109 protein-coding genes and 2 pseudogenes (2 of these 111 running past the window's edge) are annotated in these 115343 nt (G+C 39.1%); 89 read left to right on the forward strand and 22 right to left on the reverse strand.

Features of this window, described 5'->3' with window-relative positions; translation table 11 throughout:
• From J7I80_RS11295 to J7I80_RS11310, 4 genes are all read left to right on the forward strand, one after another.
• Positions 1 to 1420 carry the 3' portion of a DUF4179 domain-containing protein gene (locus J7I80_RS11295; protein ID WP_214738466.1) on the forward strand. Its footprint begins 635 nt before the window's first position, so the window shows 1420 of its 2055 coding nt (coding positions 636-2055); its start codon lies beyond the left edge, outside the window; the stop codon is at positions 1418 to 1420.
• A 102-nt stretch (positions 1421 to 1522) separates the two neighbouring features.
• A complete protein-coding gene (locus tag J7I80_RS11300; RefSeq protein WP_214738467.1) occupies positions 1523 to 2329 on the forward strand; it encodes a hypothetical protein in 807 nt (268 codons plus the stop codon).
• A 69-nt stretch (positions 2330 to 2398) separates the two neighbouring features.
• Complete coding sequence (locus tag J7I80_RS11305; RefSeq protein ID WP_214738468.1) at positions 2399 to 2854, forward strand: PaaI family thioesterase; 456 nt, start codon at positions 2399 to 2401, stop codon at positions 2852 to 2854.
• Between the two features lie 126 nt (positions 2855 to 2980).
• A complete protein-coding gene (locus tag J7I80_RS11310; protein ID WP_214738469.1) occupies positions 2981 to 3535 on the forward strand; it encodes a hypothetical protein in 555 nt (184 codons plus the stop codon).
• 159 nt (positions 3536 to 3694) lie between these two features.
• On the opposite strand, the gene J7I80_RS11315 is transcribed toward J7I80_RS11310, so the two are convergent.
• On the reverse strand, positions 3695 to 4180 hold the full coding sequence (locus J7I80_RS11315; RefSeq protein WP_214738470.1) for a CBO0543 family protein: 486 nt from the start codon (positions 4178 to 4180) through the stop codon (positions 3695 to 3697).
• 402 nt (positions 4181 to 4582) lie between these two features.
• Between J7I80_RS11315 and J7I80_RS11320 the strand changes: the two genes are divergently transcribed.
• Complete coding sequence (locus J7I80_RS11320) at positions 4583 to 4939, forward strand: VOC family protein (RefSeq protein ID WP_214738471.1); 357 nt, start codon at positions 4583 to 4585, stop codon at positions 4937 to 4939.
• A gap of 498 nt (positions 4940 to 5437) precedes the next feature.
• On the opposite strand, the gene J7I80_RS11325 is transcribed toward J7I80_RS11320, so the two are convergent.
• Positions 5438 to 5965: a GNAT family N-acetyltransferase gene (locus J7I80_RS11325; RefSeq protein WP_214738472.1), complete on the reverse strand. Its 528-nt coding sequence runs from the start codon at positions 5963 to 5965 to the stop codon at positions 5438 to 5440.
• Positions 5966 to 6108: 143 nt separating this feature from the next.
• Here J7I80_RS11325 and J7I80_RS11330 point away from each other — a divergent pair, with 143 nt between their 5' ends.
• The 11 genes from J7I80_RS11330 to J7I80_RS11380 all read left to right on the forward strand — a co-directional run bounded on the left by J7I80_RS11330 (position 6109) and on the right by J7I80_RS11380 (position 11854).
• The gene (locus tag J7I80_RS11330; protein ID WP_214738473.1) at positions 6109 to 6327 is read left to right on the forward strand and encodes a hypothetical protein; all 219 of its coding nucleotides are present in this window, start codon (positions 6109 to 6111) and stop codon (positions 6325 to 6327) included.
• Between the two features lie 484 nt (positions 6328 to 6811).
• Positions 6812 to 7234: a hypothetical protein gene (locus tag J7I80_RS11335; RefSeq protein WP_251027718.1), complete on the forward strand. Its 423-nt coding sequence runs from the start codon at positions 6812 to 6814 to the stop codon at positions 7232 to 7234.
• Between the two features lie 358 nt (positions 7235 to 7592).
• Positions 7593 to 8000, forward strand: coding sequence for a hypothetical protein (locus J7I80_RS11340; protein WP_214738474.1), 408 nt, complete (start codon positions 7593 to 7595; stop codon positions 7998 to 8000).
• Between the two features lie 116 nt (positions 8001 to 8116).
• Entirely contained in the window at positions 8117 to 8326 is a 210-nt protein-coding gene (locus J7I80_RS11345; RefSeq protein ID WP_214738475.1) for a hypothetical protein, read from the forward strand.
• A gap of 127 nt (positions 8327 to 8453) precedes the next feature.
• The gene (locus J7I80_RS11350) at positions 8454 to 8885 is read left to right on the forward strand and encodes an NUDIX hydrolase (RefSeq protein WP_214738476.1); all 432 of its coding nucleotides are present in this window, start codon (positions 8454 to 8456) and stop codon (positions 8883 to 8885) included.
• A 228-nt stretch (positions 8886 to 9113) separates the two neighbouring features.
• Positions 9114 to 9635 carry a GNAT family N-acetyltransferase gene (locus J7I80_RS11355; RefSeq protein WP_214738477.1) on the forward strand — a complete coding sequence of 174 codons (522 nt, stop codon included), beginning with the start codon at positions 9114 to 9116 and terminating at the stop codon, positions 9633 to 9635.
• Positions 9636 to 9760: 125 nt separating this feature from the next.
• Positions 9761 to 10141, forward strand: coding sequence for a hypothetical protein (locus J7I80_RS11360; protein ID WP_214738478.1), 381 nt, complete (start codon positions 9761 to 9763; stop codon positions 10139 to 10141).
• Between the two features lie 382 nt (positions 10142 to 10523).
• Positions 10524 to 10811, forward strand: a complete 288-nt coding sequence (locus J7I80_RS11365; protein ID WP_214738479.1) for a transporter suffix domain-containing protein — start codon at positions 10524 to 10526, stop codon at positions 10809 to 10811.
• A gap of 78 nt (positions 10812 to 10889) precedes the next feature.
• Positions 10890 to 11093, forward strand: a complete 204-nt coding sequence (locus tag J7I80_RS11370; RefSeq protein WP_214738480.1) for a hypothetical protein — start codon at positions 10890 to 10892, stop codon at positions 11091 to 11093.
• A gap of 143 nt (positions 11094 to 11236) precedes the next feature.
• Positions 11237 to 11482 carry a YuzF family protein gene (locus tag J7I80_RS11375; RefSeq protein ID WP_251027719.1) on the forward strand — a complete coding sequence of 82 codons (246 nt, stop codon included), beginning with the start codon at positions 11237 to 11239 and terminating at the stop codon, positions 11480 to 11482.
• Positions 11483 to 11602: 120 nt separating this feature from the next.
• Positions 11603 to 11854, forward strand: a complete 252-nt coding sequence (locus J7I80_RS11380; protein ID WP_214738481.1) for a hypothetical protein — start codon at positions 11603 to 11605, stop codon at positions 11852 to 11854.
• Between the two features lie 110 nt (positions 11855 to 11964).
• Here the strand turns inward: J7I80_RS11380 and J7I80_RS11385 are convergent, their stop codons facing one another.
• Positions 11965 to 12687, reverse strand: a complete 723-nt coding sequence (locus J7I80_RS11385; RefSeq protein WP_214738482.1) for a TspO/MBR family protein — start codon at positions 12685 to 12687, stop codon at positions 11965 to 11967.
• 281 nt (positions 12688 to 12968) lie between these two features.
• On the opposite strand from J7I80_RS11385, the gene J7I80_RS11390 reads away from it, so the two are divergent.
• From J7I80_RS11390 to J7I80_RS11415, 6 genes are all read left to right on the forward strand, one after another.
• A complete protein-coding gene (locus tag J7I80_RS11390; RefSeq protein WP_251027720.1) occupies positions 12969 to 13682 on the forward strand; it encodes a toast rack family protein in 714 nt (237 codons plus the stop codon).
• On the forward strand, positions 13683 to 13955 hold the full coding sequence (locus J7I80_RS11395; protein WP_214738483.1) for a hypothetical protein: 273 nt from the start codon (positions 13683 to 13685) through the stop codon (positions 13953 to 13955).
• 88 nt (positions 13956 to 14043) lie between these two features.
• Entirely contained in the window at positions 14044 to 14352 is a 309-nt protein-coding gene (locus J7I80_RS11400) for a hypothetical protein (RefSeq protein WP_214738484.1), read from the forward strand.
• A gap of 75 nt (positions 14353 to 14427) precedes the next feature.
• Positions 14428 to 14805 carry a hotdog domain-containing protein gene (locus J7I80_RS11405; protein WP_214738485.1) on the forward strand — a complete coding sequence of 126 codons (378 nt, stop codon included), beginning with the start codon at positions 14428 to 14430 and terminating at the stop codon, positions 14803 to 14805.
• A 48-nt stretch (positions 14806 to 14853) separates the two neighbouring features.
• Positions 14854 to 15357, forward strand: coding sequence for a GNAT family N-acetyltransferase (locus tag J7I80_RS11410; RefSeq protein ID WP_214738486.1), 504 nt, complete (start codon positions 14854 to 14856; stop codon positions 15355 to 15357).
• Positions 15358 to 15478: 121 nt separating this feature from the next.
• On the forward strand, positions 15479 to 16177 hold the full coding sequence (locus J7I80_RS11415; RefSeq protein ID WP_214738487.1) for a SurA N-terminal domain-containing protein: 699 nt from the start codon (positions 15479 to 15481) through the stop codon (positions 16175 to 16177).
• Between the two features lie 76 nt (positions 16178 to 16253).
• Here the strand turns inward: J7I80_RS11415 and J7I80_RS11420 are convergent, their stop codons facing one another.
• Positions 16254 to 17012, reverse strand: coding sequence for an SDR family oxidoreductase (locus J7I80_RS11420; protein ID WP_214738488.1), 759 nt, complete (start codon positions 17010 to 17012; stop codon positions 16254 to 16256).
• Between the two features lie 192 nt (positions 17013 to 17204).
• Between J7I80_RS11420 and J7I80_RS11425 the strand changes: the two genes are divergently transcribed.
• The 4 genes and pseudogenes from J7I80_RS11425 to J7I80_RS11440 all read left to right on the forward strand — a co-directional run bounded on the left by J7I80_RS11425 (position 17205) and on the right by J7I80_RS11440 (position 21667).
• A complete protein-coding gene (locus J7I80_RS11425) occupies positions 17205 to 17807 on the forward strand; it encodes a TetR/AcrR family transcriptional regulator (RefSeq protein ID WP_214738489.1) in 603 nt (200 codons plus the stop codon).
• 359 nt (positions 17808 to 18166) lie between these two features.
• Positions 18167 to 19291: a glutamate 5-kinase gene (gene proB / locus J7I80_RS11430; protein ID WP_214738490.1), complete on the forward strand. Its 1125-nt coding sequence runs from the start codon at positions 18167 to 18169 to the stop codon at positions 19289 to 19291.
• 15 nt (positions 19292 to 19306) lie between these two features.
• Positions 19307 to 20578 (forward strand): annotated as a pseudogene (locus J7I80_RS11435) (glutamate-5-semialdehyde dehydrogenase); the annotation flags it as partial.
• Between the two features lie 318 nt (positions 20579 to 20896).
• Positions 20897 to 21667 carry an SDR family oxidoreductase gene (locus J7I80_RS11440; RefSeq protein WP_353050105.1) on the forward strand — a complete coding sequence of 257 codons (771 nt, stop codon included), beginning with the start codon at positions 20897 to 20899 and terminating at the stop codon, positions 21665 to 21667.
• Between the two features lie 107 nt (positions 21668 to 21774).
• Here the strand turns inward: J7I80_RS11440 and J7I80_RS11445 are convergent, their stop codons facing one another.
• Positions 21775 to 22191, reverse strand: coding sequence for a tyrosine-type recombinase/integrase (locus J7I80_RS11445; RefSeq protein WP_251027721.1), 417 nt, complete (start codon positions 22189 to 22191; stop codon positions 21775 to 21777).
• Positions 22192 to 22987: 796 nt separating this feature from the next.
• Here J7I80_RS11445 and J7I80_RS11450 point away from each other — a divergent pair.
• The 3 genes from J7I80_RS11450 (at position 22988) to J7I80_RS11460 (ending at position 25706) form a co-directional block, all read left to right on the forward strand.
• Positions 22988 to 23905 carry an Ig-like domain-containing protein gene (locus tag J7I80_RS11450; protein WP_214738493.1) on the forward strand — a complete coding sequence of 306 codons (918 nt, stop codon included), beginning with the start codon at positions 22988 to 22990 and terminating at the stop codon, positions 23903 to 23905.
• Between the two features lie 322 nt (positions 23906 to 24227).
• A complete protein-coding gene (locus J7I80_RS11455; RefSeq protein ID WP_214738494.1) occupies positions 24228 to 25268 on the forward strand; it encodes an S-layer homology domain-containing protein in 1041 nt (346 codons plus the stop codon).
• A 135-nt stretch (positions 25269 to 25403) separates the two neighbouring features.
• The gene (locus J7I80_RS11460; RefSeq protein WP_214738495.1) at positions 25404 to 25706 is read left to right on the forward strand and encodes an EthD family reductase; all 303 of its coding nucleotides are present in this window, start codon (positions 25404 to 25406) and stop codon (positions 25704 to 25706) included.
• A 651-nt stretch (positions 25707 to 26357) separates the two neighbouring features.
• Here the strand turns inward: J7I80_RS11460 and J7I80_RS11465 are convergent.
• Positions 26358 to 26813: a GNAT family N-acetyltransferase gene (locus J7I80_RS11465; protein WP_214738496.1), complete on the reverse strand. Its 456-nt coding sequence runs from the start codon at positions 26811 to 26813 to the stop codon at positions 26358 to 26360.
• Between the two features lie 188 nt (positions 26814 to 27001).
• On the opposite strand from J7I80_RS11465, the gene J7I80_RS23665 reads away from it, so the two are divergent.
• A complete protein-coding gene (locus J7I80_RS23665) occupies positions 27002 to 27913 on the forward strand; it encodes an AraC family transcriptional regulator (protein ID WP_353050102.1) in 912 nt (303 codons plus the stop codon).
• 5 nt (positions 27914 to 27918) lie between these two features.
• On the opposite strand, the gene J7I80_RS11475 is transcribed toward J7I80_RS23665, so the two are convergent.
• Both J7I80_RS11475 and J7I80_RS11480 read right to left on the reverse strand, forming a co-directional pair.
• Positions 27919 to 29151, reverse strand: coding sequence for an MFS transporter (locus tag J7I80_RS11475; RefSeq protein WP_214738497.1), 1233 nt, complete (start codon positions 29149 to 29151; stop codon positions 27919 to 27921).
• A gap of 171 nt (positions 29152 to 29322) precedes the next feature.
• Positions 29323 to 30591, reverse strand: a pseudogene (locus J7I80_RS11480) (MFS transporter).
• Between the two features lie 237 nt (positions 30592 to 30828).
• Between J7I80_RS11480 and J7I80_RS11485 the strand changes: the two are divergent.
• The 6 genes from J7I80_RS11485 (at position 30829) to J7I80_RS11510 (ending at position 38102) form a co-directional block, all read left to right on the forward strand.
• Positions 30829 to 31533 carry a hypothetical protein gene (locus J7I80_RS11485; protein WP_214738498.1) on the forward strand — a complete coding sequence of 235 codons (705 nt, stop codon included), beginning with the start codon at positions 30829 to 30831 and terminating at the stop codon, positions 31531 to 31533.
• 199 nt (positions 31534 to 31732) lie between these two features.
• Positions 31733 to 32158, forward strand: coding sequence for an acyl-CoA thioesterase (locus J7I80_RS11490; RefSeq protein ID WP_214738499.1), 426 nt, complete (start codon positions 31733 to 31735; stop codon positions 32156 to 32158).
• A 135-nt stretch (positions 32159 to 32293) separates the two neighbouring features.
• A complete protein-coding gene (locus J7I80_RS11495) occupies positions 32294 to 32773 on the forward strand; it encodes an NUDIX hydrolase (RefSeq protein WP_251027735.1) in 480 nt (159 codons plus the stop codon).
• Between the two features lie 46 nt (positions 32774 to 32819).
• Positions 32820 to 33263 carry a PH domain-containing protein gene (locus tag J7I80_RS11500; protein ID WP_214738501.1) on the forward strand — a complete coding sequence of 148 codons (444 nt, stop codon included), beginning with the start codon at positions 32820 to 32822 and terminating at the stop codon, positions 33261 to 33263.
• A gap of 386 nt (positions 33264 to 33649) precedes the next feature.
• Positions 33650 to 34471: a cupin domain-containing protein gene (locus J7I80_RS11505; protein WP_214738502.1), complete on the forward strand. Its 822-nt coding sequence runs from the start codon at positions 33650 to 33652 to the stop codon at positions 34469 to 34471.
• Between the two features lie 415 nt (positions 34472 to 34886).
• Positions 34887 to 38102: a M36 family metallopeptidase gene (locus J7I80_RS11510; protein ID WP_214738503.1), complete on the forward strand. Its 3216-nt coding sequence runs from the start codon at positions 34887 to 34889 to the stop codon at positions 38100 to 38102.
• Positions 38103 to 38340: 238 nt separating this feature from the next.
• On the opposite strand, the gene J7I80_RS11515 is transcribed toward J7I80_RS11510, so the two are convergent.
• Entirely contained in the window at positions 38341 to 39162 is an 822-nt protein-coding gene (locus J7I80_RS11515) for an STAS domain-containing protein (protein WP_214738504.1), read from the reverse strand.
• Positions 39163 to 39512: 350 nt separating this feature from the next.
• Here J7I80_RS11515 and J7I80_RS11520 point away from each other — a divergent pair, with 350 nt between their 5' ends.
• The 20 genes from J7I80_RS11520 (at position 39513) to J7I80_RS11615 (ending at position 70075) form a co-directional block, all read left to right on the forward strand.
• Entirely contained in the window at positions 39513 to 40343 is an 831-nt protein-coding gene (locus J7I80_RS11520; protein WP_214738505.1) for an MBL fold metallo-hydrolase, read from the forward strand.
• An 839-nt stretch (positions 40344 to 41182) separates the two neighbouring features.
• Positions 41183 to 42358 (forward strand): molybdopterin-dependent oxidoreductase, encoded by a 1176-nt coding sequence (locus tag J7I80_RS11525; RefSeq protein ID WP_214738506.1) that lies wholly within the window; start codon positions 41183 to 41185, stop codon positions 42356 to 42358.
• Between the two features lie 387 nt (positions 42359 to 42745).
• Positions 42746 to 43207, forward strand: a complete 462-nt coding sequence (locus J7I80_RS11530) for a CarD family transcriptional regulator (RefSeq protein ID WP_214738602.1) — start codon at positions 42746 to 42748, stop codon at positions 43205 to 43207.
• 916 nt (positions 43208 to 44123) lie between these two features.
• The gene (locus J7I80_RS11535; protein WP_026694123.1) at positions 44124 to 44324 is read left to right on the forward strand and encodes a cold-shock protein; all 201 of its coding nucleotides are present in this window, start codon (positions 44124 to 44126) and stop codon (positions 44322 to 44324) included.
• 238 nt (positions 44325 to 44562) lie between these two features.
• On the forward strand, positions 44563 to 44883 hold the full coding sequence (locus J7I80_RS11540; RefSeq protein ID WP_251027722.1) for a ribonuclease E inhibitor RraB: 321 nt from the start codon (positions 44563 to 44565) through the stop codon (positions 44881 to 44883).
• A gap of 15 nt (positions 44884 to 44898) precedes the next feature.
• Complete coding sequence (locus J7I80_RS11545; protein WP_214738508.1) at positions 44899 to 45606, forward strand: M48 family metallopeptidase; 708 nt, start codon at positions 44899 to 44901, stop codon at positions 45604 to 45606.
• 481 nt (positions 45607 to 46087) lie between these two features.
• Entirely contained in the window at positions 46088 to 46792 is a 705-nt protein-coding gene (locus tag J7I80_RS11550; RefSeq protein WP_214738509.1) for a hypothetical protein, read from the forward strand.
• A 375-nt stretch (positions 46793 to 47167) separates the two neighbouring features.
• Positions 47168 to 47428 carry a hypothetical protein gene (locus tag J7I80_RS11555; RefSeq protein ID WP_214738510.1) on the forward strand — a complete coding sequence of 87 codons (261 nt, stop codon included), beginning with the start codon at positions 47168 to 47170 and terminating at the stop codon, positions 47426 to 47428.
• 424 nt (positions 47429 to 47852) lie between these two features.
• The gene (locus tag J7I80_RS11560; RefSeq protein ID WP_214738511.1) at positions 47853 to 50393 is read left to right on the forward strand and encodes a GTPase; all 2541 of its coding nucleotides are present in this window, start codon (positions 47853 to 47855) and stop codon (positions 50391 to 50393) included.
• 7 nt (positions 50394 to 50400) lie between these two features.
• A complete protein-coding gene (locus J7I80_RS11565; RefSeq protein WP_214738512.1) occupies positions 50401 to 52116 on the forward strand; it encodes a GTPase in 1716 nt (571 codons plus the stop codon).
• Positions 52117 to 52494: 378 nt separating this feature from the next.
• Positions 52495 to 54384: a MotA/TolQ/ExbB proton channel family protein gene (locus J7I80_RS11570; protein WP_214738513.1), complete on the forward strand. Its 1890-nt coding sequence runs from the start codon at positions 52495 to 52497 to the stop codon at positions 54382 to 54384.
• Positions 54381 to 55052 (forward strand): OmpA/MotB family protein, encoded by a 672-nt coding sequence (locus J7I80_RS11575; RefSeq protein WP_251027723.1) that lies wholly within the window; start codon positions 54381 to 54383, stop codon positions 55050 to 55052. Before J7I80_RS11570 ends, J7I80_RS11575 begins: the two co-directional genes overlap by 4 nt.
• Positions 55049 to 56254 (forward strand): hypothetical protein, encoded by a 1206-nt coding sequence (locus J7I80_RS11580; RefSeq protein ID WP_214738514.1) that lies wholly within the window; start codon positions 55049 to 55051, stop codon positions 56252 to 56254. Before J7I80_RS11575 ends, J7I80_RS11580 begins: the two co-directional genes overlap by 4 nt.
• 3 nt (positions 56255 to 56257) lie before the next feature.
• Positions 56258 to 58918, forward strand: coding sequence for a DEAD/DEAH box helicase (locus J7I80_RS11585; protein ID WP_214738515.1), 2661 nt, complete (start codon positions 56258 to 56260; stop codon positions 58916 to 58918).
• A 474-nt stretch (positions 58919 to 59392) separates the two neighbouring features.
• Complete coding sequence (locus J7I80_RS11590) at positions 59393 to 60859, forward strand: type I restriction-modification system subunit M (RefSeq protein ID WP_214738516.1); 1467 nt, start codon at positions 59393 to 59395, stop codon at positions 60857 to 60859.
• Positions 60860 to 60875: 16 nt separating this feature from the next.
• The gene (locus J7I80_RS11595; RefSeq protein ID WP_214738517.1) at positions 60876 to 62027 is read left to right on the forward strand and encodes a restriction endonuclease subunit S; all 1152 of its coding nucleotides are present in this window, start codon (positions 60876 to 60878) and stop codon (positions 62025 to 62027) included.
• Positions 62028 to 62064: 37 nt separating this feature from the next.
• Complete coding sequence (locus J7I80_RS11600) at positions 62065 to 65409, forward strand: DEAD/DEAH box helicase family protein (RefSeq protein ID WP_214738518.1); 3345 nt, start codon at positions 62065 to 62067, stop codon at positions 65407 to 65409.
• A gap of 289 nt (positions 65410 to 65698) precedes the next feature.
• Positions 65699 to 67510: a hypothetical protein gene (locus tag J7I80_RS11605; protein ID WP_214738519.1), complete on the forward strand. Its 1812-nt coding sequence runs from the start codon at positions 65699 to 65701 to the stop codon at positions 67508 to 67510.
• A 547-nt stretch (positions 67511 to 68057) separates the two neighbouring features.
• Entirely contained in the window at positions 68058 to 68831 is a 774-nt protein-coding gene (locus tag J7I80_RS11610; protein WP_214738520.1) for a hypothetical protein, read from the forward strand.
• Positions 68832 to 69247: 416 nt separating this feature from the next.
• Positions 69248 to 70075, forward strand: a complete 828-nt coding sequence (locus tag J7I80_RS11615) for a hypothetical protein (protein WP_214738521.1) — start codon at positions 69248 to 69250, stop codon at positions 70073 to 70075.
• Positions 70076 to 70206: 131 nt separating this feature from the next.
• On the opposite strand, the gene J7I80_RS11620 is transcribed toward J7I80_RS11615, so the two are convergent.
• From J7I80_RS11620 to J7I80_RS11630, 3 genes are all read right to left on the reverse strand, one after another.
• Positions 70207 to 70848, reverse strand: a complete 642-nt coding sequence (locus J7I80_RS11620; protein ID WP_214738522.1) for a hypothetical protein — start codon at positions 70846 to 70848, stop codon at positions 70207 to 70209.
• 342 nt (positions 70849 to 71190) lie between these two features.
• Complete coding sequence (locus J7I80_RS11625; RefSeq protein WP_214738523.1) at positions 71191 to 72384, reverse strand: hypothetical protein; 1194 nt, start codon at positions 72382 to 72384, stop codon at positions 71191 to 71193.
• Positions 72385 to 72404: 20 nt separating this feature from the next.
• Positions 72405 to 72959 carry a metal-dependent hydrolase gene (locus J7I80_RS11630; protein WP_214738524.1) on the reverse strand — a complete coding sequence of 185 codons (555 nt, stop codon included), beginning with the start codon at positions 72957 to 72959 and terminating at the stop codon, positions 72405 to 72407.
• A 443-nt stretch (positions 72960 to 73402) separates the two neighbouring features.
• On the opposite strand from J7I80_RS11630, the gene J7I80_RS11635 reads away from it, so the two are divergent.
• A complete protein-coding gene (locus tag J7I80_RS11635; RefSeq protein ID WP_214738525.1) occupies positions 73403 to 74734 on the forward strand; it encodes a CoA-disulfide reductase in 1332 nt (443 codons plus the stop codon).
• Positions 74735 to 74950: 216 nt separating this feature from the next.
• Here J7I80_RS11635 and J7I80_RS11640 read toward each other — a convergent pair whose 3' ends face one another.
• Positions 74951 to 75478 (reverse strand): response regulator transcription factor, encoded by a 528-nt coding sequence (locus J7I80_RS11640; protein ID WP_251027724.1) that lies wholly within the window; start codon positions 75476 to 75478, stop codon positions 74951 to 74953.
• A 300-nt stretch (positions 75479 to 75778) separates the two neighbouring features.
• Between J7I80_RS11640 and J7I80_RS11645 the strand changes: the two genes are divergently transcribed.
• The gene (locus J7I80_RS11645) at positions 75779 to 77932 is read left to right on the forward strand and encodes a PQQ-dependent dehydrogenase, methanol/ethanol family (protein ID WP_214738527.1); all 2154 of its coding nucleotides are present in this window, start codon (positions 75779 to 75781) and stop codon (positions 77930 to 77932) included.
• Between the two features lie 335 nt (positions 77933 to 78267).
• On the opposite strand, the gene J7I80_RS11650 is transcribed toward J7I80_RS11645, so the two are convergent.
• Entirely contained in the window at positions 78268 to 79071 is an 804-nt protein-coding gene (locus tag J7I80_RS11650) for a nuclease-related domain-containing protein (protein ID WP_214738528.1), read from the reverse strand.
• 117 nt (positions 79072 to 79188) lie between these two features.
• Here J7I80_RS11650 and J7I80_RS11655 point away from each other — a divergent pair, with 117 nt between their 5' ends.
• From J7I80_RS11655 to J7I80_RS11675, 5 genes are all read left to right on the forward strand, one after another.
• Positions 79189 to 80106: a group I intron-associated PD-(D/E)XK endonuclease gene (locus tag J7I80_RS11655; protein WP_214738529.1), complete on the forward strand. Its 918-nt coding sequence runs from the start codon at positions 79189 to 79191 to the stop codon at positions 80104 to 80106.
• Between the two features lie 5 nt (positions 80107 to 80111).
• Positions 80112 to 81314 (forward strand): hypothetical protein, encoded by a 1203-nt coding sequence (locus J7I80_RS11660; protein WP_214738530.1) that lies wholly within the window; start codon positions 80112 to 80114, stop codon positions 81312 to 81314.
• 2 nt (positions 81315 to 81316) lie between these two features.
• Positions 81317 to 82039 carry an endonuclease/exonuclease/phosphatase family protein gene (locus J7I80_RS11665; protein ID WP_214738531.1) on the forward strand — a complete coding sequence of 241 codons (723 nt, stop codon included), beginning with the start codon at positions 81317 to 81319 and terminating at the stop codon, positions 82037 to 82039.
• Between the two features lie 227 nt (positions 82040 to 82266).
• Positions 82267 to 83262, forward strand: a complete 996-nt coding sequence (locus J7I80_RS11670) for a restriction endonuclease (protein WP_214738532.1) — start codon at positions 82267 to 82269, stop codon at positions 83260 to 83262.
• 65 nt (positions 83263 to 83327) lie between these two features.
• The gene (locus tag J7I80_RS11675; RefSeq protein WP_214738533.1) at positions 83328 to 83603 is read left to right on the forward strand and encodes a hypothetical protein; all 276 of its coding nucleotides are present in this window, start codon (positions 83328 to 83330) and stop codon (positions 83601 to 83603) included.
• A gap of 116 nt (positions 83604 to 83719) precedes the next feature.
• Here the strand turns inward: J7I80_RS11675 and J7I80_RS11680 are convergent, their stop codons facing one another.
• Complete coding sequence (locus J7I80_RS11680) at positions 83720 to 84463, reverse strand: hypothetical protein (RefSeq protein WP_214738534.1); 744 nt, start codon at positions 84461 to 84463, stop codon at positions 83720 to 83722.
• Between the two features lie 798 nt (positions 84464 to 85261).
• Between J7I80_RS11680 and J7I80_RS11690 the strand changes: the two genes are divergently transcribed.
• The 10 genes from J7I80_RS11690 to J7I80_RS11735 all read left to right on the forward strand — a co-directional run bounded on the left by J7I80_RS11690 (position 85262) and on the right by J7I80_RS11735 (position 94719).
• Positions 85262 to 85792, forward strand: coding sequence for a DUF5381 family protein (locus tag J7I80_RS11690; protein WP_214738535.1), 531 nt, complete (start codon positions 85262 to 85264; stop codon positions 85790 to 85792).
• A gap of 225 nt (positions 85793 to 86017) precedes the next feature.
• The gene (locus tag J7I80_RS11695) at positions 86018 to 87292 is read left to right on the forward strand and encodes an FAD-dependent monooxygenase (RefSeq protein WP_214738536.1); all 1275 of its coding nucleotides are present in this window, start codon (positions 86018 to 86020) and stop codon (positions 87290 to 87292) included.
• A 42-nt stretch (positions 87293 to 87334) separates the two neighbouring features.
• On the forward strand, positions 87335 to 87832 hold the full coding sequence (locus J7I80_RS11700; RefSeq protein ID WP_214738537.1) for a hypothetical protein: 498 nt from the start codon (positions 87335 to 87337) through the stop codon (positions 87830 to 87832).
• A gap of 60 nt (positions 87833 to 87892) precedes the next feature.
• On the forward strand, positions 87893 to 88546 hold the full coding sequence (locus J7I80_RS11705) for a hypothetical protein (RefSeq protein WP_214738538.1): 654 nt from the start codon (positions 87893 to 87895) through the stop codon (positions 88544 to 88546).
• A 96-nt stretch (positions 88547 to 88642) separates the two neighbouring features.
• Positions 88643 to 89542 (forward strand): alpha/beta fold hydrolase, encoded by a 900-nt coding sequence (locus J7I80_RS11710; RefSeq protein ID WP_214738539.1) that lies wholly within the window; start codon positions 88643 to 88645, stop codon positions 89540 to 89542.
• 145 nt (positions 89543 to 89687) lie between these two features.
• Positions 89688 to 89900, forward strand: coding sequence for a hypothetical protein (locus J7I80_RS11715; RefSeq protein ID WP_214738540.1), 213 nt, complete (start codon positions 89688 to 89690; stop codon positions 89898 to 89900).
• Between the two features lie 43 nt (positions 89901 to 89943).
• On the forward strand, positions 89944 to 90591 hold the full coding sequence (locus J7I80_RS11720) for a YczE/YyaS/YitT family protein (protein WP_214738541.1): 648 nt from the start codon (positions 89944 to 89946) through the stop codon (positions 90589 to 90591).
• A 292-nt stretch (positions 90592 to 90883) separates the two neighbouring features.
• Positions 90884 to 92410 carry a copper resistance CopC/CopD family protein gene (locus tag J7I80_RS11725; protein WP_285289137.1) on the forward strand — a complete coding sequence of 509 codons (1527 nt, stop codon included), beginning with the start codon at positions 90884 to 90886 and terminating at the stop codon, positions 92408 to 92410.
• Between the two features lie 18 nt (positions 92411 to 92428).
• On the forward strand, positions 92429 to 93079 hold the full coding sequence (locus J7I80_RS11730; protein ID WP_214738543.1) for a YcnI family copper-binding membrane protein: 651 nt from the start codon (positions 92429 to 92431) through the stop codon (positions 93077 to 93079).
• A 221-nt stretch (positions 93080 to 93300) separates the two neighbouring features.
• On the forward strand, positions 93301 to 94719 hold the full coding sequence (locus tag J7I80_RS11735) for a tetratricopeptide repeat protein (RefSeq protein ID WP_214738544.1): 1419 nt from the start codon (positions 93301 to 93303) through the stop codon (positions 94717 to 94719).
• A gap of 262 nt (positions 94720 to 94981) precedes the next feature.
• On the opposite strand, the gene J7I80_RS11740 is transcribed toward J7I80_RS11735, so the two are convergent.
• Complete coding sequence (locus J7I80_RS11740; RefSeq protein ID WP_214738545.1) at positions 94982 to 95656, reverse strand: hypothetical protein; 675 nt, start codon at positions 95654 to 95656, stop codon at positions 94982 to 94984.
• Between the two features lie 617 nt (positions 95657 to 96273).
• On the reverse strand, positions 96274 to 97134 hold the full coding sequence (locus tag J7I80_RS11745; protein WP_214738546.1) for an STAS domain-containing protein: 861 nt from the start codon (positions 97132 to 97134) through the stop codon (positions 96274 to 96276).
• Between the two features lie 338 nt (positions 97135 to 97472).
• Here J7I80_RS11745 and J7I80_RS11750 point away from each other — a divergent pair, with 338 nt between their 5' ends.
• Positions 97473 to 98369: a GNAT family N-acetyltransferase gene (locus J7I80_RS11750; protein ID WP_214738547.1), complete on the forward strand. Its 897-nt coding sequence runs from the start codon at positions 97473 to 97475 to the stop codon at positions 98367 to 98369.
• Positions 98370 to 98551: 182 nt separating this feature from the next.
• Here the strand turns inward: J7I80_RS11750 and J7I80_RS11755 are convergent, their stop codons facing one another.
• Positions 98552 to 99067 carry a CBO0543 family protein gene (locus tag J7I80_RS11755; RefSeq protein WP_214738548.1) on the reverse strand — a complete coding sequence of 172 codons (516 nt, stop codon included), beginning with the start codon at positions 99065 to 99067 and terminating at the stop codon, positions 98552 to 98554.
• 180 nt (positions 99068 to 99247) lie between these two features.
• Here J7I80_RS11755 and J7I80_RS11760 point away from each other — a divergent pair, with 180 nt between their 5' ends.
• The 6 genes from J7I80_RS11760 to J7I80_RS11785 all read left to right on the forward strand — a co-directional run bounded on the left by J7I80_RS11760 (position 99248) and on the right by J7I80_RS11785 (position 103604).
• Positions 99248 to 100234, forward strand: a complete 987-nt coding sequence (locus J7I80_RS11760; protein ID WP_214738549.1) for a Gfo/Idh/MocA family protein — start codon at positions 99248 to 99250, stop codon at positions 100232 to 100234.
• A 260-nt stretch (positions 100235 to 100494) separates the two neighbouring features.
• Positions 100495 to 100662 (forward strand): hypothetical protein, encoded by a 168-nt coding sequence (locus J7I80_RS11765; protein ID WP_214738550.1) that lies wholly within the window; start codon positions 100495 to 100497, stop codon positions 100660 to 100662.
• Between the two features lie 272 nt (positions 100663 to 100934).
• The gene (locus J7I80_RS11770) at positions 100935 to 101645 is read left to right on the forward strand and encodes an HAD family hydrolase (protein WP_214738551.1); all 711 of its coding nucleotides are present in this window, start codon (positions 100935 to 100937) and stop codon (positions 101643 to 101645) included.
• Between the two features lie 46 nt (positions 101646 to 101691).
• Positions 101692 to 102162 (forward strand): 2-thiouracil desulfurase family protein, encoded by a 471-nt coding sequence (locus J7I80_RS11775; RefSeq protein WP_214738552.1) that lies wholly within the window; start codon positions 101692 to 101694, stop codon positions 102160 to 102162.
• 85 nt (positions 102163 to 102247) lie between these two features.
• Positions 102248 to 103039 carry an HAD family hydrolase gene (locus J7I80_RS11780; protein ID WP_214738553.1) on the forward strand — a complete coding sequence of 264 codons (792 nt, stop codon included), beginning with the start codon at positions 102248 to 102250 and terminating at the stop codon, positions 103037 to 103039.
• A 139-nt stretch (positions 103040 to 103178) separates the two neighbouring features.
• Positions 103179 to 103604, forward strand: coding sequence for an ASCH domain-containing protein (locus J7I80_RS11785; RefSeq protein WP_214738604.1), 426 nt, complete (start codon positions 103179 to 103181; stop codon positions 103602 to 103604).
• 9 nt (positions 103605 to 103613) lie between these two features.
• Here J7I80_RS11785 and J7I80_RS11790 read toward each other — a convergent pair whose 3' ends face one another.
• Positions 103614 to 104561, reverse strand: coding sequence for a DMT family transporter (locus J7I80_RS11790; protein ID WP_214738554.1), 948 nt, complete (start codon positions 104559 to 104561; stop codon positions 103614 to 103616).
• A 209-nt stretch (positions 104562 to 104770) separates the two neighbouring features.
• Here J7I80_RS11790 and J7I80_RS11795 point away from each other — a divergent pair, with 209 nt between their 5' ends.
• The 6 genes from J7I80_RS11795 (at position 104771) to J7I80_RS11820 (ending at position 110072) form a co-directional block, all read left to right on the forward strand.
• Complete coding sequence (locus tag J7I80_RS11795; protein ID WP_214738555.1) at positions 104771 to 105247, forward strand: Lrp/AsnC family transcriptional regulator; 477 nt, start codon at positions 104771 to 104773, stop codon at positions 105245 to 105247.
• A 228-nt stretch (positions 105248 to 105475) separates the two neighbouring features.
• Positions 105476 to 107287 carry a sensor histidine kinase gene (locus J7I80_RS11800; RefSeq protein WP_214738556.1) on the forward strand — a complete coding sequence of 604 codons (1812 nt, stop codon included), beginning with the start codon at positions 105476 to 105478 and terminating at the stop codon, positions 107285 to 107287.
• A 12-nt stretch (positions 107288 to 107299) separates the two neighbouring features.
• Positions 107300 to 107944 (forward strand): response regulator, encoded by a 645-nt coding sequence (locus tag J7I80_RS11805; protein ID WP_214738557.1) that lies wholly within the window; start codon positions 107300 to 107302, stop codon positions 107942 to 107944.
• A gap of 205 nt (positions 107945 to 108149) precedes the next feature.
• Positions 108150 to 108326, forward strand: coding sequence for an aspartyl-phosphate phosphatase Spo0E family protein (locus J7I80_RS11810; RefSeq protein ID WP_214738558.1), 177 nt, complete (start codon positions 108150 to 108152; stop codon positions 108324 to 108326).
• Between the two features lie 86 nt (positions 108327 to 108412).
• Positions 108413 to 108607: a helix-turn-helix domain-containing protein gene (locus tag J7I80_RS11815; RefSeq protein ID WP_214738559.1), complete on the forward strand. Its 195-nt coding sequence runs from the start codon at positions 108413 to 108415 to the stop codon at positions 108605 to 108607.
• A gap of 364 nt (positions 108608 to 108971) precedes the next feature.
• Entirely contained in the window at positions 108972 to 110072 is a 1101-nt protein-coding gene (locus tag J7I80_RS11820; protein WP_214738560.1) for a GGDEF domain-containing protein, read from the forward strand.
• Between the two features lie 338 nt (positions 110073 to 110410).
• On the opposite strand, the gene J7I80_RS11825 is transcribed toward J7I80_RS11820, so the two are convergent.
• From J7I80_RS11825 to J7I80_RS11835, 3 genes are all read right to left on the reverse strand, one after another.
• Positions 110411 to 110815 carry a hypothetical protein gene (locus J7I80_RS11825; RefSeq protein ID WP_214738561.1) on the reverse strand — a complete coding sequence of 135 codons (405 nt, stop codon included), beginning with the start codon at positions 110813 to 110815 and terminating at the stop codon, positions 110411 to 110413.
• A gap of 492 nt (positions 110816 to 111307) precedes the next feature.
• Entirely contained in the window at positions 111308 to 111865 is a 558-nt protein-coding gene (locus J7I80_RS11830) for a hypothetical protein (protein ID WP_483297698.1), read from the reverse strand.
• A 112-nt stretch (positions 111866 to 111977) separates the two neighbouring features.
• Positions 111978 to 112478, reverse strand: coding sequence for a hypothetical protein (locus J7I80_RS11835; protein WP_214738563.1), 501 nt, complete (start codon positions 112476 to 112478; stop codon positions 111978 to 111980).
• Between the two features lie 459 nt (positions 112479 to 112937).
• On the opposite strand from J7I80_RS11835, the gene J7I80_RS11840 reads away from it, so the two are divergent.
• From J7I80_RS11840 to J7I80_RS11850, 3 genes are all read left to right on the forward strand, one after another.
• Positions 112938 to 113627, forward strand: a complete 690-nt coding sequence (locus J7I80_RS11840; RefSeq protein WP_214738605.1) for a response regulator — start codon at positions 112938 to 112940, stop codon at positions 113625 to 113627.
• The gene (locus tag J7I80_RS11845) at positions 113627 to 114628 is read left to right on the forward strand and encodes a sensor histidine kinase (RefSeq protein ID WP_214738564.1); all 1002 of its coding nucleotides are present in this window, start codon (positions 113627 to 113629) and stop codon (positions 114626 to 114628) included. Before J7I80_RS11840 ends, J7I80_RS11845 begins: the two co-directional genes overlap by 1 nt.
• Positions 114629 to 114727: 99 nt before the next feature.
• On the forward strand, positions 114728 to 115343 hold the 5' portion of the coding sequence (locus J7I80_RS11850) for an ABC transporter ATP-binding protein (protein WP_214738565.1). 146 nt of this gene lie beyond the right edge of the window; 616 of the gene's 762 nt are visible here — the first part of the coding sequence; it begins with the start codon at positions 114728 to 114730; its stop codon lies off the right edge, out of view.

The raw sequence follows: 115343 nt of genomic DNA on the forward strand, positions 1-115343 counted from the left end.
GGGAGTCAATGACCTCGAAGTGGATCCGGAACTAATGGAGAACGTCAAAAAGAGACTGGCACTTCAGAAGGAACATAGACAACTGAAGTTTAAGGTACGAAAAAAATGGGCGCTTGGTTTTGCGAGTGCTTTTGCCTTCATAGTGGCGATTGGCTTCATTACCGGTGCATTTCCAAAGGTCTATTATGCATGGGCGGAAGATGACATATATTTGCGTGAGTTTCTCCAGGAGGGCTTTGGCCAGAGGCTGAATCTGGAAGCGGAAAGCGACGGAGTGAAGGTGAAGATCAAGGGTGTAGTAGCGGATGACATCCAGACGCTTGTTTTCTATGAGATTCATGATATGAAGGAAGACAAGCAATATTTCATGACCTTTGAGGATGGACTGGCAGTCGTTAACGAATTTGACATTATGAAACGCGAAACCTATCCGCGCTATTCAATCCCTGATGTCGAGGCGGAGATGAACAATAAAGAGAAGAATGTGTTTTACGGTAAGGTAGCGCTAAGGCCGCTTGAAGAGGACCAGGGAACCATTAAATTGAGGATCACAAAGATTCAGAGACTGGCCGACAATGCCTCCCTGTCATTTGGTTTTACTTCCGGTGATTATAAAACAGGTGAATGGAGCTTCGAGTTCCCTGTAACCAAACAGCCTTCAATGGAATATGAAATCAATGAACAAAGAGAACTCGAGGGCGTCGCAGTCAGATTGGAAAAGTTGATTGTTGCGCCTACCGCAACTCTATTACAATTTGGCATCAACACAGAAAAGCAGGAAAAGCGAATCGAATTTCTTAATTTCAAATCGCTGGAAGTGAATGATAAAAAAGTGAAGGCGGATCGATATGGCAGCCACTTTATGGATTACCAGCTGGACGGTACCTGGACTGGTTTCCTGGGTCATTTTGACCCGCTTTATGGTGAGAAAGTTAAAGGTTTCAAAGCCCATCTAGACTCAATCTACCTATCGGTTGTAGATCATAGAAGCATCGAACTTAGCGGAAATCAACCATTCCCGCAGAATATTGAATATGCAGGCAGTACCCTTTTTATTGATAAGGTCGATGCCGGTCAGTCTACCGAAGTCATTGTACGTAATGACGATTTGAAAAATCGGGAGTTTGAATCACTTCACATCAATTTTGTGGACGAAAATGATCAACAGCCCAGTATAACTCATATCGACTCCAAAGCAGTGCTGGTTGACAAGAATGGAGTGGAATATGATCCGTATAAAGGTCCAATCGATTTTGAGAAGTTGGAGCAGCCACGCCACTTTGTCACAGAACAGTCCATGAGAGTAGAAGGCGTCGAAGATAAGTCTATGAAACTACAAATCACCGGTTATAACAGCCTGGAGTACCTTGATGAAGCTTGGGATCTGGGGGCGGTTCTGGTGCCGCCGGATAAGGAATAAAATGTTTTTTTCAAGGTAGGTAATCGGTGCAGGAAAACGAATAAAACAATGTTTTTTCGAGGGACGGGAAATCTGTCCCTCTGTTTGATAAGGAGGCATAATTTGTTGTATCAAAAGGTCATGATTGCCGGTATGTTATCTTTGCTATTTTTATCGGCGTGCAGTTCGGAAATAAGTGATCCGGAAGCTGGCGGAGATAACAATGCTGAGATCGAAGAAAGCCAGAATAAGGACGACCAAGATTCAGTGGGAACAGATAGTAAAGAGGATCAAGATTCTGCGGAAACAGCAACTCAGCCGGCGGAAGATAATCAAACAACAGCTAAGGCAGCGGAGGACGCCATCAGCTTCATAGAAAAGCAGTATACAAAAGGGGATATCCAGGTAGAATATCCGCAGTTACCAGATGCAGATTCTGTTGAAGTGCAAAGCATTAACGAAGTGATTTCCAGGGATGCGACTTATTTTTTCGAAAATGGTTTGTATGAAGGGTATTCCGGTGACATAAAATATGAAACTACTTTTCTTGATGAAGAGGTTGCCAGTTTTCTCTATCAGGGTCTGCTGACGAGCCCGAAACAGAGTTATCCGCTAAACCTTAGCTATTCCACTATCGTCAATAGGCAAACAGGTGAAAAAGTAACATTATCTGACCTGGTCACAGTCGACGAGGCGTTTGTTGACAAAATCAAGCAAGGGAAGATTCTCTCAAGCTCATCAGTTGAATATAGTGATGAAGTAAAGAACTATCTATCGAGTTTAGGCAATGAACAACTATTAAACGAATTGTCAAAAGCAGATACGATGGATTCGAGCACCTTCACCTATTTAAAAGATGATTCTATAGTGGTGATCGTAGGCGTTCCGCATGCATTAGGTGACTTTGTTCATGTTGAAATATCTAAATAAATGGGATAGTCGGGCGGGCTTTTAGCGTCAGAAGCACCGTTCCTCTGTCTAAAAAAGAGGGATATCATCTTGAAGAAAAAAATTGATGAGTATCAAATTCATGAGAAACACTACGACCAAATTTATGAACAAGTTAAAAATGACCCGTATGCAAAATCGTTAGGCATTCTGTTAACTAAATTCGAGGCTGGATTTGCAGAGGCAATGCTAGAGGTGCAGGACCATATGGTAAATGCACATGGAACTGTTCATGGAGCAGTTATGTATGCTTTAGCGGACCATGTATTTTCTGTAGCCTGTAATGCATATGGAAAAACCTCAGTAGGACTATCGACAACCATCCAGTTTATTGAAGCTGCTCAACCTGGAGACAGAATAGTTGCCCGTGCAACCGAAGTAAGGCGAAACTTCCGTACTGGATTTTACCGCATTGAAATTTTTCATGAGCAAAGCCTGATCGCAACAATGGAGGCCGTTTCTTACCGTAAGGACCAGTATTTTATCGAACTTGATGAACAAGATTAAGTATTTTTTAGGTTCAATGCTGTCATCCCCACTACAAGCGGGACTTGGAGATGGTTTTGATGTAAGATTTGGGCTTGTTAGGGGCGGGAGAACTGCCCTCTGTCTTGTTAATAAGGAGGAATTCCCTTGAATTTTATTGCATGGATGATAGTTGCCTGTGAAATTGAGTTTTGGATTGTCATTATCCTGGGGTTGACCCTTCGGTACATTTTTAAGAAGAATAGACTCAGCATCTTTTTCCTTGCTCTGACACCGGTGATCGATCTGCTGTTGCTGGCACTTACTAGTTATGATCTTTACCGAGGGGCAACGGCTACCATTGCACACGGAATCGCGGCCATTTATATCGGCGTTTCGATTGCCTATGGTAAAAGCATGATCAACTGGGCGGATTCGCGTTTCCAATATTATATTTTGAGGAAAGGTGAAAAGCCTGAACGTTTGAGAGGGAATGAATTTTCCCGAAACGAAAGGAAGAACCTTCTCCGCCATTACGCTGCGTTCTTGATTGGCGGCAGCATGCTCGGAGTGATCTTTTACCTGGTGAATGACCCGGCAAGGACGGAGAGCCTATTCGCTGTCTTGAAAACTTGGGGATTTGTTCTCGCCATTGATACTGCGATAACAGCGAGTTACTTTATTTGGCCGAAAAAGGAAAAAGGAACAAGCAAAATGGGTTAGGGCGGGACAAAGTGTTATGGTTCCTAAGGAATAGTGAGAATTTGGACGTTTTTATGTGGAAGAACCGTCCCTCTGTCTCCGAACCAGTGAGTTAGTTATTGATTTTGCCATATTGATTTATGATGATTTGTTGATGTAGATGAAACAAAAAGTGAACTGTTAGGGATTACTTTCTCTATTGTCTAAAAATCTAATTCCCTCAATACATCCTTTAACAAGTAAAAAAGTAAATGAAAGAACACCAAAGGTTACATAACCATTCCAGCCCTTGTTGTATTTCACTAAATTTGTATTTTTTTCAAGCCAATTCTCAAAAAGTGTCATTGGCCCGCTAAAAAGGATTACACTTAAAATAGTTTTGAATGGTTTCATTTTATAGGTGAATTGATTGTAAATGACACATGCTAAGGGAAATAATATGTAAAGGAACACAATATTGGAATCGAAAAATTTAGGGAAATAGCGATGTGGATATTGCAAATATTTAGTCTTGATAACGGGTCCATCAAATATTGTAGAAACAAAAGTTTTTATAAAAAAAATAAGGTACCAATCCTTTAAATTCCTCTTCTTGCGAGATAAAAAAAATATGCTTCCCCCGATTCCGATTGTGGTCAATATGTTCAATATTGTTCTGTCCTTCATACAGCATACACCTCCTGTAAATAAGGTGTCCTTTTTCTAAGGGAATTATGAAGTGGAAAAGTTATTTCTAATTTCAACAAACACGTGTAAAAGTGAAGGTCGTATTGACCAACTCCAATTAGTCTGCCTACTCATTGATGCCAGATTGAAGGTATACCCGATAAAAGTTGGTTAAATGGTATTTTTAAAGAGGTAGCCAAGAACAGAGTGATTTCCTTAAAATCAGCTGAGACCTAATTAATGAGCAGGAACTTATTTTACCTTATGATTTTGAAGTGAAAGGTTTTATCTGTGATGAGGACTATTACTGTGAAATAGGAGAGTTAAATTTGTAAAATCAACAGGAAAAAGCATATATATTAAATCAGAATAGTTTTAAAACATCTGAAAATAGGAGGAATTATGAACTCAAAACCAATTTTAAATCAAATCGGAACGACATTTATTCCTGTTCGTGACATTGAAAAGGCACGGGACTGGTATTGTGACATATTAGGTTTACCATCCGATGGTGAGATTTTATTTGGCCATCTTTACATATTGCCTATGAACGGAACGGGTATTGTATTAGACAGCAAAATATTTTCAGAGGAAAATATATATAAAGCTCCACCTTTTCATTTAAATACAAATAATATAGAACAAGCTTTTCAATACATGAAAAGTAAAAATGTAGAGATTACAACAGAAATTGAAAATAATCATTGGTTCAATTTTAAAGATTTAGACGGTAATCATTTAATGATTTGTCAATGTTAGTTGATTTACTACAGTAGGGACGGATTTGGTGCCTTAAGCTATTGAATAAAATGGGGCGGGGAAACCGTCCCTTGTTTTTTGCCTCGGCAGGGAAGGTGTTGAAGGAAATCATGAATAAAACTTGTGAAGAGAAAATATATAATGAATAAATGTGTTTGGACAAACAACTGTCTTACGATAAATTCAGAACTATAAGGTGCTGATCTTTTGAATAAGAATAGGAATTTGAATTTAGTCATTTTTGCGCTTTTCTGTTTGCTTATAGTTCTATTTGTGCATGTTGTGCTTCATACAAAGGTTTACGTCGTGTATAGCGCAAGTCTTGGTTCGATCTTCATGATTGGACTGGTCATTTTTCTCATTGTATTCCTTTATTTTTATGGGTGAAAATAGTGAAATAGTGACCTGGGAATAACTAACCTTTGAAAATGTTATAAACGGAAGAATTGATCCATAGTCTCTATTGAAAAAAGCTCCCTAGCAATAGGGGGCTTTCCATTATGTATTTCTAAGAACGGTTATGAATCCGTCCAGAATCTGATGGCTTATTTTAAATCCTTTGCTTTGGTAAAAATTAAGGGCAGCATCATTTCCGTTAGAGACATAGATGAACTGGTCATGAACGTCGTTAAAGGAATCAAGCCATTCCTGTGATTTTTCATAAAGGACCGAACCAATGCCCATGCTGCGATACCCTTCTTTGATATAAAATTGCGAAAGGCAGCCGACATCATTCCCTTTTACAGATTCCATGTCAAAAAAAACAGCAAACTCATTAGAATACACTTCCTTCGGGGACACATTGCTATACACGTATCCGACAGCTTCATCGCCATCCATTGCGGCAATGATCTGATTGGCTTTCGCATTTTTAACAGAAGGGACCATTCTCGTTTCAAAGCTCATGCCATCGAAAAGCTCAGGGCGGATCGTCGCTAATGATTTCTGGTAAACCATCAACTCATTGCAGAGATCTTTCACAATGCTAATCTGCTCTTCTGATATTAGTTCATAAGTAATTGCCATTATCCAACTCCCTTTCTTACCGGATTCTTATTCGGATTATATCGTAAAACCTCGATTCTTGATAACCAAATCTATTTTCTTCCTGACAGCTTGTCATGATTAGGTCACATGGTTCATAAACTCTATCAAAAGGGGGTGTAGAGTTGAACCGTGTTTCGAACAGAGTGGATTATTATTTGGAAAATAAATGTCTCTTAAGTGCGAATGTAAAGCAGTGGGAGCAATATATTGCTGCATTGAGGGCCTGCAATACAGTCACGATAAACAAAAAGGAATACATGGTAGACAAAATAAATATGGTTCATGATCCTGCAACCATCGTGTTGAAAGTCAATATTCAACCACTTAAGGTTTATATTTAAGTATCCTTTATGGATGCTTTTTTATTTTTTTAAGGATTTCTAACATGAGATATGGGGGACTGCAGAACCTTCAGAAGCCCTACAGAATTCACATTGGACATGAGCCCGAAAAGAAGAGGAGCCATGGATTTCGGTAACAAGGTGGAGGAACATGTGCTTGAAAAGAGGAGAGGCCGTGATTTTCGGTAACAAGTTGGAGCAACATGTGCCCGAAAAGAAGAGAGGCCGTGGATTTCGGTAACAAGTTGGAGCAACATGTGCCCGAAAAGAGGAGGAGCCGTGGATTTCGGTAACAAGTTGGAGCAACATGTGCCCGAAAAGAGGAGAGGCCGTGGATTTCGGTAACAAGTTGGAGCAACATGTGCCCGAAAAGAGGAGGAGCTTCTCATGTCCGGGTTTGTAGCTCTTGGAGGTTTAATCTTCCAAGTTATCACTGTTAGAATAGAAGTTCACTCAACATTTCCTGAGCTAAGAAAGCGAAAGCTTGAATAGAATCTTAGGGGAGGTGTCGAAACTGTCTACATTCTTCATGCACATTAGCAGAGTGTTCCTTGGAGTCGTTTTCCTGCTTGCGGGCATTAACGGCTATTTTGTCATTTTCGGATTGGAGCCCTTTATTGCCACAAGTCCAGAAGCAATGGCTTTATTTGAATTTAAATACCTTTTAGTGGCCGAAAAATCCCTTGGAATTTTTTGTGGAATATTACTGATTACTCATCAATTTATCCCTCTGGCATTGTCGGTTCTAGCTCCGATTGTTGCCAACATTTTATTGCTGCATCTATTTGTGGATCATAGCTTGCTTCCATTAGTCTCTTTGCTGGTTATCAGTTTTACTCATTTGCTGTATTTTTACCGGGCGAACTTTATGAGTTTAGTGGAGAGGAAACCAAAGCCTGCTAAATAAAATAAATTTATTTAAGATAAACAACGTTGATCCAGAAGGATAACGGGTTTACTTCAGAGATGCAAACAAGTAAATAAGAAGGCAAATCGCACGGATTTTCACATCAAAATTCACCTTGCGATTTTTTTATTATATTAATGGTTTTTTTATATTTTATTTAAATCACACATTAATTCACAGGTCATTTCTCAATGGTGGAAATGTGATTTTGTTGAGATTTAACCAGTGAAATGGTTATTAACAAGGTATTTGGATATTTATGTTAAAATGAATGTAGAGAATGTGAAAAGATGTACTAAACAAACGAAGCAGTTATGTTGAAGAAGAAAAGATGAAAATGATTAAAAGGTGGATACATATGGGTAGTACGGTTGAAGAATATATACTTAATTTGAATGAAAAGGCTATCAAATATGCTAAGTCTTTTGATAAAGAATTTAATTATAAAGAGGATACCTTAGAAGATTTGGAAGAAATATTAGATTACTACTCCAAAGATTTAAAGAGTGAAATGCCTACAGAAAATCAGATATATTCAATGGCTTTAATTTGGGGTGCTTATCTCGGGCAAATGTTAAAAAAACGAATTAACCCTGGATTATACTGGGTTAATGAGGATGTATTTGATGACGGAGAAATTATTCACCTTAAATTTGGAGAATATAGGATCTTCCCAATTGATAAGGTCTATAAAAGATTAATAAATGGTAAAGAAGATAATATTATCTCTTTTTATGAGGTAGTTAAAGAAGATTTCAGTAATTAAATTTCTAGGTCCTAAGTGAATTGAGCCAGTCGGGATTGATAAACTTTTAGAAAACTACTCTTAAATAAAGAAGCAGCAGTATAGTTACAAAAGCTTATTAAAAAGGAGTGATCATGTTGAATGAAAGATTAAATAAAGAACAATTAATTATTTTGGGAATTAAGCGTAATCTAATTTATCTTTTTACCTTGGTATTTCTGACAATAGCGATATACTTTATTGTTGATTCTATCTCATTTAAAGGGATTTTTGACGAATTTGAACCTGTATGTATACTGCTTTCTCTAATAGCATCACATTTGATCACTACCAAGATTCTTGAATAATCATTATAAAATTTGAACTAATTGGGTGGCTTGATCAGAAGGGGTAAACCCCTTTTTTGAGAATATCCTTTTTTAACATAATAAGCAGGTTTGTTAAAAAACTATAACATGAAAGAGGGGGATTATTATGGTACATAGTACACAACAAATTTACACACCACCAAAACATTTTGTTTCAGCAGCAACTATTGTAATCAATGATCAAAAGGAAATTTTGTTAATTAAAGGACCTAGTAGAGGATGGGAAATGCCAGGGGGAATAGTTGAAGAAGGTGAGTCTTTGAAAGATGCAGCAGTAAGAGAAACTAAAGAGGAATCTGGTATTGATATTGAAGTTCTAAAATTCTGTGGAATATTTCAGAATGTGAACAAATCAATATGTAATACGTTGTTTTTAGCTAAGCCAATCGGAGGAGAATTAACAACTTCATCAGAGAGTTTAGAAGTAGGATTCTATCCAATTGAGAAAGCATTAGAAATGGTAACCGTGGGAAACTTTAAGCAAAGAATTGAATACTGTCTTGATAATAGCCAACACCCATTTTATATAGAATTTTAGGCGAAAGTAAATGAAATAACAGTATTGCTTATTAAACTCCCTCAGTTAGATACGATTATCTCTCGAATACTCACTTATTCGCAGGATTTCAAATCACTTGAAAGAATAGTAGGGGATAGATTGAATGAGTTTGAACATTATGGCTAAAGGTGCAGTAATGTTGAAGAAGGATTTAATATTAAAAAGTAGAACTTTTCTATATTAAGCGACAGTTAGGGAGTGGAGAAGTTGGCTAAGAAAGAAGATATTGTTATCCGAAGAGCGAATTTAGAAGATGCTTTAGCGATTTTACATATACAAATAGAAGTAGTATCGGAAGGAGATTATTTAATAACTCTTTCAGAGGAATTTAAGAAGACATTAGAACAACAAAGAGAATGGATAGGGAAGATTTTGCAAAACGACAAAGAGACAATGTTGGTTGCAGAAATTTCAAATGAGATAGTGGGCTGGATAGTGCTTATGTCACCAAACAGAATAAGGCTTTCTCATACTGGTTCAATTGGAATGATGATAAAGAAAGATTATCGAAGTATGGGGATTGGTAAGTTATTGATGAAAGGTATGTTGGATTGGGCGGGACAAAATCCATTTATTGAAAAAGTTTCTTTAGGTGTATTCTCAACAAATGAAAGAGCAATAGCTTTATATAAGGGTATGGGGTTTGTGGAGGAAGGAAGAAAGATTAAAGAATTCAAGATGGATACCAATGAATATGTAGATGATATCTTAATGTACAAACTTGTCTAAATACTGTTGTGTTAAAGGGAGCGTTGATCCAGGATTAACGCGTTTATTGTGCAACTTCTTATTAAAGTAAAGGGGCATTATGTTGAACAAGAACATTCAATAAACTAATGGAAAGGAGGGGGAATATGAACCGGAAAATATTGGTACTATTTATTTCTTTATTATTACTGTTAGTGGCTTGTAGTTCCAAGACGTTAACTTTCTCTGGACAGACAGAAAATTGGTCAGCAAATTTAAAAGTTACTCAAACCAGTGATGATTATGAAACACAGGAATTTGTACTTGAATATAAGGGCGATGATGTAAGTTCAGTTGGAGAAATTACTTATAGTGTCGATAGTGTAGGAAGTTTTGGTCGGGGTGGTGTCACATTAGAGGAAAACGGTACTCTCAGAGATAGGGATGAAGCTAATCCTACAAATGCCAAAGTTAACGAAGATACTCAGGTAGAAGTAACAGTAGAATGGAATGGTAGTGTTGAGACATTTAAACTAAGTAAGAAATAAGTCTCCATTAACCTTTAGGTGCGTTGATCGAGGATTAACGCTCTTTTTATAGAACTTCTTTATTTAACATAAGGGGCAGCATTCCTGTAACTTTGTGAACAAATGTACTTAAGCTAACGGGTGCTTTAACACAATAAGATAATATGAAAAAGGCTTAGAGAATTAAATTCCCTAAGCCCTTTTTGTATTGTGAATATTGTTGTGAATTAATATGTGATTTTGTCTGTGATTTATCGTTTTTGCACCTCACAGGTAAACCCGTTACCAGGAGGATTAGCGTTTTTTTGTCATTGTATGAGTGTGCAGCAGCGGATTTTGCTAAAATGTTGGGTAAGGGCTGAGATGTTATGAAGCTTGATGAAGTAAAACAATGGAGGAAATGATGGAGACAGAATCTAAAGCAACCAAACCTCTGGTATATAAAATAGGAATGATCCTGATCATAGCATCTTTTATCGTTTGGGTTATGCCTCTGGGAATTCCCTTTTTGCCCATTAGTGGCAAAATGAAAGCAATCAGTATTACAAGCGCTCTCGTCATTGCAGAGGTTTTATTTTGGGTCGGCGCTTTAATGGTAGGTAAAGAGGCCGCGAGAAAAATAAAAAGAGCCTTTAATCCGAAAAACTGGAGAAGTAGAAGGAATGCAGACAGGCAAGAAGGTGGAGAGTAAGCGGTTGTGCCTGTGAGGCAGTGATGTTGAAATCTTTTTAAAGTTTAGAGAAATATACTTTACAGGGAGTGGATCTGTTTGTTTGTTGGCCGGACGTTATATTTATTGGGGATGGCTTTCGTTTTCTTTAGTATTGTTGTACTGATTATGTCTCTTTTTTCAAATGGCGGCGGAGATTTAATGATTCCAGTATTCGCCTTGCTGAATGGTTTGATTGCCATGGGGGTTGGAGATCTTGTAATAGATGTGAATCATCGGCAAAGGATTGAAAAGATGAAATAAATAGGACGATTCAATTGGGTCAAGGGGACTAAACGGATAGGAGATAATAGGGTTCTAGGTCTCTTGCGGGTAACAAACCAAGCCAGGCGTTCATAGGATAATCAGAATTAAAAGGTGACCTGCCTGGAGGGGGAAGAAGGATTATGATGCCTAATGGAATGAATTTGCAGGGAGCACAAACCGGGCCAATGAATGTGATGGTTGCAGAACCGTATGTCTATTCAGCTCTTTATAAGCTTATTGGAAAAAGAGTCGTCCTTGACACAACGCGTGGATCCGTCAGCGGAATCGTCAGGGATGCCAAGCCTGACCATGTGGTGATCCAGGAGCATGATTCCACCTTTTTTGTCCGGATCCGTGAGATTGTCTGGATTATGCCTGAGACTTGAGTGGAAGCAAAGGGAGTGAGTCCCTTTGCTTCTTTTCATTTGTGGATTCTTGTCTATACATAAGGCTCTCCTGGTGAATAGAATATTGGGAGTGTCTTCATGTAAGGAGGTTAGATGGGAATGAAGCAAGAAAAGACAAACCAGACTTACTCAAACAGGGTGCTACGAGCAGAGTTTGATGATTACTGGAAGACCACTGTGACCAAATCGGGCTATGTAAAATATACAGCTTTGAAAAATAAAGCAAGAGTTGACCTGATTCTTTCTGATGGTTCAACCAGGACGGTGTTGTTCCCTAAGAATGGGTATGTGCTGGTCGGCGGCGGGGGAACAAGCCACTTCAGCAAGCCGCATATTACGATTACTCCGTAAGTTTTATCCAGACGAGAGCCACACCTCGATTGTTAGATCAATCGCAGGTGTATTTTTTTGAAAAAATCATGGTCTCCCTGCTATTCATAACGTTGTGGCTTGGATTTCAATCAGTGCTTCCTAAACAATCCGAATAAAACCCAGACCAAAATGATTCCGGCCAAGACATAGGAAGTAATGCTGACTGCTTGGTGGGAGGCCGCGTTCTTCACTCCGATTCCGATAAAGGCCCACACGAATACGAGCGGATAGATACGATCTTCATTTTTATGGTGAAAATAAATAGCCAGGAGTGTGGCAACCACGAGCATGATCAGTGTCCAGGCGACATCTGAAAGACCGAATCCATTCCATTCGATATGTTTCAAGTAATAGCTGATATTGGCGATGGTGGCGACGCTGATCCATCCGAGATAGACAGAAAAGGGAAGAAGATCCCACACAGAATGGTCTTCATTTTTGATGAGATGATAAAGCTTGATAAGAGTCACCAGCAGACCAATCATCACAAATACCGTAAGCAGGAAGAACTCGTAATGCCATAAAAGGATCCAGGCGATATTTAAGACAGAACTTAGTACATAAAGCGGAGTGGCCTTTTGATAACCCGGCAAATTTCTTCTTGAAGCAGGAAACTGCCTGATTGTCCAAATAAACAATAAGAAATAAATCAATCCCCAAATCCCAAAAACATATCCAGCAGGAGTGAATAAAACATCCAGCCTATTTGAAATCTCTCCCGTTGTCTGCCCGTTGATCGGAAGGATATTTGCAAGGGCATTGACCAGCACCACAAGCACCGTGGCAAGCAGATTCAAGAAAAACCGTCCCATTCTCATCCCAGCCTTCATTTTAGTAGTTTATTCATCCTATTCCACTTCAGAAAAGTGCATAACTACATTTAGCCTCTGGGCAGGTAGATAAACATACCGATGTGTTTATGCTGAGGTACCGCCCTACCTTCTATCCTTTGTTTTGCTGGTATGCCATCAAATGGTCCCATTATATTCCATATATAGGTCTCAAGGCTGATTACAAGTTAAAGCCCCAGGCTGTTAAATGAAGCTGGGGATTGCCTTATGATTAACCTATAATCAATTGGAGGCGAAAGAAAATGAAAAAAGTAATGGGGTTGGGTTTGGCGGCATTATCGGCTGTTTTGGTACTGTCTGGGTGCAATAACACAATTTTTGCCAGTGATGAACGTGACAATGAAATCGTTGTGGAGAAGGATCGGGCAAAGGAGCTTGAAGTTGTTCTGAATTTCGGCGCCGGGGAGATGGATGTTGCGGCCGGTGGCAATGAATGGGTAAGTGGCAATGCAATCTATGAACCTGAAAAGATGAAGCCTGAAGTTTCCTATGATTTAGACGGAAAAGTAGGAAAGGTTAAGATTTCACAGCCGGATCATTTTAAAATCGGAAAGATGAAGAATGAATGGGACCTGAAAATCAACAAAGATGTTCCAGTGGATCTTGTCGTCAATGCTGGGGCATCGGAAACGGATCTTGATTTAAAAGGAGTTCAGCTTTCAAACCTTGAGGTGAATGCAGGGGTCGGTAAAATAACCGTGGATCTCGGCGGAGACTGGAAAGAAAGCTTTGATGCCAGGATTTCATCTGGAGTCGGGCAGATGACCGTGATCCTTCCAAAAGATACTGGAATAAGAATTCACGCACAAAAAGGCATAGGTTCATCATCCTTTGAAGATTTAATTTCAAAAGGAGATGGAGTTTATGTGAATAAAGCTTATGAAGATGCAAAAGTGAAGATCGATCTGGAGGCAGACTTAGGTGTTGGCGAAGTTACATTCAAAACGGAGAAATAATTGTGCAAAGGGACGGGATCTGGTTTCATCATTCGTAAAGAATGGTGGAAATGCGGAGGGGACCGTCCCTATGGCTTTTTAATCAAACGGTTGATTAAGATCAACAATGCTTTTTTTCAGAAGCCATCACATTACTCTAAAGGAATTACACAGGATATCGAGCAGCTGATGGATCAAGATGTTTACCCGAAATACGCAGTTGATCCGGAAAACATCGAGAAGGTTTGGGGCCTATGTGTCAGCTTGACGAGCAATCCTGTAAGCAGGGTATAGGAAGAAGAAGGCTGCTGAAATGAAACCTTTTCAGAGTATAAGCGTAACATTAGATAGGTCCCAACGCTGAATGCTCAGGAGGTACATTATGGTTGTGACGATTTTTTTCACCGTGGTTATCTTGATTCCGATCTATGGCTTGCTGATTTGGACGTATAATAGTCCGGAAGAAAGCATCTTGTTCGGCAGTCGCTGGATGTATAAAGAGGAACCGGAAATATCGAGTAAAGCCATCCGCTATACTAGGTTCATCGCAATGGCTTCTATGATTGCGATTCCTTTTGCAGTCGTAAGTCTCCTCCTCGAAATCTATGTGCTTAGATTAGTATTAGTCGTGATTCCGATTGTGATGATATTTGGAGCTCTTAAAATATTCACTGATGAGAAAGATCAGTAAACTGGCGTGATCCGGGGAGGATTCGCGCCTTTTTTGTTGTATTAGATTCATTAAAAGGATTTGGAGGAGAAGAATATGACACTGCAGGTGGGAGATATCATAACGTTTGAGCGGACTTTTACATTAAGGGATGTTGAGTTGTTCACAGAGATTTCAGGAGATGAGGGAATCCATCATCTGACTCCGGATGAACAGGGCAGGCTGGTTGTCCAGGGTTTGCTGACAGCCACACTGCCGACCAAAGTAGGTGGTGACCACAATGTGCTTGCCCGGAATATGACCTTCGAGTTCCTTCGGCCAGTTTTTACAGGGGATACCATCATATGTGAAGTGAAAATAGAGAGATACGAAAAGCAGGAAAAGGATCGGACTGCTATTCGAGCGACCTTCATTTGTACCAATCAGAATGAAAAAGAAGTGCTGACCGGGGAGTTTTCCGGGGTGATTCTATAACTCTGACAAGGTGTGTTAAATTTTAACAAGAAGGACTTGGTGGGTAAGATGGAAGATTCTATAAAAATAGAGAAAATGCGCTCAGTTGATTGGGAAGAGGTAAGAGCAATCTACCTTGAGGGTATTGCGACAGGGCATGCTACTTTCCAAAAGGAGGCACCTTCCTGGGAGGAATGGGATTCCGGTCATGACGCGGAATGCCGGATTGTTGCGCGTGTGGATAGAGATGTTGTGGGGTGGGCTGCGTTAAGTCCTGTATCAAGCAGGAGTGTGTACGCAGGTGTTGGAGAAGTGAGTGTGTATGTTGGTCAGAGATATAATGGAAAAGGGATTGGCGGTTTACTATTAAAATCTTTGATTGAATTAAGTGAGCAGAATGGCTTTTGGACATTGCAATCTAGTATTTTTCCTGAAAACGAAGGAAGTATTAAATTACATAAAAACCATGGCTTTCGAGAAGTGGGAAGGCGAGAGAGGATTGGCAAGTTGGATGGTATATGGCGTGATACAATCCTTTTGGAAAGAAGAAGCAGGATAGCAGGAGAAAAATAATAGTTGTTGCTTTCTCGCGTAATATATTTCAATCTGATAACAATTACTTAAAAACTTCCCTTTTAATTCGAAGAATGTGATAATATGACGGACAAGTTAAGTGAAAGGGGATTATCTTTTTATGATGAAGCGCATTTTAACAGGAATTCTTTTATTGAGCGTTGCCGTCCTTGTGCTGGGCGCATGCAGCAATGATAGCTCAAAAGGGAATACTGAGAAAGAAAATAAAAAAGATTTGGTTGCGAAAGTAGATGGGGAAGGCATTTCTAAGCAGCAATATGAAAAAGAGCTGGAGGCCATGAAAGCAACTTATGAACAACAGGGCATGCCGGCAGATCAGATGGACAGCAAGCAAAAGGAAGAACTGGAAAAGTCCGTTCTGGATCAAATGATCAATGCAGAGCTGCTGCTCCAGACAGCTGAGAAGGATGGCATTTCGATTGAAGATAAAGAAGTCGATGCAGAGCTGGAAAATATCAAAGGCAACTTCGAAGATGATAAACAGTTCGAAGAAGCACTGAAAAAGAATGAAATGACCGAGAAAGAGCTAAAGAGTCAGCTGAAAAAGCAACTGACTGTCAACAAGTACTTAGACAGCAAGATTGGCAAGGTTGAAGCAACTGACAAGGAAATCCAGGCCATGTATGATCAATATAAACAGCTGGCACAAGCCCAAGAACAAGAGCCCGAAGCATTAGAGAAGATCAAGCCACAGCTTGAGCAGCAGGTTCTCTCAGAAAAAGAAAACGAGAAAATCAGCAAGCTGATTGAAGATCTACGCAAAGAGAATGAAGATAAAATTGAGATCATTAAAGCATAGAATTACATGAAAAAGAGGATAGGCAGATGCCTGTCCTCTTTCATTTGTTCTCTATTCTTTGGGACTGAATGGAACATTAATAAGCAGTCCAGCCAGCGTCAGCTGTGATGACTGTTCCATTTACAAAGCTTGATTCATCTGAAGCAAGAAACAATGCAGCTTTTGCGATTTCGGCTGCTTTGCCGATTCGTGGGTTCAGGGCCAGTCCAGGCTGGGTGCGGCCCATTCCGAATTCGCTGATGCCTGTCATGGATGCGCTGATGTTTGTTTCAACAGCACCAGGTGCAATCGCATTGCAGCGGATGCCTTTTTGCGCATACATGAATCCAGTATTCTTGGTGAATCCAACAACTGCATGCTTGGAAGCTGTGTAAGCTGCGCCAGCTCGGGCACCTTGTAATCCGCCGGCAGAAGCGACGTTGATGATAACGCCTTGCTCTTTTTCCAGGAAGATTGGAAGAACCTTTCTAGTTGCGCGCATCACGCTCGTCGTATTGACCGCGAAAATTCGCTCCCAGTTGTCGTCCTTGATTTCACCAGCTGGCTCGAAGTTGTCCATAATCCCGGCGTTATTTACTAGAATATCAACAGTTCCATAAGTCTCTACTGCTGTATCGATTAAATTTTGAATGTCTTCTTCCTTCGCTACATTGGCCATTACAGAGGTCGCTGTACCTCCAGCAGATTGGATTTCTTCCACTGTTTTAGCCGCTGCCTCGGCGTTAATATCCGATACTACGACCTTTGCCCCTTCTTTTGCATAAAGCACGGCAATTTCCTTTCCCATCCCGGATGCTGCGCCTGTAACGATCGCTACCTTATCTTGAAGTCTCATTTCAATTCCTCCCTTTTAAAAAGTGTTGAATCCCCATTATTCAACAGATGTTGATTAAGCAACATCTATCTATAGTATAATAACCAAGGAAGAAACGCTTCAATCGGCAAAGAAAGCGATATTTGTTTAATAATGAACACCATGCCCCAATAATGAATATTATTGCATTTTATTGAACAAAGAGGTGGTTATATGTCCGTTAAAAGTGACTATATAGACAGAAGGATCTTGAAATCCAAGAGGGCTCTGAAAGAAGCATTGATTTCCTTGATGAAAATGAAAGAGTTCAAGGAGATTACCGTAAAAGATCTTGTTCAGGGTGCCGATTTGAACCGGGGCACTTTTTACAAGCATTATCAGTACAAAGAGGACCTGCTGAACGAAATCATCGACGATGTCATCACCGACCTGATCGAATCCTATCGTGAACCATATATAAACAAAGAAAACTTTGAAGTGGACAAGCTGACAACCTCCGCAATCAAAGTGTTTGATCATGTCAGCCAATACAGTGATTTTTACTCCCTGATTGTCCAATCCACAACACTGACAGGATTTCAGCATAAAATGACCAAGGTATTGAAAGAACTCACCCTGAAGGACCTAAGCGATCAAATTAAGAATGAGAAAATCAACAAGGAATTACACGCCAGCTACCAGGCATTTGCGATTGCCGGGTTGATCATCGAATGGATTGAAGGAGGCTATAAATACAGCTCGCATTATATGGCAGAACAGCTGCTGGAAATCATAAAGTATAACAGCTCGAACGCTGTATTCAGGCCGAATGGATAGAAGAAACAAGGCTGTATGTTCTTCGATAGGATTCATTTTAACCGCTGAGAGCTTTAGGCTCTTAGCGGTTTTCTTTTTGAAAAAACAATTGATTTCCTCAATTCCGATATATTGCGATATTTTACCTTGAGCCAGCCTGAACAGCGATGAGGGCAACTTAATGGCCCATATCTTCAAAATGTTACCGCTTCCATTCACTATCTCGGCCATATGCTCACGAATGGCAGGATATCCCTTGAAACTGTTTTTGAGGATGTTACCATTAATAACGTTGGCAAAAGAGAAACGGTATACGAACACTTTTGAATGAGTGAGGGTTCCTTCTGTAGTAGACGGACGGATTCACAAGGAGGTATTGGATGGCAGAGCAAGACAGGAAGATAAAAAGAGTTGTAATTAAGATTGGCAGCAGTTCGCTGACGAGTATGCATGGGGAAATCAGCCGCAGGAAGCTGGAGAATCTGGCGAACCAGATTGTGGCCTTGAAGGATGCGGGCTATGAAACCGCGGTTGTTTCATCTGGTGCCGTGGCGGCAGGATACCGCAAACTTGGCTGCATTCAGCGGCCGACTTCATTGCCGGAAAAGCAGGCAGCCGCTTCAATCGGCCAGGGCTTGTTAATGGAATCTTACTCAGAACTCTTTTTATCTCATGGGTATGTCGCTTCCCAAATCTTGATCACGAGAAGCGATTTCGCGAATGAAAATCGCTACAACAACATGAAAAATACGTTGAACGTCTTGTTGGAGAGAGGGATCATCCCGATCATCAATGAAAATGACACAGTCACGGTCGACCGCCTGCGTTTCGGTGACAATGACACACTATCAGCGAAGGTAGCCGCGTTGATTGAGGCAGACCAGCTGATTATCCTTTCCGACATCGACGGTTTGTATGACGCAAATCCGAACGACAACCCAGACGCTAAATTGCTGGATAAGGTCCATGAAATTACTCCTGAAATCGAAGCAGCAGCAGGCGGCTCAGGAAGTGCGGTCGGTACAGGCGGGATGAAATCAAAGATCTCCGCTGTAAAAATTGCGATGGCATCCGGAATCGATTCGTTTTTGGGGAAGGCCGACAGCAAGGACATCCTGGTAAAAGCGGTGAGCGGAACGGCAAAAGGGACGTATTTCAACCAGGATCCCGAAGGCTTCAACCTCGACAACAACCAGCAATGGATCGCATTTCATTCAGGTCCTGAGGGGGAAGTCATCATCCGTCCGGAATCAAGGGAACCAATCATCGAGGATCGGAAAAATATCCTCCCGTCTGACATCCTTCAGGTGAAAGGAAGGTTCGGCGAGGGAGCCGTCGTCAGAGTGATGGATGAAAACGGAGAAGAGATTGGACTCGGACGAATCAATTATTCTAGCGGAAAATTGGAAGAGACACTTATTGAAGAAGAGTGTGAACGAAAAGAAGCAATCGAGCAGGACACATTTGTCTGTTCACGTGATTTTGCATTGCCGGTATCAGTCTAAAAATATACAGGAGGCGTTTTGATGACATTGACAATGACTCAAACAACGACAGTAGAGGAACAAGCAATTGCAGCGAAAAAGGCAGCGAAGCAGCTAAGCATTCTTTCCACTGAGGAAAAGAACGAGGCGTTGCTGATTCTCGCTGACGCACTGGAAACCAATTATGAAGCCATTTTAGCGGAGAACGAAAAGGATTTGCAGAACGGAAGGGAAAAAGGCTTCGAGGACGCATTCATGGATCGCCTGGCACTCTCACGCGAGCGAATCTTCGACTTTGCCGAAGGACTACGCCAGGTAGCAGAGCATGCAGATCCAGTTGGCGACATCCTTTCAGACTGGACACTGAAAAACGGACTTAATGTAAAAGAAATCCGCGTTCCGCTTGGCGTCATCGGCATGATCTACGAAGCACGTCCGAATGTAACCGTTGATGCAGCAGGACTGGCGCTTAAATCAGGAAACGCCATCATCTTAAAAGGGGGATCCTCCGCACTATCCTCCAACAAAGCCATCGTCGACATCATGCACCAGGCACTTGAAAACACAAAAGTGCCAAAAGACGCCATTCAATTCATCGCCACTGCAGACCGCGAAGCAACACAGCAGCTGTTCACGATGAAAGAGCACATCGACGTCCTGATCCCGCGCGGAGGCGGAGCATTGATCAAGGCAGTCGTTGAAAACGCGACGGTTCCTGTTTTGGAAACCGGAGTAGGAAACTGCCACCTTTATGTGGACGAAGAAGCGGACACTGAAAAAGCACTGAACATCATGATTAATGCCAAAACAGATCGCCCGGCAGTCTGCAACGCAGCTGAGACACTCATCGTCCATCAGGCTTGGCTTGGAGAAAATAAAGAAAAGCTTGCGGCTGCATTCCAGGCGAACGGCATCACAGTTCATGGTGACGAAGCAGCAGCGGAAGTACTGCCAAACGTAGTGCCAGCAACCGAAACCGACTGGACTGACGAATACCTGAGCCTCGACATCGCCGTCAAGGTGGTTAACGATCTTGATGAAGCCATTGACCACATCGACCAGTACGGCACAAAACACTCAGAAGCGATCATTACTGAAAATGCTGAGAACGCAAAGAAATTCCTGCAGCTAGTAGATGCCGCAGCACTCTATCATAACGCTTCCACTAGATTCACAGATGGCGGAGCTTTAGGGTTTGGAGCTGAGATTGGGATTTCTACACAGAAGCTGCATGCCAGAGGACCAATGGGCTTGCCGGCGCTGACTACCCGGAAGTATGTAATGGTTGGGGATGGGTTGGTAAGGTAATGAGAGGAGAGGAAAACTTTCCTTGTCGCCGTTAAAGTAACGGTCTCTCTTTTATAGGTGCAAATCAATAATACAAATAACTTATTATAGTAAAACGGCATGATGATTAAGAATGAAATCATCATGCTTTTTCTTTTTCCTATATTATCCGGTAAAGATTTTTCTCTGCTATAATTGGAATTGTAATACCAATTTAAATTATTCTTTCCGGGTTTTTAAAGGTCTGTGAAATGATGTCCTTAAGCTAAAATAGCTAATAGTTGAATTAAGTACCCAATTCCTGAATATGAAAATAAAGAGAAGTTCATTAAAGTGGGAGTGTTTACATTGAGAATATTAGTTACTGGTTCAACAGGACAACTAGGGTCAACTTTACTTAAGCAACTAAAAGGCTCTGATTATAAAATTAAAATAACTTCTAGAAGAAAACCTGAAGGATTAGGACAATTCGATTGGGTATATAGCGATTTATCGTCTGGTGAAGGATTAGAAGAAGCGATAAAAGATGTAGATGTAATTATACACGCAGCAACGAGTCCGATTAAAAATTCAAAAATGGTCGAGGTTTTAGGTTTTAAGGAGTTTTTAGGTAAAATGAAACATATAAAACATCTTATTTATCCGTCAATTGTTGGGATAGATGAAATACCATTTAAATATTATAAGCAAAAATATGAAGCAGAAGAATTGTTGAAAAATAGCTCTATCCCTCATACGATTGTACGTGCCACTCAATTCCACAATTTTGTCGAAGATTTATTTATATCAAAACCACTCTTTAAAAGATATATTGTCCCTGGGAACTTTAAATTTCAAAGTGTTGATGTTAGTGAATTTGCCAGTCATCTAATAGGTTTAGTGGAAAAGGATACACAAGGAAGAGCGGATGATTTTGGTGGACCAGAAATTATGACATTAAAAGAAATGGTTGAACTGAAAATCAAAAAAAATAATGAATCAAATAGAGTTTTAAGTATTCCTTTTCCAGGAAAACTGTACCAATCTATCTCCGAGGGGAGAAATACAAATTCTTTTCGGAAAATGGGCAAAATCACCTTCGAGGAATATCTAAGTAATAAGATCGAATGAGGAACTAAGGTTACTGAGAGGGCCTTCTTTATTTTACTAAAAAAGCTTGTGAAGATTTGTACTTAAACGAAAGGGTGCAAGAGTAAAGCAACGCATAATTTACGTTGCTACGTAGCTTTGTTAGAAGTATTTCTGGTAAAACTCCTGTCTGAGCCTTCCACTGGTGCTCCGTTATTTAATAAGTGGGTGGCATAGCTGCGTCTTAGTTGGTGAGGGTGGATTTCTTTATTGATGCTAGCACGAGCTGAGATTTTCTTTATGTAATACCTCATCTGAGCAATACTCATCCTGTGTGGCTTTCTCTCCGTTACAAAAATGGCTGGATCCTTATCCTGGCGGCTATCGATATATCGCAAAAGCCATAATTGGGCTCGAATATTAAAATAGACTTCACGTAAAAGTTCAATTGCCCTTTCTGATAAAAATTTGGGGATTCTCTTGCCTGCTTTAGGTTCTTTAATTTTTGTTGCCGGATTAAAGGGAATTTGTCCTTCCTCGTGACACCAGCGAAACAATGACTTCATGAATCGAATCCTGTGAGCCACACTTGTGGGTTTTAAGTCCTTACCTCGAGTAACAAGATATTCTTTCAATCCTTCTGTATTGAATGTCTCAATAATTGGGTCCTTAAAATAACTAATGAGCAGCTTTGCCTGAATCCCATATACTTTAAAGCATAAATTGAAAATCCTTCAATACGTTTATCAGCTTAATAGGATTTCCAAGCTGTTGATAATAACAAACAAATCCCTCCATTTAAATCGGCTAATAAAGAGATTCTTGCCAGTTTTATAGAAATATAGACTAGATTAATAAATAATTTAGAACATATATAAAAGCCTTATTGCACAAACGGGGCAGGATACTTTAATACAAAACAGGAAATTCTTAGTGGTATTCACATAATATCAACAGACACAATAGCAATAGCGGTGTATTATTTAGATACTAAGATATTGAATGTGATATTAATGGAAAGCACTCCTGTTATTTACCAAGGAAAAGATTATTTATTGCTTATTCAATTCGCATCTGGTTACTGTGAGGTTGTTGAGGTTGGAAAACACAATCATTCCGTTAAACTGGTGCATTTTCCCCAATTGAGGCTAAAGGGGCTTAACCGTCTAAGAGGCGGTCATTTTTTCATTGTTTTGCTAACAGAGCATGTTAGTTGAGCTTGTCAAAGATTTAAGAAAAACAGGAGCCATTAAAAATGGTAACAACTACTATATACAAACTTCCTTGATAGTTATTATTATTTATAATGGTACTTTAATAAAATTATAAATAAAAACATCAAAGGGGAATACAGAAAACATCATGAAAAACATCATGAAAAAATTAACGGCAAGCATCTTATTATTAGGAATTTTATTTAGTGGATTTAGTTCTGTTCATGCAGAAGAAATAAATGTCGGTACAGTTACATATGAAATTTGGAGCAACAGTAATGTAATTAATTCAAACCCCCAAGGCGGCTTGCCTTTATCTTGGGCAAGGGGAAAAGCTTCTTCCTTGCCAGATGGTAGATATACTTTCTCGGTTTATCTTGACCTAACCAAATCAGCAGTGATTCCTTTTGGCGATGACCCGCAATGGTTTAGAGATTCTTACATTTTTTTTGAAGAAAATCAAAGTTATCCAACCATCCAGGAAGCGCAAGCAGCTGCAAGGGAATACATCAATAACTGGATAGATGCAAACAACGGAACATGGTATACAACACAATTTAATGCTACTTATGTATTTTTTGACCCAGATCAAACGCCACCTTCAATCAGTATTGCGAGTCCAATGAATTCGATGTATTTGGATGAACAATCACTTACGGTGACTTATTCAGTAACTGATAACATGTCTGGCGTGGATTACCAATCGATTAGTGCAACTTTGGACGGTCAACCGATTAGCAGCGAAACCACGATTTCTCTATATACATTGAGTATCGGGTCACATACGTTAACTGTGAGTGCGTCTGATAACGCCGGTAACGTTGCAACACAGTCGGTAACATTCCAAGTAAATACAAGTATAGATTCCTTAAAGGGTCTAGTTTCTCAATTCACAAAAAACGGCTTAATAGAAAATAGAGGGATATCCAATGCATTGACACAAACACTTGATTATGGAAATCTACAATCTTTCGTAAATCAAGTTGAATCACAAAGCGGGAAGCAAATTAATGCAACGGTAGCTAATTACTTGTTACGGGATGCAAACTTTCTGCTTGGTCAATAGGGAAAATCTCATAAAGAACAAAGTTTAACGGGTCTCGCGCAGTCGAGACCCATTTCATTTAACAACTTTGCAAGTGTAACAAGTTTCCTTTCATATCTTTTAAAGCATTTTTCTGTAAAGAATTCAGCACAACTAATTATTGGAAGTAAAAGGAAGCGATTATTCCCATTTAATTTAATGAAGGGGGAGACAGAGGGACGGTTCTACTGCTTGTTTTCAAGCAGTAGAACCGTCCCTTTGCTTTCCCCATGCTTTCAATATACAAAATAGTCCAAAAATGTTACGGTTATGGTAATGGAAATATTGGCAGGGGGGAGATATCATGAAAAAAATAACGTGTTTTTTGTTGTCTGCTGTGTTGGTTTCAAGCCTCTTTTTATTCAATGGAAAAGCGGATGCCAGCAGCTCGTTCAGTGACATTAAGAATCACTGGGCAAAAGAGGATATGGAGTATTTGGTACAGAAAGGGATTATCGGAGGCTATGCTGATGGTACTTTCAGGCCGAATGACGTTGTCACTCGAGCTCAGGCTGCGATCATGATTGGCCGTGCTCTTGGCTTGCCTGGGGAACAGCCTGTTGACGCAAGGTTTAAGGATGTTCCAGCAAGCGTAACGGGTTCAGGCTATATTCATCAGTTGGAACTGATTGGCGTGGCGGCAGGTTATGGAGACAGAACTTACCGGCCGCACAATGCGGTAAATCGGGGAGATGCAACGATTCATTTAATCAAATCGACCCTCGCTCCTTCAGACCGAACAGGGTATCCAGAACATCCATTCAAAGATGTCTCAACAAGCCAGGCGTCAGGAGACTATGTCATCATTGCTTACCATAACGGAATTGTGGATGGCTATGCAGATAAGACATTCCGCCCCTATGAACCTATTACCCGCGCTCAGTTCTCGGTCTTTCTTTCTCGATCACTTCAAAGTGAAAGGCAGAGCGTTCCGGAGCTCGAGGAGCAGCAAGCTGTCGATTTGCTGAACAGATACAATACTGTCAGGGAAGCCGCCTATGATGATGCATTGGATCAGCCAAATTTAAAGTTCCAAACGTATAAAACGAAAGAGGAATTCTATCAATTATTCCTCGATTTTATGTCGAGAGATGTGGTTGAACAGACCTTCAGCATCAGATTGAAAGAGAAAGATGGCAGCTTATATTTGGTGGCGATGGATTCAGTGAGAACCTTCAAGCCAGAGATTCCTCATGATTTCGAAAAAGTAACAGATCGTTTATCTGTGCTCACCCAAATCCAGGAAAGCGAAATGTATGGTCGGGAAAAGCTTATTTTTACCTATAAAAATATGGATGGAACTTGGAAAATCAGTTCTATAAGAGCGGTAAATTTATTACAGTAGTTTTATCGTAAGTGAGAGACACGGGACCTAGCCTGTGTCTCTTTATTTAGGATTTTGTCGAAGGTTAATTCTTTATTAAGAACAAATGGTTATTTATAATGTATTTATGATTCTATTTTTCTAAGGGGGAAGAAAATGGCGAAAATTATTGTTACATACGATCAGCCGAAAGATCAAGCAGGATTTGAGAAGCACTATTATGATGTGCATATTCCGCTAGTTCAAAAGGTTCCAAACTTAAAAGGCGCTGAGGTTCACCGAGTGCTGCAATCCATGTATACGGATGAAAAGTTATACTTGATTGCCGAACTGCAGTTTGATAATCCAGAAGTCTTGGCACAGTCACTCGCAACACCGGAATTCCAGGAAGTGCAGGGAGATGTAAAAAACCTTATAACCTACCTCAATAAGCCGCCGGTCGTGGCGATTGTGGATTAGTTTTATGCAACAAAGGGACATGGGAAAAATGTCCCTTTGTTACTTGTGGAAGCGTGGTGACATACCTCTTGCTTCAACTCAAGAGATTAATTTGGAAGCGTAAACGTCCCTCTGTTTCCTCTGGTAATTGTACCCTTATGTAGTGGCGAGAGCTCGCATAAGGATCCGTTTAATCCGTAATTGTACCCTTATGTGGTGGCGAGAGCTCGCATAAGGATACGATAAATCCGTAATTGTACCCTTATGTAGTGGCGAGAGCTCGCATAAGGATCCGTTTAATCCGTAATTGTACCCTTATGTGGTGGCCAGAGCTCGCATAAGGATCCGTTTAACCCGTAATTGTACCCTTATGTAGTGGCGAGAGCTCGCATAAGGATACGATAAATCCGTAATCGTACCCTTATGTGGTGGCGAGAGCTCGCATAAGGATGCGATAAACCCGTAATTGTACCCTTATGTAGTGGCGAGAGCTCGCATAAGGATGCGTTTAATCCGTAATTGTACCCTTATGTAGTGGCGAGAGCTTGCATAAGGATCCGTTTAATCCGTAATTGTACCCTTATGTGGTGGCCAGAGCTCGCATAAGGATATGATTAATTCATAAGGTACTTCTATATGGAGCAAAAAGCCAGGATCGCCCCTATGTCCTGCTTACAGTTCCTTCGTCATGAACACACTATTGGAATCTTCCACATAATCGTCAAAGGGAGGACAGTAGTGGAAGCCGAATGTCTCGTAAAGTTTCCGCGCCGGGAGGAACGCTTCCATGGATCCTGTTTCCAGGCTTAGTCTTGTATAGCCGCGCCTTCTTGCCTCGGAAATGATGTATTGTAGCACAGCTCGCGCGACCCCTTTTCGTAGATGGGCAGAAACAGTCCTCATGGATTTAAGTTCACCGTGCTGGGGATCGAGCTCCTTCAGTGCTCCGCAGCCCATCAACTGATCGCCCTCCCATACAGTCCAGAAGGAAATCTCCGGTCTTTTCAATTTCTCCAGGTCTAGAGCATGGATACTCTCTGGTGGGGAGTGGAGTGTCATTCCATGCAAATGCTCGCCAATTAACGAAATAACCTCTGGTCCTGTCAAATCATCGGACTTAATTATCATAAAAAAAACTCCAGCAAATTTTCGATATGAAGATAAAGAAGTATTTGGTAAATTAGGATTATCATAACCTTCACATAAAAAGGAAGACAACTAGTTTCTTATTTCATATAGTAAAAGGGAGAATTCAAAAGTGAGACAAGCGTCTCTATCCCCAAGTTTTTTTAAATGTTGACGAGATTAACCGTAAAGTGGTGAGCACGATTCAACAGTTACTTTTATTTCAACGTGTCATTGATTATATAGAGGATCATATTAGAGAGGAACTTAGTGCTGAAGAGCTGGCGAGAATGGTTGGGTATTCGCCTTATCATTTTTCGCGGATTTTTCAGAAGCAGACGGGTTATACATTGATGGATTATGTGGTAAAAAGGAAGCTCCAGTTTGCGCTGTACGAATTGGTGAATGGGAGAAAGATCATCGAGATTGCCATGGATTATGGATTTGAAACGCATGCTGGCTTTACGAAAGCGTTCAAGAAGTGTTTTGGAAGTCCTCCGAGTCTTTATAAGGAGCATTGTCCAACATCACTGCCTCAAAAACTGGATTTAATGAGCCTTCACGAAAAGAACACGGGCGGCATCGTCTTGCAGCCTCAGATTTTCCGGCGAGAGGCCTTTAATGTCGCCGGGAAAATCTTCAGTATCGAGAATTTCCCTGCAAACAGAAATGTGCCTGCCTTCTGGGACCAGGAAGGTTTGACGGACGGTTCGATTGAAACGTACCTGTACAAAGAGCTGGCGCCGAAAAAGCATGGAGAGTATTGCATCAATTTGAGTCGCAGCTTGGATGAAGGGTGCCGTTATATATTTGCTGTAGATCATGATGATGAAAAAGGCTTGCCGGATGGAGTAACCACTGCACAAATTCCTGAAGCTACCTATGCGATATTCCGGACGCCTTTGGTTGATGTTGACCAATTTGCTGCAGCCATAAAAGGAACGTGGAGATACATACTCGAGGATTGGTTTCCAAACTCATCCTATGAACTGGATGAAGAGGGCTTCGACTTTGAATTTTATGATGAGCATTGCCATTATTGGGATTTCAAAAAAATCTATATGGAAATTCATATCCCCATCAAAGAAAAATCTCGAGAGTGACTCTATCACCCTCGAGATTTTTTGATGGCCAATTGATAAAAATAGATGACAGGTGTTAAAAGAATCGCACTTGCAATCATCGCAATTTTAATCGAAAAATTGGCGGCAATGAGTCCAATTGCCGGTCCGCCGCTAATTTGGCCAATGGCATCCACCTGGCCTTTTACCGAAAAAAACGTCGCGCGTGTGGAGGAATCAGGAATGATTTTATTCAGCCATGTGTCCTCAAACGGTGCCATGACAGACCTTGTTCCTTGGATGATCAGGTAAAAGCACAGCAAACCGATGATACCGGTCGAAAGAGCAAAACCGGTCAGCGAAGCGATGATCAGAACACATCCGATCAGCAAGGCTACATAGATGGTGTTTAACTGATGATGGAGCGAACTCCGGCTGATAAAATGAAGGCCGACAAATGATAGGAGCATCACGGCAAAATTAATGCTGCCGATCAGGATGACCAAATTCCCTTCCGTCATATATGCGAGATGGGTTTCTTCAAGGAAGTGAGAAATCCACAGCCGGTCGAAGCCTTCACTATATAGCCCGAAAAACAAGGCAATAAGGAAAAGGATCCGCATCAGATAACTGGCCTTTGTATAATGGACCATCTCACTCATATTTGTCTTCAGCGTCTGCAAAGTTGATGTATTTTCAGGTTGGACAGGTTTGAAATTCTCTTCTTTCATAAAAAGAAGCAGAAAAACTGCTAACCCCATCATGGATAATCCGCCAATGATGATCGGCAGGTTGATCATGAAATAGTAACCTATCAACATACTTAAAGGAATGGCGATCACTTCGCCTAGCTTGCCGGCCTTAGCACCATTCACAAACGCCTCGGAAGCACGATTTTCTCCGATCTCATCAGCAATCCAGGCTTGATGGGCACCGCTCGTAAATGTGTAGCCAATTCCCCAAAGGACCTGAGACACTAAAACGGCCACGAAATACGGAAATGAGCCCTCGATGAGGAACCCGGCTCCAATCAAAAAATACCCGGAAATCACCGAAAGCCTGCGACTCTTTAAATCTGCCATAAACCCAGTCGGAATCTCAAACAGGAACACAACCGCCTCGAGAACACTCCCAACCAGAACGAGCTGCAACGGATCAAGGCCGACGACCTTCACGTGATACAGCAGGTTAACTGTAAAAATAAATGTAAAAAAGAACTGCGACCAGAAACGTGTATATATATAAACACGATAGGAATCCATTTTTTTGATAAATATCAATTTCATCTCCCCCTAACCAGATTATAGAGAGGGAGGAAGACAAATACTTTTCCGAATTTGCGGTTTTTTCGGGCTTCAGGAAATGTCTCGAGTAAACCATCCAGCTCATTTATGGAATTACCCAAGTCCGGGTAGCCACGTTCTTTAAGCCTTATTTTAGACGGGAGGATTCTAGTATTCTAGTTCTGCCGATTCAGGCTGGCGCATTTCCTTAATCGTACTCACTCCAAACAAGCCGATTAGAGAAAAGATGACGGGAATGATGAAGCCATAGAAATAGCCTTCAGTCATACTGCCTGAGACAGACTGGAAATGATCCAACACTTTCCCGAAAAATACTGGCAGTAAAACGGCGCTTAGGAATCCACCGGTATTCGCAAAGCCAGATACCAAGCCAGATTCCCTCATAGGAAAGGATTGACGAACGACAGCAAATGTTAAGGCACTTGCTCCAAATCCAAAGCCGATGATAAAGAAAAGCAAAATGAGCATGAAAAGTGGAGGATTCCCTTTGAATAAAAGGAAAGCAGACCAGCTTGTTAAAATAATGAAATGAACAATGACATAAGGGCGCTTGATTGTTTCAAGCCGACTTGAAATCCAGCTGGTCAGCGGGGCCCCAATAAGAGCCCCTATAAGCCCAACCATTACTAGTTGACTGGCATCCGACCGAGTCAGATCATACATATTCGTCCCATAAGGCACTGCCCATGAACTAATAAAGCCCACATAGCCGCCAACAACCCCAAAATGACAGAAGAATAAAGCCCATGCCTGCCGATTCATAACGATTCTTTTTAATAACATCGAAATGTTTTGACGTTGAATCTCATCTTTTACAGTTACCGATTCATGAGGAAAGAGTTGTCTTGGTTTCTTTACCAGCACCATATAAAGAAGAATTCCGGATAGACATAAAGCTATGCCCGCAGAAAAAAAGGCTGCTCTCTAGCCAAGTAAGTCAATCCAAGCAGAGAAAGGAACTGTCGCCAGAAGGAATCCAAGACTTCCCGTCATACCCGCGAAACCAATTAAGCGGACAAATTCCTTTACCTTAAACCATTGGCTTAAAATCAATACCAAGTTGACCCAAATGGTCGCATCTCCAATTCCCGTAAGGATTCTGGCAAAAAATAAGACAACCTCATGTGTCCCAAGACTATAGATGATGGTGCCTAACCCTGTAACGATTGCCCCTATAATCAGAAAAAAGTTGGGCCCAAACCGATCAGCCAAGATCCCCATTGGAATTTGCAGACTAGTATAAACCAAGAATTGCATACTTGTTAGTAACCCGATCGTTGTGGCTGTTACCTGAAAATCCTTCATCACCTGTTCTGTAATCAATCCCGGAGCTGTCCGCTGGCTCGACATTAATAAGTAAGTGAACAATACGGAAAAAAATACAACCCACCTAAACCTGCTATTATGTTTGTCCAATGATTTCTACTCCCGTTGGCTTTTACACTATATATATGGATATTCAGCACCGGTCATGATAACTTACTTAATCAGAAGCACGGGGACGTACCCTATGCTTCTGTTCAGTAAATAGCTCAAAACTTTACGGCTGAAGAAAATAGGAACAAAAGAATGAGTTCCTGGTACGTGCAAACAGAAGCAGAGAAAGTTGAAACTTTTCTGAAAAGTTTACGTAAAACATTAGAGGTGACTTTGATGATTGAAATAATCTTTCTTTTTATTTTGTTTCTGCTTGGAACTCTTGCACGTTATATCGTGTTTGGTGCCTTCGATCCATTACTGTTTGCGGCGATTTTCCTTCTCCCCTTAGGGTCGTTCGCTATTTATCTTGTTAGTAAAAAGTTCGCAGAAAAAGAGCGTGCGTATCAGCCGAAAAATATAGAAGGGTGGTCATTTTACAATATCCAAAAGTCATTGCCCATTCAGAAACCTCTCTTTAAAGGCGAGGTCCACAGAGGATATGTAAAACGTTATTTTCAGCAAAAGTGGAATTATATTGTTGGTGATCTTTTCGGTTTTAGCTGGCACCTTTCATTAGAGGTGAAAATTGACGAAGATGTATACGATGTACAATGGTATCATCAAAAGTGGTTCACCCAACAAGATCAATGGAAAATATATAAAAACGGAAAACAAATCGGCCAGGCACAAACTCAGGTGAATCTGAAAAATACCGTGAGTCTGACGGAATACATAAGGTTTAACTTCCATGACATCACTTTTGAGACTTCTGCACCGACGTTAACATCCACCATTTCACTAACCCATGAACAAAGGCACCTTGGCAAAATGAAACGCAACCATATCATCAGCAATGTCCAAGTATTAGAAGTACAAGAAGATAAACCAGAATATCTAGTCGCATTAATCCTTCATTCCTACTTTTTCAAAGGCAAATAAAATGATCGGCAAGCACGGGGACGTTGAAGTGCTTCTTTCCAAATGATCAATTTTTGGGAGCATATGGTACGGCCGTAGGCTTTTCAAGTAATCGAATAAAGGAGCAGACGTGTTGAAGAAGGATTTAACGCTTAAATTGTTGAAGAATGTATCTAGCAGGGATTGACACTAGAAGCATAGATGCAGGAGGATGATGAAGATGCAGATGAGACCGGAATATGAAGATTTTCCATTAAAGGCATATGACAAGATCAGGTATGCAGATACGGATCGGCAGGGACATGTAAATAACGCACTATTTTCAACCTTCCTGGAAACGGGAAGAACGGAGCTGCTCTATGCAAAGGAGCCGCTGCATGCTGAAAACGCCTCTTTTGTCATAGCGAGTCTGAAGCTGGATTTGCTTTCTGAAATTCGGTGGCCTGGAATAGTGGAAATCGGCAGTGCCATTACAAGAGTTGGCAACAGTTCCTTTTCTTTATTTCAGGGAATCTATCAAAATGGAAAGCTTGCTGCGGTTGCAGAAACCGTCATCGTGCAAATGGACGAACACACTAGAAAGTCCGCGCCACTTTCATCTGAAACAAAAGAGGAATTAAGGCAATATTTAGTGAAACGGAAATAGCATATATGACGAACGGGGAGTACGCCCTGTATTCCTTTTATGAAAAACGTGAAAAGCTACACTCTGCTTACTACAGAGAAAAGTAATTATGAGAAGATCTTTATATAAAATTAAAAAAGGATGAAAATAAAATTGATGATCAAGTTCTCAATTGATAAAGATAGAAGCTTCCATTTAAGATCTGCAGCCATTATCAAAATTAATGACAGGGTCTTATTTCAAAGGCCGATTAATAGTGAAAATTGGTTTTTGCCAGGAGGAAGAGTTGAGCATTTTGAATCAACAGAAGTGACATTAAAAAGAGAGTTAATGGAAGAGTTTAACTTAAAAGTAGACTATATGAAACTCTGCTGGGTAGTGGAGTATTTTTTAGAGGCTGGGAGTAAAAAAATTCAGGAATTAGGAATGCATTACCTTGTGGAAATTCCCGAAGATCATGAATTAGTTAACAATAAAGATGAGTTCAAAGGAGTGGAAGACGGATATATCCACAAATGGATTGAGATCAATGAACTTGATAAGTACAAAATAGTACCCGAGTTTGTTGTTCCTCAGTTACAAAAGTTGGGGGACAGCAGCAATATTGAACATACAGTTTTAACAGTAGTAAGGTAGATCCGCTTAGGGCTTTTTAATCATATTGTGGAGGTGCGATTACTTCATGGTTTTTCAATCAAAAGTAGATCCCTTTTTTAGAAACTTTATATTGGTTGCAGTGCTTGTTATTGCTTTAGCATCATTCTTTCCATTATTCGTTGAAGGCGGCACTCAATTACCAGTGGTTCTCATTCTCAGTTCAACATTTCTTATTGTGGTATGTTTTATTTTATGGACTGCTTTTTCAGTAAAGTATATTTTCTATAGTGATTATTTACTCATTAAAGGCGGGCCATTTAGAAGTAAAATTCTTTATGAAAATATAACAAAGGTAACACCTTCAACTGATATTTTTACAGGATATAGAATATTGTCATCGAGAGATGCGCTCGAGATCTTCAATAAAACAACCGTTTTCGGAAGCGTAAAAATTTCACCAAAAGCGAAGAGAGAGTTTATTGCTGAGCTAAGAAAAAGATGTCCGAACGCAACAATCCAAGATTGTTAGAGTGCCGGGTGCGTTTGCTGAACAAGCAACCGGGCCGCTAAAAAGGGGGAACCCAAATGAAACATTGGAAAGACTTGAATTATAAGGAGAAAGCAGCAAGATCGTTCTTCACAACTTGCATCTTTTCATTACTCATTTTAATACCAAACTATCCTCTCGGAAGTTATTTGGTGGTAATGGGGATCAGTTGTTCAAGTACAGTGCATTATCTTATAAAACATCGTAGAAATTATTCTTGAACTAAATGTGCGATTCATGGGTACGCAACCGCCCTTCTTTAAGTAAGGCTGTTGTTGTTAAAATCTTAAAGCCGATTTTTTCTTTTCAGTACATTCCCAGAATAATTGCATAGGATATGTTGATAAACTGGGAAGGGATTGACAAAAATGTACTATGCTCCTCATGGGTATTCAACTCAATACTCTTATTATGGCAATGGCCCGCAATATTATGATGGAAGACAGTCTGGTCAGTGGGCGTATCCTTATGGAATGCAGCATGTGAACGGTTTTCAATCTTTCCGCTATCCTAACGGTAATGGAATAATTCCGTTAGCGGATTATGGACCAAATCCATATGTGGTAAATATCAATGAAGCAACAAAGCAAAACAACACATATCGTACGGCTTTATGGACAGGAACGCATTTACAGGTCACGTTGATGAGCATTGATGTTGGTAATGATATCGGTTTGGAAATGCATCCTGATGTCGATCAATTTTTGCGGATTGAACAAGGCCAGGGAATCGTTCAGATGGGCCAGACTAAAGATAACCTTAGCTTTCAAAGACCGGTCGTTGACGATTCTGCCATCATGATTCCTGCCGGAACATGGCATAATGTGACCAATACCGGTAATACTCCGTTAAAGCTGTACTCCATCTATGCTCCTCCTAACCATCCATTCGGAACTGTCCACGTGACAAAAGCCGATGCAATGGCCAGTGAAGGCGGAGGTAACGGAAATGGGAATACGGTTGTTTTTGGCAAGACTCCAGATGAGTGGGTACGGCACACAGAATATTTAGTGCAGGAAGGATTAGAGGACGTTAAAAGAGGAATCAACGCTACGCACATTCTTCAAGAGTTCATTCTAATGGGAGTGCTTGTAGGGAAAGGGTATACTCCGGAAAAAGCATATGAAACCGTAGAAGAGTGGGAGCGTTCAGGAAAATCCCAGCTTCTTCTTCAGAGCAAGAATATGTAGGGATTAAAAAAACAATAAACGGTGTAGAACATGAGGATAGCCATTTCGCTATCCTCTTTAATTTTGCTGATATGTCCATGGTACCGCACGAATTAAAAGCGGAATAATCAGGGGTATTCTATTATCTATTTTAGTTCTCGGAAGAGACGGGCGAACCGTCCTGTGTCTCGCGTGTAAATGAAAATTAATACAAGGGCCGACCAGTTGAGATAAGCAATTCGCTTATCTCTTTTTTTATCGATTCTTGTGGACAAAGAACTGTTCCGCACACTATCCACAAGTCCTATCCTCCATAGTGTCTTAGTAGTATTTTAGTGACCTATAGTATGTATTTTGCCCTTGCGGCAGAGGTAAAACAAATGACGCTAACGTATTCTTTCCTTGAAATAGATTTTTCAAGGAGGGTATTGCGTAGATGAAAAAACGAAAGCTCGTGACGGCTGTATGTTCGACGCTGCTGGCTGGTCAGGTTTTGTTAACAAGCGGAATAAAGGCTGATCAGGTGACAGGACCAGTGACTTCAGAGGGAATCCATGAGGATCATGAGTCCCATCTGTATGATGTCCGAAATGTGGTGAACAGTGTCCTGCCGACCCAGAAACAGCTTGATGCCGCTAACACATTGGTTCAATCTGTGGGTGCAGGAACGAAGATTAAGTGGAACACCGTGTTTGGAACCCCTTCGACCATTATCAAGGAACAGGGATATTTGACAGCTCCTTCTAATGAAAGCGCTGAGACGATTGCGCGCAACTGGCTAAAGCAAAATGCGGCGCTATTTGGGCTTCAGTCCTCAGACATTGACTCATTTATCGTAAGCAAAAATTTTGAAATGCCAGGAACAGGGCTTCGTCCCGTCACTTTGCAGCAAAACTTTGATGGCATTGAGTCTGCCTACGGAGGACGAGTGATCATCGCGGTCAACAAAGAGGGCCAGATTCTTTCCGCAGCAGGAAACCTTAGCCGCGCAACAGGCTTGATTGCAGAATTCCAGCTTTCAGAAGCAGATGCCTTAAACAAGGCAGTTGAGCTGCAATTGCCAGACGTAAGCTTTGTTCCAAAGCTGTTAAGTACTGAAAAAGGCTGGTCAGTATTTGCTGGAGGAGATGTGCTGCCGGCTGAGCAGCGTGTAAAGAAAGCAACGTTTATTACGAAGGACGGTGTCCGGCCAGCTTACCGTGTGCTTTTCATCAAGGAGCTGAATGAAGGCTTTGAGATGGTGATCGATGCAGCGAATGGCAAGCTTTTATACCAACGCTCCCTCGTTGACACGCTATTAGAGACAGAAGGACTCATTTTTGAGAACTATCCTGGTGCACCGGCTGGCGGAACTCAGATTGTGAAGTCGTTTAAAGGGGATCCAAAGGCGTCACCAAAAGGCTGGCTGATTCCGGGAACAAGCTTGGGATTGACGACATTTGGTAACAACGCCAACTCGTATGCGAACTGGAGCAACTTTTTGGTTCCGGCCGATCAGGCTGTTCGTCCGCTGGCGTTAGATGGCGATTTTAGCTACTTATTTAAAAACGCGTGGCAAAAAACAAACGGGCAAACGACACCGCCGTCCTATGCAGAGGATTTAAACAGTGCGGCGACGAACTTGTTCTATCATCATAATCTATTCCACGACTATTTCTACAACCTTGGGTGGACAGAAGCAGCCGGGAACCTTCAGCTTTCAAACTACGGAAAAGGTGGAATGGACGGCGATGCCATCTTAGGTCTTGTGCAGGCAGGAGCGCTGTCAGGCGGTGCGCCAACGTATACGGGACGGGATAACGCCTACATGCTGACGCTTCCTGATGGTATTCCTGCATGGAGTGGTATGTTCCTTTGGGAACCGATACCGGGGTCATTTGAAGGACAATATGCAGATGGTGATTTTGATGCCGGAATTATTTATCATGAATATGCCCATGCATTGACCAATCGTTTCGTAGCAGGCGGAGAAGCACTCGGCAGCCACCAGTCAGGTTCCATGGGCGAAGGCTGGGGAGACTTCTTTGGAATGCACTATCTGGCAAAAAAAGGCCTGCAAGAAAAGCCAGTTGTGGGAGCTTATGTGACAGGGAATGCTGAACGAGGCATCCGCAGTTATGCACTTGATGAGGCACCATACAATTATGGGGATGTTGGCTATGATGTTGGCGGGCCAGAGGTTCACTCTGACGGCGACATTTGGGCAGCTATTTTATGGCATGTAAGAGACACATTGATTGATAGCATTGGGAAAACCGAAGCAGAATCAGTCATCGAGCATCTAGTCATGGATGCGATGCCAATCTCCGTTCCGAATCCATCGATGGAAGACATGAGAACGGCGATCCTTGCCGCAGATTTTGAACGCTACGATGGAAAGCACTATGATGCTTTATGGACTGCATTCGCACAACGCGGCTTAGGAGCAAATGCATTATCCAAAGGCGGAGACGATACAGACCCAGTTCCAGGATTCAACCATCCAGATGGACAGCGGAACGGCCAGTTGATTGGAAAGGTGGTTAACGCTGCTACAAATAAACCGATTCAGGATGCACGAATCATCATTGGTGAGTTCGAAGCAAGAACAAGTCCACTTGCGGTATCGGGCCAAAAGGGCGACTTCGGGGCATATATTGTAGAAGGAACTTATGACATTACGATCCAGGCAAAAGGTTTTGGATCGAGGACCATTCGTGATGTTGCCATCAAGGCAGGAGAGAAGAACCGATTGACGTTTACCATTGGACCAAACGTTGCATCATCCTTTAACGGAGCTTCGATTTCCAGCGTATCCGGATCATCGGACAGCAACCCGGTTAAGTTTGCGATTGACGACACAGAAGCAAGTGTGTTCGCCTCAAATACGCAGGAAAATGGGTTCCTTGGCGCGGACTTCATCGTTGACCTGGCGGGAGATGATCCAGTTGAAATTTCCCATGTTCAAGTAAGTGCCATGAAGGACATTTCCGGTTCACGATTTGCGACACTGAAAAACTTCAGTCTTCAAACGTCAATGGACGGAGAAAACTTCACGACGGTATGGAAAGGGAAATTTGAAGCCGGGAAGCCAAGGCCAACGGTCGCAGACCTTCATTACCAGGGAATCGATCTTCCACAAACTGTAGAAGCAAAATATCTGAAATTTATCGCACATGATGCACAGGACAATACAAAAGGCTTTGTTCAAGTGGCTGAGGTTCAAGCCTTCTCTGAGCAAAAATCAAAGATTGAACCGCTTGAACTAGAACCAGAAGAACCGTTTGTTTCGGAAGGTACTGTGCAGGCAGGAAATGCAGGAACAGGAATCGGAAGCCTGGCAGGTGTGCCAGCTACCCTGGCTGTCACAGAGAACGAGTTCGTGACGACGCAAAACCCAGAGCCGGCATCCCAAGGTGCAGATGGATATGTTGTGACCCTACCAGAGCAATATGGCGATGGGATCCATAACTTCACACTAAAGGGAAGCAATGACGGATCGTATGACTACGATGTCTACTTCTATAATAAGAACTTTGAGCTGATTGGGAGTGTCGCGACATCTGGGGCGAACGAAGCAGGAGTCATTCCGGGCGGCACACGCTATGTATATGTTGGATTATATTCAGGAGCAAATGTACCGTTTACGTTTACAGCGGTGAGTCCTTATTAAAAATATCTCTGAAACGAGGGTGTCCAAAGGTATTAAGTGAGGAATCGACCCGACAGGCCTTCGTATGGCATTGAATGAGCTATATGACCGTTATCAAAAACCTTCCGTACTAAAGTAATGTAAAGAATTAACGCACTAACGCACCGGGGGTCTGACCCCCGGTGCGTTAGTGTGTTAAAGCTAACTCGAAAATGTCAAAATAAAAGAAAAAGACCATCGAATGGTCTTTTTCCTGCAATTAAAGGTAATTTTTTAATGTCTCTTTAAGAGTCCCTTTTGTTTCTGTATCTTTTTCAAAAAGTATTCCGCCATGGACCATTTTTCTTACTAGGTCCGGTCGGAGCCCGGTCAGGATGGCTTTGCAGCCCATCATGGCCACTCCAGTCAAGATCTTTTGAAAGTAGTCAATAACATCCGGATCCATCATGGCTACACCTGATAGGTCGATCACTAAATTTTGGAACCTTGTGTTAGCTATTTCGTTTAGTACTTTTTCTTCAATGATTCTAATTCTAAAGGAGTCAATAGTGCCAATGAGAGGTAAAACAGAAACAGTCTCACTTACTGGAATAATTGGGACAGACAAATGTTCAACCATTTCTCTTTGCTTATGGAGCATTTGATCTTTATATTTTGAGTAGCTGAGAAAGAAACTGTTTAGAAATTGGTCTATTTGTTCATTTATGAATTCTTCCATTTCATAAAAATCCTTTTTTCCATCAGTCAGGTTCTTTTCTTCATCAATTTCACCAATTATTTTCCAAAAAGTTCTTCTGATTGCTTGAACCCATTCTAATTTTAGAGATAGAGTTAGAGAATGTCCTGCCCAGGCAATTCCCTCCTCCTCTGCAAAAGCAATTAGATCTTTTTCATTTTGATTAATTATGAAGAAAATTAATGTCCTGGCATTTTTCAAAAGGTCAATGTTCCCTTTTTCTAAAATCTCTGTGATTTTCCCCGAAACATTAACTGCTTGAGAGAGTAAATTCTCATCAAATATCTCACCATTTTCATTAAAGTAGTTTTTGATTTCTTCTCTTAAATCATTGATGTTATTCAATTTTTTTACCCCCGAAGTAATAACTGTACAACTAATATTACATACCCTTTTAGACGGTTTATAAACTCATTTACCTAAAAATTGCTATAAGATTTTTTTCGATTTCTCAAAAGTTAGGGACCAATGAACCAAAAGCTGCTGGGGGAGAGCACAGGGCGTACTAAGTGCTTTTTTTCAACGGATGATTTTGGGAGCATAAGGTACGTGATCTGCTTTTTTCTTAAAAGTCCGATAAAGAAATATAAAAATCTCAGCCAAAAGTTGTAGATAGGTTACAACATTCTTCCGAAGAGATCGCTTAATGGTTTTCTTATAATAAAGATACGAAAAAGCTTAGGAAGGTGTTCAAAATGAACCATTATATATGTAATACTTGCGGTGTCGAATATTCCCATTCTGCTCATGCTCCTGAAGCCTGTATGATTTGCGCTGACGAAAGACAGTACATCCATCCGGACGGACAGTCATGGACGACGCTACAACAGCTTGCAGATTCAGGGAAATATAAAAATACCATTATCCAAGAAGAGGAGGGACTGTACAGCCTTACCACTACTCCTTCGTTTGCTATTGGGCAGACAGCTTATTTAGTTCGGAATGAAGGGTTCAACTTGTTATGGGATTGCATCACCTACCTGGACGAAAAAACAGAAAATGAAATACATTCTCTAGGAGGAATCGATGCCATCGCATTATCCCATCCGCATTATTATTCGACACAGGTTGAATGGGCTGAAGTATTCGGAGCAAGCCTTTATATCCACGAAGCTGATCGCCAGTGGGTCACCAGGCACAGTGACAGGATCATATTCTGGTCTGGTGATTCTCTGGAGCTTGATTCGGGTGTAACATTATATCGTTTGGGTGGTCATTTTAATGGGGGAAGTGTTTTACACTGGGAAAATGATGTGAACAAGCAAGGGGTCCTTCTTACTGGTGATATTATTCAAATAGTGGCCGATCGAAAATGGGTAAGCTTCATGTATAGTTATCCAAACCTGATTCCATTGCCAGCTAACAAGGTTCAGGAGATGGCAGCTAAAGTCAGAATTCTAAATTTTGACAGACTGTATAATGCATTTCATCGTGTTATTAAGGAAGATGCCCATCAGTCTGTTCAAAAATCCGCTAAGAGGTATATTGAGGCTTTGGAGGGAAAGTTCGTTCATATAAACAATTAAGATGATCAGCTGGAAATAACGCCTGGTTGATAAAACCAGGCGTTTAATGGGAGCAAGGGGACGGACCTTATGCTCCTTTTTCGTAATTGTTTTTGGAAGAAAAAGGTATGTCCCTATGCTTCTGTATATAAATAAGCAAACCAAATCGCAAACTATTTAGCAATAAAGAAGGAGCTAGATATAACTCCCCAAACATAATATGTTTAGGAACTCATATATTGAATGCCATCCAGGTTATGATTGAATAAAATGGTTGGTATTTTAGCATATAAAATATCACTTTGATAATGCCATTTTCATGCTCCTAATCAGTGTGCTAATTACAGTGTTCATTCTTATGATAAAAAGCTATAAACCTTGATATATCAAAAAAAGGTGTACTAAATCGTATGTGATTTAGCATGACTTTTGTGTTGTTTTTTCCGCGTTTTGCACTCCTAAAGAGAACCCATTATGTCCATTGGTAGGGAAGGCCTTTATTTTGTTTATCATCATTCTTAATTGTCCATATGTCTTCCATCGGTACCATTCTAGCCTATTGAAATTAGAATATATTATTGCTAGTAGTCTATAATTATAGATTATTGGAATATGAATCATGTGAATGTTGGTGCGATTTATCAATCATGCCCGTCTGTTTGAAGGGTATTTTAAATGGTCTTGTTGTTCAAAGACTTAAGCAGTTGTATACAAAAGGCTTCTCTCATCATTATATTGGTTCTAGAATGGCACAAGGAAACCGTCCCTGCCTCAAGTTCAGTACCAAGGAGGGGCTATTTTGGAAAAGGAGGACGCTTCAGGTTCAGGCTTCTGAATTATCGAGAGGTGGGTGCAGCGAAATGTGGAATAGATTGAAAAGACTTCATCATCTGAATGGATATGCTACCTTATTTTTATTCATAAGTGGGATTTTGCTTTTCATTCCTTCATTAAGGGGGCCGTTGGCTTCATACCGTGTCATGTTGAAGGACGTTCATATTTGGATCGGTTTTGCAACGGTTGCCTTCCTTCTGCTTTATTTCCGCTATTTTGCTTTCCATTACAAAGTCATCAAAAAACAACAAGGGAAGAAACGGAATCTTGCGATGGTTATTGGATTGATCATCGGCTGGATTATTAGCGGTACGGTTCTGACTTTTCAAAGGAGTCTTCCTGAAGAACTTGTTCAAGCTTCATTGATCGTACATGATGTTTTCACCTGGATTGGTCTGCCGGTCCTCCTTTTCCACTCAGTGACTAGGTCAGGATGGTTTAGGAAAAGATCAAATCAATTGCAAGAAAAAAAGAAAGAACTATATGCTTTCAGCCGCAGAGGGTTTTTCAAATACGGCATTGTCACTTTGCTTGCGATCTTTTTGGGTCCATCAATTTATAAATGGTTAAAACAAGTAATGGATGATGGGGGATCGACACTGCAGGAGGTGGCGCTGAACAGCACAAATGAGCTCTCACCCATACCGATTCCCGCCACGCAATCCTCCCCTCCCATTGGTGGAGGGTATGAAGGCAAATTCCGCATTTACACAGTAACGGAGACACCGGCTTTTAACAATGAAAATTGGAATTTTATGATTGATGGATTGGTTGATGAACCAGTGTCGTTATCATGGGAAGAATTCGTCAAATTGAAGAGGACAGTCCAGGTTAGTGATTTTCACTGCGTTACTGGATGGTCCGTGCTTCATGTCACGTATGAAGGCATTCTGTTGAAAGATCTCATGAAGAAGGTAAAGCTGAAAGAGAACGCGTCCCATCTGAAATTTTACTCGGGCGACGGTGTCTATACTGACTCATTATCCCTTGAACAGGCAGCCTTGGATGATGTCATGGTCGCCGTGCTCATGGATGGAGAGCTGATCCCGTCAGATTATGGTGGCCCCGTCCGGCTGATTGTCCCCAAAATGTATGCCTATAAATCTGTGAAATGGCTTGTCAGAATCGAAGCCATCGATCATGTACACGAAGGCTACTGGCAAGTGAGGGGATATGATACCGATGCATGGGTAGGATCATAAGAGACTTGAGCTAATCTTGTACTGAATGATGGAGCGTGGACAAAAAAAGACAGCAAACAGGGAGCAAGGCTGATGGACCTTTTGCTCCTTTTTTTTGAGACAAGGGGATGGTTCCGGCGTCTAGTGAATGGAAAAATTATAACCATGTATTCTCTAGTACAGTCTCGTACGGCATGGACTCAAATAAGAATACTCAATGCACTTCTATGATTATTTCGGTTCACGATTGAGACGAGAGAACCGTCTCTGTGTCTCTTGTTTACTTTTTTGATTTTTAAAGAAAAAGTAGTTGACACCAAAAATAAATTTATGGTATTATTATAAATTTGCTAAAAAATAATATATATGGTAAGGTTAAGAAGGTTACCATATATGGAGGTGGATTATTTGTTTCAAATTGACGATACGATTGTTTATCCAATGCACGGAGTAGGTATTATTAAAGCTATAGAAGAAAAGGAAATCTCAGGGGAAAAACAACAGTATTATGTCATAAAAATGTTAATCGGTAATATGCAAGTCATGATTCCTGCGGGTAAAATATTGAATTCAAATATACGACCTGTTACTGACATAAGTGCAATAAAACACATCATTAACATTTTTCAACATGGAGAATCTGATCGATTACTTCCGTGGAAACAAAGGTATAAACTGAACGCGGACAAAATGAAAACAGGTAACATTCAAGAATGTACGGAAGTTGTACGTGATTTACTGCGTATACAGAAAGAAAAAGTGCTTAATACAAGCGAAAAGCAAATGCTAGATAACGCACATAAATTTTTGATCAGTGAACTGGGATTAATTAAAGGGATTACTGATCATCAAATAAAAAGTTTCTGTTAAGGTTTCTTTCATACATTTCCCGAAAATATTCTTTTCCAAGACATTCAACTTCTCCAACTCACCTGTAGAGCATGAACCTCTTTTGTTTTTTTCTACAATCTAATCCATTTTTATTACTTGAATTTCCTTTACGAACGTTTGAAGTTTCATCAAAAAAACTCGATAAAATAGTCACTTGATTTTTGCAATCCTGATTCACACTGGCACGGACTAGGAGCCGTAAGGATGAAAGAGAGGTAGGGCTTTCATTGTTTTAGGGATACAATTTATTATTTAAGTCATTATTCAAGAAAAAAACAATCAAATTCACCTCTGTCTTTAAGGATTTTTCGCGTCTACTGAGACAGTGAATAGTAATTGTTTAGCTTCCTTACGTAAAAGAGAAAAACGAATTGGTATCACCATATGGTCCACTACAAAAAGGGAGTGGCATCAATTCGAATAGGTCAGTCAGAAGAGAGAATTCATTTTAATAAATAGCTGTTTCCGAAAAATTGTGGTTAAAATCCTAAAGCCGATTTTAACGTGGTAAAACGCTATATTGTAGGTCGGTATCAAGTGTGCAAGCTCTTTTCTCATAATAAGCTTTCATTTTGTGAGGAAACATAGGTCATTCCATCCTATTTTTGTAGTCAATAGCAACAAAGTTTGAGAAAAGAGCCAATAAATAGTGATATCAACCTAAAAGCAGAGGGATTCAGTTTTTGAATCCACTGCTTCTTTTATTGCGATCGACTTTCATCGCATTTGAACCGTAACGTTCACATCCAACTAAAGTCCCTTGCAATTTTTCCTAAATCTTGTTATTCTTAGGTAGAATTATTTTTGTTCGGTGTAAAGTTCGACTCTTCGTTCTAATGATCACTTTGGGCAAGGATAGTAATACAATGTGCATTAGCACTAGGAGGCAACAAACATGGAACAAGGTACAGTTAAATGGTTTAACGCAGAAAAAGGTTTCGGATTCATCGAGCGCGAAGGTGGAGAAGATGTATTCGTTCATTTCTCTGCAATCCAATCTGAAGGCTTCAAATCATTAGACGAAGGTCAAAAAGTTACTTTCGACGTTGAGCAAGGTGCACGTGGACCTCAAGCTGCTAACGTTCAAAAAGCTTAATTTTGATATAGCATACCGAAACAGACTCCAAAAGGGTCTGTTTTTTTATTTTCAAAAATAAAGCAATAAAAAACCCTGCTCAACGAACGAGCAGGGGCATGGTACCGGTAAGTAAAAAATTTAAAGCAAAAGGTTATTTACATTATAACATAACAATCTCATAATCAAATGATTAGCAGAAATTTAGCAAGTGCATGATAATGACAACATAGAATGCACACAAATGGAGGAATGGATGATGAAATTTCCAAATGACGCGGATGGAGAAGCATTGCGCAGTTTGTTTAATGAAGGTGTAAGTTTTAAAAAGCCGCAGCCAGTCGAGTTTTTTATAGCTGTGCCGGATAAGGCAACTGGCGAGAAGCTTCTGAACGTATTGAAGGAAGAAGGCTTTCATGGCTTACTCGATCAGGATGATGAGACAGATGAGTGGGCTTGCAGTTGCTCGAAAAGGATGCTCCTTAACCATAGCGAGTTAAAAAAAGTGCAGGAAAAGCTGGATAAAATAAGCAAGCCTTACGGCGGCCATTCTGATGGCTGGGGAGTATTCATAGAATAAAATTCAGGTGATGACATGCTACATACTTTTTTAGGTGAAACAATCGGGTATGATGTGATATATAAAAATCGTAAAACAATCGGCATTTATATGGATTTGTACGGCCATGTCGAAGTCCACGCTCCTAAGGGGACCTCAGATGCAAGTGTGCTTCAAATCTTAGAAGGCCAATGGGACTTGATCCTGCAAAGGGCGAAGGAAATGAAAGAGCGGGCCTCAGCCGGTAGGGAAAAAGAGTACGGACCAGGCGGACAATTTCTATATTTGGGGAAGCTCTATCACATTCTGATTTCCCAGGATGCAGATATCGAAAAAGACAATGCCGTGTTTGAGGCAGACACGCTCCATGTATACGTGAAAGAGCAAAATGAAGAGAGCATCAAACAGGCTTTGAAGCGATTTTACTATCAGCAGTGCAAGGCATTTGTCGAAAAACGGGTTAAATTTTATCAGAGCGAATTCAAAATGAAGCCGCGCTCGATTCGAATCACGGACAGTAAGACGAAATGGGGAACGTGTGATTCCATGAGGAATTTGACATTCAATTGGAGGCTGTCCATGGCACCAATGGAAGTGATTGATTATGTTGTCGTCCATGAAATGTGCCATATGGTCCATATGAATCACGACCGTTCATTTTGGCGGCTTGTCGGAAAAATCATGCCTGAATATGAACGGTGTGAGCGCTGGCTCGCTGTGTCGGGGTGGAGGATGGAGGTTTAGTGTAGCGGGGGTGACAGATCCTCTCAGCGGAGCAAAAAACTTCAAAAATATTATCCTTATACTAAAAAGGGATAGATGAGCATTCTCTTCTGTTGGAATCGGTAAGTTACATCATCCCCTTCCTCATGTTTATATTCATACTGGCATTTGGAAAGAAGCTTGCTTCCAACAAAGTATTCCCGGAGCAAAATCAGATACATTCTATGTCATGTTCCACCTTGGAAACGTGGGGAAGGTTCTTCCATTTCAGTGGATAGCATATTTTAACAATTTATGAAACGCCAGAACCGTCCATGTGTTTCTCTAAACCGAGTGAAGCATCAATTCGAATCGTTCAGTCAGAAGAGAGAATTCATTTTAAAAAATAGTGATATCAACCTAAAAGCAGAGGGATTCAGTTTTTGAATCCACTGCTTCTTTTATTGCAGAAAGAGTTGAAACCTTTATAGGAATTTTTCGTAAATCTATAGAGGTGACTTCAATGATTGAATTAATATTGCTCTTTGTTCTGTTATTGCTTACAGCGATTGCTCGATATATCGTATTTGGTGCATTCGAGCCGCTGATGTTTGCGATAATTTTGCTGCTTCCAGTAGGCTCGCTTGCTATTTATAAGATCAGTAAAAGGTTTGCAGAAAAAGAGCGTGCTTATCAGCCGAAAAATATTGAAGGCTGGTCATTTTACAATATCCAAAAATCATTATCCATTCAGAAACCTCTTTTTAAAGGGCAAGTTCAAAGAGGATACGTAAAACGTTACTTTCAGCAAAAATGGAAATATATCTTTGGTGATCTGTTCGGTTTTAACTGGTACCTTTCATTAGAAATTAAAATTGACGATGATGTATACGATGTTCGATGGTATCGTGAAAAATGGTTCACTCAACAGGATCAATGGAGAATCGATAAAAATGGGAAAATCATCGGTAAAGCCCAAACGCAAGTTAATCTAAAAAATGCAATGAAATTAAATGAAGTGATTATGTATAGCTTCTTTGACACTACCTTTATGTCATCTGCCATGACAATCACATCCACCATTTCACTAACTGAAGACGAAGTGCTGCTCGGCACTATGAAACGCAACCATATCATTAGCAATGTACAGGTATTAGAATTACAGGAAGAAAAGTCGGAATATCTCCTCGCGTTGATTCTTCATTCCTATTTTTTCAAAAATAAATAAGGGGAAACGTGGGGACGGTTCTTCTGTTTCAGTAAATTACATATTTTAACAATTCATGAAATGCCAGAACCGTCCCTGTGTTTTTAAAGAACGAATCGACAATGAAATTAAAACATTGAAGCTTTCAAATCGTGTTTTTATAGATTATACGATGGGGGTAAACACTCTACTTTTATCGGAACGAAAAGAAGATGAAACTAAAATCCTCCTTCCAAAGGATATATACACATTCATTAAACATAACCCTAATGATTACTTAGAGGATTTCAAAGCACAATTGTTAAGTTTGAATTTTACGGTTCCGCAGATTGTGTCCTAGATATTAAAATAAAGATAACTAGGTCAGCAATAGAAGGAGAGGAAGATACCGATAGGATGTACTTGGCTGGTTGGAGAAAAGAGCATAGTATCTATATTCCTATAACTGTATTAAACCCTCATGGAAGTAGAGAATTGTTAAAATTGGAAGTAGAATATTCCACATTGCTTCAAGAACGGATAAAATTTGTGAGTGATATGATTACAAGAAGTGAAAGTTATACTCTAAAAGAAAATGGACACGAACAAGTTATTTACGAGCGTGACTTAATAAATGAGTACTACATTTTACCTGGAAATAAAGGAAGCAGTAATTAAGGTTATTTTAACAAACACAGTGAGAAGCATGGGGACGTTGAACTGCACCCCAATTGTTAGACCCACCTAACAATTGGAGGTGTAGTTTTTTATTATTCAAACGAATAGCTAAATACTTTTCCACTTAGGCAATACATATTCAAAGAAGCAAACGTCCCTTTGCTTCTTTGAATACCTTGAGTCTAACTAGTCTGATGAATTTTATAAGTTTAAGAAGAAAAGATTCATCAGGTTATTGATACATGCGTAAAAGGGGAGAAAATTAAAAAGGACTTGTCACCATTTCAATAAATAGATTGGGGACAAGTTCTTTTTCATATAGAAGGGCATGGGTCAACTACACATCTTTTAATGGGATCCTCGAGAGGGACAAAAGGACTTCCCGTTAACATCCGAAATTTGTCGATTTTAAAGAGGTTGGCTGTTGTATAATGGTAAAAGGGTACAAACTTTTACAGGATATTACAAAATATGCAGATATGATGAGTTGAGTGGAGGGTTCTTCTTGTTGAACACTGACGTACTTTATTTCCTTTCTCACTTGATTGTTACTGGTGAACAGGTTGAAGAGAGGCAATTAAGTATTTTTAAGGTTTTTTTAAATCAGTTGGATTTAACTGAAATAGGAAAAACAGAAATAGAGAAAATCTTAACGAATGATGATAATAAATTAACTTTAAATGAAATAATCCAAAACCTTAAAGGGGCCAAAGACCTTCAGGAATTAGCTTTACAGGTTGGTGTAACAATATCTTTAGTTACAGACCTATATGGCGAAGATGAAGAAGTATTTTTTGAAATGGCCAGGAAGTTATGGGGAATAAGTAAAGCAAAGTATAAAGAATTTGAAAGAGCGGCTGAAGAGCTTATCTCAGAGTCCGCGGACCAATGCGGAATAATAAAGGCTCATGTAAGCTTGTCACATCCTTGGTTCGCAATTTTGATGGAGGTTATCAATAATCAGGACCAAATGCAGATGGCACTGGATAAACAAATTTTATTTAGTGAATCTGAGTATAAGAAAGCAATTGAATATTGTAAGGGAATTGCTAAAGAGGATTATGATTATGCATCCCCTATTCTTAATGAACATCGTATGGTCCTCGAAGAGATATCTTCTTATATTAAGAAGATATTAGAAAAAATAGATGATCAAAAAAATGATATTTTAAGTGTGAAAGACTCAATAAGAGATATGGAGCAACAAATTAATCAATTAGTTGAAGGACAATTAGAGGAAGTAGCCAAAACTATGCAAAAAAAGAGAAAGGCTATGGACCATTTCACGATTTCCTTCATGGGTAAGACTAAGGCTGGGAAGAGTACCCTGCACTCCATCATTACGGGTAGAGGGAAAATGGAAATTGGTGAAGGTAAACAACGGACAACACGTTACAATAGAATATACACATGGAACAACATTCGAATCATAGATACGCCTGGTATTGGTGCTCCGGGAGGGAGAAGCGATGAGGAGATTGCTGAAAGTATTATTGATGAAAGTGATTTAATTTGCTATCTCGTGAAAAATGATAGTGTACAATCTGCTGAGTTTAACTTTTTAAAAGCGATTAAAGAGAAAAATAAACCCATAATCATCCTTTTAAATGTAAAAGAAAATCTTGACCAACCTGCGAAATTAAAGAGATTTCTACATAATCCAGAGCATATTTATGAAAGAAAGGATTCGAAGTCGCTGGAAGGACATATAAATAGGATCCGGCGGTATGCAGAAGCGCATTATCCAAACAATGAGTTTGCTATCATTCCGGTTCAATTATATGCAGCCATTCTCTCAAAAGACGAATCCTTCAATGAGCTAGAACGAAAAATATTATATGAAGGCAGTCATATAGAGTATTTTTTTAATGCTATACGCTTATCAATCATCAAGGAGGGCCATATTCGGCGCAGCCAAACAATCCTGGATGGCCTTATCTATCCGGTACACTCCTCTTATAAAGTGCTTAACGAGCATCTCAAGGCTTTTAACACTTTGTCGAGCAAACTAAAAACGTTACAAGAAAGCAATAGTAAGAAGCTTCAAGAAATCAGGGAAACCTATCAAAATCGAATTGGACAAACAATAGAAAAAGAGTTTGGGAAGTTGGAGGATAAAATTAGCTCCTTTGCAACAAACCATTACCATATGAAAAAAAGTGAGTTAGAAAAAGAATGGAGCAAACTGGTAAAGTCCATTGGGATTGAAAGAAGTTTAAAGTCAAATATAGAAGAGGTATTTTCTAGATATATAGCAGATATTGAGCAATATTTGAAAGAAATGGTTGAAGACCTCTCCTTCACGAGCGAAAGGAGCGTCAAAGGTATAGATGTGAAAATGCCAAACTTATTTGATACCAAACGCTTTTTTGCTTATCTAGCTGGTGCTGGATCTATTCTAATGGCAATAGCGCCGTTTTTAACTTTATCAGGACCAATTGGATGGGCCGGATTCGCTATATTTGCTATAGGAACAGGATTATCCTTCTTGTTTAAATCCAAAAAAACAAAGATTAAAGAAGCGATAGATAATTTAACTAAGGGGTTGGAGGAAAGTGTAAAAAAACAGAAGCGAGAAGTCAAACAAGATACCCTTTTACAATTCAGTAAATCGCATAACCAACTTTCACATAATATCGAAGAATATCAAAATTCTTTGATATCGGCACTGGATAAGACGATTGCCATCTTATCCGGATCGCAGGGACTGATCCAACAGCAGGAAATGAAATTAAATAAAGCATTTGGTTATAGACTGCTGAATGCTCATTTACCTCGCAATAAAATCCACTTTAAACTAAATGATGATTTAATCAATGAGGAGGTCATGGGAGTGGATAGAGACTTTGGGAAAAACATGACAATTAGGACCTCTTCTATTTTAGATGAGGAAATTCAACAAGCATTGAGCCAAACAATCCAGGAGCAAATAGTGATAGTGCCTAATTATATCAAGAAAGGGTGATTGATTTATGGATACAAATTATTCATTGTTAATTGAAGATGTAGGCCAAAATTTTACGCAACTATCCAAGAACACTATTGATCTATTAAAAGAAAGTGGCGGCCCCTATGAAAAGTATGCTGATAAATTGGAAAGCGTTCTTGCTGAAGTGGAAGAAAATTCATTATTAAAGATCGCCTTAGTCGGCCAATATAGCGCTGGGAAATCATCGATCATCTCAGCATTGACAGGAAATAAAGAGATTAAGATAGATGCAGATATCGCGACAGATATCCCGCAAGATTATTATTGGAACGGTGTTATACTTACAGACACACCTGGGCTATATACTGAAAGAAAAGACCATGATGCAAAGACATATGAAGCGATCAAATCATCAGATTTATTGCTTTATGTTTTAACTAGCGATTTATTTGATGATATTGTATTAGACAATTTCATCAAACTGGCTTTTGAAGAGGCTTACAGGAATAAGATGATGTTAGTTGTAAATAAGATGTCCCTTGAACGTGGCGATTTTGATGTATTAAGAAAAAATTATATTGAGACTTTGGAAAATTCTCTTCAGCCTCACACTCTCGAGGAATTCAAACCTGTCTTTATAGATGCAGCAGATTATATTGAAGGTATTGAAGATGATTTTGAAGATTTAATTGAAACAAGCCATTTTGATGATTTGAATACGGCCATTAATCAATTTGTTTATGAAAAAGGGTTATTAGGGAAAATGGATACTCCGATTAGACAGGCGATATCTGAAATAGGAAAAGCCTTAACCGAAAATGACACGGAGGGATCCAAGGAATTCTTCTTACTCCTTGAACGAATTGAAAATAGAGTAAAGCAAAGCATTGAAAAGTCACAAAACAACCTTAATTTCATTACGAGTGACTTGCGTTCCGACATTGTCTCTCTAGGAAATCAATTGACATCAATGATTGGTGCAGAAAAAGTAGATTTTGAAGGGGAACAAAAAATAATCGAGGCGAAATTAAAAAAGAGGATAGAAGAGGCAAATAATGAATTAGAGGAAATGCTTAAGAACGAAAGGGATGAATTAACAAAACAAATACAAGATATATTAGCAAGTGATTTAGCTGACTCTTTTTTTGCAAGTGTAGACATTGGATCTGAGCATATTAAAGCAGGTAACGTTAATATAAAAGATTTTTCTAACCTTCATAAAAACTTTAAAGCTATCAATACAGTTGTAGAAAAAGCTACAGGCGGCATATTAAGGCTATCCACTAAAGGAGCTAGTGGCTTTGTGAAATCAACTGCCGTAAGTGGAACGGAACTTCATAAAGGTATTTATCAAGTAGGAAAGTTTTTTGGTCATTCCTTTAAGCCTTGGCAAGCTGTAAACGCAGCAAAATTTCTAACGAATGTAGCTAAAGTAGCGGGTCCAATCCTCGCAGTAGCAGGAGTATTATTAGAAATTACAGGACATGTAAAAGAAGAACAAAATCTTGGAAAAGTTTTGCAAGCAAAAAACGAATGTTCTAGTTCATTTGTATCATTGGCTAAATCAACCCAGGAACAATTTCAGAAACAATTCGATGAATACAAGAATAATACCTACAATTCAGTATTAGAAGAAATATCGAATCAACGGAAAGAAGCAACATTACAAAACCAGAATGTTTCTTCAATAAATCAGAAGCTTCAAGCCAATTTAAACCAATTTGAAGTACTGATCGAGAGGTTGGGAAGTTCAAACTAATGTAAAAGTGTCTCGGAAGATATCACGATATTTAAATCAGTTGGGGCGGCTCATTTGATTTAGCTGTGGCTAAGGGAGTTTTTGAGAAGGCAAAGAGTATCAATGAAGGTGAAGAGATCAATCTATAAGACTACCAAAGTAGAATCGACATCCTCTGTACATGTGATTTATTGGGATGGCCGGACTGTGGAGATAAGCAATTTGCTTGTCTCTTTTTTTATCTGGATGAAAAAAGTCTCCACTCCTACTTAAGGGGATACGAGAATTTCCCCTGTTGCTCCCTATAAAAATATCCACAACTTGGCTTTTAAATCTACTAGTTACTAGTAATTGGGAATGATAAAATAGATAAATAGGTAGATCTGTAGGGGGTATAGTATGTTTGCTCTATTTGAGAGTATTTATAACTGGATTAATAATATAGGATTAAATAGTTTTACAAGTGGGTTTCTTTTCTTTCAAGTTGCTTTTTTCGTAATGTATTTATTATTGCATTATTATATGGAAAAAGAAAATATCAAAGCGATGAAATACATTAGAACTGAATTAAATAATCTGGATTCTTCTTTGAATATCAAAGAACTAAATAAGGAAATAAATAAGATCTTTGGAAAGTTAAAAGAAAACAATCCTTATCGAATGCAGTGGGAGCGTTATTTCAGTCGAGTGAGAAAAGAAAACTCGATTGATGAGAAAATTCGAGTAGAACCATTCTTCGGATATGATGTAATGCACGATACTCTTGGTAAAAGAAACATTTTAGATAACGGTAGTGGAATTCATGTTTCACTAGGGGTACTCGGAACCTTTATTGGATTGGCAATTGGGCTTTCTGGTTTAAATATGGCTGACCCTGATCTATTAAGAGAAGGGGTTTCGGGACTAATAGGTGGAATGAAGACAGCTTTTTACACATCTGTTTTAGGGGTAGTTTTTTCAATTCTATGGATATTTATAGATAGTCTAATAACTCGTCAAAGAAATAAAGATATTGAGTGGCATATCAATAAGCTTCATTATTTCCTCAATGCTGACGACGAAGAAATTTTCTTGAATCGCCTGGAGAAGATTCAACAGCATCAGACTGAACAAATGAAAACGTTATTAACCGATGCTTTGGAAAAAGCGATGGTACCTTTTGTCCAAACTATTGAAAAAGGGAATCAAGAAATTACACATCAAATGAAAGAGCAAAATGAAACATCGCTTGAGCATCTGCATCTTATGAAAAATCAAAGTGAGGACATGGCTAACCGAATTATGGATGGAGTAAGTGAGTCAATGAATGAATCGATTCATGAGTTCTCTCAAGTACTTCGTTTAGCTCAAGAAAATCAGGATCGAATGAATTCATTATTAGAAAATACAGTAGAACAATTTAATCAAGCTGCCGAATCAAATTCAAACATGATCCATAAAACAGAAAACATGGTTTCCACATTTACTAATCTTTCAGAACAAATGGACGAAACACAGCGTAATTATTCATCTGCTCAAGAAAACTTATTAAATGCTATAAATGACATAGGAAATATCCAATCAATGATGGTTGAACATACAGCAACACAAAAGGAAATGATTTCTCATCAGCAGAGCTTTATGTCTAAATCAGACGAGTTGGTGAATCAGTTCGTGGCCTTTGGAGACCGCATGGCAGAAGTTCAAAATTCTATGATTGAGACTTTAGTTGAAAAAACCGACATGGTTTCAAAGCGTTTCGAAGAATTATCGAACGAGCTTGTCGAAGCCTCCAATAATCAAAAAGAAGCTTCCAGAGATTCAGCTGATTTTATGGAGAGAGCAAAAGTTGCAATTGCCGAGCTTGTTCCGTTGAGCGAATCTCTAACGACTACAATCAATGGTTTAAGTGAATTAGCTGAATCAATCGTGGAAATGAAGGATATGCAAGAAGAAATGATTCCAAAGCTGGACTCTTGGAATACAGCATTAGTTGAAGATATGCGTAGATTTATGACAGTAACTTCTGATCACTTAAATGGAGTGACACAGCAAACAAGATACTCAAGAGAACAGTGGGAATCTGCTGCCAAGCACTTTGAATCCATCAAAGATGAGCTTAATTCTACCATGATCAGCTTTAAAGATAATATGAATCAAGGTGTCAGCGAAACTTTTAAACTATTTGATGAAGAATTACGTGAGGCGGTTGTTCATTTCAAATTAATGGGTGAACAATACAAAAACTCAGTAGAACATTTAACAGAGTATGTCAATCAGATTGAAGAGAAGGTTGAGCAAGGCGTATGAGAAGAAGACGGAAAGAAACAAATTACTGGATGAGTTACGCAGACTTAATGAGCGCGATGTTGATGGTATTTGTTTTGTTACTATCTGTGATTATTCTTGATTATAAAAGTGATATGGATGAAAAGCAGCGTCAGATCGATGCGGTGACGAATGTAAAAAATAATATAATTGCAGATTTAACTGAAGAATTTAAAGGGTCTAATATGAATATTGAAGTTGATCCTCAGACGGGAGCTATACGATTTCCAGGGAATATCCTATATGAAGTCAATTCTTCAGACCTTTCACCAGAAGGAATCAAGTTTTTAAGAGAATTTGTTCCTAAATACTTCGGAATCATTTTACAAGAGAAGTTCAGAGAGGATATATCCTCCATTATTGTTGAAGGGCATACTGACCAAGCTGGAAGTTACTTATACAATTTGGATTTATCACAAGCTCGAGCTTTTTCTGTTGTTCAAGAAATCTATGACGAAAACTTTGTGGACTTTCCTGAAAAGGATCTCTCTAAAGACTACTTAACTTCGAATGGTCGATCGTTTATGGTACCTATTAATAATCCTGACGGAACGTATAACCCTGATAAATCAAGACGTGTGGAATTCTTATTTCGTTTGAAAGAAGAAAAGCGAATTGAAGAGCTTCAAAAGTTGGTGAGTGAAGATTGAGATATTTTTATAAACCAGTTCTTATTACTGAATGGGTTGACCGTGAAATTAAAGAGAGACGTAGATTACCTTTCAATACAGAAAAATTCAGATCCTTAATTGCGGAACTTGAAGTTCAAACAAAAATATTGTTGGAAGAGTCTTTTGATCGTTTTAAAACTTGGCTAGATAGACTTAGTCCTGAGAAGTTGCTGGCTTTTACTTTTATCATTCCAAAAATCCAAAACATGATGGCGGTTCAATACCTCGTTCATAAGCTAAATCTTTTTTCTAAAAGGGACATGCGGGTATTTGATTACGCCCTTCATAGTACGTATCATAACAATGTGTTTGATGAGACCTGGGATATCGCAAAGGAAGCTTATAGCGAGAGAAAAGAATCTATAACTTTAGGCTGGTCTAAAGATAAAATTCTGTTGTGGGATCTTCTCATGGAAGATGGAAGACCGATTAGTAAACAAATACATCAATATGCGTCAAGGTATGAGTTTGATAAGCTCATAGAATTTTTAATGGTAGAAAAAGGCCATCTCTTTTACCAAGATTTATTATTTAACATGTTTGTTAATGGAACAACATCTTTATATAAAGCCTATCAAACTGAATTTATTGAGTATTTTAGAAGAGCGGATAACACCAAACGTCAAATGTTGGCGGAAGGGTTTATTCGTTCTCAATCATGTTATGAAGTCACGGATATTAGTGATGAGATCTTTAGTAAACTCCAAACTCATGTGAAGTCTCCGATGAAATGGTTTGATGTAAGGCAAAAAGAAAAAGAAGAGTTTCATAGCTGGTATATGTCCAAAGAACTGTTTGATTTCTTTGGCGAAAATCGAGAAGGTGGAGAACGCTTTAAATACTGGAAAAAATACTCGCGCAGAATCCAACGGCTCATCCATTTACCTCATGATGCTACGATTTTCATGTACTTTAGTGATGTAGTAATCATCGAAAAAATGACAGGAGGAGCTATATATATTTATGACAGAAGCTGGTTCGATGACAAATTCGATGTGAAAGTTTCAATCTACGAACAATATTATAAACCTAATAGACCTGTACCGGGACCCTATAAAATTAATAGGAATGCTTTTATGGATACTACACTTAGTCACGATGAAGGTAGAATTAAACATTATTCAGGATGGCAAGAAGATGTTGATAAATACTTAAGAAATAAATTAGGTTGGGATGTGTAAAAAATGGTCAGGATTTTTCAACGATTCCAAACAAAAAAGTTAGAGATGTCGTTTCATTTAAATGGAACGGACATCTCTTTTCGTCTTTTTTTAGTCAGGGGGAAGGAACGTGATGAAATCCAAATGCCGATTCCACCTGACGCATATGGAGCCTATTTTGGTGTAGAGGGTTCAACGGAGTATGTCATTTATGAAGGATTGTCCGAGACGCAGTATTTTGAAGGCGGAAGATTGCCTGTCCATACCTACTATGATATTTTACATGATCGTGTGAAAATACAAGATGACCTAGAGCAAGAGGTCTATGCTGGATACGAAATAGATTTAAAAGAAGACCTTGCTGCTTTAAGTCTCCCAATAGTTGAAGAGCACCTGCAAGTTTTTATTCAAATGACGGGGTTATCAGGACAACAGCCAGAATTTAAAGTGACATTGAAAGACACAAAAGGTGAGAATGTCGAATTCGAATGGGATATTGAAGGTCCTTTCTTAAGAAAAAAAGACGAAGTTAAATTACTTTCAGAAGGAATATGGCAATTGTTTCAAGTCATTCATTCCGAGATAGAAGATCCTTATGAAAAGATCGCTCGCGTCCAGCACCTTGCAAAGAAATATAATTTTACACTAGATGACTTTCTAACAAGAGAAAAATATACCTTTGTTGATGGAATTGAACTTGAACCTAAACTGATAGATGAAGATACACTAAAGCTTGAGATTAAAACAGATGATGCCACTGCAGATCAATTAGTCGAGCAAAATCAGTTAAATGCTAGTATTAAAAAGGGTGATACAAGGCAACGAGTAAGGTTTGCGCCGAGAGTAGTTGAAGATATAAAGAAAATTAAACAAAAACAAGTTTTAAGAGGGGAAGAGATCCCTCAATTCGCTGAGAATCCCCACGCTTTTTTTGGAGATGCTACATTCTCATTTAATCTTGAAGACTTCTCTGAGCGAGTAAAAGGTTATGTTGTCATTCAACGTGTGCACTATTCTGTAGTAAACGGAAAACGAGTTTGGTTTAATACAGAGTCGGGTCAGCCGGTTGAAATGGATGAAGATGAAATGCGTAATCAGGTTGCCCGCGAACCGGATAAACTCTTTTACAAACAGAACAATACATACTTTTATTTAGACAAAAAAGCAAAGCAAGAACTAGGGTTTGTGGAGCAGGAGGAGAAACAGACCAAAGAAAAGATAGCTTTGGAAATTCTAAAAAATGAAGATGAATTGGAATTTAGCAAAGCCGGAACTGGTGAAAAGCGGTATAAATCCTATCCAATACCAGAGGGATTAAAAGCCAATCTTTTTGACTATCAAAAAGAAGGGTTCTTTTGGATGGCTAGTCTTGCTGAAGCTGGGAGCAATGGGCTGTTGGCAGATGACATGGGGTTAGGAAAGACGATGCAAGTAATAACTTTCTTACTTCATAGGGAGAGTCAGGGTCAACTTGCACCGACCTTAATCGTTTTGCCTAAAGCGCTTATCAATAACTGGAAGAATGAAATTGCAAAGTTTGCCCCATCGCTATCTCCATTTGTGTATATCCATAGTGGACCATCACGTCATCGAACGAAAGCGGAGCTAGAAAAAGAGAAAATTATACTAACTACATATGACACATTAAAGGGTGACCAGTTCGTTTTCGGACAAGTTGATTTCCAGAATCTAATAACGGATGAAGCGCAGAATGCGAAGAACTATGGCTCTGCTCGGTCATTAGCGTTACGTGCTATGAAAGCGAAGTTCAGACTTGCTATGACTGGGACTCCGGTAGAAAACTCACTCGAAGAACTTTGGGCGATTATGGACTTTGTTGAACCTGGAGCATTCTCGTCACTGGCGGATTTCAGAAAGCGTTATGTGAAAGAGGTAAATACAGAGGAGTTACGTAAGTTGTTGCAGCCTTATTATCTTCGAAGAACGAAAAAAGAGGTTCTTGCAGATAAGTTGCCAACAAAGCATATTAAGGAGCCATATTATCTTAGCGCCTCACGCATACAGCAGCAATTAGCTGCATCCATTGTTTCTGCCAGAAGCGGTAACCAAGCAAATATGTTAACGGCCTTAATGAATTTAAGACAAGCCTATGGACATCCATCAGCAGTTAATGATGATATAGAGCCATTAGTAAAGCACTCTCCAAAGCTTCAGAAAGTATTAGAACTACTAGAAACGGTCCAGAAACAGCAGGAAAAAGTATTGATATTTACGGAGTTCCGAAAACTACAGTCCATTCTGAAAGTAGAGATCACAAAGAAATTTAAAATACATGTTCCTATTATTGATGGAAGTACAGATAATAGAGCGGGCGTGGTAGAAGAATTTAATCACTTAGAAGGTTTCCAAGTAATGATTTTGTCGCCTAAAGCAGCAGGTGTTGGACTAACAATTACAAGTGCTAACCACGTGATTCATTTTACACGGTGGTGGAATCCAGCTGTTGAAAATCAGGCCACTGACCGAGCTTATCGAATTGGCCAAGAGAGAGATGTATATGTATATCATTTAATTACCCAAGACCCAGGAAACTTTCCGAATGGAACAGTAGAAGAGATAATGCATCAGATACTGATCGATAAGTCAGAGTTGGCAGAAGACGTCATAGTGCCATTTAATACGAAGAAGATGCAGAGTGAAGTTTGGGAGAGTGTTAAGAGGTAAGCCCAAAGACACATGGGAAAGATTCCTTGTCTCATTAGTTGGATTATATTCGGACAGCGTAACAGTCCGGAACGCAGGAAAAGTGCCTTTGTTATGAGAGTATCCATTTCAGACAGCTTCTGGAACACGGGTGATGGTTATATTTAGAGAATAATGATAATAATTGGTGTAGAAGAAGGAGGGTAGACAATTCGCTATCCTCTTTATTTTGTAACTGTAGTAAGCACAATTCAATTGAGGGATTTTTTATAACTCCATTATATCTTTTTTTCATTTAGGCATGGACTTAAGCAAGACAGATAGGGTGTTATTTCTCTCAATTCGGTTCCCTAGTGTGAGCGAGCACAGTCCCTCGTTTCATCAGGTGAAAAGAAGGACACTGATAGATGGGTTTTCCATTATATTTCCAAGTCGAGATATAGTATAATAGAACTTACATATGCATATATGATTCTTAATTTATGAGGTGTAACAATGATTACGGGAGAATTAAAGAATAAAGTTGATAAAGTCTGGGAGACATTCTGGACAGGTGGAATAACCAATCCTTTAACTGTTATTGAACAGTTTACATATTTGTTGTATATCAAGGGCCTAGATGATAACGAAAAGAAAAAAGAAATGGATGCAGAACTTTTAGGTATAGAACACGAAGGTATCTTCCCACAAGATAAGCCGCAGTTACGTTGGTCTATTTTTTCAAATATGGGTCCGGATGAAATGTTTAAGGTGGTTTCACAGGAGGTTTTCCCATTCATCAAAGGACTAGGTGGGAAAGGTACTGTTTACTCTAAATTTATGAAGGATGCTATTTTTGTAATTCCTACACCATCTCTCTTAGCAAGAGTTGTTGCAGGAGTAAATGGGTTAATGCAAGCCAGTAATCCAGATGGTAAAAAGGATACTCTTGGGGATTTATATGAGTATTTACTATCAAAACTTTCTACAGCTGGTACTAATGGTCAATTTAGAACACCACGGCATATCATTGATATGATTGTTAAATTAATGAAGCCAACACCTGAAGATATTATAGTAGATCCGGCAGCAGGTTCAGCAGGATTTCTTGTTTCTGCTGGAGAGTACTTAAAAGAAAATCATAGTGATATGTTCCTAGTTCAAAGTCTGAGGGAGCATTTCAATCAAAAAATGTTCCACGGGTTTGAGATGGATGGAACAATGCTCCGAATCGGTGCGATGAATATGATGCTTCACGGAGTAGATAATCCTAATATAGCTTACCGTGACAGCTTGTCCGAGCAGAATAAGGATACTGAGCAATATACACTTGTTCTGGCAAATCCACCTTTTAAAGGTTCATTAGATTATGACTCCGTATCTGACGACCTTCTAAAAATAACAAAAACCAAAAAGACCGAGCTATTATTTTTAGCATTATTTATTAGAATGCTTAAAAAAGGTGGAAGGGTTGCTGTTATTGTTCCAGATGGTGTCCTATTCGGTAGTTCTAATGCACATAAATCTATTCGAAAAGAAATAGTAGATAAGCATAAATTAGAAGCTATTATTTCAATGCCGTCAGGAGTATTTAAACCTTATGCAGGAGTTTCAACAGCAATAATGATTTTTACAAAAACAGGTGCAGGTGGAACCGAAGATGTTTGGTTCTATGATATGAAAGCAGATGGTTACTCTTTAGACGATAAACGAAATCCAATCGATGCAAACGATATTCCAGATATTTTGGCTAGATTTAGTGACTTAGATAATGAAAAGGCAAGAAATCGTGCAGAACAATCGTTCTTTGTTGCTGTAGATGAAATTCGTAAAAATGGCTATGAGTTGTCTATTAATAAATATAAAGAGATTGAGTACGAAGAATTGGTATATGAGAAACCAGAAATTATTATTACCAAAATTAAAGAGCTAGAAGAAGAAATATTAACAGGGTTATCTGAACTTGAAAAAATAATTATATAGATTGAGGATTTATAAAATGATAAAAGTGAGACTAGGAGATTACGTAGAGATTGATAGTGGCTTTGCTTTTAAATCAAAGTTATTTAATGAAAATGAAGGTATACCAATAATTAGGATCAGAGATGTTAATTCTGGGAAATCAAATACATACTATTCTGGAGAATATTCAGAGAAGTATGTTGTTAATAATGGAGATTTTTTAATTACAATGGATGGCGAATTTAAAATAAGAGAATGGTTAGGTGGTAAAGCCCTACTTAATCAACGGGTATGTAGAATTAAAAGTAAAACGTTAATGTTAAATGAGAGGTATCTGTTATATCTTCTCCCTAAAGTATTAAAAGATATCGAAGATAAGACACCTTTTGTTACAGTAAAACATTTATCTGTTAAGGATATTGTAGACAGTTTAGTGTATATTCCAAACATTACTATCCAAGACAAAATAGTTGAAGCTTTAGATATTGCCAAATCTTTAGTAGACAAACGAAAAGCTCAAATAGCAGTTTTATCTACTCTGACACCAAGCGTGTTTTTAGAGATGTTCGGAGACCCAATTCTAAATAATAAAAAATGGGAAATTATAGACTTTCAAGAGGTAATTAATGAAATACGTTATGGAACATCAACACCTCCAACATTTTCTGATGATGGATTTATGTTTATAAGGGCAACTAACATAAAAGAAGGTAAAGTTCTTAAGAAGAATATGCTTTTTATTAGTAACGAAGAAGCTAGTAAAATTCAGAAGTGTAAATTATGCTTTGGTGAAATTATTTTCGTAAGAAGTGGAGTTAATTCAGGTGATAACGCAGTAATTACTGAAGAATTTGTGGGGCACTATGGAGGATACGATATAATCGTAAGCTTAAATGAGGATAAGGTGAACCCTTTTTATTTAAATACCTTTTTTAATTCTAATTACCTTGAGGTAATTATTAAGCCATTAACTAGAAGAGCTGGGCAACCACATTTAAATGCAGACCAAATAAAAAGTTTAAAGATCCAATTGCCGCCATTGGATATTCAGAATAAATTTGTAAAGCTATATAATAAAGTAGAATTACAACAAACATTATTAAAAAGTAGTTTGGAACAATTAGAAAATAACTTCAATTCTCTTCTGCAACGGGCATTCAATGGCGAATTATTTAGTAATTTAAACTAATTAATATAATCAGACCACTCTTTAGGGAGGAATTCACTTGTTAAGAAATTTTGAGTTTTTAAGGGAAAAAGCTCAATTTAGCGGTTTTTCAAATGCTTGCTTGGAGGCAGAAAAAAGCCTTCAAGTTAGCCCTGCAACCTGTGCAATTTTGACCAGACGGGCGTTGGAGCTATCAGTAAAATGGTTATATGCTTCCGATAGAGAGTTAAGAGTACCCTATCAAGATAACTTGTCTAGTTTAATTCACGAGCCAACATTCAAGTCAATTATAGATGAAGACCTTTTTCCATTATTGAAGTACATCATAAAGCTGGGAAATGTTGCGGTTCACACTACTTCTTCTATTACAAGGGATGAGGCTGTATTAGCATTACATAACCTTCATCAATTTATTGATTGGTTAGATTACTGTTACTCAGATAATTATTCCGAGTCGGAGTTTAAAGAAGAACTTCTTTTAACTGGAGACGAGCCAAGAAAAAGACCCGATGAATATAAAGAGTTATATGATAAATTGAGCTCCAAAGACCGAAAGCTTGAAGATTTGATGCGTGAAAATGAGGAAATGCGTAAGGTCTTAACTGATAAACGTATTGAAAACACCGAACAATACAATTTCCAAGTTGACGAAATTTCTGAACTCCAAACTAGGAAGATCTATATTGATTTAGAACTTAAGTTAGCTGGTTGGGAGTTTGGAAAAAATGTTATTGAAGAATATCAAGTTTCCGGTATGCCGAACAGTCAAAATATAGGATTTGTGGATTATGTTTTACTTGGTGATAATGGGAAACCTATAGCAGTCGTGGAAGCGAAGAAAACCTCCTATGATGCTAATAAAGGAAAGCAACAAGCAAAGTTATATGCAGACTGTATTGAGCAAATGCACGGTCAAAGGCCGATTATCTTCTACACTAATGGATTTGATATCCGGCTTTGGGATGATGTGAATTACCCTGAGCGGAAAGTATCTGGATTTTATACTAAGTCAGATCTTCAACTATTAATTGATCGTCGGACAATTCAAAGACCATTAGTGGATATTGAAATTAAAGAGGAAATCTCAAACCGTTATTATCAAAAAGAAGCTATCCTTGCCGTTTGTGAAGCTATTCAATCAAAACAACGAAAAGCACTCTTAGTTATGGCTACTGGAAGCGGAAAAACAAGAACGGCTGTATCGCTGGTTGATGTTTTGGTAAGACATAACTGGGTGAAAAATGTGTTGTTCCTAGCGGATAGAACGGCTTTGGTATTACAAGCAAAGAAAAACTTTAATAACCTCCTCCCAAGTATGACTCTTTGTAATTTGCTTGATAACAAAGATAATCCTGAATTAAGCAGGATGGTATTTTCGACATATCCCACGATGATGAATGCCATTGATGATACTAAACGAAAAGACGGTAATAAGCTTTTTACTGTTGGACACTTCGATTTAATCATTGTTGATGAAAGTCACCGGAGTATATATAAAAAATTTCGGGCAATCTTTGAGTACTTTGATGCCACCTTATTAGGATTAACGGCCACTCCAAAAGATGAAATTGATAAAAATACTTACGATATTTTCGGCTTAGAAACTGGTGCCCCTACTTATGCATATGAACTTGAACAAGCAGTAAAAGATGGTTATCTAGTTGAGTACCGAACATTTGAAGCTTCTTCAAAAATCTTAGATGACGGTCTCCGGTATGATGAATTATCTGATGAAGAGAAAGAACAATTTGAAGATACCTTTGATGAAGAAGAAGGCGAAGAGATAAGCAACTCTGCTGTTAATCAGTGGTTATTTAATGACAATACTATTGATCAAGTGTTAAATGATCTTATGGAAAAAGGAATTAAGGTTGAGGGTGGAGATAAGCTAGGAAAGACCATTATCTTTGCTAATAATTCCAAGCACGCTAAACGTATCGTTGAACGATTTAATCAGATATATCCGCAATACAATGGAAAGTTTGCTGCTCAAATTGACTATAAAGTTGATTACGTACAAACTCTTATTGATGATTTTTCAACAAAAGATAAATTTCCGCAGATTGCAGTATCGGTTGATATGTTAGATACCGGAGTAGACATTCCAGAGGTAGTAAACCTGGTATTTTTCAAAAAGGTTCGCTCAAAATCAAAGTTTTGGCAGATGATTGGCCGAGGTACTCGCCTGTGTCCGAATCTGTTTGGTGTTGGTGAGGACAAAGAATTCTTTTTAATATTTGATTATTTAAGAAACTTTGAGTTTTTTAGAGAAAACCAAAAAGGAATTGAAGGGAAAACTTCAGTTGGTTTAACCGAACGTATCTTTAATTTGAAGGTAGATATTATAAAAGAACTTCAGGCACTCGATTTTCAAGAGGAACCTTATATTCGGCACCGTAAAGAATTAATTGAAGATGTGTACGAAGAGATTAGTCGGCTAAATGATGAAAATTTCCAAGTAAGAATGCACCTACAGTATGTTCACAAATATAAAAACCGGGAGAATTGGCAAGCTCTTAGCGTTACGAATGTAAGTGAAATTCAAGAGCATATCTCTCCGCTAATCCTTTCCATAGTGGATAATGAACTAGCAAAGCGATTTGACAGCGTAATGTATTCCATTGAACTTGCAAAACTAACCGCCAAGAATGCAGGTAGGCCAATTAAAAGTGTAGTTCAAACAGCCGAAGAGCTTTCTAAGCTAAGTACCATCCCTCAAGTGAATGCCAAAAGAGACATTCTCTTAAAGGTACAGACTGATGTATTTTGGGAAGAAGCCAATATTTTTGAACTTGAAGAAGTGCGTGAAGCTATACGTGAGTTGGTTAAATTCTTAGAAAAAGAAAGCCAAAAGGATTATTTCACAAATTTCAAGGATAACTTTACAATAATTGGTGAAGGTGAAACACCTTTTTACGGCTCAAATGATTTGCAAAATTACCGTAAGAAGGTCAATCAATACTTAAAAGAACATCAAGATCAAACAGCGATATATAAGCTGCGATATAACAAGCCACTTACCAGACAAGATATAGAAACTCTTGAAGGCATCTTGTGGAATGAACTAGGAACCCAGGATGACTATAAGAAAGAATTTGGTGATACCCCTATAACCAAACTCGTTAGGCAGATAGTTGGCCTTGATCAGCAGGCTGCAAATGAGGCATTCTCAGAGTTTCTAAATGAAGAAAAGCTGAATGTTAACCAACTACGATTCGTAAAACTCATTATTGATTATGTTGTGAAGAACGGAACTCTTGAGAAAAAAGTATTACAAGAAGATCCATTCCGAGCTCTAGGCAGCGTAACTGAGCTGTTTAGGGATAATATTGATGATGTAAGAGGGATTATAAGAATCATTGATACGATTAATCGTAATGTTGAAGAGTATGAAGGGGCTTAAGGGAAAAAATGGAATATGCTCAAGAGACCCAGCTATTAAAGCTTGGGTCTTTTTTTTACAAAATTATTAAATGTTGCCGGTAAGAAAGCGTGAATAGATTTATCAAATAAACAAAATATATAGTGGTTGCCCTTGTATTTCTTTTTAATATCATTTCTATATTTTTCCTTATTATAATGTAAAATAGAAATTATGGTAAAACTCTATTTTCAAAAGGCATTTTTTCAGGGTACTAATTATTCTAGTTTGATAGATATCGTAGTATCTAGTTTGAGTGGAGGTAGATATAATGCAAAACAGTTCAATGAAGCTTGAATATAATATCAATGGTATAGGGATAATTACTCCTGTTATATACAATTTCCCTAAAGGCCTTTACCAAAATAAAAATCTTAATCTTGAGAGAAAATTAAGAGATACTAACCAATTAGGAGCAATAAGATATATTCATAATGGAGCACATTATACAAGATATGAATATGTATTATTACAATATATGCTATTAAATTTTATTCAGAAAAACAGTGAGATAGGATTAGGATCTAAAATTAATTTTAAATCTTGGGGATTAAATAAAGAATTAATGTATGAAGAAAAAATATCAGCTGCTGAAGTTATTGAACTAATTGTTTTATTTGCTAATATGGGCCATTTTAAGGATACATTTTCGAGTAATAAAGTTTGGTTCCATTATATTTTAGAAAACCATTATGGAGTGAAAAATGGGTTAAAAAAGGGATTAAGTAGTGAGGGGAAAAAGCTGTTAGATAAACTTCTGGAAAATTTGGATTATCAAAAAATACAATGGTTAAATGCTTTGTATATGTTAAGCAGGACAAGTGAGTTAGAAGACTATAGAGTTATTTGCGAAAAGATTGTAAAAAACATTTTGTACAACGAAAATGATAAATGGATGGATCTTTATAACAAAATCAGAAAAGTTTCATATATAGTTCTTGATAGCCATTTTTCATATATACCAATTGAAATTAGCTTGCAAAATGTTTTATTTAATCATAGTTTGTTTATAGACGAAATTCTAAAAAATAATTCAAATCTATTTGGCACTTTAGAACGTATTAACGAATTATTAGAAGATACTTTATATCTAGAAAATAACGCTTTACTAGTAGGAACATATAGAAGTATAGATATTCATAAAAAGTTGAATGAGTTCCTAAATAGTAATGAGGATTTAAAAGAAGTAGCTAAAATTAACAAATTAATATTAGATATTAAAGAATCGCCATTATATGAGGAATCACATATTATTGAAAATGAAATACCTTGGAATAAAGAAAAAAATCTAAGCCTAACATTTAGAATTAAAGAACGAAGAGGTTTCCCGGTAGATGTTTTTAAAAGGGAAATGGAGATACTAAAAAAGTTGGGAAACGATATCTATATAGGTTTTAACTTTTCTCCAAGCTTCGAGAAATACAGAACTGTTTATTCATTAAGCAAAAAATTGAGTGGCAAAAAACTATTAAATAAATGCCTCAGCATACTATCTCAAGGGGTAGATGATTATTTAGAGTATAAACATTTTTCTTTAAAAGAAGTTAATAATGGACCATTGATAGATGTGGTTACTAAAAAGATAATTACATATTTATTTAGAAATATATTAAGGAATGATTATTTCTGCGAGTATAATTACTCAAATAAATTATGTCCATTTATTTTGGAAATAGGAAGCAAGAAGGCTTTAAGTAAATTAGATTTATATATAGGAGAGTTTAAAAAAATCTTTCCTGATGATAAGGATGGCTTACACGAGTTGTCTGCTCTAAGGCATAGAGTAAGTAATATTAACTATAAAGGGCTAACGATAGTTTATGCTGGATCATTAAGGTTTATAGATAGTAATAAGAAGGCTGTCTGTGAATTAGATGGGCTAATTTTAACTCCAAAAAACAAAAAGAAGTATTTAGAGGTAATAGAAGCTAAAAATCTCAGCATTAAAAGTCAAAGGAAAACTGTTGCGATGAAACAATTAAGAGAAAAGTTTTTGCCTATAATTGCTGATAGTATGGTTGAAGATACTGAGGTTAAAGAAATTGATAACTTTGGAGCCTATGTGGATTTAATGAGGAAATAGCTTTTAGCTATCATATTTTATATTAGATAAGAATGATGATCTAAATAGAATATAGACGAACTAAAAGACGTATAATATATGATGACTGAAGAGTCCGTTGGTTGTCACCGATGAACAGAAGCTACCCTAATATGCTTACCAGGCAAGGGTGGCTTATTAATATTTGTCAAACTTTTAAAGGATTAAGAAATACTCTTAATCTACTTTAAAATTTAATGAGAATATTTACTTCTTAATTACTTCTATTAAGCAAGGAAATTACATTTAGTTATTAGGATTCAACCCTCCTGTGCTTGATGCAATTTGCAAGGTGTGTTGTACGATTTGTGGTGAAACATTATGTAAAGCGCTACTAGGGGGATTCAGAAGTATATTTGATGCACTTGCTAGTACTTTAAAAATTAAAGGATCCATAAAACAGTGTTTTCTATTAATGCTAAATTCCACCCATAAAGTGAAGGTTAGTCATGAAAACTAAATAAATTATGGTAGAAAATTGACAATATTTAGAGGGTAATTAAAGATACAATACTGGGGGGATCAAGAAGTGATTAAGGAAAAAATTACTCAAATTAAATCGTATTTAAAAATGATACCAAAGAATCAACAAGTTGCAGAGGATTTGGATTATTTTACTTTTTTAGCTATATTAATTCCTGTTCCAGGATACCAACAGGCTGCTCTATTAATTAATAAGTTAGCTGCAAACCATAATTTGAATTTATTAATAACTGAATTACGTGATAGTATTTATCAAACTAATACACGTATATCTACAATAGAAAATGATATAGAAAAAATACAATTAATGGCATCTACCGTTTCTGCTGTATCAGCATTAGATGAAAGTATTAATTTAATTCTTGAACAAGCACAACAAGAGTTACCTTCTGAGTTTATTGTTGAAACAGAGAATTGGAGTACACAAACTATAATTGATCAAATTATTAATGCAGACTTTACATCAGTCTCAGCCAATAATAACAGCCATAATCGGTTGCAAAACGTCGAAATTAACTCTCGACGTACTCATTTACTTGCGACCGATCACTCATCAAATTTCTTACAAGGTACTCATTTCAAAGATTCCACAGGCACTGTTGGTATAAATGGTATTACGCAACAAGGAAACATACAAGTTACAGGGAACTCCGTAGGATTTGGTAAAGGTGGTACCTTAATTTTCGGAAACCCGAATGAAGTAAACGGAAAATGTCCTACTTGTAATAATGTTATTGTTGCAGACAGAATTGAACTACAACGATATTCCCGTATTCAATGTCCACAATGTAAAAATATATTTAACATTAACATACATTAACAGTAAGTTGAAATGCGTTCTAGGGAGTATATTTAACTCAATCTGGAAAAGCATTCATCAAAAATGTTGTAAACCCACCAACATCTCTTTTGTTGTCAGTCCACATATGTGGAATTTGTGGTCATAGAGACAAAGGAACGGTTTCCTGCGTCTCACAGCAGTAGAGATGAAATGCTGAGTTGCCTGGCAAATTGACCTATGTTACAAACCTGGAGAGTCAGAGTATGATTATATGCTTGCGAATCTAAACGATAAGCAGTCCACACTGCTTATCGTATTTTTTTGTCCAAGTCAGCCAGCATACCACTAAAGGTTCCTACCTAATCGTTCACAAAAACGCCACAATCCTCCCCATCCCACCCTATCCTTTCCACCCTTTCATCCATATATAAAGGGTGAAAGGGTGGTGCATTAGCATGACAATTAAATCGGCGGTTATTGAGAGTTTTGCGGAGTATTCACAGTTTGGTTCGTTGAAGGAGTTTAATAATCATTTTGAGATGTGGATGGCGGATAAGAAGCGTTTTTTCAGTAAGGGTGAGTTGATTGGTTTGAAGCGGCTGGCTCGTTTTGCTGCGAAGGTTCCTGGGGTGGCCAATGCCAAGATCGGGACGGTCCTGAAGGCGATTTATGAGGAGTATGGGGAGATGGGGATATCCCGTTCTACTTTTAAAAGGATGATCCTGAAGGCTAGTGAAATTGGTATTTTTATTGTATATGAAACTGCGCGCAAGAACGGTTCACAGTCCAGCAACCTGTATGTATTCAATCGTTTCCCAATGAATGAACTACCGGCTGGCGATCAATTGAGCCACCAATATAAAACTATCATTCCTTCTGAAACTAATATTAAAAAGAATAATAAACGTGAAGAAAAGGCTGCTGAAGAACAATTATCCGAAATTACAGTGGTAAAACCACTTGCTGAAAAAGCACCGGAAGATCATCTCTTTGTCAGCGACCGGGTTCCAAGTGATTTCGTCAATCTTGTAAAATACTTTTACCCGTCCACAAAGTCGATCGAAGAATTCTGGCGGATGAGTATGGTCGCTGCCTACCGCAACAACTATGAAAAAGATACAGATCTCCTGTTATCACTGTCCCTTGACTCCTTCAGACAGCTCGTCCGGAAGCTGAAGTCAAAGGTGGAAGTGAAGAACCCGATTGCTTATTTTACCGGGATTTTGAACAAGAAGTTCCAGGAACGTTATTTTGAAGAGCTTTATGATATGCAGGTTTGTTGAAACTCGTTAATCAATTCATTCGCGACAAAGGGTCAAGGTACAGTTCTCAGTTTTCTTAAAAAGTTGAATTATGTAAGTTTTCCGGATAGATGAACTGTTCCTTAGTCCCAAGGAGATTTCTTATTCTGAACTTATTTAGTATCTGGTCTTACAAAACCAAAATCCATCTCCATAGTTCTTAAAAGTGGACTTCCAAAGATGTTAATTGAAGCAATACCAATAACTTTTCTTGTTTTTTCTTTAGGTTGATCGGAAAATGAGGTTGTAATTTGAGAATTTATCCATTCTGAAGCTAGTTGCGGGTTGGAAGTTTTATATGGAAATGCTGCTAAAGGAACTAAGTATGTTTCTGCAACTTTGTTAACTAAGTCAGTCGCTTTTTTCTGGTCATATCCTAAGAAATTGCTGCCATCAATAGTAGTTTCAATAAGCAAAATTTCTTGAGTTTCTCTTTCAAAGTAAAATACTACAGATACCTGAACTTTAGAATTTCCAGCATATGTGTCGAAAGAATAAATATCAGTGGTTTTTCCTGTGAAGATGCCTTGATTCGTAAAACCGTTTGTTGTTAGATACTTAGTAAGGTATTCTGGAGTCAATCCGGATGATTTTCTATGTGGCTTTCCTGAGGAAGTTTTTGCAATATGATTATTTGCATTTTCGGTGGATGCTACTTCTTTACTTGCATTAGTATTTGCGGAGTAATTTAGGTATAATCCGACATACACAGCAGCAATGACTACAAAAGACAATATCCAATAGTTTATTTTCATTGGACCTCCTTAATATGTATGAATTTATTTATATACATTAATTTACAGTGTTGCTAAGGGTATATCAATGCATTTAATATAGGAGGATTGATAGACATGGACATGGACATGGAGAAGGCTTAATTGTTAATCATATATAGAAAATATTTAGGAACAAAGCGAAGGTTCTAGTGTCCCATTGATGACCTATGAGAGAAATCGCAGCTGCCTTTACGATTGGCTTTCCTTGTAGTTAAATGAAACAGGGGACGGTTCCTGCTTCTCGTAAAAAGTGAAAATATATAAATTTACGAGACAACAGAACCGATCCGCTGTTTCAAGATTTTTCGCATCACTTTGGTTTCATTTTTTGTTTTTCTGAATATCCAAGCAAACTTCATAGAAGATTCTCTCTAAATGAATTCGCTCTTCAACATCTGTCATTAGCTCACTAATACGGTTAAAGGCTTTGATAATATGTAAGGAATTATCAATAATTTTTTCTTGTTGAAGTGTCTTTAGAGATTTTTTGGTTTCCTTAGAGAATTTCTCTCTAGAGCGAGCTATCTTTTTGAAAATCGAATATATCCTATCCTCAGTTAGATATGGTGTTTCAGCAATTGCCATAACAAGATTTTTAACCCTGTTTTGAAATGGATCTAAGCTCTTTAGATTCAATAATTTTTCCTTTACACCATTGATTGAACTATCGTGTCTGATAGTTAATATAGGTTCTGATCCATCTGGAATTGCTCCGAACTCGTCTCCCTCATCATCTTGTATACGAAACCGAAGTTCAATAGAAAATGTTTTTTCTTTGATTTCATTATTAATTAATATTACTCCAAAGTATAACTTGCCAATTCCAATAATATTTACTGGCCGTACTTGATCAAACATCACTACAATTTCAGAATCACTCAAATACGCCTTCTCTAAAGTAAACCATTGATGTGTTTCAATGGCATGTAGATGAAGTGTGTATAATGTTAAATAGAGTGCAAGGTGGTTATCATAATTAACATACCTCAAAGAAGTAGTTCCTCTAATGTACCATTGGTTGTTGTCTTTTATTAGTCTGTACTGAAGACTCTTATCTGGATAAACCGAACATAGGCGCCTAATGTTATATAACAAAGTATCAAAATGCCCATTTTCTATACAGAAACTAGAGAATTTACCCATATTAAACAAGGTATCTAGGTACTCATAAGTGAAACGGTATATACCCTCTGCAAATAAATCTTGATCATTCTTAAAAACTATGGATAATTGGTTATTATCATTGAAATTTTCGATTTCTATATTAACTAAAGCCTCCGGAATATCCAACTTTTCATTATCGATATCACTAAAATTCTTAATCAGTACCTCACTACCTTCAATCCAAAGATAAGGTCCAGAAGCAAGCTCAAGTACATTAAGAGGAAATTCCTGAAAAACTTGTTCATCGATATTTCTTTCTTTTTTTATGAGAGATTCACACGATTTTAAAGTAGCCGGAGAAGAAGGTAAGTTAAAACCGTTTAGTTGTATTTCATGAATGTATTTCCCCAAAGAAATCTCCCCTCTCCGTTTTAATTTAAGGAGTAAATGAATTTAATAAACTCTATAATTGTCTGTACTGTTGAGTTAATAAAAGTAATATATAATTGGGTCGTGAAAAAAATTATCAAGAATAATGAGTAGGTTAATATATAAATGATGTTCTCTAAACGTCCACCAGTTATATATGAAAATCTCCTCTTTTTGTGTTGAGAATGATAGGGATAAAGTAGAGGAATGCTACTCACCGAAAAATAGTCACCCATTAGATGGAATAAGTAACCTAAGGAAATTCCTAAAGCAAAACTTTTGGGCACACCGATAGCCGATGAACAATAAATAATAATGGTCAGAATGCTCCACGCTAACAAGCTATGTATAGCACCACGATGCCCAAATTTTTTTTTAATAATAATACTTAATCCAAAAGACCGTTTTCCAATATATGATTTTGGTTCATCAATATCAGGGAGTAAACTACCAAGGGTGATCCCGGCAGCGTATGAAAATAAAAAAGGATATCCGCTTATAAGTGCTACAACTGATCCCATAGCTAAAGAGGAAGTAATATGTGTCTTGTACATCATGTAAATCCCTCCGGAATAACCAACTAATAAATGGTTATGCTTTCAGGTCAAGTTGTAGTACAAGGGGGTTTTCTTTTATGAGGAAATCTTTAAGAATGATAAAAAACACCTGTATTTTAGCGAATAGATTGTAATCATTCCCCCAGATTGAAACCTAACATTCATACGGCTAGCTTAGCGTACCAGGCCGCAATGCCCTCCTGTAAATATAAAGTGAGGCAGGGACAAGGGAGCGGTTTTAAATGTCTGCTATAACGCTTTGAGATAATGGAACCGTCTCTGGGTGTCAGGGATCCAAGAACTCCAATCCGTTACATTGAAGCGAGAATTTTCGCGAAAGATAAATAGGGTCTTAATCAGCATTTTTCTAAAGTTACTCATATATAGATATAAATGTTTAAAACTCAATAATAAATGGATACACAAGGAGTGGAGGGATGAAGATGAAGATACTTATTATTGGTGGAGATGCGGCAGGTATGAGTGCTGCGATGCAGATGGTGCGAAACAGCTCTAGAAATGAGATCACTGTATTGGAAAAGGGAGGCGTGTATTCATACGGTCAATGTGGCCTGCCTTATGTGATCAGTGGGAAGATTGAGTCCACAGATAGGTTAGTCGCTCGCACTCCGTCTACTTTTAAAGAAAAGTATGGTATTGATGCACGTGTATTTCATGAAGCCCAGAAGGTAGATGTAGAAAATAAAATGGTAAGTGGGATAAACCATAGTAATGGTGAAATGTTCAGCCTGCCGTATGACCGCCTTCTGATTGCGACTGGTGTAAGTTCGGTCGTTCCGAAGTGGGAGGGTGTGACACTTCCAGGTATTTTCTCATTAAAGACCATCCCGGATGCAAAAGCGATCATGGATTATCTGGATAAAGATATAAATAATGTGACGGTGATTGGCGGCGGATACATTGGGCTTGAAATGGCCGAAAGCTTTGCAGAGCTCGGCAAGAAGGTCACCATCATTGAAAGAAATGAGCAACTAGCCAAGATTTTTGATACAGACATGGCCGAACTGATACATGATGAAGCAGTAAAGCAGAATATTGTGTTGAAAATGGGTGAATCTGTCGAAGCATTCGGCGGAAGTGACCATGTGGAGTCCGTGAAAACCGATAAAGGAGAGTATGAAACAGATTTGGTGCTGATCGCTGTAGGTGTGAAGCCCAATACGTACTTTTTAGAAGGAACAGGAATCAAAACAATTGGCAATGGTGCAATCCAGGTAAATGCCTATATGCAAACCAGTGTGGAGGATATCTACGCGGCAGGGGATTGTGCCACACAATATCACCGGGTAAAAGAAAAGGATGATCATGTCCCATTGGGAACCCATGCCAATAAGCAAGGACAAATCGCTGGATTGAACATGGTTGATGTACATAAGACTTTTAAAGGAATTGTTGGCACTTCCATTATTAAGTTTTTCGATTTAACCCTCGGGAGAACAGGGCTATCAGAAACAGAGGCAAACAGGCTGAACATCCCCTGTGGCTCTGTAACCATCACAGCAAATGATATCGCCGGTTATTATCCCGATGATAAAAAAATGAAACTGAAACTTGTCTATCATAAAGAGACACATAAGGTTCTTGGCGGGCAAATTATTGGGGGAAATGGAGTCGATAAACGAATTGATGTCCTGGCGACGGCCATATTTCATTCGATGACGACCGAGGAGCTGCTTGATTTAGATTTGGCGTATGCTCCCCCGTATAATGGGGTTTGGGATCCTATTCAGCAGGCGGCTAGGAGAGTGGAGTAGGAGGGAACAGTATAAATAAATACTGTCGGCAAACTCGGTTTTCACCGATTTTGCCGACAGTGAACTTAAAATTCGACTCTATTTTAATCATGGAAAAAATTTTTATTTTCAAATCGAGAGGAGCAAGGGGACGGACCTTTTGCTCCCTTTTCGTGATTGATTTTGGAAGTAAAAGGTTCGTCCCTCTGCTTCATTCGTTACTACCTATGAATTAAACTACGATATAATTCCCCTTCGTAAAAGTTCTCCCACGGCATGAGAACGATTATGAGCACCAAGCTTTTTCATTGCTGATTTTACATATTGTTTGACGGTTAATTCGCTAATATCCATTAGTTCTGCCATTTCCTTTGTGCTCTCTCCCCAAGATATTTTTCTCATCACCTCTAATTCTCTTTTACTTAATACTTGACTGTCCTCTTTTCGATTCGTTTTTTCCATATATTTTCCTGCTAGTCTTCCGAATTGGGTGAGGGATGAAAGAATTTCTTCATCTATTACAGCATCTTTCGTAAATTCATTTGTACAAATATAACCAATGACGGTTGAACTATAACAAATTGGAAAAACCACCATGGAGTTAACACTGGAAGTTACGATGTACTTACTGCTAGTTTGCTTCAAGTATTCCAAGCCAGTGCAATATTTTGCTTTTCTTTCGAGGATAGAGGAGTAAATAATCGGCAGGGTCCGTATATCGTCCCTAATTTCGTTAATGTATACAATACCATTTTGATTCAGCATGATTATTCCTTCTCCAAGATAGCCTAAGGGAGAAAATCGAAACAGATACGAATTCAGAACGGGATAGGTTGACATGTATATTTCTAGAATTTTATACAATTTTTCTTCATGACTGATTATATCCTCTAATTTCATCAGTTGGCCCATAAAGGTATAGGGTGGGACCATTTTATCATCTCCTTTTGAGGGAAAAGTCACATAGATAATTGGGAATATTCAAATTATACAAAAAATTATATGATTAAGATAGCCTTTTGAGGTTCGAAATATAAAAATTTTCCAAGGGAGAGGGTGAATAGCATGGGGAAGAATAAGCCATTTATTGTAGGTGCATTTTTAATCATTACTTTAGTATTTTTGGTGTTTATGACCATTCGAATCGAAAATAAAGCAGTTGATGTATCAGGAGATGTGCCTGGGACTGAAAATTCTGAAAATGAAACCGATTCCAAACCTGAAATTTTAAATCCAATCGCACCAGCCTTTACTGGAGCAGATTTGACAGCAGTGCCACATGAAAACTGGTTCGCAAATGGCGGGAGTGTATATAATCAACGATACTCTACACTAGACGAAATCAATACATCTAACGTGGCAAACTTAAAAGGAAAATGGGTAACCCATCTAGGTTCTGGTCTGGAATTTAAATACTCTGGTGAGTCCAGTCCGATTGTCTATAACGGTGTTATGTATGTCAATACAGGTGCCCATGAAGTTTCAGCACTAGATGTAAAAACGGGAGAGGTTCTTTGGACCTACAAGCCCGACCTTCCGCCATTGGAAACGGTCTGTTGTGGATGGACGAGTCGAGGTGTTGGGATTGGAGATGGGCTCGTTTATGTAGGGTTATTAGATGCAAGATTAGTAGCACTCGATCAGAAAACGGGCGAGATCGTTTGGGAGACAAGGGTTGAAGATTGGAAAAAAGGGTACACCATCACAAGTGCTCCGCTTTATTATAATGGCAAAGTATATACCGGTTTAGCAGGCGGTGAATATGGTATTCGTGGAAGACTTACTGCTTTTGACGCTAAGACTGGAAAAGAGCTTTGGAGGTTTTATACGATTCCAGGACCTGGTGAAATTGGACATGATTCATGGCCAAGTGATAATGATTCCTGGAAACGAGGAGGGGCGCCAGTCTGGCAAACTCCAGCGGTCGATCCTGAATTGGGAACCCTTTATTTTTCAACAGGAAACGCAGCACCTGATTTAGATGGAAGTACAAGAAAAGGAGATAATTTATTCGCTGCCTCCATAGTAGCTATTGATGCAGAAACAGGCGCTTATAAATGGCATTTCCAAGAAGTGCATCATGACATTTGGGATTTGGACGCACCAAACCCGGTCGTTCTTTTTGATGTAAACATTGATGGAAAGGAAAGAAAGGCTCTTGGTCAAGCAGGTAAAACCGGTTGGGTCTATTTCTTAGACCGCACAAACGGGGAGCCGTTGATCGGTATTAATGAAACTCCTGTGCCACAAGATGAAAGACAAGCGACCTCTCCTACTCAGCCGATTCCTGTCGGGGATTCCTTTGTTCCTCAAATTGTAACCAAAGAGGATGTAGAAAAGGATCTGCCTGAGTATGGAGGAACATATGGAAAGATATTTGACCCATTTTGGGATGAAGCTCTGCTGTTAAAACCATCTGCATTTGGAGGGGCTAATTGGCCACCATCTGCCTATAACCCGGAGACTGAATTGTTTTATGTCCTCGGAACTGATATGTATATGAATTTCACTAGAAGTGAAGAGGAATATGAAGAAGGTGAAATGTATATTGGGAGTATTATAGCTCCGGTAAATGAAGCACCCGTGAGAGGGACGATTACCGCACTAGATGTCAAAACGAATAAAATCGTTTGGCAGCAGGTATGGGATGCTATGGCTTACAGTGGAGTCTTAACCACTAAAGGTGGATTAGTTTTTGTTGGGCATAATGATGGAAGACTCATCGCTTTCGATGCTAAAACGGGTAATCAGGTTTGGGAATTTCAAACAGATGCAGGAGTTAATGCACCTCCTGTTACCTATGAAGTGGATGGTGTACAATATATATCCGTACTTGTTGCAGGTAACTCATTAGCAGGTTCAAAACATGGAGACTCCTTATGGACCTTTGCTCTTGAAGGAGATATTGCATCAGGGGAAGTTGCAGCTGGGAACGATACGGATTCAGATGAAGAAAGTAACCAAGAAGTGGTTGCTAATGCAGATGAAGGTGAAAAGATATATGAAGGAAATTGTTTAGCCTGTCATGGTAAAGGTGGCGAAGACGGGCATAATGGACCTAACCTTAAATTAAGTGATATAACAAGTGATACTCAAAAAGTCATTGACCGTGTGAAAAAGGGCGGAACGACGATGCCGGCATTTGAAGACATTTTAACCGAGGAGCAAATCAATAATGTTGCTGCTTATATTACTGAGGTGATAGCTAAAGATAAATAGCGAAACAAAGTGGTCAGGGTGCCCCCAACAGAAACATAGGAGACTCAGGGACGGTTCGGACGGTTCTATTGCCTAGTTTTATAGGACATTGGAACCGTCAACTGTTCTTCTGAAGGCGATCCGAAGAAGTGAAGCCTGCTCTAATAATGGCTAGAAGGAGAACCTTTATTGGGTTCTTTTTTTATTTAGAAACACGAAAAATGCTATAAGTTCTTGGAACTAATTGAAAATAGACATAGCAAATAACAAGTAAAATAGCACCCTCATAAACTCAATGACAATATCTATTGTCCAGAGGCCATTAAGGGTGGGGATTTTATCCAAACCAAAAAAACTTATTGAACACTCTTCTGATGCTCATAACAATAAATCTTCCCATTGAAATTATGGCTTGATAAACAGTATGCTTTAACTTTATCTGACACAGGTTTATTACAGATTGAACAAGCCGCTTGAGTGGTTGTGTTTGAGTCACTTGCCTTCAATGCCTGTTCGTGTTCTCGTCTTATTGCAGGGTCTTTTATATTTTCATTCGAAAAAACATCGTGAATCTCTGAAATCTCCCCCTCACTTAAGAGAGGTTCTTTGTGTTGGATTTTTAATACGGAAACTTTCCGGTGAATGAATTCTGATAGCTCGATATCGTAAACGATGAGTTCGTTGGACTGTATTTTCCGGTAATCCAGATCGACTTTAAAAGTGGAGCGCTTGGTAAAAGAGACAATTGATATGAAGAAGTTCTGGTACTTTTGATCAACCAAGGAAGCTAGTGCTTTAATATGTCCATAGTTTTGTACAAAAGGATTCATCATTTTGAACTTTCCATTGACTGACCATGTTTTTCTGTCTTTCCCGCCGTATATCGTTCCTTGATAGTTTTTCGTTTCAATCACAAAGATGCCGTATGGTGTCAGCACCACATGGTCGACTTGGGAATAACCTGACTTTGCTTTTGGGTTCTTGATGAGAAGGTCACTCAAGTATCGGCAATCCTTTGGCAGCTGGTCAAGCTGTATATCAATTTTGTATTCTCCAATTTCCCCTTTTCTTACGGCAACCTGTTTTGGAGCGGCAGTTTTCGCTTTTGCAGGAGGTGCCTCTTTCTTCTGCTTCTTTAAGAAATTCAAAAACAATAACATGAATTCTCTCTCCTTGCTGTTAAGTATCCTCTCTTATACTTTCGTTCTAATACCTTCTTTATTTAAGTTTTAATTTGATATAATGGAAAAAATAACTAATTTTTGGAGTGGTGGTCTATGTCTTATGAGGTATATGAATCTGAATCAATCCAAAGCTTATTTTTGAAATTAGCATTTATTTTTAAGCAAATTAACTTGGATGTTTATCTACCGCCAACTAGCTGTGAGACCGTGCAGTTACGCATGCCTGAAATACTAAGTTCAGAAAACAAACAAGTTGGTTCGATTCAATATGGGGGAGTAAAGTATCCTATTACTCCAGCTAGCAAGTTGAACCTCAAGTATGTGGAGCTAAGACTGGATTCGACTTTTTTGAGAGAAATGAAAGTTTTTTCATTGGTTCATAATCTAATAGATGAAAGTGATGCTAATGGCTGGCTGAAATATAAATTTGCAACTTTGGATGAAATTAAATTGGCTAGAAGGGTTGCTGCCATCATTTCAAAAGGAATGGAAAGGAAATATGGCTTGGAATACTTAACAATAGGAATGGACCTGAATATTTTAGAATTGCCGAGAGCAAAGTCGAAGCAAAATTCGGCTACATACAATCAGGACAATGCTATCAGGAAGGTTTCAGATTTACTAATGCAAGAGGGATACACAGTGTCCCGGTCATCCCAAGGCAATTCTTCTTATCATTTAATGGCTGCTGCTGAAAATGGGCGTTCAGCGAGAATTTTAGTCCGGCATCTGCAATATGATTCTGCCTATAACAACTCTACAATTCCTTATCAGGTATACAAAATCGATGCCTTTGAGAAAGCGGAAGAACATGCTGCTGGAGTAAAGAAAATCGACATTGTTGTGGGTTATAACTTTAAAGATGATTGTTTTGCTTGTTTGGATATTAAAGACTTTTTCGAGAAGAAAAGTAGGGTGGTGCATCAGAAAGAAGGACTTAAATCTGAGTTCTATAATTCCTGGCATGTGCTTGATGATTACCTACGAACTGAGTTGATTGTTGAGGGGTGATTACTATGGATCTGAAGCAAATACAAAAAACAATTGATTGGGCTCTCAAAAATATTTGGGTAGATAAAATTTCAAAAGACTATAAGTCCTTTTATCTATTAAAAGAAGATACTTTAAAAAATGCTCTCTATTATCATTTGCGCAATGAATTGGCTAGTTTATTTGATCAGCATAATCTAAGGATTTATACGGAATTTCACCATGGTGGATTTAAAGCGGATCTTGCCATTGTAAAATTGAATGATGATCCAGGTAACAATGATCATTTGAAAGATGACATCGAAAATGTTCTGGCAATTATTGAATTGAAGTATAAATCATGCAGTACTATGAAGTTTTTCGAAGAGGATGTAGTAAAAATAAAGAACTATATAGATGCCACACCATCAGCAACTACTCAATACTATTTAGCTTTTATCCATGAAGCAGAATACGAATACATAGAAGATGACTCGTGGCTGACGCTTGAGCAACAAGTATGGGCAAAAGATCGATTAACTGAGTTATCTGGACACTATATTGATGGGAAAATGAAATGGACGGTACTTTCGTATAACGGAATGAATAAGAATTATCGATGGGAATATCGCTTTACGAAGGATGAACTGACTCAAGCAGCATCATTTTTTAATGAAAAGAAATATTCACATGAGTTTTATAATCATTTCCTGGGTGTCGTTAGCCGTGAAAAGGAAGTAACCCAAGAACTGAGGGATGCGGTTAGGTATCTGATGTACTGGAAACTGGGAAAGGTATCATCTAAACAGCAACCAACAAGTGAAGTCGTAGTTGTCGAAGGAAATACTTATTATGTATCAGGTACTACAACTCAAAATAGATTAGCTATTGAGAAATCATTAGTTGAAGATTTGCTGGAAATGGGATTGAAGTTTCGAAATCAAGAAATTACATATGAACAGTTTAAGGATGAAGTAGATTCAATTACAGGAACCTCTATTGTATTGCCTGCTTTCTATATTCATATATGGCAGCCAGCAGATTTTCCGATTCTAGATATTAAAGTTTGGCGTACTTATAAATGGAATAAGGGAGAAGTCGTACTAAAACATACTAAACCCACGTCGTGGCGGCACTATGAAGAATACATTTCATTCTTTAACGGGTTGGTTGCTGATGTGGATAAAGAATGGAGAGATTGCGATAAGGGATTGTGGATGCTCGGGGAAAAATTGAAAGTGGGAATATAAATATGAAGTTCGTTACCTGGAATGCTTCTATGCGATTCAGAGATAAAATTGATAGTATATTCCCGTTCAATGCAGATATTTTAGTCATACCGGAATGTGAGGCTCCGGAAAAATGGAGCGGGAAAAATCATCACAAGGATATTCATCAATTTCTCTGGTTTGGTGACAATCTGAATAAGGGCATTGGAATATTCATTTTAAACGAAGCCTTTAGTATAAAGTTACATCCATCCTATAATAAGGATTTCCGCTATATTATTCCTTTAATAGTAACTGGAAAGCAAAGCTTCCTGCTGTTTGCAGTTTGGTCTCAGCTTACAAAGAGCAAGTTTGATAGTTATATAGGGCAAATATTTCTAGCTTTAAAGTATTATAAATCCTTACTTAATGAGCCTTGTATCATTGCAGGTGATTGGAACAGTAATAAAATATTTGATCATATTAAACGGGTAGGAACCCACTCAGATGTAGTGGACCTTCTGGAGAAAGTGAATATTAGAAGCGCCCATCATCATTTGCTTAATGAAGAACATGGTCTTGAAATGCAGCCAACACATTATTTTAGGAAGAATAAATCTAGTCCATTTCACATTGACTTTATTTTTGCATCAGAAACACTCCTTAAGCAGATAAGAACTCTCGAAATTGGAACATATGAAAAATGGATTAATTTGAGCGATCATATGCCGATATTCATGGAACTTAATTCTGAATTGGGTGATTAAGTCAAGAGCCGAGTTTCAATTTTTTTATAAGCTTTTATTTATCAGGGGGAGCCTTAATGCGAACGGAGCTTTGTCCAAAATGCGGCAGCATAATGATTAAGGATGCTTTTTAGAACATTCTTGAACTTAGGGATGGGTCGATACAGATTGAGACGATTTATCCTGCTTGGGTGTGTAGTGATTTCTGCGGTTATTATGAAAAAATTAGGGGTTAGGAGTGAATGAACATGTCGCGTTATTTTAAATTTGTGGCAATCAGAAAAGATGAGGAAGAATGGATGTTTAAAGAGCTGCAGGAAGGGCGGGCGAGGTTTGGCTGGAGCAGTGCTGGGTCTGACTTGAGAGTGATTAAGGTCAAGTCTTCAACTGCCAGGACTGCAGATGAAAAAATTGTCTGGCGGTACACACAGTTTTTAATCAACAGGCTGACGAAGGGCGACAGACTGATCATTCAGTTAAGTAGACCATTGCGGAAATTCCTCATCGCCGAAGTGACAGGTGAGTATCATTCGACAGATCCTCAAGAGAGTGATTTTAACCATTATATAGAGTGTAAGCTTTTAACAGAGGCATTTATAAACGTGGAATCCCAGGCCGTTTCACAGTCACTGAGGCACCACCTTTCCAAACGAGGACATTACTATGAGATTTATGATGACCTTGCCAAAGAAGAACTGAATTGGATCTTGGAAAAATCAATGCAAAGGAATGCTGAATTTTTGCAGGCTAATGAGATTAAGCATACCGCAGAATACGAGTCAAAGGTACTTGAAGAAGATGTTATTATGCAAACATATAAACGGATTTCGACGAAATGGCCGAGTGCGTATTTTGAGAAATTTGTTGCGGACCTCATCCGTTCGACTCCTGGGTTGGAAGTCAAGAAGCAGGGAGACTCAGGTCAAGGATGGGATCTAACGATGAGGATTCTGGATCCTATCGATGGGTCAATTTTACATGAAGATATTCCAGTGCAATGCAAAAATTATATGGGGGCCGTAAAAACAAAAAGACCCATAGATGATTTGGAAAGGTGCATAAGAAACTCTGGTTCCTCAATTGCCTACCTCTTCATAATCGGAGACTTGACGGAGGAGTTTGAGAAAGAATTTGAAAGTAGACTAGAGTTATTGAAGGCTGAAAATGAAGACATCCAATGGAGAGTCATTGGCCAGGGGCAAATAGCCAAGATGTACTTGAACAGGGTAGGCTCCGGTATTTAAGAGTCCGAGGTATTGTATACAGACTAGAAGGAATCTTTTTACTATCATAAAAGGAGGAAGCCAAATTGAATAGACCCCAAACAAAATACAAGCGCCATGGTCGTATTTCGCACAATGTTGATGAGGCATATGATATCGTGTTTGATAAGTGTACTCCAGTTATAAATGGAGTACCTAAAAATGAGATCCAACTCTTAATGAGATACACAAAGAATGGAATCACTGTCAATAATGCGCCAGCATTTGATGAAATTGATATGATGGAAGCAATTGTGAAATTATATAATAGTTCACTAATATCCTCAGAAGCTAAAGAAATACTAAAACAAGGAATTAAGTGATTAGGCAATCCAAAACTACAAAATCGATCGGAGGACGGTTCTAGTGTTATAGTAGCATTGTTACTTGAACAGTAGGACCGTCGGTTTTTTAAGTGATATTCTTAGTATTCTTTGAGTTAGTCACTGGAATTAATTAATTGTATTTCTGGCAACCTGCATCGGTATACTTCTTTTACTAATCCAATAATTATAAGTTGTAGTAAAAATTCCAGTAATTCATCGTCAGTTCCTTCATGTATATTTACCACTTTCAACAATATGGATTGGTCTTTGACTGTTAATCCAAAGACTGTTTCAAGTGTTTTTAAAATTTCTCCTTTTAACTCTTTTTGGACACCAAGCATTTTAAATTCAGGCATTAGCTTAGCATATTTTGCATTTAGATACTTATGGAAACCATATTGGTTTATTCCATTATAATTAGAAGTGGATTTTGGTTTTAACAACTCAACAATGATAAACCGGGAAAAAGCATCTTCATATACAGAAGCAGGCTCACCTCTATTTCCCCAATTAGATAAAATGATACGGCCCCTTCGTAACAAAAGCCCATTTTGAATAAGACTGAACAGTAACGAACACCCAATTACTGAACTGTCATTATCTTTATGCTCACTCCATTTGGAGTCTAGAATAATAGTTAAGTTATGTGAGAATGCTAGTGTTCTATTTGGTAATAAACTCATTATTTTATATATTAACTTGTCCACAAGATTCTGGTTGATAGATAGATCATTAGATAAAACTTTACTATGGTCAGAATGCTTATTTGTTCCATATTTCTCAACATAACGATTAGGATTTAAGTCACGGTACGCCATGTGTTCCGAATATGCTTCCCTTTCTTTAAACCAGCTCATAAAAAACCCCTTTCTTTTACTAACAGTAATTCCTCTCATATTTTTCCATATTTTAATTATAAGGGAAAGATGCTAATGGAGGAATAACTAAATGATTGAATAGTAAATTCTATTAAACACAGAATGGATCCAGTGTCTCATTCGGACGCGGAAATGAATGGGTTTCAAACGACCTTGAGGAACTAGCCATTTGCCATTGTGAAGGTTGGAGAGTGAAGGAGATCCATATGGACATTTATTCTCCAGAACAGGAGAAGCGTGTGGAGCTTTAGCGATCAGGATTAGATATGAACAATGAAGCAATGGAGCTTTTTAAATTATTTGTGATTATCTATAAATCGACATTAGTATCATGTTATCCTAATATTAACAATTGCACGAAGGAGTTTGGTTGCCAAGATGGCTTATGGTGGTCTTTTGGGAAGTTTCTTTATCTTGCTTGGTCTGTTCATCTGGAGAAGGGGCAGTGTTTCTTTTTTAGCAGGTTATGCGAAAGACAGGTGAGTAATGAGAAATTAATGGCAAAGCGGATTGGTCTGGTGGTTATCTTATTTGGGTTCGAAACAATCTTGTTAATTGCTGTCAGCTTATATGTCATGCCTGTTGACGCACTGATATAAGGGATTCTAGCCGGATTGCATGTGCTGGCCATTTTATTTTTAATGGTTACTAATCAAATGAGTAAGCCTGAAGAATAACTCCAGTCGTTACCTTCAGAGACATTAAAGATAGCAAGGGGACCTTGATCTTTGGGAGCAAAAGGTCCGTCCCTCTGCTTCAGAAAAGGAAACAATGATAATGAACAATAAAGATCAAGTTATGCAGGAAGAACATAATATAAAATTTTCAGAAGGAAAGGTTGAGATCGTCTACACGAATCCAGGTGCCGGTTGCCTGGTGTCATCTGCGTTATTTGGTACTATGCTTTCCGCCTTTGTTCTGTTTGTTGTAGTGCCTGGTTCGGGTTTCGTAAGAGGTTTTTTAGGTATTATCATCGGAATGATTGGATTGATATTTACAGGCTCCATCTTACTCAAGCTCATAAGTGTAATCCTTTCAGGTAAGACATTACTAACGGTTGAGTCTGGATTGTTAAAAGGTCGTAAAGGCAGCATTCCAATTAATGAAATTACAGAGATCAAATGGGGCGGCACCAGTTTAAAGTATCTTGTTGTCCAAACCTCAAACAAAAGCAAAATCAAATTTCCTACTTATAACCTCGTTGGTGAAGAAAAGGTGAACCAGGTTATAAAGGAATATGTAGTTCCTCATGCGACACCTGAATTAAAGTTAAGTTGGGAAAAGTACATGGGAGATAAAGAAAGCTGAATGGAAAGGGAACAAGGGGGTTTTATGCTTCTTTTCGTGAGTGACTTTTAGAAGAAAAAGCTCCGTCCTTCTGCTTCCGAAAGTCCTATTGCATCTCGCGAGATTAATAGTGTTTAAGGACATACAGTTGTATGGGGGAAAACCCGAATATTATTAAGCGATGAAGATGGATTGGGAGTCTGGAGGCAATAATAAAAAATCATATTAACTGTAGAGTAAGTCCTTATGAAAAATTTCAATTACGATATATCCATGGTGGAAGATTTCCGGAAGGCCGTCTTTTTATTTATAACAATTAAAATGGCTGGAACACATGTATTGGAAAGCGGTGAGACGATGAAAGCAATTATTATTGGTGCTGGTATCGGGGGGCTGAGCACAGCCATTGCCCTGCGCAAAATCGGGATGGATGTGAAGGTGTTTGAAAGCAAGCCGGAGGTGCGTTTCGCAGGTGCCGGGCTTGGAATTGGAGCGAATGCTGTTCAAGCATTGCAGCAGCTTGGTGCAGGCGATTCAGTGCTTAAGGAAGGTAAGGTGTTGGATGAGCTTCGCATCCTTACACCTGCAGGGAAAATCCTGCAGCGGACGGACACAGCCGTCATTAGCCAAAAGTATGGACCTGACAATGTGACGATTGAGCGCGGAAAGCTCCTGGAGTTGCTCATGAGCGCCTTAGGTCCGGAGCAAATTGTCCACACAGGAAAGACTTGTAATCGTTTTGAACAAAATGACTCCGGGGTGAAAGTGTGGTTTGAAGATGGTTCAACGGAGGAAGGGGATTTGCTGATTGGCGCGGACGGTGTATACTCCACCATCCGCGAAACTCTGCTGCCGAACGCAAAACCACGATATGCAGGATACACTTGCTGGAGGGCGGTTGTGAAGGCAGGACCAGATTTGCGTGATTATGACCCGAATTTATTTATAGAAACTTGGGGACGCAGCGGGCGCTTTGGAGTGGTTCCCTTGCCGGAAAACCGGATCTATTGGTTCGCATGCGTGAATGCTAAAGCCCGCGATTCCCAATTAAAAGCCTTTACTACCCGGGACTTGATGAAGATTTTTGAAGGCTATCATGATCCGATTCCTCAAATACTGGCGCAAACCTCCCATTCCCAATTGCTCCATCATGATATTTATGATCTAAAGCCAATCCGCCGCTTCGCATTCGAACGCATTGTTTTACTCGGGGACGCGGCTCATGCCATGACACCCAACTTGGGGCAAGGTGCCGGGCAATCTATTGAAGACGCAGTCATCCTGGCTAGCCATTTGAAACGGAATTCCACCATTAAAGATGCGTTGGAAGGATATGAACAGGAGCGAACCGACAGGACCAGGCAAATTACGAGAATGTCGAACCAGATTGGAATGGTGGCCCAGTTGAATGAGCGCGTTTCTGTCGCTCTTCGTGATGCACTATTCCCGCTAATTCCAAATAGGGTTCTGGAAAAGCAGCTTCAGTTTCTATATAAAGTAGAGCTTGGTGAATTATTGTAAAGGATTTGTTTTTGAGATAGTAAGGGGAACGAAAGGTGATTTATGAAGTGTCTTACATATAAAAGGTGGACTATACTTAACCGGATTATATTGACTGGAGGCTTTGTCCTCTTAGGCATTCTTTTAATCTTAGCGGGACTGAAAGAGGATGAAGCCATTTCCAAAAGGATATATTTTATTCTTGCAGGGATCGTTGGGATTCCTTACTTTGGCAGGTATTTCATATTGTACATTATCCTTCTTTTTAGGGATAAGACGATAGCAAGCTACGATGATTACATAATTAAAGTTAAGAACAGGCAATTCAGCCTTCATGAAGTGCAGAAGGTATCAATGACAAGCAGCTTTCCTGTAGGATTTTTGTGGATACATACACCGGCTTATATGATCCTTACTTTCACAGGAGAAAAAGTCTATATTCCAACCTACTATGCAATGACTAAAAAAGATGAGGTCGAAGTATACGATATTCTAAAACATGTCATCAGCAACAAGATAAAGGCAAAAAAGGCGACAGCACTCGTGTCTCGCAAAAAGTGAAAAAAGCGTTAGCTAGGAATGTTTGCCTCTGTTAAAAATTCAGACAGAAAGGAGCTTGCGATGAAGACGGTGAAAACCAGGTCAGGACATATAACTCAAGAAGAGATGCAAAAAAAATTCAGATTTGTAACTGTTGCATTTTTCATAATCAGTCTGTTTATTTCTCTAATTAATCTACAGTCCATCTCTGTCCTTCCAAGCTGGTTAAATATAAGTTTTATCATTCTATTGATCTGTTCGATTGCGCTTTTTGGCTATGGATTAATTCTTTCAAAAAAGTACATAACATGGGTTAATGGGGGAGTACATTTCTTCTTTTGCCTGCTAGTAATAAGTTTTCAGCTCTTTTTGACATCAACGGGTATGTATACAATTGGAGTCAGGGAAGGGCTGATTATCGAGGAAGGAAACTACTCACAGTTCACCTTAGTCTTTTATCTTGCAAGTGCTGTTTTGTTTATGACTGCGTCTCTATTCATCTCTTCCCAAAAATTACGGAGAATGAATAGTTACAAGGCATATGTGACCGGAACCATTGTAGCCGTAGTTATAATTGCGTTCATATTTATAGCTCTCAATGTCATAAGAGATACATTCTTCAGCGATCCAGATAGTGTTAAAGAGTCTTATCAGTTTTTTATAGGTTCTATCCTGGCCCTTTTTCCAGCTGCAGTACTAGGAATTAGTATAATCCGTACAAAAAAGCGTACATGAAAAATGAAAGAGCTCGAGATACATAGGGTATTCTTATTGGCTTATTATCGAAGCGAATGAGGGCTGTTCGATAAATGATAGGGAGGAGTCTCGTATATGCTGACAGAAAGTAAAATCCAATTACCGAATTCAATAGAATTGAATGTAAAGTATTCGACTTCAAATAAACCCGTGATCTTGTTTCTTCATTTTAGTGGAGGGACTTTGAATATGTGGGATGGCATTTTGCCGAGGTTTAGTGAGGATTACCGGATTATTGCTCCTGATCTCAGGGGGCATGGAAAATCGGATAAGCCGCTGACGGGTTATCATATTGTTGATTTTGCCCATGATGTATACTTGCTGCTCCAAGCTCTTGATGTCCAGAGCTGTCATATTGTAGGCAGTTCGATGGGAGCAGAGATTGGGTTGAGTTTGGCTGCGTCCCATCCTGATATGGTGAAGTCGATTGTTTGTGAAGGTGCTCTATACAATGAGTTTGGCGAATATGGGCTGTTCGATGGGACAGCTGAGGAGATTACCGCTGAAAAAGAGAGACAGAGGAAGAAGTTGTCGGAGCGAAGAATGCCTGAACATCCTTCCCTCAATGATTTTCTTACTGAAGCAAAGGAACCTATTGAACGGATGGGGATCCTGAATGAACATTTCCTGAGCTACCTGAAAAGCACAGCAGAAGAGCAGGATGACGGCACCATAACCAGTCATTACCGGAATCACGTCAGGATCGAGTACATTGAAAAGTATTGGGACCTTCAATTCCAAGATTACTATAAAGAAATAAAATGTCCGGTCCTTTTTATGCCAAGTGAAGAGGAATGTGCAGATGAAAAAATCAGGAGAAGCCTGGATGCTTTTTCAAAGCTTGTAAATTCATCTGAAATCATCAAAATTGAAGGCTCCAGGCATGCCTATGTCTGGATGCAGCTTCCGGATCAGGCAGGGTTGGCAGTGAAGGATTTCCTGAATCGAGTTGCGGAGCATGAGGATGAACTTTAGTCTTCTGGACAATTCTAACTTTCTATTAATCTAGGGAATTGGGTTGCCTCTACATGATGGCAGCCCTTTTTTTAAAGCAAGATTGAATGGAAAATTATGTTACAATTAATTACTGAATTACATAGGTTTTAAAGGGTGGATTTTTATGAAAAAATATCTTTATTCTGCTTTAGTTTTAATTATAGGTTTGGTTTTTACGATGTTCATGGGTGGAAGTCTTGGAGGTGGAGATGGAACAGTTAGCAGCGGAGTCTTCAACTCAGCTATGGCCGGATTGATCTTTGCCATCATATTTCTTAGTGCTACTATTATGTTATGTACCTTGATGATTATTGAAGAACTGAAAAGGAATAGCTGATTCCGTGGTGTTAAGACTAAGTTCAACGAAATGAAGTGATAAAATGAACCTTAAAATACAAGTTCCCTTTTTTATAGTCGGTCTTATCCTTTTTAGTTATGGTATAGCTGTGGCAATCAAGGTCAAGTACTTAGGGGTCCACCCCTGGGATGTATTGAATATTGCATTTTATGATAAGTTTGGTTTAACCATCGGAACATGGAACGTGATCTTCGGTATCATGTTAGTTCTTGTAACACTTTTGATTGATCGTACTTATGTTAATATTGGTACCTTTATTAATGCGCTGATGGTTGGCCCAATGGTTGACTTTTTTCTCTGGCTGGATGTTTTGCCCCAGGCTTCCATGCTCGTGTTTGATGTTTTGGTGTTGCTGCTTGGTATTGTAATCATGGGTATTGGAGGAGGGATGTATAATGCTGCTCGAATCGGATCGGGGCCAAGAGATGGATTCATGCTTGCGATTTCAGCTAAGGTCGGCTATTCAATCAGCAAAGTGCGAATAATTGTTGAGAGTATTGTGCTGGTGGTTGCCCTAATACTGGGCGGGCCGGTTTTTATTTTCACCTTTATTTATACATTTATCCAGAGTCCTATTTTCCAGGCTGCCTACAAGGTGTGTACAAGGTGGATTGAAAAGTTATCTAGCTCAATAAACAAAAAAATGATTTCTATGTCGTCTGAACGATGAAAAGAAAAGGAAAATAAAAGTTGAGGAAGCATAGGGGTGTTGAACCCTATGCTTTTTTGCCTTGGGAAATAGGGGGGATTAATCTGTTAAAATACGAAAATCATGGAACGGCATACCGACCCTCCTATCCCGGTCTCCACATTTCTACCATAAACCGTGTATTGATAGTGTATAGTATCAAGTGATACACTATTGGGTATGTGAGTTTAGAAAGAGGCAGGTGATATTTATACTTAGCAAGCGTACGGCCATTAGTCATTTTTTAATTCTATTTGCCCTTATATTTAGCTTAATGATTCCGCAAGATGTCTTTGCACATGCGACGCTGAAGATGGCTGAGCCTCCCCCAGACAGTGAATTAACAGAATCCCCGAAAGCGGTCGTTCTGACATTCGATGAAAGACTTGAAGACGAACTCTATTCGATTAAGGTTTTTAATGAAAATGGGGAAAGAATCGTCAATGCGAAGCCGGAGATGAGCAAAGATCAAACCACCATAAGGCAGCCTTTGCCTGACTTGCCTGACGGGAATTATGTCATATCCTATAATGTTATTTCAGCGGATGGCCACCCGATCAGGAGTTCCTATGTCATTTCTGTAGGGGAAGAAACGGTCTTCCAAAGGGATATTAACCAGCAAGTTTTAGAAACGCAAAAGAGCTCAGCTGGTGTATATGCTATCAAGTCATTGGTGAGGATACTGTTTTATATGGCATTGATCCTGACAACTGGCTGGATTCTGTGGGGGACCATCTATTCTTTAAAAGAAGAGATGAAGCCAACCTTCAGACGGAGGACCTTTCAATTACAAACTGCGCTGTTCATCACAACGGTAGGAGTGGGAATACTCCAACTCTTAGAATTACTTGACCGCCGGACCCTGACTGAAGTGGTATCTATTTTAACAGGGACAACAGTAGGTATATCATTGGTCGCTTCTGTGCTTTTATCTTTATTAGGGTTTTTCGTCTTACTTCGTTATAAATGGATTGATTTAGTGTGGGTATTTTTGATTCTGTCGGCCAAGACTTTTAACGGGCATGCTGCAGCATTTGAATCGGAAATCCGCTCCATGTCACTTGAACTGGCTTTCATCCATTTACTTTCAGCCGCCGTTTGGGCTGGTGGCCTGTTATACATTCTAACTTACTGGAAAAAGCAGAAGGAACATATTAGACAATTCCTTTCCTTCTTTTCGCAATCTGCCTTAATCAGCATGGTCATGCTGTTGTTAACAGGGTCAACTTACACGGTAATCTTTGTGCCAGAACTCGATTACCTGCTCCATTCACTATGGGGAAAGCTGCTTATAACGAAAGTTGCCTTAGTCATACTTGTATTCGGGATTGGTGCGATTTTACGGCATAAGTTGAAAAAGAAAAAAGAAGACTCTATCAGCAGGCTGGTGAAATTCGACTTCAGTTTGATGCTGATCATTTTGGGGATTGTCGGTGTGATGACTTATATGAACCCACTCCCGGAAAATGAACCTTTGGAATGGGAAAAAGAAGATCAGTCCATTGAATTCACAACATCGATCTCACCGAAGACACCAGGCTACAATCATTTCAAAGTGACTGTAAACTCGCTTAAAGAAGACGTAGAGATTAAACGGGTTGAGCTATTCTTGATTTATAGAGACAACCTTGAAATCGAGCCGATCTCAGTTCCTTTTTCCGAAATACAACAATCAGATACTGTTCAATTCAAGGTTAATGGTTCGTATCTGCCAATTGAAGGGAACTGGACTGTGGAGCTTCGAATACTAGATTCTGAGGACAATGAGAAGGTATATCATAAGGATTTCATTGTTTATTAAAAATGAGGAGATTTTTACATGAAAAAACTTTTAACCTTAACCATATCAATGATTGGCGCGATCACTCTTTTTGCCGGTATGGCAAGCGCGCATGTAACCGTTCAGCCGCAGGAAACTTCACAAGGAAGTTATGAAGTATTCACTGTACGAGTTCCTTCAGAAAGTCAAGATGCTCTAACAACGAAAGTGGAAGTGAAATTCCCTGAAGAAGTGAATGTCACCCGCTTTGAAGCGAAACCAGGCTGGACATATACAGTCCAAAAAGATGACACTGGAAAAATTACAAGTGCTACGTGGACAACGGAAGGAAAAGGATTAACAGAATCCGAATTCGTTCAATTCAACATCCAGGGAAAAGTTGGCGACGAAGCGACAGAACTCGTTTGGAAAGCCTACCAAACCTACAGCGATGGAAGTGTAGTCGAATGGGTTGGTGCACCTGATGCAGACAAGCCAGCTTCTTATACAGTTGTGAATCCTGCAGATGGAGATGGCCATGGACATGGAGGAACAACAGCTGATTCAACCAATGATCACAGTGCTGCTGGAGACCTTGAAAATGACGTAGAAGCAAAATCAGCAACAAGCAGCGTACCGCTTTTCCTTTCCATCGCTGCTTTGGTTGCAGGATTGTTAGCATTGTTTTTTTCTTTGAGAAAAAGAGCTTAATAAACTTATTCAGGCAAGGAGATTAATTTTTTTGCCATTTGGGAGCATGGGGACGTACCCTGTGCTCTCTTTTTTAATCAGAAAAAATTGGGAAGACTCCAAATCATGAGACAGCAGAACGTCCCTATGTCCTCAAGGAGTGTCGTCGCTTTTTTTATAAGGGTAACGTATAATGAAACTATAGAAATAAATATACGATTCATTAGGAGGCTCAATGTTTCATGAAAAATGAACTAACAATGCCGACAAAAATATCGTTCAAATCTAATAGAGTTATGGTTAATGGAGAAGTTGTACGGACAGCGATCTTCGCCAGATTCATGGTCGCCGAGGTCCAAACTGTAGTAAACGAAAAGTACTATCTGATTTTCTACAAAAATGCCCTTATCTATGGTGAGCAGCTCGAAAAGGTTCAAAAAGGTTCTTTTATTGATAAAGTGCTGAATCAAGGGATCGTCTTAGATGAAAAGCACCCGCTCCTGCCTGTACTCATTCCCGCGACAGCTTTAACCATACCTGCTAAAAACAAGCTCTTCCATCATCTCCAGCGCCATTATTCTCTCCTTGAAATACCATGTATTGCCGCATCACTCGACTCATTTTTCCCGCCAGAACAGCTCAGCAAACCCATCGAAAATATCTTCTTCGACTACAGAAGGAACGGCAGTTTTTTAAGGGCCTATCAATCGATCCATCTTTTGTCCGACTTAACTCCCTCCCTGGGGAAACTCAGTGAACTCCTCCATTCCCGGGAATACAGCTCATATTCCAGTTTCTACAGTTCTTCATCTCTGCCAGCAATCCAAAAGAAAGACCCCTTATTTGTAGAGTTCCATTGCTTTATGAATCGAAAAAGCGACGAACATACTCAAATGCTTGAAAAGATATTAAAAAACGAAGAACGGTATGCAGAATGGCTGCTGGTTTGGATGGATGACAAAAGAAATCTTACTTCTGAGTCCGTTAAGAGCCAAACAGAGCTGGCCTTGAAGTACATCCCCCTTGAAAACTGGATTCTAGTCTTATCCTGTGCAGATATAAATCCATATAAATGGGTACCGGCAGCTCGAACTTTTATTGAAGGATTAATGAAAGACGGGCAGTATGAGAAAGCGGCCAATTATTTATTCCCTTTTATAGAGGAACTGCCAGCGGAGTATCATCTGCTCCTTAATGAAATATGGAAGCAGGTTGATGCTGAATTTGTTGCTTCTCACCTGGATGAGTTTCTGCTGCTCCATCAGCAGGTTGCTCAGGAACATGAACCGAGGCAATCGGAACAAAGAATCCTGCAGCTCGCAGCAAAGCTAATGGAGGGCCATGACTTGAAAGCAGTCTGTGAAAAGTTGAAGCCTATCCAGAAAAGCTTCCCACAGTCACTCACCATCCGCAAAATCAATGAAATGGCCGCTCTTACGGAGAATCCTGACAGAATGATGGATTTGGGGCAATTTTACGCAGATTTCAATCAATATGATCAAGCAATCGAATGTTTCTACTGGGAAATGGAGCTCAACCCGGCTGACCCAGGTCCGGTCAGGCAGCTGAGTAAAATGTATCAACAGAAAGGCATGGTCAATGAGGCGTCAGCCTATCAGCAAATTTATACACAATTAAGGAGCGACCAGGAGACGGGTTGAAGCTTGGAAATGGGGAACTTCTCCATCCAAAAACTCACAAACAGCATTTTAGAGGGATAGTAAAAACATTCTTGTTTTATTGGAGGATTGCCGGGAGATGCTATAGACACTGATTCCGGAATACCACAGAGGAACCGTGTCTTCTTTTTTGTACGAATGGCCTGCTTGCCTGATTTATATAGGATGAAATATAGTGAGATATCACATTTTAAAATCTAAACTACTTCTCATGAGAAAAAGCAAAGGGAAAGTGCCCTTTGCTTTATTCCTGACTATTTAGTTGATAATGCTCAATTAAGCGATCGATTCGGGTTTCTGGATCATATGGAGGCATGCCCCTAGGATCGTATTCATATTTTTCATACAGATTTGCTGCCGTTTTGAAATAAAGTGTCGGCACTTTTTTTTCAGGTTCGATGATAAAGAGAATGTCGTTTGTTTTGATTGGCTGAGGATCATTACTTCTTATTTGAAAAGGAATCTCGGCATCATTTGATAGAATGATATGCAGGAAATATTGACCTGCGTCAAGCCCGTCTATATTGCCCAGGTATTTACTGACCTCTGAGTCTGAATCTTTTATATCTGCTGTTTTGATATAGGCGAATTGTGGTGAAAGGTGTTCTGCGATTACGAGTGAATGAAGGAGGGGCAGGCTCTCCCCTTGTGCATCATTCGTGGCAAATTCTTTTGCCAGGAGCTTTAGGGATATTGCCTGCATTTCAATATCCGTACTGCTTAGGTCATGTAGGTTTCTAAACTCTTCACTTTGTTCGCGATTCTTATTCTTTTCCTCTGTTAGCTGACTTTCAGCAAGGGTCAATTTTTTATTCACTGACGATAGTTCTTGCTTCGTATCTTCTAATTCATGACTGGGAGTGCATGCCGATAGCAATCCGCCGATGAGAGATACATATAGGAACTTTTTTGCTATCATTTTCATTCACTCCAAAGATTAGAATTTAACTTTTGCGGTGTCCCATGTTCCTAAAGAACTCATTGGATGGGGAAAGGTTTGCAATCCAATCTTACAATGACTTTGAATTATTATTTCATACTCGCTTTATTTCTAGCTCTAGTTTCGGCAAATAGGACAATTGGATAGGATAAAATGAATAGCAATGTGATGAATGTATAATTAGTATACGAATTTCTGAATTGGTCGCTCGTTAATCCGTCTTCACCGAGGATCCATCCTGCTAAGATATTCGATATGCTAATGCCATCATTTGCTTCTGGGATCAGGCTCTGGGTATAATTTTGAGCAAGGCTTATCACTGCTAATATAGCCTAGTTGTGGCGGGTTATAGGCACGGAAGAATGTAAATAATTTAATTGAGAAGCAGGTGACCTGAAAATAGGCAACTGCTTTTTCTATTAATAGAAATGATTTTTACTTTAGAAAAATCAACTATATCCCGAAAAGTCCTAGCTTTTTAGCGATAATAAAACGATAGGGTACCTGGAAATCTGTGTTATTTTACAGAATGAAAGGCTGTTTGCGACGCGAGAACCGTCCCCATGTCGCGAAGGATGGTCACTTTGCCTTTACTTTCATGCCATATGAGTATCTGATATGAGGATTTTATTTGCCTTCAATGCTTGCTTTAAGGTTGCCTGTGTTGGTATTTTATTAAAGTTGATTCCTAGATGGACTGCTGTCTGGGCTATTTCTGGGCGGATGCCGCTGATATGTACCTTTACTCCGATTAACTTCAAGATGCCGATAATTTGGAATAACTGGTTTGCTACCATTGTATCGATAATGGAGACACCTGATAAATCAATGAACAGGTGGGTTAAACGGTAATCTTTGCTTTGGATCAGTATGGATTCTGTAATGTACTTTGCACGCTGGGTATCGATTTCTCCCACAAGCGGCAATACCCCGATAGAATCAGAGAGTGGTATGACAGGGGCACTCAATTCATTAATCAGTTCACTTTGCATTAAAAGTCTATCATGGTAATAGCCATAATATTTTTCAGCAAAGGTTTCAATAATGGTATCAAATGTAGAATGAATCAATTTGCTCCACTGCAGAATTTCTGAATCGGTAATGTCCACTTTGTTCTCCATGATGAATAGGTGAATGTGTTCCCAGAAAATACCTCTAAACACCCCGAATTGATGAATGACCTCGTGGATGGGAGTCCTCGTTTCCACACGGTCCATCGCAACGGTTTGTGCCCATGCTTTAATCTCTTCATTTACATTGTTATCAGCTATAAGTACTTTGGCTAACGTTTTAATAAAAAGGCCGTTCTGCTCCCTTAAGCGTACCTCAGCATGATGGTTGTCACAAGAGTATACACTTGCTGGGTTGTTGGCTCTCCTGCTTAACCACTTATTCGTGAGGATGGAAGGGTCTTCAGTAATAAAATCATAGAGTTTCTTATTATTAGTAGAATTCATAATTTCTCCTTAATTTTAGTCTGATTTCCGAATGGCTATTTTAAGTTAAATATAAAGAAGATGTTCTATAAAATCAATTTTTAGTATACGCAGAATCGTGGTTGAAATATTTTACTTTGGTCCTGGCTGATATTAGTCTGAGAAACAGTATTTTTATTGTCATTCCGACCAGGAGGACGTAAAAAGACCGGTTGCTCATCCGAAATTCTAAACCCTTAAAAGCAGGATATTTCTGCGGAATAAAGAATATAGATTTGTTATTGAGCATGGCGATATAAGGGAGCAGTTCTCCTATCGTGTGAAGCTGAATACGTCTTTTTTTGAAGGGAAGGATCATCATGAAGGTCGAAGCATTAAAAATAGAGCGACAGGGAGATTTTTTCGAATACTGTAAAAAACATCGAAAGGAATTGGATGATTCTTTTTTGTATGATGAAGATCTAGAGAATTTTAAGGTGGATGCCGAAAATCCCACTTTTATTTTGACTGACCCAAAAGGGCAAATAAAGGGTGCGGCCTCGCTGATTCTGGATGACTATCATCGCAGAGGGAAAAGGGCAAGGTTCCGGATTTTTCATTGTGAATCACATGACGACCAGGACTATAAAAGACTGTTCGCGCAGGTATTGAAACATACTGAGTCATTGGATCATGTGTTTTTATTTGTCCCCTTGCTTAATCAAAAGCTTAAGGATGCCATGGAGGAGCTGAATTTTCATGTGGAGAGATATACCTTTCTTCTGGTCAGGGAGGACTTGGAGGTTCGGGAACACTCTATCCCGAAAGGTTATCAGATTAGGAGTTTCCGGCCAGGCAAGGATGAAGATGCCTGGTGCCTGGTTAGGAATGCTGCGTTCTCTACGCTGAAGGGAAGTGAGACGGCGATTACGCCCGAGATGGTCGCAAAAATGGCGACAGAGTCTGATCACCTGGATGGCGGTATGATGATTCTTTATGAGAACGATCAGCCAGTTGGAGTCGTAAGAGGTACTGACGATGAATATGAAGATTCCCCAATCATGAACATAGGACCAGTGGCTGTTTTGCCAGAATACCAGGGAAAAGGATTGGGAAGGACCCTCCTGAGAGCATCGATCAAGTTTTCGAAGGAAAAAGGGTACGATCGATGCGTGCTATGTGTAAATGCGGACAATGAACAAGCCAAAGCCCTCTACCTGCAGGAAGGCTTCGAGCAGACAGAAGGGGTCGTCTGTTATCGATATGAACTTAAGTGAGGCATGGTCGTTTATTGGGCTCTGCCGTACTGGCCATTGGAAGGTACATTAGAACGGCTCTCAAGTCGTTCTTTTTTATTTTTTTCTCCTTAGTTTCTCTATGTAGAGAGCCATCCCTATGTAAATGCTAAAGAGTAAAAACATGAATAATGGAGTGGAGAGAGAATCCATCGGATCACCTTCTATTTCATATCGTGTAACGCCGGATGAAAAAACAATAGGAGAATGACAATGATTGGTGCCGATACCAGTAATGCAGCCAGAGTGTTTTTATAGTGGATTCTAATGAGAGTAAAAGTAATGATATTAAACAAGACTGACCACCACGCATTCCAGCCATTTTCATAAACAAACAATCCCTTTGCCTCAAAAAGATATTCAATCGCCGAGAAATAGGCCACCCAGATCAGTACATACAAAAATCCTCTTAACTTTTTTTTCGGAAAATACTCCAGGTACATCATCAAGACGACAGGGACAATGAAAAATGTGAAGGAAATCTCAATCAAAGTGTGATTTAACCAATCGACTGTAACAGCTTTATATCTCCATAAAGTATGTTGATAAAAGAGGAAGTTATACAAAAGATTGCATATTATGTAGAATTGAATGGTTGAGTAGTATTCTTTCCACCTTTTCCAATTTACAAATTTTTTTGCGAAAATAATATATACAATAATTACAACTAATAGATACATGTCTGAAAACCTCATCTAACTTTTACTAAAATTCTCTCCAAAAAGGCCGTTCCATAGACCCGAGAGACACGGGGATCATAGTAAAAACCGTCCCGGGCCAAAAAATTTTAATAGTATAATGGACAAACAAGCTTTGTTCTGTATAGTGCAACTAAATCATTAAGGAGTTGAATACATACGATGGACGAAAGAGTAATCAAGTGGGGGATATTAGGAACAGGCGGAATTGCAAGTGCTTTCGCAAGGGATTTAAACTTTGCTAAAAATACCGAAAAGGCTGCTGTTGGTTCACGTACAAAAGAGAGTGCCGCAAAATTTGCGGAGGAGCATGACGTTTCTCGCGCATATGGAAGCTATGAAGAACTAGTGCAGGACCCGGATGTGGATGCCATTTATATTGCGACGCCGCACCCTTTTCATAAGGAGAATGTATTGGCATGTCTTCGTGCTGGCAAGGCTGTGCTCTGCGAGAAGCCATTTACGATAAATAGCGGTGAACTAGAAGAAATCATTCAGTTTGCCAGAGATCAAAAGCTTTTCTTGATGGAGGCGATGTGGACAAAGTTCCTGCCTCCGATTGTTAAAGTTAAAGAATGGATTGATAACGGGGAAATTGGCGAAGTCCTTTTGGTAAAAGCAGAATTTGGCTTCCGAGCATCATGGGACCCTGATGGGAGATTATTTAATCCGGCACTTGGAGGAGGCGCGCTGCTCGATGTAGGGATTTATCCTGTCACATTTGCATCGATGATTTTCGGAACAAACCCGGAGAAGATTTTGAGCACTGCTCATATTGGTGAAACAGGTGTGGATGAACAGTTTTCCATCATCATGTCCTATCCTTCTGGAAAGACTGCTGCCCTTAATGGTTCCTTTCGAGTTGGTTTAACCGACGAAGCTTACATCCATGGAACTGAAGGATCTATTCGGATTCCAGCATTCTTTCGTGCAACATCCGCTACCTTATTTAAAGAAGGTGTGGAAGCAGAGACATTCTATGATGACAGAAAATCGGCTGGTTATGCACTTGAGATAGAAGAAGTTGGAAGGTGCCTGAGTCAAGGGCTTTTGGAAAGCCCTGTCGTTCCGCTGGATGAATCGTTGAAAATCATGAGACTGATGGATGAAATTCGCGGACAGTGGGGGTTAAAATATCCGTTTGAGTAATTGAGGGATATGGGGACGCTTGCGGCGCCCCCATAAATTTGTATTTTTCTAACTGCTGTTCCTTGATGAACCTGGAAATGAATTGGCTTCCTCCGTATCTGGCGGCAAAAAACATGACTGAAATCCCAAGAAGTGTTCCTAAGAGACATGGGGACGGTTCTCTTGTCTCGCGAAATGACTTTGAGCGGGTTGTTTCCCTCATTGCGAATAAGAATATACCTCCAAGAGAAAAATACATAATAAACTCTGGAGGAAAAGCGATGAGAGACGATAAGCGAAAACAGAAGGATCGCCAAATGATCAACAGTGTCAAAAATGAAGAGTTGCAGGAAATCAGCCAAACAGAATCTGGTTTGGAATCCATTACAGAAGGTACTGACTACATGGAGGGAGATCAACAGAATTCTCCAAACTGTGGCGGGTTATAACCGCATTTGGCTGCACGAAGCCGTCTTTTAAAAAGCGAATATTAAATCAGAAGCAGGTGTCCCTGGAAAATGGGGCAGCTGCTTTTTTGCTTTTTTAGACTTGGTGGTTTTAGTGTAATTTAGTGGGGCAGCAGAAATGTTTCTTCTAATGTCTTAGATATGAAGGAAGAACAGCTTGTTTAGAGAACTATTAAATGTCGGAGCAATTCGTTAAGGCAGTTGTTTTTTATGTTAAATGAGAGCTGGATTATTGATATAGGAAGGAGATTTAGATGGCCTCATATAAAGTGATTTTATTTGATTTAGATGGAACCATTTCCGACCCAAAGGAAGGAATCACCAGATCGGTTCAATACGCATTGCAAAAAATGAATATTTCAGCACCTGACGGCGAGCAGCTTGAGGGTTTTATTGGGCCTCCTCTCCAGGTTTCGTTCGCTGAATACTTGGATTTCGATGAACACCAAACTAAGAAGGCAATTGATTTTTACAGAGAAAGGTTCAAGGAAAAGGGAATGTATGAAAATGAGTTATACTCAGGTATTCGATTACTATTACAATCCCTAAAGGAACAGGATTTTATTTTAGTTGTTGCCACATCGAAACCTACCGTATTTGCTGAACAAATACTACGGCATTTTGAGATTGACCATTATTTTGATCTTGTTGTTGGAAGTAACCTTGACGGAACTCGATCATCGAAAACGGAGATCATTCAATACATACTAGATTCGTATAAAAAGCATAAGTCAGAAGATTTTATCATGATTGGCGACAGGAAGCATGATATAGAGGGTGCCAATAATTGCGGCATTGATTCAATAGGAGTGATGTATGGATATGGCTCTTTCGAGGAATTGCAGAACTCCCAGCCTGCTTATATTGTCGAGAGCGTTGAACAGTTAAGAGATATTTTAATGAAAATGAAGTCAACTACGTATCACTCTAATTTGAACAGAAAAACCAGGAAGGCTGTCTTGTAAAACTGAAACCACTTTTCATGCAACCTTCACTTATGAGGTGTTACCAATGATCCTAGTGAGTTCCTGCTTAGCAGGATTGGAAGTACGGTATAATGCTACTCATTCTTTAAACCATAAGATACGTCAGCTGGTGGATGAGAAAAAGGCGATGCCTGTTTGCCCTGAATTACTTGGAGGTTTTTCTACTCCCCGGGAACCCGCAGAGATCATTGGCGGGGATGGAGAAGATGTCCTCGATGGAATAGCCAGGGTAATTGAAAAATCAGGCAGGGATGTCACGGAATTATACATAAAGGGAGCTTATCTTACTCTTGAAAAAGCTCAGGAATACCATGCTGACGTAGTGGTGCTTAAAGAATTCAGTCCATCATGTGGAAGTTCGATGATTTATAACGGTGAGTTTCAGGGGGAGAAAGTACCTGGAAATGGTGTCACTGCCGCTTTACTAAAAAGGAATGGAATACGGGTAGTCTCAGAGAAAGGTTTTAGCGATATGCTTCGTGAGCTCGGTTATTGATTATATAAATTTGCTTCCTTGGCGGGAGATTTATTTTAGCTGAGTTTATGGATATTTCTTTATGAAGTTATTAAGGGGGATAACAATGGAGGCGGTTGTATTTGATCTCGATGGTACCTTATTAAGTTCCAACAAACTGTTGAGCAGCAGAAATAAAAAATCGATTGAACAATTATTGCGACATGAAATTCCAATTATTATTGCAACTGCACGGCCACCTAGAGCAGTCAAATATTTATTGCCCCCAGATATACAATCCCAGGTTGTAATGGTCTATTATAACGGTGCGATGATCGTGAGTGAACAACTGGGAATTCATCAGCATTTTCCGATTGATTCAACAGTATCCAATGAAATAATTGATTACTTGATAGAAGAGGAAGCACCGCACTGGTTATCGATAGAGGTTGAAGACAAATGGTATTGTTATCAAGAACTCGACTATAAGACGGTTATGAAAGTGAGAAGTAACCCCGAAAAAATCGACTTACACAATTTGAAACAAAAGAGTCCAACGAAAATGTTAGTCTCAAACCTATTATCATATGATTTCTTTAATAAAAGGTTTGGGAGTAAAGTGAATATGATTCAGACTGATTCCAACCAATTAACTCAAATTATGCGATTGAATACCTCAAAAGAATATGCAATAAACGTGGTATCAGAGCACCTCAATATTTCGCTTAATAAGATAGTAGTATTTGGTGATGACTTTAATGACTTAGGTATGTTTCACCTATGCGGCTATCCCGTTGCAATGGGAAACGCAGTTGATGAATTAAAAAACGCAGCAAAAGAAGTCACAGATACTAATGATAATGATGGTGTTGCGAAGACCTTGGAAGCTTTGTTCAAGAAGAGTTTGATCAAAAACTGATTCCTTTTCGAACAATGATGATGTTAACTCTGTTGTGAAATAGGGATACATCAGACAGGATCACCGTCCCCGAGTTATTTGGGGATTGCCGGGATATGCTATAGACAAAATAGTTATTGTGGTGCAGAGGATGGTTGAAGTGAAGGTGTTATCGATGATTCAGCCCTGGGCAAGTCTGTTTGTCTTGCGCGAGGCTCAACATGAAACAAGGTCATGGAGTACAAAGTATCGCGGCCCTCTTGCGATTCACACCAGCAAAAAGGTCGATAAGGCAGTCTGCAGCCATGTGGCGATCAAGTCGCTGCTTTTAAAGCATGGGTACAAGTCAGATGATCTTCCGACTGGCGTGATCATTGCGGTCTGCCAGCTTGAAAATTGTCTGAGGGTGATGGAAAACAACGAAACATGGGCCGTGTTGGAGGATGGAAGGACGGTATCAGGCAATGACTTTTTCCTTGGTGACTATAGAGTGGGAGGGTATGTCTGGGAAGTCCGTGATATGAAAATGCTGGACAGCTTCATACCGGCTAAAGGAAGGCTTGGGCTTTGGGAGTATGAGGTGTAGAGTGCCTGTTCAACGGGGAACAGGCACTTTTTTAGCTTTGCTGTCTTCACCCGCTAACATACGGGCAGGAATCGGGATCGTGAACCTGACAGGCTTGTTTTTCAGAATCGTAAATAAGAAGCAGCCTGCAATCACAATGATGCTTCCGACGGCCTGGATCCAGGTCATGTTCTCGCCTAAAAAGACAAAGGCCAAAAGAGCTGTGAAGATGGGGTTGAAATTAAGGAACAACCCGGAAGTACTTGGTCCCAGTTTATTGACTCCGATATTCCAAAGAACCATACAAAGCACGGTCGATACAAGGCCTGTATATAAAATGCCTTGCATAAAGGTTGAATTCAAGTTGGTTACCGTGAAATCTTTAATGGAAAAAGGCAGCAGAACGAGCAGGCCGAAAATACCGGAGTAGAGTATGGACATCATCGGTGTGACGGTCGCCATTGCCCACTTGCTGCTGACCGAATAAATCCCCCACATTCCCACAGCTGCCATCATATAAAGATCACCTTTATTGAACTGCAAGGAAAACAATACATTGATATTCCCTTTTGAAAGGACGAGCAGAACACCAAATAGGGAGACGATCATTGTGAGGAATTGAAGTTTATTGATCCTTTCTTTTAAAAAAAAGAAAGAGAATGCTGCAATCGAAAACATGTTCAATGTCGAGATTAAACCGACGTTCGTTGCCGAAGTTTTTTCAAGTGCCATGAATTGCAATGCCTGAAATAAGGCGACTCCGGTGACGCCCATTATAAACAGGGGCAGAATGGATTCTTTTGGCGGAATCAGCTTTTTTTCTTTCCACCAGACAAGCGGGATCAGACAGATGATTGCGATGGCCCATCTTAAAATGGTCAAGGTGATTGGAGAAGCATGGTCTACAAGCGTCTTCCCCACGATAAAATTACCGCCCCAAAGAAAACTCGTTAAAAGTAAGAGTAAATAATATTTCACGTCATTTGGCCCCTTTGATCAGAGCCATTGTGCACAATGACTTACGTTATATGAATAATTTTAACATTTTCCGCAAACGACAAAAGATAATTTTGTATAATTAATTTAATTCGAAATAAATAAAAGTATAATAGAAATATAGTTTAATAAATTCAAATGCAGGTCATTATTACGCTGCTATTTGGAATTTTTAAAAAGGGGGTAGGGTCGTGGAATCAGTTGTAAGCAAGGTTTTGGACAATGTGGATATTAAAATCCTGGATTTATTGCAAAAGGATGCTCAGTTAAGCAATCTGGAACTCTCGAAGCGAGTGAATTTATCTGCGCCGGCCGTTCATGCCAGAATCAAGCGGCTGGAAGGTGAAGGATATATCAAAAAGCAGGTAGCGATTTTGAATCACGAGAAGCTCGGCTTTGATTTGCTGTGCTTTGTTTTTATGAGCACGAATATGCATCAGTTAGAAAAGCTGGAATCATTGGAAAAGACCCTGGAAGCAATGGAAGAGGTCTTGGAGTGCCATTGCCTTACAGGGGAGTATGATTATCTGTTAAAGGTCGCCTGCAAAGATCGCAAGGGGCTGGAAATGTTTATCAGGGGGCTGAATGAACTGGGGATCACCAAGATTCAAACAAGCCTGGCGTTAAGGGAAATCAAAGACTCGACCGTGCTGCCAATCAGTGGGTGAGAGTGATCTGCAGCTACTATACACAAGAATGACGCAGCAGAGAGTTATTGCTAAATAGGCTTATCTAAATGCGTCTACATTAAGTTTAGGAATTTGTGGAATTTTCAAATAAGTATTTGTAATCTATAATTAAGTGTGAAGCGGAACGTACATGAAAATAGGAACCGTATTTGGCTGGGAGAGTTATATTAAGTCGAATTTTTCCTAAAGGGTTGAGGGGATGAGAAAATGACAGACATAGAGATTCTTTTTCGGAAAAAGGTTTCTGACTACTATATCATTCTTGTAGGTGTTCTTGGGTGGGCATTTATTTTGTATTCGATCCCTTTGGCGCCTTTTCCGGAAAAGCCGATTGTGCTGATCCTTCTGATTGTATTAATGTTGCTTTCAGAATATTTTCCGATCCCCTTATTTTCGATAACCATGTTCAGCACGATGACGTTCCCAATTCTATATATAATGAATTTGTATTTTGGTATTTATACCGCCACGGTCACCTTTGCGTTTGTGCTGATTTTTGAATCCTTTCATCATAAAAGATCACTTCGTTCAACCGTTTTCAATATTGCCCAATATACTCTATCTCTTGTTGGAGCGGACTGGCTGATCAAGGTATGGATAAGCCAGTACCCATTAAGTGATCCATTCTTGAATCTGCTAATTATTTATGCTTTTACTTCGTTCTATTTTTTAATTAATAATGTCCTGAATGATAGCCTGTTTTACATACGTCCTTTCCCTTTTACAAAAAAAGAGTGGAAGAGCAAAGCTTTACAAGAGTTGTTTATTGCCAAGCTGTCTATCATATTACTCGCTTTTCTTGAAATCTATACAAATTATCTTCCTGGGAACGTCATTGATTTTACAACTATTCTTTTTTTAACCCTCTGGATCGGAATCACCACGACGAGCTCCATACTGACAAAAGCAAGGATCGAAAGGAAGAGATTGAACGCGCTATCGATGCTTAGTACAGAATTGAACAGGATCAATACAAAGGATTTCGATGAGAAGAAAAGACTTCTTGCCGAGACTTTCAATGCCAATGCTTTCGTTTTACTGGTTAAAGAACATAATACCTGGAACCTTTTGCTTAAGGATGGGCAGGTAAAAAGCGAGGTCACATGGAGTGATGAAATGGCACTCTATATGGATGAAATTTCAGAAATGACTGTTGTGACCGAAAAGGAAATCGAGAAGCTTCCAGGTAATTCTATTTTTAATAAAATGGTTCTCTCCCAGATATTTTCACCACTTATTATCGACAATGAAAAAGTCGGTATGCTGATTGTCGGCAGAGTAAGTGGAATTGGATTTATCCATGATGAGATTCGTTTATTAACCGTATTATCCAATGTTTTGGCAAGTACATTGAAAACACGGTCGCTCATCCTGGAAAATGAAAAACTCTTGATATCGGAAGAGCGAAGCCGAATTGCGCGTGATATTCACGATGGCATTGGCCAGTCCCTGGCAGGCATCGTCTTTCAAATGGAATCTTCGCTGCGAAAGAAGAGTAGAGCTAAAGAGACTCCTCCTAATGAACAGATTGAACAATGGATCCAAAAGCTTAGAGACAGCCTGAAAGAGCTTCGTCAATCGATTTATTCCTTACGAACATGCCCGGTGGAAAAGCATGGGCTCAAACGGGCGATGGAAGAAAGGGTCCGAAAAATCGAGTTGGAGGAAGAAGCTAGTATTACTTTTACGCAGAAGGGAGAGCCATACGCTCTTAGCTATCAAATAGAAAAAATGATTTATGATATATTCCAGGAAAGTCTGCAAAACTCTGTCAAACATGCAAGAGCTGAAAAAATTGAGGTCATGCTTAAATATGGACATGAGCAGACGATGATCAAAATCAAGGATGATGGTATTGGATTTTCATTATATGACAAGTTGATCAAAGGGCAAACGGAACCTCATTTTGGCATCCTTACCATGAGCGAGCTTGCGCATAATTTTGGAGCCAAATTGGAGATTGACAGTGCGGAAGGAAAAGGAACGGAGATTCGGCTTGGCATAAGCCACTTCAAATAAAGGGGTGAGAGTGTGATTAAAGTTATGATAGTAGATGACCATACAGTTTTAAGGGATGGAATCCGCAGTATTTTGGATGTGGAAGAGGACTTGCTGCTCATTGGAGAAGCAGATTCAGGAGACGGCCTATTAGAGAAATTGGATACGATCGCGCCTGATGTAATCGTTTTGGATATTAACCTGCAGGATAAGAATGGGATTGAATTCATTTCGCTAATCAAAGAAAAGCATCCTGCCTGTAAAATACTGATCTTAACGATGTTTGATCATGATGAATACTTCAAAGCAGCCCTCCGGGAAGGGGCTGACGGATATTTGCTAAAGGATGCCTCCTCCATGGAAGTCATTGATGCCATTCGCAAAATCCATAAAGGAAATTCCATCATCCACCCTAAAATGGCTAGTAAATTAATATCCTATCACCGGCTCCAGAGCGACTTTACCATCCAGGAGAATGAATTGACCAATCGAGAGAAGGAAGTACTCAATCAGTTGGTCAGAGGGAAGTCCAATAAGGAAATAGCTGCCCAGCTTTCCATAAGCGATAAAACGGTGAAAATTCATGTGAATAAAATTTATAAGAAGCTGAACGTGAACAGCCGCTCGCAAGCCATTATTTACGCTGTCCAAAATAAGCTTGTACCCTATTTAAATTGACATCAAAACTGCCTTTTTGGCGGTTTTTTTTTAACCGACCTATAACCTTTGTACTATCCCATCTATAATCAAGTATCTAGAAAAATAGAACAAACACTCAATATTCAAAAAAGATTAATTCTACCATAATAGTAGAGTAGGATAAATGTCGTTAAGGTAAAGTTTCTGTAAAGATTTTCGGGAAGAAAAAGAGGTGTGCAGCGTCATGACTAAGGAGGACCTGATTGAAGATACTCGCAGGAAAATGATTATTAGCATAAAGGAAAATGGATACTTAAATAAAAAGACCATTGAATTGAGCCAGGAGTTGGATGTGTATATATTGGAGCAACAAAAGATTGGGCTGGAACTTCTGAAGAAAAAACGGTGCAATAGTCTTTAATAAGATTCCTCATGTGGAAAAGTGTAATTTTAATACCAGAACAAGTAGCTGCTAATTAGATTTCATTGAGGAGTGGAGACAACCGCATGAAACCTGAGAGGCTAGGGGACATATTGAAGATGGAGAGATATAAAAGAAATCTAACACAAGAAGAAGTGTGTGAAGCTCTGGATATGGAGTTAGATATGCTTAACAAAATCGAAAACAATAAAAGTGTCCGAGGAAGCACGATAAAAAAACTATTAAATTATTATCAAATGAGTAAGAAAGTTGATTTCTGAAGGGTGATATTTAACGCGCGCTATTGATTGTTCATTTAAAAAAATTGCATCAGAAAGCCATTGAGGGGCCAGGGCTATCCCTCTTTTTTTGTTTAATCTGCCTATCTTTTAAAGCAAATTTATTATGTACCCCATGTTCCTTAAATCCCCATAATAATTTTAGTTACACGAAATAAATCCATGGTATAATATATTGAATTAATAGAAAAAATGAACAGGCAGGGGCGGTAACTCTAGAAACCTATTAAGGTAGTCGCAGAGTGTTCGCCTGGATATATTTTAAAAGTGAAATCTCCTGTTGCCTTTAGCAGCAGGATTTTTATGTGTTTTAGAAACAGAAAGTGTAAGCTTCGAGGAGGACCCCATGAAGGAACAAAAGGAATGGAACGATATAGCTGGATTGAACAGGTTGATATTAAAATTTTCATGGTGGATGGTCATTGTCGTTATTCTTCTATCCGTTTTGGGAACCTTAATCTCATTCCAATTTAATGTGGAAGCTTTTATGGAAGTAGCGGTCTCAAACGTCTTGTTACCGACAATACTTACAGTTGTGATCCTTGCCATGACACATGTATTATATTACATGTTTAATAGTTGGGGAGATTATATACTCCTATTGGGGATTTTCGCGATTCTCCACGTTTATATTATTAACTTTCCTTTTGCGCAAGGCATCCATTATCTGCTGATTATCAGCGTTCTCATATCAGCTTTATATTATCAAAAGGATAAGATCTATTTTACTGGCATTTTGAGTTTGATCTCCATCTTGTCTCTTTATTTCTTTTATGAGCCTCTTTCCAGAGAACTTGAGAGCAGAGATATATTTGCCTTCATAGGGATTTTTATTGGATTCGTGTTTATATCTATTGGAATCATTTATCGCGGTCATTATTTGCTAAAGCACCTGGAAGAATCGATAAGGAATCAGGAAGAATTAATGGTGCGGAATATTATGATGGACAAGGCAAGCAAAATGGATGCGCTGACTGATCTGTACAATCATAAAACGTTTCATGAGTACCTCGACAGATTGATCGAGCAAAGTGATCAAAACCAATTATCCTTCCAGTTGGCGATTATTGATATTGATGATTTCAAAAAAGTGAATGACCAGTTCGGTCACTGGGTGGGTGACATTGTTCTCAAGCGAGTGGGTGAACAATTGAAGCTGAATGTAACACCGGATGATTTCGTTTCAAGGTATGGCGGCGAAGAATTTGCGGTGATTTTTACCGAAAAGAATCAACATGAATCCTTCCGACTAATTGATCATATACGCTCAAGTATCAGTGAAATGGTCCATCCGGAAATGGATCATAAGCCTGTTACGATTAGTGTAGGAATGTGTTCCTATGCAGCTGGTCTCGGTAAGGAGAGCTTCTTCAAAGCTGCAGATGACAGCTTGTATGAAGCAAAAAGGAACGGCAAGAATCAAACTGTTGTGGCGAAGATTTCCTAAGCTTGTTGGAAGAGAAAAAGCCGGACAGCCAAGTAAACTTGACCCTGTGTAATAGACTCTTAAAAAGTGTCTGCTGCACAGGGTCTTTTTGTTTAGAAAACGAATGATCGCTTATAAAATATAAGGAGTGGAAAATTTGGTATTCAGCTCTGTCTTACCCGTTTTTAATTTATTTACTCGTTTTGCATTACAAATTTTTTCAGTGGTTGGTGAAACGGGGGCATAGCGATGGTTTCATTGCTTATAAAGCATAAGAATACTTTTAAGACAGCGAAAATCGATTCGCTGTCTTATTTATGCTAAATTTTAAAATGGTCACCTGGTCTGTAATGGAAAATTCACTCTTCCCTGGACAGAGCATTATACTGTTTGAGGCTTTTAAACCGCTTTTTCTTTTTCATATACTTTTCGTTAAGTACGAGTACCTTCCCGTTTTCAGCAGGAGAAAATTTGCGGTAGACGGATTTATATTTTTCAAAGGCTAAGTGTCCTGAGAGATAAATAGGTAAGATGATAGCGAGCAGAATCAGGATGTCCCGGATGATATGAAATTCTTGCCCGAAAACATATCTCGTCATAACGGCCTGAGAAGCAAAAGCCACCATCAAGATGATCAGCACATTGCAGATGTGAAAGGGGAAGAACTCTTTACCTTTTAGAAACATCCGTTCCAGTTCATTTTTAAAAAAGAGGGAAATGAAAGCTGAAATCACAATGAAAATGAGAGAAATGAAAAACGCCATTTTACCCGTCCTCCTTCGTGGATGATCTCTTTCTGGTATTGTAACATATTGGAATATTGGCTGGGGAAAAACTGGATTGACCCTATGAGGGATTGTGCATGAGGGTTGGTGTGCATATTTTTCATGTAAACAAGTTTGAGGCAGAAAACCACCTGAAGCCGTCGAAAGCAAAAAAAAAGGCAATGGATTTTGCGAAGAAACGGAAGTAGGTGGTCAGGGAGCTGTCTCAAAGAATAGAGCCAGCTGAACGGCACTGGTTTTATAGCACTAGTCGACCAACCCGAACCAATTCGCAAAGGAATAGGTCAGGAATCCTGTGCCAAAGAGGATTGTCAGAAATCTTACCGCCCAAGGATACCTGTAAGGACGGAAAAAAGAAACAGCGCCAATCCCTACGAATAAAATTCCTAATAGAAAAATAAAGATTGAAGACATCAACATTCACATCCTGCAGTTAGTTTCATGCTTTTTCTGGCGAAAGTGAAGGGAATCCTACTTTTTAATACGCTTCATGAACAAAAAAGTTCCGAGGGCGACTACTGCTAAAGCTCCAGCAATCCATAGATAAAATGGAGCCGGGTTTTGGTTGCTGCTGCTCAAATCTGCTTTCTCCGTCGGGGTTTCTCCTGCACCTAAAACCTCCAGATCATCTTGTAAAGCTCTCAATGCATTGGTCCGGTCACACATGGTGGTTGTAAGCGAATTGGCTCCGTACATGTCCGATTCTTTTGCATAGACCAGGTATTCCTGTCCCTCGATAAATCGAAATCCACAGTCCCCGCCACCCTGTCCTGTCGTGATGACCACTTGAGATTCATCCACGCCTTTCCAAGTGTTTGTAACCTCAAAAAGCACTTTTTTCGTCATGTATCCTTTTACTTTCTCTTCTTTTATCTCGATGACCTTCCCGCTAAAAATAGCGTCTGAACGCTCCATTTCTTCTTCAGCCGTCGGTAATTCCGCACAAGAGCACGCACTTGTTATAGCGGGGAAAGATCCAATCAGGAACAAACTTAAAAACATTAATGCGATTGCCTTTTTCAAAATCACACCTCCAAAACGTTTGGTTTAATATAAATATTCTAGTAGCTTTAAGTCGTTACCTGCTTTAAATTAAAAACGATAAAAAAGAATGCCTCGAAATATAGGCATCCTTCGATGTTTATGACCATTTTTCTTCGTCATCAATCCATTTATGATTCTTCAAATCATATGATTTATAATCATCGTGAAAAACAAAATACGATGGCAAATTCAATGAAGTTCCGCTGGCTTCTTCCCAGCATTGCCTAAACCAGTCTGTAAAAACCTGTTGCTCTTGTGGAACTAATGTCTCTTCATTTTGCTCATAGAACTCAAAAAAATCATTTAACTGACTCTCGTTCAGCTGATGATATTCGACTTCCGGCAGGATCTCCTCACTGCCAGCAAAAACCGATGTGTCATTTCCTTCATAGAAAACTTCATTGCCTTCTTTATCCATTGAGAACATTATTATTGATAACTCTAAATTGGTTGGTTCAATGAATGCAGAGAAATCCAATAAATCTATATTAGATGAAAAATTGTATGAAAAGGTGTTTTTGAGATTTCCAACTAATAAACCCGATTGTTTCTCAAGGTTGGCTTTGATGGATCCAATATACTTATCGATTGTAAACATAACAACAACCTCCACAAAAAATTTGAGATTAAGCGGTAAACCGTTAAAACGTTATGACGGTACAAACCTTTAAATTCTTCAAAGAATCTTTAAATCCCTTTTTTCGGAAAAGCGAACCATGCCAAATATTGCTCTGGACTTTGCAGCTTCTCATTCAGCCAGATTAGTAGGTATTATAGGCTCTGAATTTTGATCATAATGTAAATGAGCCAAATTAATTACTCCACATTGTTTTCGTCTCTGATCACATTGTTGGGAATAATTTGGCTTATTTTTTTAAATACGGAAGAATTCGAGAACAATAATCTGATTGGTGCACAAAACTCCAGAAACCGGACAAAGAGGTTACCAATGAAGCAAATAAGCTAACTCTCTGCCTTCATGTCCCTACTATTTCTGGTATATAGAAAATACTTCCTTTAAAATAAAGAAGATAGAAGTGGAAGTGTGGTGGTTATGGTGTTGAAGCTTTTGCTGATTGAGGATGATGCGTCTTTATTCCAAGAGATTCGGGAGCGTCTGACTCAGTGGTCGTATGAGGTGCATGGGGTGACGGATTTTGGTGATGTGATGGGTGATTTTACGAGAGTGAAACCTGACTTGGTGATTATCGATATTCAGCTGCCGAGGTTTGATGGGTTTCATTGGTGCCGGATGATCCGGTCGCATTCGAATGTTCCAATCATTTTCCTGTCTTCACGGGATCACCCTACGGATATGGTCATGTCGATGCAGCTAGGAGCGGATGATTTTGTCCAAAAGCCGTTCCACTTTGAGGTGCTGATTGCGAAAATCCAGGCCATCCTGCGCCGTGCCTATAATTATAATGCGACCCAGAACCAGTTGAAGACCTGGTGCGGGGCAACGATTGATTATGATAAAAACACGGTTGAAAATGAGATGGGCCGGATTGAATTGACAAAGAATGAGATCTTCATTTTAAAGCTGCTGATTGATCAGAAAAACAAAATCGTCAGCCGTGATGAGGTGATGAACAGCTTGTGGGATGATAAGCGGTTCATCAGCGACAATACACTGACGGTCAACGTGAATCGGCTGCGGAAGAAGCTGGATGAGATTGGGCTGGGCCGCAGAATTGAAACGAAGGTTGGACAGGGATACATGGCCGTTGAAGAGGAACATGCCTGATGTTTATTACATATCTAAAGGAACGGAGGAGCTGGATTCTATTATTTCTGCTGCTCCAGTTTCTAATCATTTTTATTGCTTATATAGATTCAGCTGTTTCGATGGAGTCGGCTCTTTATTATGTTTTTCTGTCAGCGATTATCTTTGTAATTTTTATCCTGATCCGTTACCAGAGAGAAATGAAATTTTACCAGGAGTTGAAGGATGCGGAGGATCTCCTGGGATTTTCAGATAGGGAACTGCTCAGTCCGTTTGAAGGGATGGTAGCCGAAAGCATCACCCATCATTTTGAAGTGCTGAAAAAAGCAGTGTCCGAGAATGGGCGGAGGCTGGACCAGGAAAAGGATGAGCTGCTTTCCTGGATCCATGAAGTGAAAACGCCCCTGACGGCTTTGCGGCTGATGATTGACCGGCTCGAGGACCAGGCGCTGAAAAAGGAAATGACCTATGAGTGGCTGCGCATCCATCTTTTATTGGATCAGCAGCTGCATCAAAAACGAATTCCGTTCATGGAAAATGACTTATACATAGAACAGACAGATTTGGAGAGTGTGATATTCGGTGAGGTCAAAACTCTGCAGTCATGGTGCATCCAAAAAGGGATTGGCTTCGATATCGATCTGGAGTACAACGAGGTGATGACGGATGCCAAATGGCTTGCGTTTATCCTGCGGCAGCTGTTGACGAATGCTGTGAAATACAGCGATGCATCAGATATCCAGATTAGAAGTGGGGAGTGGAATGGGCAGATTATCCTCGAGATTGCCGACGAGGGCAGAGGGATTGATTCCAGGGATCTTCCGCGCATCTTTGAAAAAGGTTTCACGTCCACAGTCCATCATCAGGATCATGCCGCAACCGGAATGGGCTTATACCTGGCAAGGAAAGCGGCACAGCCTCTGAAAATCAGGATTGATGTGGAATCCGCACCTGGCAAGGGAAGCACGTTTACTCTTACCTTCCCGAAAAGCAATGAATTTCTCCAAATAACAGGCATGTGACAAAAATGTCACATGCCTTTGCTCACTTGTAACCTGAATCGAAGGAAGGCATAGCGCCAGGATTTTATAATGAAATTATCAAAGAAAGGATGTGCGGATATGATTTTACTGGAAGCTGCCAAACTTCATAAAACATATGGAAATAAGTTTAATAAACAGGAAGTCTTGAAGGGGCTCGACCTGAAAATTTTCAAAGGGGAGTTCGTGAGCATCATGGGTGCCTCTGGCTCGGGAAAGACGACGCTGCTGAATGTCCTTTCCTCGATTGACCGAGTCTCTAACGGTTCGATCAAGATTGAAGGAAAAGACATTACCGGGATGAAGGAGAAGCAGCTGGCGGAATTCCGCAAGCAGCATTTGGGCTTTTTGTTCCAGGATTACAATCTGCTTGACACGCTGACGGTGAAGGAAAATATCCTTTTGCCGCTATCAGTCAGCAAGACGCCCAGGAAGGAAGCGAATCAAAGGTTTGAGAAGATTGCCAGTGAACTGGGGATTTCCGAGCTGAAGGATAAGTATCCTAATGAAATTTCTGGCGGGCAAAAGCAGCGGACCTCGGCTGCACGGGCATTTATTCATGAACCGAGTATCATTTTTGCTGATGAACCTACGGGTGCACTGGATTCGAAATCGGCGTCAGACTTATTGAACAAACTGAGTGACTTAAACGAAAAACGGCAGGCGACGATTCTGATGGTCACTCACGATCCTGTTG

The sequence above is a fragment of the Bacillus sp. ISL-41 genome, assembly GCF_018613235.1.
Lineage (GTDB): Bacteria > Bacillota > Bacilli > Bacillales > Cytobacillaceae > Mesobacillus.

Excerpts from the sequence above, each read along its gene's own strand:
- J7I80_RS11775 (WP_214738552.1), top strand. The coding sequence starts at position 101,692 with ATGATCCTAGTGAGTTCCTGCTTAGCAGGATTGGAAGTACGGTATAAT.
- J7I80_RS11735 (WP_214738544.1), top strand. The coding sequence starts at position 93,301 with ATGAAAAATGAACTAACAATGCCGACAAAAATATCGTTCAAATCTAAT.
- J7I80_RS11315 (WP_214738470.1), bottom strand. The coding sequence starts at position 4,180 with ATGAAGGACAGAACAATATTGAACATATTGACCACAATCGGAATCGGG.
- J7I80_RS11505 (WP_214738502.1), top strand. The coding sequence starts at position 33,650 with ATGTACTATGCTCCTCATGGGTATTCAACTCAATACTCTTATTATGGC.
- J7I80_RS11585 (WP_214738515.1), top strand. The coding sequence starts at position 56,258 with ATGGTCAGGATTTTTCAACGATTCCAAACAAAAAAGTTAGAGATGTCG.
- J7I80_RS11350 (WP_214738476.1), top strand. The coding sequence starts at position 8,454 with ATGGTACATAGTACACAACAAATTTACACACCACCAAAACATTTTGTT.
- J7I80_RS11725 (WP_285289137.1), top strand. The coding sequence starts at position 90,884 with ATGATTCCGCAAGATGTCTTTGCACATGCGACGCTGAAGATGGCTGAG.
- J7I80_RS11550 (WP_214738509.1), top strand. The coding sequence starts at position 46,088 with ATGATTGAATTAATATTGCTCTTTGTTCTGTTATTGCTTACAGCGATT.
- J7I80_RS11810 (WP_214738558.1), top strand. The coding sequence starts at position 108,150 with ATGACTAAGGAGGACCTGATTGAAGATACTCGCAGGAAAATGATTATT.
- J7I80_RS11495 (WP_251027735.1), top strand. The coding sequence starts at position 32,294 with ATGATCAAGTTCTCAATTGATAAAGATAGAAGCTTCCATTTAAGATCT.
- J7I80_RS11690 (WP_214738535.1), top strand. The coding sequence starts at position 85,262 with ATGAACAATAAAGATCAAGTTATGCAGGAAGAACATAATATAAAATTT.
- J7I80_RS11765 (WP_214738550.1), top strand. The coding sequence starts at position 100,495 with ATGAGAGACGATAAGCGAAAACAGAAGGATCGCCAAATGATCAACAGT.
- J7I80_RS11710 (WP_214738539.1), top strand. The coding sequence starts at position 88,643 with ATGCTGACAGAAAGTAAAATCCAATTACCGAATTCAATAGAATTGAAT.
- J7I80_RS11340 (WP_214738474.1), top strand. The coding sequence starts at position 7,593 with ATGGGTAGTACGGTTGAAGAATATATACTTAATTTGAATGAAAAGGCT.
- J7I80_RS11590 (WP_214738516.1), top strand. The coding sequence starts at position 59,393 with ATGATTACGGGAGAATTAAAGAATAAAGTTGATAAAGTCTGGGAGACA.
- J7I80_RS11745 (WP_214738546.1), bottom strand. The coding sequence starts at position 97,134 with ATGAATTCTACTAATAATAAGAAACTCTATGATTTTATTACTGAAGAC.
- J7I80_RS11645 (WP_214738527.1), top strand. The coding sequence starts at position 75,779 with ATGGGGAAGAATAAGCCATTTATTGTAGGTGCATTTTTAATCATTACT.
- J7I80_RS11605 (WP_214738519.1), top strand. The coding sequence starts at position 65,699 with ATGCAAAACAGTTCAATGAAGCTTGAATATAATATCAATGGTATAGGG.
- J7I80_RS11730 (WP_214738543.1), top strand. The coding sequence starts at position 92,429 with ATGAAAAAACTTTTAACCTTAACCATATCAATGATTGGCGCGATCACT.
- J7I80_RS11820 (WP_214738560.1), top strand. The coding sequence starts at position 108,972 with ATGAAGGAACAAAAGGAATGGAACGATATAGCTGGATTGAACAGGTTG.
- J7I80_RS11520 (WP_214738505.1), top strand. The coding sequence starts at position 39,513 with ATGAACCATTATATATGTAATACTTGCGGTGTCGAATATTCCCATTCT.
- J7I80_RS11705 (WP_214738538.1), top strand. The coding sequence starts at position 87,893 with ATGAAGACGGTGAAAACCAGGTCAGGACATATAACTCAAGAAGAGATG.
- J7I80_RS11620 (WP_214738522.1), bottom strand. The coding sequence starts at position 70,848 with ATGAAAATAAACTATTGGATATTGTCTTTTGTAGTCATTGCTGCTGTG.
- J7I80_RS11670 (WP_214738532.1), top strand. The coding sequence starts at position 82,267 with ATGTCGCGTTATTTTAAATTTGTGGCAATCAGAAAAGATGAGGAAGAA.
- J7I80_RS11630 (WP_214738524.1), bottom strand. The coding sequence starts at position 72,959 with ATGATGTACAAGACACATATTACTTCCTCTTTAGCTATGGGATCAGTT.
- J7I80_RS11650 (WP_214738528.1), bottom strand. The coding sequence starts at position 79,071 with ATGTTATTGTTTTTGAATTTCTTAAAGAAGCAGAAGAAAGAGGCACCT.
- J7I80_RS11325 (WP_214738472.1), bottom strand. The coding sequence starts at position 5,965 with ATGGCAATTACTTATGAACTAATATCAGAAGAGCAGATTAGCATTGTG.
- J7I80_RS11365 (WP_214738479.1), top strand. The coding sequence starts at position 10,524 with ATGGAGACAGAATCTAAAGCAACCAAACCTCTGGTATATAAAATAGGA.
- J7I80_RS11320 (WP_214738471.1), top strand. The coding sequence starts at position 4,583 with ATGAACTCAAAACCAATTTTAAATCAAATCGGAACGACATTTATTCCT.
- J7I80_RS11525 (WP_214738506.1), top strand. The coding sequence starts at position 41,183 with ATGTGGAATAGATTGAAAAGACTTCATCATCTGAATGGATATGCTACC.
- J7I80_RS11615 (WP_214738521.1), top strand. The coding sequence starts at position 69,248 with ATGACAATTAAATCGGCGGTTATTGAGAGTTTTGCGGAGTATTCACAG.
- J7I80_RS11760 (WP_214738549.1), top strand. The coding sequence starts at position 99,248 with ATGGACGAAAGAGTAATCAAGTGGGGGATATTAGGAACAGGCGGAATT.
- J7I80_RS11445 (WP_251027721.1), bottom strand. The coding sequence starts at position 22,191 with ATGAAGTCATTGTTTCGCTGGTGTCACGAGGAAGGACAAATTCCCTTT.
- J7I80_RS11640 (WP_251027724.1), bottom strand. The coding sequence starts at position 75,478 with ATGCTGAATCAAAATGGTATTGTATACATTAACGAAATTAGGGACGAT.
- J7I80_RS11410 (WP_214738486.1), top strand. The coding sequence starts at position 14,854 with ATGGAAGATTCTATAAAAATAGAGAAAATGCGCTCAGTTGATTGGGAA.
- J7I80_RS11360 (WP_214738478.1), top strand. The coding sequence starts at position 9,761 with ATGAACCGGAAAATATTGGTACTATTTATTTCTTTATTATTACTGTTA.
- J7I80_RS11680 (WP_214738534.1), bottom strand. The coding sequence starts at position 84,463 with ATGAGCTGGTTTAAAGAAAGGGAAGCATATTCGGAACACATGGCGTAC.
- J7I80_RS11545 (WP_214738508.1), top strand. The coding sequence starts at position 44,899 with ATGCTACATACTTTTTTAGGTGAAACAATCGGGTATGATGTGATATAT.
- J7I80_RS11510 (WP_214738503.1), top strand. The coding sequence starts at position 34,887 with ATGAAAAAACGAAAGCTCGTGACGGCTGTATGTTCGACGCTGCTGGCT.
- J7I80_RS11405 (WP_214738485.1), top strand. The coding sequence starts at position 14,428 with ATGACACTGCAGGTGGGAGATATCATAACGTTTGAGCGGACTTTTACA.
- J7I80_RS11400 (WP_214738484.1), top strand. The coding sequence starts at position 14,044 with ATGGTTGTGACGATTTTTTTCACCGTGGTTATCTTGATTCCGATCTAT.
- J7I80_RS11500 (WP_214738501.1), top strand. The coding sequence starts at position 32,820 with ATGGTTTTTCAATCAAAAGTAGATCCCTTTTTTAGAAACTTTATATTG.
- J7I80_RS11695 (WP_214738536.1), top strand. The coding sequence starts at position 86,018 with ATGAAAAATTTCAATTACGATATATCCATGGTGGAAGATTTCCGGAAG.
- J7I80_RS11450 (WP_214738493.1), top strand. The coding sequence starts at position 22,988 with ATGAAAAACATCATGAAAAAATTAACGGCAAGCATCTTATTATTAGGA.
- J7I80_RS11415 (WP_214738487.1), top strand. The coding sequence starts at position 15,479 with ATGATGAAGCGCATTTTAACAGGAATTCTTTTATTGAGCGTTGCCGTC.
- J7I80_RS11425 (WP_214738489.1), top strand. The coding sequence starts at position 17,205 with ATGTCCGTTAAAAGTGACTATATAGACAGAAGGATCTTGAAATCCAAG.
- J7I80_RS11375 (WP_251027719.1), top strand. The coding sequence starts at position 11,237 with ATGATGCCTAATGGAATGAATTTGCAGGGAGCACAAACCGGGCCAATG.
- J7I80_RS11485 (WP_214738498.1), top strand. The coding sequence starts at position 30,829 with ATGATTGAAATAATCTTTCTTTTTATTTTGTTTCTGCTTGGAACTCTT.
- J7I80_RS11565 (WP_214738512.1), top strand. The coding sequence starts at position 50,401 with ATGGATACAAATTATTCATTGTTAATTGAAGATGTAGGCCAAAATTTT.
- J7I80_RS11845 (WP_214738564.1), top strand. The coding sequence starts at position 113,627 with ATGTTTATTACATATCTAAAGGAACGGAGGAGCTGGATTCTATTATTT.
- J7I80_RS11490 (WP_214738499.1), top strand. The coding sequence starts at position 31,733 with ATGCAGATGAGACCGGAATATGAAGATTTTCCATTAAAGGCATATGAC.
- J7I80_RS11750 (WP_214738547.1), top strand. The coding sequence starts at position 97,473 with ATGAAGGTCGAAGCATTAAAAATAGAGCGACAGGGAGATTTTTTCGAA.
- J7I80_RS11595 (WP_214738517.1), top strand. The coding sequence starts at position 60,876 with ATGATAAAAGTGAGACTAGGAGATTACGTAGAGATTGATAGTGGCTTT.
- J7I80_RS11655 (WP_214738529.1), top strand. The coding sequence starts at position 79,189 with ATGTCTTATGAGGTATATGAATCTGAATCAATCCAAAGCTTATTTTTG.
- J7I80_RS11380 (WP_214738481.1), top strand. The coding sequence starts at position 11,603 with ATGAAGCAAGAAAAGACAAACCAGACTTACTCAAACAGGGTGCTACGA.
- J7I80_RS11385 (WP_214738482.1), bottom strand. The coding sequence starts at position 12,687 with ATGGGACGGTTTTTCTTGAATCTGCTTGCCACGGTGCTTGTGGTGCTG.
- J7I80_RS11835 (WP_214738563.1), bottom strand. The coding sequence starts at position 112,478 with ATGTTTACAATCGATAAGTATATTGGATCCATCAAAGCCAACCTTGAG.
- J7I80_RS11420 (WP_214738488.1), bottom strand. The coding sequence starts at position 17,012 with ATGAGACTTCAAGATAAGGTAGCGATCGTTACAGGCGCAGCATCCGGG.
- J7I80_RS11635 (WP_214738525.1), top strand. The coding sequence starts at position 73,403 with ATGAAGATACTTATTATTGGTGGAGATGCGGCAGGTATGAGTGCTGCG.
- J7I80_RS11460 (WP_214738495.1), top strand. The coding sequence starts at position 25,404 with ATGGCGAAAATTATTGTTACATACGATCAGCCGAAAGATCAAGCAGGA.
- J7I80_RS11575 (WP_251027723.1), top strand. The coding sequence starts at position 54,381 with ATGAGAAGAAGACGGAAAGAAACAAATTACTGGATGAGTTACGCAGAC.
- J7I80_RS11535 (WP_026694123.1), top strand. The coding sequence starts at position 44,124 with ATGGAACAAGGTACAGTTAAATGGTTTAACGCAGAAAAAGGTTTCGGA.
- J7I80_RS11780 (WP_214738553.1), top strand. The coding sequence starts at position 102,248 with ATGGAGGCGGTTGTATTTGATCTCGATGGTACCTTATTAAGTTCCAAC.
- J7I80_RS11770 (WP_214738551.1), top strand. The coding sequence starts at position 100,935 with ATGGCCTCATATAAAGTGATTTTATTTGATTTAGATGGAACCATTTCC.
- J7I80_RS11740 (WP_214738545.1), bottom strand. The coding sequence starts at position 95,656 with ATGATAGCAAAAAAGTTCCTATATGTATCTCTCATCGGCGGATTGCTA.
- J7I80_RS11800 (WP_214738556.1), top strand. The coding sequence starts at position 105,476 with ATGACAGACATAGAGATTCTTTTTCGGAAAAAGGTTTCTGACTACTAT.
- J7I80_RS11540 (WP_251027722.1), top strand. The coding sequence starts at position 44,563 with ATGAAATTTCCAAATGACGCGGATGGAGAAGCATTGCGCAGTTTGTTT.
- J7I80_RS11715 (WP_214738540.1), top strand. The coding sequence starts at position 89,688 with ATGAAAAAATATCTTTATTCTGCTTTAGTTTTAATTATAGGTTTGGTT.
- J7I80_RS11755 (WP_214738548.1), bottom strand. The coding sequence starts at position 99,067 with ATGTATCTATTAGTTGTAATTATTGTATATATTATTTTCGCAAAAAAA.
- J7I80_RS11720 (WP_214738541.1), top strand. The coding sequence starts at position 89,944 with ATGAACCTTAAAATACAAGTTCCCTTTTTTATAGTCGGTCTTATCCTT.
- J7I80_RS11465 (WP_214738496.1), bottom strand. The coding sequence starts at position 26,813 with ATGATAATTAAGTCCGATGATTTGACAGGACCAGAGGTTATTTCGTTA.
- J7I80_RS11700 (WP_214738537.1), top strand. The coding sequence starts at position 87,335 with ATGAAGTGTCTTACATATAAAAGGTGGACTATACTTAACCGGATTATA.
- J7I80_RS11815 (WP_214738559.1), top strand. The coding sequence starts at position 108,413 with ATGAAACCTGAGAGGCTAGGGGACATATTGAAGATGGAGAGATATAAA.
- J7I80_RS11825 (WP_214738561.1), bottom strand. The coding sequence starts at position 110,815 with ATGGCGTTTTTCATTTCTCTCATTTTCATTGTGATTTCAGCTTTCATT.
- J7I80_RS11665 (WP_214738531.1), top strand. The coding sequence starts at position 81,317 with ATGAAGTTCGTTACCTGGAATGCTTCTATGCGATTCAGAGATAAAATT.
- J7I80_RS11455 (WP_214738494.1), top strand. The coding sequence starts at position 24,228 with ATGAAAAAAATAACGTGTTTTTTGTTGTCTGCTGTGTTGGTTTCAAGC.
- J7I80_RS11555 (WP_214738510.1), top strand. The coding sequence starts at position 47,168 with ATGTACTTGGCTGGTTGGAGAAAAGAGCATAGTATCTATATTCCTATA.
- J7I80_RS11390 (WP_251027720.1), top strand. The coding sequence starts at position 12,969 with ATGAAAAAAGTAATGGGGTTGGGTTTGGCGGCATTATCGGCTGTTTTG.
- proB (WP_214738490.1), top strand. The coding sequence starts at position 18,167 with ATGGCAGAGCAAGACAGGAAGATAAAAAGAGTTGTAATTAAGATTGGC.
- J7I80_RS11570 (WP_214738513.1), top strand. The coding sequence starts at position 52,495 with ATGTTTGCTCTATTTGAGAGTATTTATAACTGGATTAATAATATAGGA.
- J7I80_RS11660 (WP_214738530.1), top strand. The coding sequence starts at position 80,112 with ATGGATCTGAAGCAAATACAAAAAACAATTGATTGGGCTCTCAAAAAT.